The sequence below is a fragment of the Bradyrhizobium ottawaense genome, from assembly GCF_002278135.3.
GTDB classification, from domain to species: domain Bacteria; phylum Pseudomonadota; class Alphaproteobacteria; order Rhizobiales; family Xanthobacteraceae; genus Bradyrhizobium; species Bradyrhizobium ottawaense.
On sequence record NZ_CP029425.2, the window covers coordinates 5,399,268 to 5,513,136 of the forward strand.

The following is a 113,869-nucleotide window of genomic DNA, read 5'->3' on the forward strand; positions in this document are numbered from 1 at the left end:
GGACTCGAACACGCCCTCGAACTGGGCTGCCACGGCGCCCCGCATCAGCATCAGCGTGTTGACGGGAAAGAAGGGATTCTGGCGGAATTTCGTGACGTTGTGGCGGCGGATAAACCGCTGGGTCTCAAGCGCCTGATATTCCGGCTTGTTCTTGATCCCACGAAGCGAGTCGAACGGCGACATGTTGCCCGTCGCCTTGTAGATGCCGCCAAGCAAGACCGGAACATAATCGAATTTCGCACCGGTGCGCTGCTCGATGCCCGGAATTGCCACCTCGGCCAGATAAGCGTTCGGGCTGCCGAAATCGAATTGGAATTCAATCTTCAAGGTCATCTCGGCTCCTCCCGCGGAACATGTGCTTGCACTGGCGATCCGGTCGCCGGCCTGACTTTCCTCAAACATACCGTTCTAAAATAGAACTGTCAAACGCTCCCGCAATCTGCTGATTTCGTCTAGTCTGGAAGGGTATTGTTTGGAGTTTAGTACCTATCTAGAATGGCAAATCCGCGCCGACCTCTGCAACGATTCGAGACGAGGTCCGTGCCGCGGCGGCGACTGGAGTGTGTGGATGAAGTGGAAGGAACTCGAGGAAGAGCCGTGCTCGATGGCCCGAACTATCGGCGTGATCGGCGATCGCTGGACTCTTCTTATCCTGCGCGAGTGTTTTCTGCGCACGCGCCGCTTCGAGGGATTTCAGTCGGCACTCGGAATCACGCGGCATTTGCTTGCCGAACGTCTGAAGAAGTTGGTTCGGCAGGGCATCCTGCGCCGCATTCCCTACCAGGACTCCCCCAAGCGGCACGAATATATCCTGACCCAGAAGGGGCTCGATCTGTATCCGATCATGATGGCAATCGTGCATTGGGGCGATATTCACATGGTCGACGAGCGCGGCCGCCCCTTGCTGCACCAGCATCGCAAGTGCGGAAAAGATTTCGATCCGGTCATGGTGTGCTCCGAATGCGGCGAGCCGCTGTCGGCCAAGGAGGTTCATACTCATCCCGGGCCGGGTGCTCGCAGCGCGCCGGCGGCAGCGGCGCCGACGACCTCGAAAACAAAGGCACGCTCGCGGGCCGCCTGAGGCTCGCGCATCGAAGGCCTCCCGCGGCCGGAGGTGCCGCCAGATGCGATCTGGCGGCAAGGGAGTGAGTAACGACCGCACGGGACAGGCTCGCTCTCAGACCCGGATCACATCGGCGCCAGCTTCGTGGGTGTAGAGACGCTCAACCTGTTCGGATCGAACTTTCAGCACCGCGCGTTGGTTGACATAGGCCTTGTCGGTGATCTCGCCTGCCGCCATTGATGGCGGGTCTTTCAGCAGAACGAAGGAGCAGATCCGTTCGCTGCTTCCGACGGCCTCATTGTAGTCCCGAAAGCGATCCAGCAGGAACCCGACCACGGCGGGATCCGAGGTCAAATCCGCACCCGGAGTTTTCGAGATCCGTGCGGCCTCCGTGGGATTCAACCAGCAGAGCAGCGCGCACGCCTCACGATTTTCGCCCGCGACCACCATGTCGAGCAAGACACCGCGCGTTGCGGCCAGGATTGCCGCGCGCATATTGCTGATCGAGACCCAGGTCCCATTCGCAAGCTTGAAGTTCTCGGAAATTCGTCCGGTAAAGCGCAGCCCGAGCTCAGGCTTCTGCGGATCCAGAAACGAGACAGTATCGCCGATGCGATAGAAGCCTTCCTCGTCGAAGGCCATTTCCGTCAAATCCGGCCGCCCGAGATAACCCGGCGTGACGTTGGGTCCCTTGACCCTGACCTCGTAAGTATCCGAGACCGGAATGAGCTTGAGCCGCAGTCCCGGCGCGGGAAGACCGATCTCGCCGGGTCGATCTGTCGCCCAATGGGTCGTACTGATGGTCGGGGCGGTTTCGGTCGTACCGTAACCCGACATGACCGGAATTCGCCGGCCGGTCACCGAGAGTGTCAAGCGATAGAGCTTCTCCAGCGTGTCCTTTGAAATTGCAGCGCCGGCATAACTCATTCGGTCCATCCGCTTGAAGACACTGGCGCCCAGATCGAGATCCTTCTCGACCGCGTCACACAGCAGGTTATAGCCGGCAGGCACGTTGAACATGGCGGTCGGCGACACTTCCTTGAGATTGGCGACAGTCTTATGAAAGAGCTGCGGCAGCGGACGGCCGTCGTCGATATAGAGCGTCCCGCCGTTCTTGAGGATGCCGTGAAGAATGACGTTGCTCCCCATCGTGTGGTGCCAAGGCAGCCACTCCACCTGGACTGGCGCAGCCGGAGGAGACACGAGCTGGCTACCCATTTGCAGGGAGCTTGCCATCATGCGGTGGGTGTTGAGCACGCCTTTCGGAAAGCCTGTCGAACCCGACGTGAAGAGTATCTTGGCGACCGCGTCGCACGAGACCGCACGAGATGCCTCGGCAAATCCGTCGCACGCGGTTTTGGCTGTGAGGGTACGAAAGGGCACCGTGTCCGGCGCGCCATCGACACTGATCCAGGTCGCGGCCGCCAATTCCGGAATGGTACGGCCTGCGGAAAACTCACGTCCGCTTTGGACGAACACGAAGCTCGGGCGCAGCACTTCGGCGATGTCCTTGAGACGAGCAAGTCCACCGGGCATCAGCGTGTAGTTTGGCGATATCGACGCCAGGATGACGCCGATAGACATCGCCGCAAACGAAACCACGGCGTTCTCGATCGAGTTTCCGGAGAGGATGGCCAGCTTGTCCGCTGGCTTTGCGCCCAGATCAAGCAGACTCTGGCCTACCGCCTGGACCTGAGACCATGCCTCGCTGTAGGTGATCTCGTCCCACCCACCCTTCGCATTGCGCTGCGCGAGAAATATCCGGTCCGGGGTGGCGCTTGCCCAGCTCGGCAGAAAGTCCGTGATACGCCAGTCACACGGCTTCCACTCGAGGGGTGAGCTCAATATGAGCGCGCCATCTGGTCGGCGCTCGATTGAAACCTCGCGCGGCGCAAACGTCAGTGCCTTCGTCGACATCGAATTGATCTCCTGAAGTACCGGAATGGCGATCGCAGCCGTTGCGCTCGTGTCGAGCAGGACGCCGGCGCCGGCACGTCGTCAATGCCGCTCGCCTCTCGCCTGTTACGTGCTCATTCGGACCTGGCGTCCAGCACTTCTCCGAAGGCTTCCCAAGTCGAGCCGGTCCATCGCTGCAGGCGCATCTGCGTCCAGATCATGTTCTCGGTTTCGCTGGTGTTGATCTTGATGCCCGGCAGTGCGGTCGGGACGACGAAGTCCCGGAGGTTCTTGGCCTGCGCCAGGATGTTCTTGCGGGACAGGTCATCGCCGCATTGTTTCAAGATCTGTTCCAGCAGGATGCCCTGCTGATAACCGGTGAGATAGCTGCCGTTGGTGATATCGACGCCGGGCAGATATTTGTCGATAAACGCCCGATAGGCCTGCATGCCGGGATCATCTTTCCACTTCGGATCCACGACATCCTTGTTGATGGTGCCGACGATCACGCCAGTCGACTTGTCGAGGCCGGCCGGCGTGAGCGTGCCTCCAACCGAGCCGGACGGAAAGTTGATGATGACGGTCGCCTTCCAGCCGATCAAAGAGGCCTGCCGGATCGCCTGCGCAGCGAATTTCGGCGTGCCCGCGATCATCAGGGCATCCGCACCGGAGCTCTTCAGGTTGGTGATCTGCGAATCGACGGTCGGTTCAGTGACCTCATAGGACGCGGTGACGACCCTGCGATCGTAGTCCTTACCGAGAAACGCCTTGAAGGCGTTGACGTAGTCTTTTCCGAGGTCGTCATTCTGGTAGAGGATCGCATATTTGGCGTTCGGCAGAGCCTTCGTGAGGTATTTTGCGTAGATCTTTCCCTCGGTATCGTAGCTGACGAGACCTGTCGTGATCAGCGGGTAACTGGCGACGTCGGTGAACTTGGACGATCCGCTGACGATCGCGATGCTGGGCACCCCTTTCGACTTCAGGTATTTTGACGTTGCCGAAATGGCGGGAGTGCCGAGCTGGCCGAACATGAATGCAACTTCATCGCTCTCAACGAGCTTGCGAACCTGCTCCACGGCCTTGGGCGGGCTATAGGCATCGTCATAGGCGACGTAATTGATCTTGCGCCCGCTGATGCCGCCGCGATCATTCAGGGACTGAATGTAGGCGATCAGCCCCTTGCCCACGAGACCGATCGATGAAGCCGGTCCGCTGAACGGAAACACCCCGCCAATCTTGATTTCCGTCGCCGTAACCCCGGGCTCGTCGGCCGCGAATGCCGGGCTGCCCAACAGCACAAGCAGAACGGCAAGACTCTTCCATCTCGGCAACATCGGCATCCTCCCTGATGCGCACTCTTCGGGTGCGCCGTTCAATTCTTATGTGTCTCTACGGCTCGCCAGGCGTCATGCCGTGCGAGATCGAGCGCGCTCGCCAAGCGTCGATGGCCAAGCGCGTCAACCGTTGCGGCTCTTGGATCGGCCGCCTCATTCCTCGAATCTACAGTTCTTTTTTTGAACTCGTCAAGCGCTTAGATGCATCACCCCTGACAAAGGACGAAGCGCTTGCGATTTTTCGAAGAGTTGTACGCATAATTCGACACCGGCAGAGGTAGAGGCTGATACCGATTCCAGGCGCGGAGACGCCCCTTTCGGCCCCGGATATCGCGCGTCACAATACAAGACCAGTTCATTCTGTTCTTGAACTTACGAGATGATCGGAGGTGAACCGTAAAATGGCACCGAGGGCTGCGCTGCAACACGCCCGGCCAGCAGGCCAGCGATCCGCTTAGATGCGCGGCGCTCGATTGAAGGGCTCAGGCCATAGACAAAGGAACGTCAAAGCGGGAGCACGCTTCACTGAGAGGGGAGAATTCCAGGGTCTTCAAGACGTTCCGGGCGCAGGCGACGCCGCCCGTGATCTCGCGACACGGACGCTACGGGCCCAAGTTCGTGGATGGCGCCAAGACGTTCAAGGTCGGACGGCAGCGACCCTGATTCCAAGATGGGGTCGCTCGCCAATCCGCGCTGCGCGGAGCGATTGTCAGACTACAAGGTGCCGGAAACAGTCTCACTGCGCATGACACCGCCACCGCGCAATGCAAACGGCAAGGTTCTGAAAGCCGCGTTGCGCGAGAGCAAGACATGAAGGTCGCCACCTGGCACAACGGTACAATAAAACTGTACTGGCCCTTTCCGCCCTACGGCCCCGCCTTCCCCTTTCGCGCGGCGATCTGCTGTAGCGCCCAGCGCGCGTTCTTGCGCACGTCAGGATCGGGATCGTTGGCGATCACCACGAGGTATGCCTCGCCTTCGGGGGCGGCGATCTCGCCGAGCGCGGCAGCCGCCTCCTTCCGCAAATTCGCCTGCTCATGGTTGATGCAGTTACCGATCGGACGCAGGGCGCGCTCGACCTTCATCTTGCCGAGGCTGCGGATCGCCTTGAGCCGAACCTGCCAAAACCCGTCGGCAAGTGAGACGATAAGCTGATCGGCGGCGAGCGAGCCGTTGACGTTGAGCCCGAGCGTCTCGGCTGCCATCTCCCGGACCATCCAGTCCGCATCCCTGAGTGCGCGGGTGATCGTCTCGGCCGCAGGCTTCATCTGGGAGAAGGCGAGCGCGCTCACCGCGGCGCGGCGCACATGGGCGTCGGGATCATGGATCAGCGCGGTGAGCGCCGGGATCGACTCTTCGAGCTTCAGGAAACCGATGACGCCGATCGCCTGCACGCGGACGGCCGCGTCACCATCCTGGAGCGCTTCCAGCGCAGGCTTCAGCGTGTCCTTGCGGCGCAACTCCTTGAGCGCGCGCAGCGCGCCCATGCGGACGAAGGCGTGGGCATGCTTGACCAGCGGCAGGATGATTTCGGCGCAAGCGGGATCCTTGAATTCGGCCAAACTGTCGGCTGCGGCCGACGCCACGATCCGCTCGGGATCGACGAGCAGCTTGACCAGTGCATTCGCCGCTTCCCGCCCGTCGAACTCGCCGAGCGCCATCGCGACCTGCTGGCGCACGCCCGCGTCGGGATCAGACACCATGTTGGCGAGATGCGCGACCGCAACCGGATCGCCGGAATGGCCGAGCGCAATGATGGCGACGCGCCGCTCGGCCGGATCTGCGGCTTGCAACCGCTCGTCGGCGTCTTCGAGATCGTCATAGGATTCGAACGGACTCGACATGACTACCTCAAGAGATAGGGAATGTTCACGGTGACGGCGCCGGTCGGGCAATCGGCCTCGCAGGGCATGCAGTACCAGCACTCGTCATAGGCCATGTAGGCCTTGTTGGTCATGTCGCTGATGCGGAGCACGTCGAGCGGGCAGACGTCGACGCAGACGGTGCAGCCCTTGTCGGCGATGCATTTGGCGTCGTCGACGACCACCGGGACCGACGTCTGATAGGACGCGAGAGGCATCGTAGATCTCCTGTTGCTTGTCGTTCGATGGATCAGGCGGTCGCGCGGATGCGCTGCTTGTCGTAGAGGTCCTTCTCGTCGTCCGCGATCGGGACGACATAGGGTTCGACCGCGCGCTTCTCACTGGTCATCCTGCCGTTCTGTTTGCTCAGCAGGGTGTGGCAGAACCAGTTCTCGTTGTCCTTCTCCGGGAAATCCGTGCGCCAGTGATAGAGGCCCCAGCGGCTCTCCTCGCGATACAAAGAGGCATGTACCGCCATGTCGGCGCAGTCCATGATCGACTGCACTTCAAGGGCGCGGAGCAGCTCGTGTGCGTTACGTGCGATCATATGCTCCTGCATGTCTTGCCGCGCCTCGGCGAGGCGGCGCATGCCGAGCTCGTATTTGCGCGTGACCTTCGGCGGCTGGAGATAGTCGTTGACCAGGCGCCGCGTCTTGTACTCGACCTGGTTCGGCGGAATGCCGTCCTCGCGCCTGGTCGGCGCCATCACGCGGTCGCGCTCCCTGGCCACGTCGGCGGCATCGAACTCCGCGAAGTCGTGGCTGTCGGCGAACTCCATCGCGTCGATGCCGGCCACCGCGCCGTTGGTGAAGGCGCCGAGCATGTAATTGTGCGGCACGCTCGCCATGTCGCCGGCGGCGTAGAGGCCGGGCACGGTGGTGCGCGCATTGTCGTCGACGAACACGCCGGAGGCGCTATGGCCGGAGCAAAAGCCTATCTCGGAGATGTGCATCTCGATCGAATCGTTGCGGTAATCGACCCCGCGTCCCTGCTGGAACAGGCCACGCGTCGGCCGCTCCACCTTGTGCAGCGTTGATTCGATTTCCGAGATCGTATCCGGGTGGAGATGCTTGAGCTGGAGGAACACCGGGCCCTTACCCGACAGCAGCTCGTTGTAGAATTCGAGCATCATCTGTCCGGACCAGTAGTCGCATTCGATAAAGCGCGATCCCTCGTTGTTGGCGGTAAAGGCGCCGAAGGGACCGGCGACATAGGCGCATGCGGGACCGTTGTAATCCTTGATCAGCGGATTGATCTGGTAGCATTCGAGGTTCGCAAGCGCGGCGCCGGCGTGATAGGCCATCGAATAGCCATCGCCGGAATTGGCAGCATTCTCGTAGGTTCCGAACATGTAGCCGGAGGTCGGCAGACCCAGGCGGCCGGCCGCGCCCATGCACAGGATGACGGCCTTGGCCTTGATCACCAGCATCTCTGCGGTACGCGTATTGACGCTGACCGCGCCAGCGATGCGCCCATCTGCCGACTTGAGCAGTCGCGTCGCCATGTAGCGATTGGAGATCAGGATTCGGGCGCGCCGGAGCTGGCGGTAGAGCGCCTTTTTCACTGTCTCGCCGTTCGGCATCGGCAGCACGTAGGTGCCGATATGATGCACCTTCTTGACGGCGTAGTCGCCGTTCTCGTTCTTCAGGAAGCGGATGCCGAAGCTGTCGAGCTCTTCGATGATGCCGTAGCAGTTCTGCGCGTACTTATAGACCGCCTTCTGGTCGACGATGCCGTCATTGGCGATGGTGATTTCCTTGGTGTACTGCTCCGGTGTCGCATAGCCGGGGATGACGGCATTATTCAAGCCGTCCATGCCCATCGAGATCGCGCCGGAGCGCTTGACGTTGGCCTTTTCGAGCAGGACGACATTGGCCTTCGGATTCTTCAGCTTCGCCTTCAGTGCAGCCATCGGGCCGGCTGTGCCGCCGCCGATGACCAGCACATCGCAGGAAACCTCCGAAAGTCCGTCGACGATCTGATCTAGTGCCATCGCTTGCTCCTGGTTCGCCGGCATTTCCGGCGCCTTTGCATCAGATTTGTTCAGAGGGCGTCGCGGCGATAGCAATTAGTTGTCGACGGGACGCGATTTGCCCCTCAGCGCTCGACGAACGCCTTTTCGATCACGAAATGCCCGGGCTGGCTGTGGTTCCCCTCGACGAAGCCACGCGCGGAGAACATTGCGGGCAGTTCCTCCAGCATCGCCGGGCTGCCGCAGAGCATGATGCGGTCGGTCTCGATATCGAGGCTGCCCTGCCCGATATCGTCGAAGAGCTGGCCCGAGGCGATCAGATCGGTGATGCGGCCACGATTCCTGAACGGCTCTCGGGTGACCGTCGGATAGTAGACGAGGTTGTCGCGGATCAGCGGTCCGAAGAACTCGTGATTGCGGAGGCCTTCGATCACGTGCTCGCCATAGGCGAGCTCAGAGACTTGGCGGCAGCCATGGGCGAGCACGATCGTCTCATAGTTCTCGTAGACGTCGGGGTCCTTGATCAGGCTGGCGAACGGCGCGAGCCCCGTGCCGGTCGAAAGCAGCAGGAGGCGCTTTCCCGGAATGAGGTTGCCGGTGATCAACGTCCCCGTCGCCTTGCGGCCGACCAGGATGATGTCGCCTTCGCTGATCTTCTGGAGGCGCGAGGTCAGCGGACCGTCCTGCACCTTGATCGAGAAGAACTCGAGCGCTTCCTCGTGATTGGCACTCGCCATGCTGTAGGCCCGCATCAAGGGCTTGCCCTCGACCTCCAGCCCGATCATGGCGAACTGGCCGTTCTGGAAGCGAAAGCCGGGATCGCGCGTCGCGGTAAAGCTGAACAGGGACTCGGTCCAGTGCCGGACCGACAGAACCGTCTCTTTCTGAAATGCGCTCATCTCGTCTCCGTGCCTCGATCGCGCACAAGGTTTCGGAGAGACGGGCATCCGGCAACGCGGAAGTGAAACTCCCGGTCGATTAGTTTCACATTTCGCGGGCGATGATCGGAGAGCGGCCGGCGTTGGCAACTAGTTGCTATTCGCACTCGTCTGCAACGCCGTAGAAGAGGGTCGGAGATACGTCATGACCATGACCTTGGTAGTACCGACCGTGGCCGACTACGAAGCCAGCGCCGATCTGGCGATGCTCCTCGTCCGCACCACGCTGGACGACGCGCTGAGCGTCCCTGCCGAAAAACTTCGCCTCTCCTGCAAATGCGCCCACTGCATCCGTGCCCGCTTCGACGGCCGTTTCCCCGAACACTTTCCCGGCATCGCCATCACCGAGATCGGCGATCTCGGCTATGGGCTGAACATCTCGTTCTCGGACGGACATAACAGGGGGATTTATCCGAAGACGTATTTGCTGAGCCTGGCGGGGCGCTGACCCGCATCCACACTCGTCATTCCGGGGCGCCCGAAGGGCCAGCCCGGAATCCATAACCCCCGCTCGTGGCTATTGATTCCGGGCCTGCGCGCTTTGCGCGCATCCCGGAATGACGCAGGAAGTTTGCGCTTTCCCATCTGGCACGGACATTGCTCCTCTTTAGAACGATTTGAACGTTCCGGAGGCAGATGATGTTGCAGGCGGCGAATGCGGTTCGCGGGGCTGTTCCCCCGGCAGTCCGGCCAGCAGGCAGCTCCTCGCTGCTGCTCACCGAGAACCAGCAATGGATCGGCGGGCCCCCGCCGCTGATGGATAAGCTCTCCCCGCGCGAGCGGGAGCAGGTGCTGAAGCAAGGCCGCCGAAAAGTGCTCAACCGCGGCCAGACGCTGTTCAGCCAGGGGGGCAAGCATGACGGCATCTGGCTGATCGAGAGCGGCCGTATCCGGGTGTTCTACACCTCCCCACTCGGGCGCGAGATCACGCTGGCCTATTGGCATGTCGGCAATTTCGTCGGCGGGCCGGAAGTGTTCGAGGGCACGGTGCATCAATGGTCCGGTGTTGCGTCCAGCAATTGCAGCGTCGTGCACCTTCCCGGAAAGGAGCTGCGATCCCTTGCCGTCGAGATCCCGAACCTCGCGATCGGCCTGATCGAAGGCCTGACGTTCAAGGGCAAATGCTATTCGGCTCTCGCCCAGATGCTGGGAACGCGCTCGATCACGCAGCGCCTTTCGCATTTGCTGCTGCATCTCGTCGAGCTCTATGGTGTTGAGGACGCCGACGGCAGGGTGATCGCGGCCGCCTTTACCCATGCCGACATCGCGCACATGGTCGGTGCCACCAGGCAATGGGTCACGATCAGCCTGAAGCGGATGCAGGAGAAGGGAATCGTGCAAACCAGGCGGTCACAGATCGTGGTCTGCCGGACGGACGTGCTGGAGGAGATGCGCGGCCACGCATCCGATTGACCGAATTTGCGACCATCGCCCCTGCTCAGGCAAGCGGCTTTATAGTGCAGAACTGCTCAAGGAGTATGCAATCAGCCTTTCCCGGCAACTAATCGACTGCAGCGCTCATTCCGGATTTGCCCTGTCCGGGCCCTCACCCAATCATGGCAACCACAGCACATCCAACCGAATGAGGATGAGAATGGTCCGCCGTCTTTCCACGCTCTCGATCGCGACGTCGGTGACGTCGCTTGCCCTTCTGGTCGCGCAGCCGGCCTCGGCGGAAACCGTCACGCTTGGCATCGGAACGCAGGATACGACAACCAACACGGTGACCGCCGGTGTCGTCATCCGCCAATTGCACCTGCTCGAAAAATATCTGCCGAAGGACGGCAAATACAGCAACATCAAGTTCGAGCTGGAGTGGCAGAACTTCACCTCCGGCCCGCCCGTCACCAACGCGATGATGGCGAACAAGCTGCAGATCGGCATGATGGGCGACTATCCGCTGATCGTGAACGGCTTCACCTTCGAAAGTAACCCCGAAAGCAAGAGCCGGCTGATCGGTATCGCCGCCTACAGCCTGTCCGGCTCCGGCAACGGCATCGTCGTTCACAAGGACTCGCCCTATTACGATCTCGCTGATCTCAAGGGCAAGCTCGTCAGTGTACCGTTCGGCTCCGCCGCCCATGGCATGGTGCTCAAGGCGATGCAGGACCGTGGCTACACGTCCGACTTCTTCCAGCTCGTCAGCCAGAGCCCGGAGGTCGGCTCGACCAATCTCCAGGAAAAGAAGATCGACGCGCATGCCGACTTCGTTCCCTTCGCCGAGCTGCTGCCGTTCCGCGGCTTCGCGCGGAAGATCTTTGACGGCGTCGAGACCAACGTACCGACCTTCCACGGCATCGTGGTCCGCACCGATTTCGCCGATAAATACCCGGAGGTCGTCACCGCCTATCTGAAGGCGGTCATTGCCGCCAATCAGTGGCTGCGCGACGATCCCAAGCTGGCCGCGGAGAAGATCCAGGAATGGACCGGCATCAGCAAGGAAGTGGTGTACATCTTCCTGGGGCCCAGCGGCAACATGACCACCGATCCCACGGTCAAGCCGGCATTGATCGACGCTGCCACCGCCGACGTCAAGGTTCTGCAAAATCTCGGCCGGATGAAGGAATTCGATCCGAAAAAATGGGTCGACGATGGCCATATCCGCAAAGCCTATGCCGAGATGAAGCTCGATTACGACGCGCAGCTCGCGAGCACCAAGAATTACGAGATCGCCGGCGAAGACACCTTCTGCAAGAAGCCGATCACCGATCCGCGCAAGGCCGGTGAGGTCTGGGTGGATGATGCCGGCATCATGCCGTTTGCGTCCGCGGCGTGCACCCTGGGGGCCTATGCCGACTTCAAGGCCAAGGGCAAGAAGATCAACGTCGCCTACGTCTTCGACACCACGCGCGGCATCAAGCTGTTCGCCGACCAGGCCTTCTTCGCCGTCGGCGATGGCGACGTCGCGCCGTTCCTGCTGAAGAAGGACGCCGAAGCCTATGCCGCCAGGATCGGCGGCAAGGTGCTGGGCTTCGACGACGCGGTGAAGGCGGCGGTCGGCGGAGGCAAGACGTGAGTAGTCCCGCCATCCTCAGACATCCCGAGGACAGCATGCCGGCAACAGCCATTGCAGAGACGGGCGTGGAGCCCGTCGCCACCCCGCCCTCCTTCGGAACGCTCGCGCTGCGCTGGTATCGACTGAACCGCGGCGGCCTGCGCGCGATCGCGATCGGCATCACCTCGCTGCTGGCATTCCTGCTGGTCTGGCACCTGCTCACGACCTATCGCGTCGTGTTCTTCGTGCGATTCACCAATGTGCCCTCGCCGCTCGCGGTCTATGCCAGTTTCACCAAGGCGATCCACGATCCCAAATTCCTGATGCACATCGTCTTGAGCTGCCGGCGCATCCTCGTCGGCTTCTCCCTTGCAGCCATCGTCGGGGTGCCGCTCGGTCTCGTGATGGGCCGCTTCAAGCTCGTCCATGAGATCATCTTCCCGGTCGCCGAAGTGCTGCGACCGATCCCGGCAATCGCCTGGGTGCCGATGGCGATCATGCTGTGGCCGACCAACGAGCAGAGCATCGTCTACATCACCTTCCTCGGCTCGTTCTTCCCGATCCTGGTGAATACACTTCACGGCATGACGCTGGTCGATCCCGTGCTGGTGCGCGCAGCACAGTGCCTCGGCGCGCGGGAGCGCTCGATCTTCCGGGAGGTGTATTTTCCGGCATCGCTGCCGCACATCTTCACCGGCCTCACGGTCGGCATGGGCGTAGCATGGGTCTCGCTGATCGCGGCCGAGATGATCTCCGGCCAGTACGGCATCGGCTACTTCACCTGGGAGGCCTATTCGCTGGTCCAGTACGCCGACATCGCGCTCGGCATGATCGCAATCGGCGTTCTCGGCCTGGGATCGAGCCTGCTGATCCGGGGCGCCGGACAATTGGTGATGCCGTGGAGAGCAAAATGAGCGAGATCCCCGCCAAGGCACCGCAAGGCCATATCGACGTCAGGAGCTTCTCCCTCAGCTATGACGGCATCGAGGGACCGGTCCAGGCGGTCACCGATACGCAGATCCATGTGAAGCCGGGCGAGTTCGTCTCGATCGTCGGGCCCTCCGGCTGCGGAAAATCGACGCTGCTCAATGCGGTCGCGGGCTTCCTCAAGCCGACCACCGGTATTGTCACCGTCGACGGCGAGCGTGTGAGCGGACCCAGTGCCGAGCGCGGCATGGTGTTCCAGCAATATTCGCTGTTCCCCTGGAAGACGGTGCGGGAGAACGTCGAATTCGGGCTGAAGATGCGCGGCATGCCTCGCTCGCAGCGTGAGCGCGCCGCCCGGACGCTGCTCGGGCTGGCGGGCCTGGAGGCTTTCGAGAAGCACTATCCGGAAAAGCTCTCCGGCGGCATGAAGCAGCGCGTCGGCATCGTCCGCGCGCTCGCCACGGGGCCGAAAGTGCTGTTGCTGGACGAGCCCTTCGGTGCACTCGACGCCCAGACCCGCGTCATCATGCAGCAGATCCTCACCAACATGTGGCAACGGCTGAAGATCTCGGTGCTGTTCGTCACCCACGACATCGACGAGGCGATCTTCCTGTCCGACCGGGTCTACTGCATGACCGCGCGCCCCGGCTCGATCAAGGCGGAGATCCCAATTCCGCTGGAACGGCCGCGACAGCAATCCATGATGATGTCCTCGGAATTTTTGGCGCTGCGCCGCGGGCTGATGTCCCTGATCCGCGAGGAGAGCCTGAAGGCGATGGGCGGCGAGATCAACGACCTCGGCATGCGCGGATTGAACATCGAGCTGCATGGCCAATCTTTGGCCGAGGTACTTTAGGCGAAGCCCCCCGCACTGATCTAGATGCTGCGATAGCGCTCGATAGCTGAAAGATCCGGCACTGTTCCGAGCCCCGGGTCGTCACTCAGCTGAACCGTGCCTTCGCGCACGTCGACCAGGGAGCCGCAAAACAAATCGCGCAACGGATTGTCGTTGGCGTCGACCTCCAGCCAGCCATCCCCTCCGATGCCGGCAAGCAGATGAGCCGAGGCAAGCAGTCCAACGCCGCCGCCGAGATAGTGCGGGCAAAACGTCTTGCGCGCGTCGAGGATGTCGCGCGCCAGTCCGACACAGACCGTGAGCCCGCCCCACTTCGCGATGTCCGGCTGAACCACGCCGAGCACGTCCTCGGTCAACACCTGCCTGAAGCCTTCGGCGCTCGAGATGTTCTCGCCGGCCGCAATCGGCATGTCCGCGCCTGCCCGCAGTCTTAGCCATTCTTCGCGTGGCCGATCGGCGCGGATAGGCTCTTCCAGCCAACGCAGATCGAACCCGCCAAGCCGCTCCAGCATCTGAAGCGCCTGTTCGACCGACCAGCCCTGATTGGCATCCGCCGCTAGCATGCCCGCGCCGACGATCTGGCGCAGAGCCGCGAGGTTGCCGAGGTCGATGTCGGCGCCGAATCCGACCTTCAACTTCAATGCGCGATGACCTCGCTCGAGTGCGGCTTCGGCCGTCTGCGTGGCTCCGCCGGGATTGATGCCGCTGGCATAGACCTTGATCGTACTGCCGTGCCCCCCGAGCAGCCGCCAGAGCGGCAAGCGCCGACGGCGCGCCGAGAGGTCCCACAGCGCGAGATCGATGCCCGCGATCGCCTGCGCAAACGGACCGGGTTCGCCGCATTGCAGCGCCAGCACTTCGGTGCCCCTCGTCAGGCTCTCGAAGGCTTGAGCCGGACCGTCGAATTTGCGCCCGACGAGACCGGGCGCGAGCACCTCGTTCACGAGCCGCGCACGATGCTCCGCACCGGGCGCGGGAAAATTCGACCAGGCCTCGCCCCACCCCTCGACGCCATCTTCATCGACGGCGCGAATGAAGACGGCGGGGCGGTTGAGCATGCGGCCGAACGACGTCACCACCGGCGTCGCCAACGGATAGCGATAGCAGAACGCTTCGATCGAGCGGATGGTGAAGCTGTCAGACGTCATGTTGCAGATCCTGCGATCGAGATCGGACCACGCGGAACGGCCATCAGCTCAATACGCGCGCGCGAAGTCCCCTTCCCGCTTGATATCAGTGAATACGGGAAAGCGCGCCTTCCACGGCGTTCCCTTGGCCTTTGTCAACTCGTTGAGCCGTTCGAGCACACCAAGGCCATCCTTGCGCAGGCTGGCGGAAACCGCCGCGCGGTCCGGGAAATTCTTCAAGACGGCATCGAGCCAGATCGTGCGGCCCGCCAAAAACCCGCCCGCGCCCGCGGCATAGGCAAAGTCGAGTACCCGTTCGAATTTCTCCGGCGCAGCACCGCCGGAGAGCAGCACCCAGGGGATGCTGCGCGCGCGGCAGATGTCGCCGATCGCGTCGAACTCCGTCTGCGCGGCTTTCGCCTCGGCGCCGCCATCCCGGGCAGGCAGATTGTTGGCCGCCAGCGGGCTCTCCAGCTTCAGAAGGTCGACGCCATATTCCGGCTTGGCGAACTCGCGCACGCTCTCGATGACCAGACCTGGAAGTTTTTCGGGCGACTCCACGTAGTCAGCGGTGTGATTGGCGCTGCCGAGGAACGGATAGACCAACAGCTCCAGGACGTAGGGAATGTCGTGACGGGCGCAATCCTGCCCGATCTCGCGAACGAACCGCTTCTGATGCTCGTTGACCGCAGCATCGGCGTCCGGCCGGTACCACGCCAGCACCTTGACGGCGTCGCCGCCCATGGCGCGGATCTTCTCAACGCTCCAATCGGTGATCGCCCGCGACTTGCGTCCGCCCGATGTCTCATCCACCCGGTGCTCTTCAAGGGTCATGATGAGACCGCAACGCGGCGGCAGAAGATCGATGGCCGCGGGCACCGCGAAATTCGGATCGAACAGCATCGAGCTGCAATGTGGCGCGAGGTTCTCGACGAGCAGACGCTTTGCTGCCGTCACGTCGGAATACTCGACCTGGTCCCGCGTAATCCCCTTTGCTTTCGCAATAGCGTCAAACAGCGGCGGCCGCTGATCCAGCGCGACCATGCGAAAATGACCGTCCGCGTCGGCCAGACGCGCCAGGCCGCGGTTCTTTCCAATCGTTCTCATGGCTTCGTCCTCATGAATGCAAGACACTCGTTGATGGTGGGGATTCCGTTGCGTCCGCCTGCGTGGCGGCATTTCATTGCGGCCGCCGCGGCGGAAAACGCCATCGCGTCGCGCACGTCGAGGCCGGCGCCGACCGCGAGGGCATAAGCGCCATGGAAGACGTCGCCGGCGCCCGTGGTGTCGACCACATCGACCGCGAAGGCCGCCTGCCGGTGCAGGCGGCCGTTCTCGTACCAGCTCACACCCTCGCCACCGCGCGTCACGGCGATGATGCGACACCCGAAGCGGGCGAGCGCGGCGAGGGTTTCATCCTTGGCCGAGCCGCCAAAAGCCGTGAGCGCGGGCTCGGAGAAGATTGCGTGGTCAGTCAGGGGCAACAGCCGCTCGAACACCTCGGCATCGGCCATGTCGCCGTCGAGCACCGTCGGGATCCCGCGCGCGCGGGCTTCGCGGAACAACGTTGCCGCCCCCTCGACCCAGCGCGGATCTGCCAGCACCGAGGATGCGCGGGCAACCGTCTCCAACGGCAGCCAGTCGGCTGCTTCCGGATAGAGACCGCGGAAATTGACGATCTGCCGTTCGCCCGAGCTGTCGACGATGATCCCGGAGACCGACGAGCGGCCATCGGGAAACAGCCGGAAATTCTCGACATCGATGCCCTCGGCGCCGAAGGCGGACCGCATCTCCTGGCCGGCGGCATCATTGCCTGCCCGGCCCCAGAACGCGACCGCCGCGCCGAGCCTTGCAACCGTAACCGCGGCGTTGGCGGCCATGCCGCCGCCGAGGGTCCCGTAGCCGGCGGCCTTGATCTTCTCGCTTCTGCCTGCAAAGAGCCGGTCGACGCGCCAGATCTGATCGAGCGCCGACAGCCCGAGGCAAATCACCTGCACGCGATCCGCCTTGGACACGAGCTCTGCCAGCGCCGACGGATTTCCAATGTTCGCCGGCGAGCTCACCGCAAGACCCGCCCGTCTGCGGCGTCGAACAGATGCGTCCGGCCGGGTTGCGGGCGGAGGCTGAGGCGATCGCCGACCTTCGGTCGTAGCGACGGATCGACCCGCGCGATGGATGCCGCGCCGGCGAGATCGAAATGGATCAGCGTGTCCGAGCCGAGCGGCTCAACGAGCTTGACGTTCACTGCAATACCGTCGGCGGCATCGGTGGCAACGGCAAAATGTTCGGGACGAATGCCAAGCACAGCGCTGCCGGCCCGCCGCAGCCCGTTTGCCGTCTCCTCGCCCAGCGGCACCACCGTTCCGCCTTGCGAAAGGATCGCACGCTCCTGTCGCCATTCGACCGGAAAGAAATTCATGGCTGGCGAGCCGATGAAGCCGGCCACGAACTGGTTGGCCGGCCGCTCGTAGACCGCCTCAGGCGTGTCGTATTGCTGGATCGTGCCGCTCTGAAGCACCACGATGCGGTCGGCCATGGTCATGGCCTCGATCTGGTCATGCGTCACGAAGACCATGGTGGTCTTGAGCTCCTGCGACAGCGCCTTGATCTCGGCACGCACCTGCCCGCGCAGCTTGGCGTCGAGATTCGAGAGCGGCTCATCGAACAGGAAGGCTTTTGGATTGCGCACGATCGCACGCCCCATGGCGACGCGCTGGCGCTGGCCGCCGGAGAGCTCCTTCGGCTTGCGGTCGAGATACGGCTCGATGTGCAGCAGCGACGCCGCGCGCTTCACCCGCGCGTCGATCTCCGCCTTCGGCGTTCCCCGCAGCTCCAGCGCAAAGGACATGTTGTCGTAAACCCGCATGTGCGGATAGAGCGCGTAATCCTGGAACACCATCGCGATGTCGCGCTGCGCCGCCTGCACGCCGTTGACGCGCGTATCGCCGATGTAGAGGTCGCCGGAGGAAATCGGCTCGAGGCCTGCGATGATCCGGAGCAAAGTCGACTTGCCGCAACCGGACGGGCCGACGAAAACCACGAATTCGTGGTCCGCGATCTCCAGGTTGAGATCGGGGATCACAGTGAAATTGCCGTAGCGTTTGGTAAGGTTGCGGATCGAGATCGAGGCCATATCGCTTAGTCCAGCGCCAGTACAGGCTTGATCAACTCGCCTTTGGCGAAGCGGGCGAAATTCTCGGGCAAGGCGGACAGGCCGAACTCGCCGTCGACGAGAACGCGGTATTCGTCCTTGTACCTGCGCAGCAGTTCGACGTTCGGCTCGAAATCCGAAACCGGGAAGTAGAAGGTCCGGATCATGTAGAAATCCTTGCGGCGGAACACCTTGCCTTCCTCGATGGTCCAGGGCGCGGCGTTCTCGCCGACCAGCACCAGCGCCCCGCGCGGCAGGACGAGCTCGATACCGAGGTTGCGCGCCGCGTGCGCGCCGGAGCATTCCATGATGAGGGCGAACCGTTTCGACGTGTCGCCGACCGGATGCGGTTTCACGCCGAACGATCGGGCGATATTCAAGCGTGCAGCGTTCGGATCGGCCACGTGGATGTCGTCATAACCGAGACTACGGAGCGCCAGCACGACGCCGAGACCGACAGGCCCCGCTCCCATCACGAGGACCGCACCTGCCTCGTCCGGCTGCACTACGCGACTGACGAACCGCACGGCGTGGCCGGAGGTGCCGATAGTGTCGAGCAAGAGCGGCGCGAGGCTGTCCTCGATATCGTCGGGCACCGGCAGCAGGCAATTCTCCGGCACCGGCACGTATTCGGCGTAGCCGCCCGGCCTGTTCCAGCCGATCAGGCTCGAGACCTCCAGGCACATCTGGGTGTCGCCGCGCTTGCAGGCCGCACAGTGGTCACAGTGCAACGGGATATAGACGGCGCAGCGGCGGCCATGCAGGCGATGGCCGGGCTGCTCGACGACGCCAAAAATCTCGTGGCCGGCGGTGAACTCGGCGCCTTTGTGCCAGAGCTTGAAGTCCGAGCCGCACAGCGCGGTGCGCGAGACCCGCACCAGCACCTCGCCTGCCCCAACGTCGGGCATCCGTACCGGCTCGATGGTGATGCGTTCGTGACCATGGAACACCGCAGCCTGCATGATCGCGTTCGGACGTGGCGTTACGTTCATCAGATACCTAACCTTTCACCGCGCCGAGCGTCAGCCCGGACACCAGCCAACGCTGAACCAGAGCTGCCAGTACCAGCGGCGGCAATGCGATCAGCGTCGCCGCGGCCATCAGGGCGCCCCATTGCGTCGAGCCTTCGCCGATGAAATTGAATGCTGCCGCGATCAGCGTCTTGGTGTCGCCATTGGAAAGCACCAGCGCAAACAGGAAGTAGTTCCACGAGAATACGAAGGCCAGTATGGCCGAGACTGCGATGCCGGACGCCACCAGCGGCAGCGCGATGCGCCAGAGGATGCGGGTGACGCTGCATCCATCGACCTGCGCCGCCTCGAACACGCTGCGCGGGATGCCGTCAAACGACGGCAGCAAGACCCAGATCACGATCGGGAGCGTGATCACCGCGTGGCTGAGGATTAGCGCCGTGTACGACCCGATCATGCCGACCTGCCGGAACATGACATACCACGGCAGCAGGAACAGCGTTCCCGGTGCCATGCGCGCCGCGAGCGTCAGGATCGCCGGCCACGAAATACGCGTCCAGGAGACGGCGAACGCGGCCGGAATTCCGAACAGGAGCCCAAGCGCGGTCGAGCCGACGGTGACGATCAGGCTGTTGAGGGCATAGCTCAGGAACGGCGTCGTCTTGGTCAGCTCGACATAATTGTCCAGCGTCGGCGTGAAGATCAGTGTCGGCGGATAGGCCGTCACCTCGAAGGACGGCTTGAAGGAGGCCAGCACCATCCAGACCGTTGGCGTCATGATGATAACGCCGGCCAGCACGAGCTGCACCAGGTTGAGCCAGCTTATCCAGCGGTCGGTGTTGACTGCGTCGGTCATGAGATCACCACGCCACCGCGCCGCGCAGGCGGTTGAAGGCGAGCACGGCGCCGAACACGATCGCGGTCAGCGTCAGCATCAACGCGCTGGCATAGCCGATGTTGAAGAATTCGAAGCCGACCCGGAAGCCGTAGATATTGAGCGTATTCGAGGCGTTGCCGGGCCCGCCCTGGGTCGTGATGTAGATGATGTCGAAGAAGCGCAGGAGATCGACGCTGCGCAGGATGGCTGCAGTGACGATGGTCGGCAGCAGCAGCGGCAGCGTGATGCGCTGGAAGGTCTTGAACGCAGATGCGCCATCGATCTGCGCGGCCTCGTAGACGCTCGGCGGCAGAGATTGCAGGCCGCCGAGCACGATCAGGGCGACGTACGGCGTCCACTGCCAGCTATCGATCAGCGCGACCGTCGGAATGACCCATGTCGGCGAGGCCAGCCAGTCCGACGGCGGCAGGCCGAACGATTGCAGGATGTAGTTGGCCGCGCCCAGCGACGGATCGAGGATCACAAGCCACATCATGCCGGCGACCACCGGCGGCATCATGAACGGCGAGATGAACAGCGATCGCACGATCCCAGGAAGGCGCTTGGCATGAAACAGGACCAACGCAAGCCAGACGCCGAAGACGAGTTGCAGCACCAGCGAGAGCACGAACAGCGCAATGGTGATCCACAACCCATGCCAGAACTCGACGTCGGACATCAGCTTCGTGTAATTAGCAAGGCCGGCAAAGGACTGCTTGCCGGTCGAAGAGAAAGTCTGGAAGCCGAGCCAGATCGTATAGACGACCGGAAATGCGATCATCGCGACCGTGAAGATCACGGCCGGCGCCGAGAGCGCCGCCATTTCCAGCTCCTGCCGGTCCTGCGTGAGTGTCGCAGCCGTGTCAGACATGTATTCCTGTCCTCGATCGAGTTAGGTGCCGGCCGGCGCGAAACCAGCCGGCACCGGGCGGTCAGTTCAGCGCGATCAGCGCGTCCAGCGCCTTGTCGGCGTCCGCGCAAGCCTGATCGACGGTCTTTTGCTTCAGGATCAAATCCTGCACCGCCTGACCAATGAACTCGCGCGATTGGGGATTGGCGACGATGGGATAGCCGACTTCGGACGAGCCCTTGGTGGCGAGCACGTCGAGCGCGGCCTGCCATTCCTTGCGCACTGGCTCCTCGTCGATCCACTTGCGATATTCGGGGTCCTTGGCGACGGACGGACGCGGCGGGGCAATACCCTGCAGGGCCATCTTCTTCTGCACCTCGGGGCTCGTTGCCCACTGCACGAAGTACCAGGCCGCATCAGGCTGCTTGCTGTGTGAGGACACCGCCATACCCCAGCCGATCGTGGTCGGCACCTGGCCGGCCTCGCCCGCCGGGAACGGCAACAGGCCGGTATCCTTCAGGCGCGCGCCGCCTTCCATCACCGTGCGCAGTTCATTGGAGGATTCGAACGCCATCGCCGCGCGGCCGCCGCGATACAGCGCCGAAATCTGCTGGAAGCTGTAATTGACGACGCCGGGCGGTCCGAAGTCACGCAGCAGCCGGCTATAGGTGTCGAGCGCCTCCTTGCCCTTGGCCGAGCACAGGCTCGACTTGCCGCTCGCGATATACGCGCCGCCGATATTGTGCAGCATGTTGCTGAAGGTGTAGGCGATCGCAGGCTTGAGGCCACGCGAGACGAACGGCGTCACCGTGCTGTCGCAAGTCTTGATCTTCTCGGCGGCAGCCTCGACGTCCTTGATGGTCTTCGGCGCCTCGAGGCCGCACTTCTTGAAGATATCGGTGCGGTAATAGAAAATCGGGCCCTCGATGTTCATCGGCATGCTGGTCAGCTTGCCGCCGAACGTCGCGGCCTTCAGCAGGGCCTGGCTCAACCCCGCCGGATCGTAGTCCTTGGCGACCTCGTTCTTGGCCATCGCGGTGAGATCGCCGTACCAGCCGGCAGCGGCGAACTGCTCGCCTTCGCGCGAGGGCAGCGTCATGAACACATCGACCTCGTCGCTGTTCGCATTCATGACGGTGACCAGACGCTGGCGCATCTGCTGTTCCTGATAGCCGTCGACCTTCAGGGTCATGCCGGTCAGCTTCTCGAAATCGGCCTTATAGGTAAGCAGCGCCTGCGAAACCGGATTGTTGTTGGCGAGAAAGGTGACGGTCTTGCCCTTGAACTTCATCCAGTCGAATTCGGCCGCGCGCGCCTGCGCGCTCACGGCGGCAATCGCAAGAACGGGCAACGCGACGCGCGTCGCGAGCATCCTGGCCTTCATCGAACTCTCCTCCCGCTGGCCGCTTTATGCTGTCGGCGCTTTCTGAAAACGGTTACATCCTAAGCGCCATCTCACCTCTGTCAAGCGATAGACAATCTATCTTTTGTGCGGCAATATCGCAGGTACTACTCACCTTGCCGCGCTCACGATCCGAGATTGTAACGTTACATCATGAATCGACCGTCCGCCAAATTGACGAAGCAAGGCATCCGCGCCGTTGCGGCACGAGCCGGTGTGTCGACGGCATCGGTCTCGCGTGCGCTCAACAATCCCGATGCAGTGAGCCCGTCCCTGCGCGCGCGCATTGCGCAGGCAATCGAAGCCGTCGGTTACATCCCGCATGCGCCGGCCCGCATTCTGTCATCGCGGCGATCGCGTACGCTTGGCGCGATCGTGCCGACGATCGACAACACGATGTTCGCGCGCGGCATCGCCTCACTGCAAAGATACCTGTCCTCGGTGGGCTACATGCTGTTTCTCACCACGAGCGGATACGATCTCGACGTCGAGCTGCAACAGGCCCGCAACTTGATCGGTCGCGGCGTCGATGGCCTCGTGCTGCGGGGCGACTGCCATCACGAGGGGTTGCGCAAGCTACTCGCGGACAATGCGGTGCCTTTCATCAATGTCGGGATCTATCAGCCCGACCGGCCCTACCCTTGCGTCGGCACGAACAACGAGGCCGCTGCCCATCGGGCAGCCGGGCATGTCATCGAGCTCGGCCATCGCCGGATCGGAATCGTTTCCGCCCTCCAGCGCAACAACGACCGCGCCGGCGCCCGCGTCGCCGGCTTTCGCCGCGCGCTCGCGGAGAACGGCCTGGAGCTGCCTCCGGAATGGCATGTCGAGGTGCCCTATACCCTGGACGACGCGCGCGAGGCGGCCCGCCATCTCCTCAACCTCAAGAATCGCCCGACGGCAGTGGTCTGCGGCAACGACGTCATTGCCTACGGCGTCCTGTTGGAAGCGGAGCGCAGCGGCTTTTCGGTGCCGCGTGATCTGTCGGTCGTCGGCTTCGACGACCTCGACTGGAGCCGCCATTTGCGACCGAGCCTGACGACGATCCACGTCCCAACCGACGAGACCTGGCAGCGTGCCGGAGAATATCTGGTGCGCAGCCTCGCCGGTGAGCAGACCATCATGCATCGTGAGATCGACTTCTCGCTGGTGGTCCGGGAATCGACGGCTCCGCCTCCCGCAATCCTGAAGTGAGATCCTCCGATGAGTACCAGCTTTTCTCTCACCTCCGGTTTTCATGCCGTCGTGATCGGCGGCGCCGGCGACATCGGCGCCGCGATCAGCAACCAGTTCTGCGACCTCGGGGCGACGGTGACCGCCACAGGCGTCAATGACGCCGATCTCGCACGCTCCCTGCTCAAGCCGCGCGCCGGACTTGCGCTCACGACGCTCGATGTCACGAGCGATCAAGCCGTCGCGTCACTCGCCGGGCGGCACGAACGCGTCGATGCGCTGATCAATTGCGCCGGCATCCTGGCACGGGACAAGGAATACGAAATCGAGACCTTCATGAAAGTGCTCGACGTCAATCTGACGGGCACTTTCCGAACCTGCATGGCGTTCCGCCCGCAGCTGGCGAAGATGAAGGGCTCGATCGTCAACATCGCCTCGATGAATGCAACCCTGGCCCTGCCGCGGATTCCGGCCTATTGCGCCAGCAAGGGCGGCGTCGTGATGCTGACCAAGGCGCTGGCCATGGCGTGGGCCGAAGACGGCATCCGCGTCAACGCCGTCGCGCCCGGTTATGTCGAAACCGCGATCAATGCCGCCGGCCGTACCGACCGCGCCCATTATGAACGCATCGCCGACCGCACCGCGTTCAAGCGCTGGGGCCAGCCCGAGGACATCGCCGGTGCCGTCGCCTTTCTCTGCATGCCAGCCTCGCAATACGCGACCGGAACGGTGATCGCGGTGGATGGTGGTTTTCTTGCGGGCTAGCGGCAGCTGTCACACGTTCGCAAGCTGGCGCGGCTGCAGGTGCAGCCGCGCCGATCTAGCTCAGCGGAAGTTGCCCTTGGTCTCGGGGATCACGACCGCACCGATCAAATAGATCACGAACACGCCGACTGCAAAGTAAGCCAGCGACATCGGAATCTGTGCGGGGCTGCCGCTCACCAGCGAGACGAAGGTCGGCATCATTCCGCCCAGCGCAAAGCCGATATTCCAGGACAGGCCGGTGCCGCTGGCTCGAAGCGCCGTGGGGAACCGTTCGTTCAGGAAGATCAGCACCGGCGCATAACCGGCATTGCCGATGAAGGCGATGGCAAGCGCATAGAGCGTAATCTGCGTGGTGTCCTTGGTCGTGGCAAGATTCAGATAGCACAGCGGCAACAGCACCGCCGCCAGGATCCCGATCAGCAGGAACGTCTTCTTGCGGCCGATAAGATCGCTCAGCGCGCCGACCAGCACCGCGGCGAAGAACGCCGAGACGCTGGCGCCCATCAGGATCAGCGAGGAGGTCTGGTTCGGAACCGCGTTGATGACTTTCAGGAAGCTCGGCAGGTACCCCGAGGTCAGATAATAACCGGCGCCGCCGCCGAAGGTAATGAGCAGGTTGATCAGCAGGACGCCGCGATACTCGCGGGACAATACGTCCTTGACCGGCGCCTTCGAGACCTTTGCCTGCTTATTGCCCTGCTGGCGCTTGAGGTCCTTGAAGTACGGGGACTCTTCGAGGTTCCGGAAGATGAACCAGCCGAGCAGAGAGCTCAGCAGCCCTGAGAAGAACATGAAGCGCCAGCCCCACACGGCAAAGGCATCTCCGGGGAATACCGAGGACGTGATCAGGAAGATGAAGGACGCCAGCAGCGCGCCAATGCCGGCGCCGCCGCCGCCGACCAGGCCCGACATCGCCCCGCGCCAATGCGGCGGCACCGATTCCGTGCCGATCGTGTGGGTCGAGGCCACGACACCACCGACGAACACGCCCTGCACCAGGCGCAGGATCAGGAACACGATGGGAGCGATCACGCCGACCTGCGCGATGGTCGGCAGCAGGCCGAACGCGGCCGTGCTGATGCCGACGCCGATGATGGCGATCAGCATGGCCTGCTTGCGGCCGTGCACGTCGGCGTAGTGCCCGAACACCGCCGAACCGAGCGGCCGCATCAGCAGCGTAACGGCGAACGAACCGTAGACTGCGGCGAGCGACAGCGCCGCATTGCTCGACGGAAAGAACAGCGCGCCGACCACCGGCGCTACATAGAGCAGAATGAACAAGTCGAACAGGTCGAGTGCCCATCCGAGCACTGACGCGATGATCGCATTGACCATCTGCTTGTTACCCGTCGATGCCCGTGCACCGGCCACCGGCATATCCATCTCAGCCATCTTGTTTTACCCTCCCCGTTTGAATAGGGCCGCGGTCCGCGCCATTGCGAACCGCGGCAGCTTGTTGCGTCGCGTATCAACGGCCGACGAATTTCGGCGGACGCTTGGCGTTGAAGGCCTCGACGCCTTCCTTGAAGTCTTCCGACTGTCGCAGACGGCTGTAGCAATGGCCTTCGAGTTCCATGGCGATCGCGAGCGTCGAATCCTCGGTGTCGTTGAGCAGCTTCTTGGCGGTACGCTGCGCCAGCGGCGAGAAGCTGCGGAGCTCGTCGACAAGCTTGTCGGTCGCCTTCTCCAGTTCGGAATCGGGCACGCATTCGGTGGCGATGCCCCACTCCAGCGCCTGCTTCGCCGAGATGCGCTTGGAGCGCATCACGATGTCCTTGGTGCGGGTGATGCCGACCATCTTCTGCAGCCGCGCCGACCCGCCGGAACCCGGGATCTGGCCGAGCTTCTGCTCGGGCAGCGCGTACTGCGTGGTCTCCGAGGCGATACGGAAATCGCAAGCCAGCGACAGCTCGAAGCCAACGCCGAAACAATAGCCGCGATTGGCGACGATAACAGGCTTGGCGCAACGCGCCGGCGCGGCGATGTTCCAGGCGAGCTTGGAGACGTGCTCGGGGCTCGCTTCCATGAAGCCTCCGATGTTCCCGCCGCTCGAGAAATGCTCGCCCTCCCCGCGCAGCACGATGATGCGCACGCGCGGATCCTCGTCCAGAGTCTCGAAGGTCAGCCGGAGCTGGTCGCGCTGCGGCATCGCCACGACGTTGTAGGGCGGGCGTCCCAGGATGATGTCCGCGCGCTCATGCGCCTCATCGATCTCGACCTTGAACCCGTCGAGCTTGGCAAGCCGAGGATCGGCAAACGTATAGGGTGACGGCATTTTCGCTTCCTTCTGTTGATGCGTGACGATCAAGCGGCGTCCGATGGCGGCCGACGCTCGGTCTCGTATTCTCCGGCGACGAGCAGGCGCCGCAGCAGCTTGCCGACCGGCGATTTGGGAATCGCGTCGACGAAGACGTAGCGGCGCGGCCGCTTGAAGTTGGCGAGGCCCGAGGTGCGGCAGAACTGCTCCAGCTCGCTCTCGGAAACGTTGCGATTGCGCTTGACGAAGGCGGCGACGACCTTGCCCCATTTTTCGTCGGCGACACCGACCACGGCGACCTCGTCGACCCCGGGATGCAGCGACAGGCAGCTCTCGATCTCGACCGGAGAGACGTTCTCGCCGCCGGTGATGATCATGTCGTCGACGCGGCCCGTGACGAACAGGTCGCCATCGGGATCGACGAAGCCGGTATCGCCGGTGAAATACCAGCCTTCGCGCAACGATTTGGCGTCGGCCTCGGGGCGGCGCCAGTAGCCCTCAAAGGCTTCGTCGCCCGCGAGCGTGGCGATGATCTCGCCCTCCTCGCCGACCGCGGCAAGCTCCGCGACCGAACGCGCGCCGATGCGCACGACCTTGACGTGCTGGTTCAGCCCGGCCTTACCGGCGGAGCCGGGTTTTGCCGTAGCGTTCTGATCGATCGTGAAGGTGTAGATCTCGGAGCTGCCGTAATGATTGACGAACAGCTCCGGCCTGAAGGCCTCGTCCAGCTTTTTCAGCAGGCCGTCCGTCATCGAGGCGCCGGCAAAGCCGAGCTTGCGCACGCTGGAGACGTCGGTCCGGTCGAAGGCGTCGTGATGGACGAGATCGTGATAGAGCGTCGGCACCAGATAGAGGTTGGTGATCCCTTCCCGCTGGATCAGCTCCAGCGCCTGGCGGCTGTCATAGCGCGGCAGGCAGATGAAGCTGCCGCCGATCAGCGACATCGCGAGCAACGAGCGGACACCCATGGTGTGGTAGAGCGGCATCACACCGAGCGTGCGCTCGCCGCGGCCGTAGAGATTTTGCGCGACATGGGCGATGGCCGCGGCACGCTCGGCGCGATGACGCCGCGGCACGCCCTTTGGCCGCGAGGTGGTGCCCGATGTGTAGAGCATGATCGACCAGGCATCAGAGCCGACGCACGGCTCGGCATCGGGCGCGCTGCCCCTGATCAGATCGGCAAAGCCGACCGCCTCGCCTGTGCCCGGATCGACCGACACGCGTAGCAGCCGGCCGGCGAGAGCCGAACCCTGCACCGCCTCAGCGGAAACATCCTGGTAGAAAACTGCGCGGCCCTCCGCGTTCTCGATGCAGAAGTCCAGCTCGTCGGCCTTGGCGCGCCAGTTGATCGGGGTGACTACGAGGCCTGCGAACTGGCAGGCCCAATGCAGCGTCGCGGCCTCCCAGCGGTTTTGCAGCAGCGTGACGACGTGGTCGCCGGGCTTGAGGTCCAGGCGGCCGAAGGATGCGACCAAAGCAGAGATCTTGTCGTACCATTGCCGGTAGGTCAGGCGGCGATCGCCGTCGACCAGCCCGATGGCGCGCGGATCGCGCGCGGCGCTGGCCATGAAGCTGCTGGCGAGATCAAGCATCTGACGTCTCTTCTTTCGATGAAGCGAGCTGGGCGGCGGCTTCGAGGGCCGCCTGGACGATCGGCGTGTAGCCGGTGCAGCGGCACAGATGCCCGCTGAGAAGATCGCGAATCTCCGCCTCGGTCGGCGCCGGGTTCCTGGCGAGAAAATGATCGAGCGACATCAGGATGCCGGCCGTGCAGAAGCCGCACTGGAGCGCGTGGTGACGGCGGAAGGCCTGTTGCAGCACGCCGAGGCGATCGGCCGCGGGTGCAAGCCCTTCAACCGTCTTGATCTCGCAGCCGTCGACCTGCGCTGCCAGGGTGAGGCAGGAACGGGTCAGCATGCCGTCGACGACGACCGTGCAGGCGCCGCAGACGCCGTGCTCGCAGCCGACATGGGTGCCGGTGGCGCCCAGCTGGTGCCGCAGGAAGTCGCACAGCAGCGTCCGAGGCTCGGCTTCCCCCGCGAGGGGCTCGCCATTCAGCGAGACGTGGATGGGGTGGCGGGCGTCGGATTTGAGACGGGTCATCGCAGAACCTCGCCGATCAGATCGCGGCCGATCATGCGCACGAGGTCGCGGCGATAGCGCGCGGTGGCATGAACGTCGTCGCGCGCACCGAGTTCGTAGGCAAAGGCGTTGAGGGCATCGTCGAGCGCGCTGCCCTCGAGTCGCGGCCAGTCCCGCGCGGTCGGGACGTCCGCAACGCCACCGACCGCGAGGCGGACGCCGGATGGCGTCTTCATCGCGGCGCAGGCCACGATGGCAAAATCGCCGTGCCGGCGCGCGACCTCGCGGAACGCGAAGCGAGATCCATTGATGACCGGGAGCGAGATGCCCTCGATCAGCTCGTCGTCGTTGCGCGCCGTCAGCATCATGCCGGCGAAGAAATCCCTGGCCGCGACGCGGCGACGACGCCTGGCACTGCGCAAAAGCACCTCGCCGCCGAGCGCGACCAGCGCGAGCGGCATCTCGGCGCTGGGATCGGCATGCGCGAGCGAGCCGCAGATGGTGCCGCGGCTGCGGGTCTGCATGTGACCGACGCAGGGCAGCGCCAACGCCACCAGCGGCAATGCCTCGGCCAGATCCGGCCAGGCCAGCAGATCGGCCTGGCGCACACCGGCACCGATGACGACGGCATCGGCTGTCCGCTCGATCTTGCGCAGCTCTCTGATCCGCATGATGTCGATCAGAAGCTTCGGCTTGGCGAGGCGCATATTGAGCATCGCCATCAGCGACTGTCCACCGGCGAGCACACGAGCATCGCCGCCCTGCTGCGCCAGCGCACCGAGGACATCACCGACGGCTTCGGCGCGGAGATAGTCGAATGCGGGCGGCTTCATCGGCGCCCCCCAAACCGGCCGGCGAATTTCGCCAGCAGGGCGAACAGCGAAAAGCCGCCCGAGGCGCCGCCGCCGGCCTTGCGGGCCAGCGCTGCGAAGAACTGGCCGATGATCACCCGCGTCGCGCCGTCGAGCAGACGGCCGCCGATGCTTGCGATCTTGCCACCGATCGCGGCGTCATAGCTGTAGGTCAGCTTCGTCCCGCCGCTGCCGTCGGGCGCGAGCATGATGCGCCCCTCAGCGCTGCCGAAGCCGAGCGCGCCGGTGGCGCCGCCGCGCAAGGTGACCGCGCGCGGCGGATCGAGATCGAACAGCTCCACGTCGGCGCGATAGCGCCCGGTGACGGGTCCGATGCCGAGCGTGACATCCGCGCGGAAATGCGTCTCGGTGATCTTGTCGACACGCTGGCAGCCGGGAATGATCGATTGGAGCGTAGCGGGATCGAGCAGCATGGCCCAGACCTGCTCGGGCGTCGCCCTCACCGAGGCCTGCCCTTCGCCGCGAAGCCGCCGATCCGCTTCGCGCGCAGGCACCGCAGCCACGCCCCCCGCGGGAGGCGGCGGCTCGGCGCCGCGCACCAGCTCGGCAAGCCGGGCAGGCACCAGAGGCAACGTGATGTCGGCAACGCCGAGCGCATCCGCGACCGCATTGGCGAGGCACACCGGCGTCGACATGCAATTGCCTTCGCCGACGCCTTTTGCGCCGAGTGGCGTGAACGGCGATGGCGTCTCCACGTGGAAGATCTCGGGCTCCGGCACCTCGGTGGTGGTGGGCAGCAGATAGTCCGCGAGCGTTCCAGTGAGGAAACTGCCGTCCTCAGCGTAGGCATATTCCTCGTAGAGCGCGGCACCGAGCGCCTGCGCGAAGCCGCCACGGATCTGGCCATTGACCATGCCGGGATGCAGGATGGTGCCGCAATCGTGCATGGTGACGTAGCGGTCGATCCGCGTCTGCAGGGTAATGCGGTCGATCTCGACGCCGCAGAAGTCGAAGATGAAGCCATGGCACAGCGAGGAGTTGATGCGGTCGTCCTCGCCGGGCGGCGTCAGCTCCGGCGGCGTCCAGAACACGGTCTCACGGATGGTCTGGCCGACATCGTCAGGCAGTGAGCCCGGCGACCAATGGCTGAGCGCGGCGACACGCGAAAACGCGATCCGGTTCTCCGGATTGTGCCTGGAGGCAACGAAACCCTTTGCAAACACGATGTCCGCGGCTTCGACGTTCAGCTGGCTGGCGGCGATGCGGGCAAGGCGGCCGGCAACGCGCTCGGCTGCGAGCTTAGCCGTGCCGGCCACCGCGGCGGCGAAGCGGCTGGCGTAATTGCCCGACGCGATCGACCAGGCGTCCTTGGCGGTATCGATCTCGGTGTTGACGCGGATGTCCTTCGGCTCCAGGCCGAAGACGTCGGCGACCACCTGCGACAGCACGGTGCGATGGCCCTGCCCCTGCGGCACTGAAGCGACATGAACGGTGACGCTGCCGACTGGATCGAGGCCGACGGTCGCTGTCGCCTCCGCGCCGTTCTTCGGCCCGGCCTTGCGGCGCTCGGCCGCGGTCAGCACCGTTGTGATGTAGCCCATATTGGAGACGCTGGGCTCGACCACCGCCGTGAAGCCGATGCCGTAAAGCCGCCCCTCCGCCCGCGCCGCGTCGCGCCGCGCCTTCAATTCCGCCAGCCTGCCCTGCTCGACCGCGCGCGCGATCGCGTCCTGGTAATTGCCGGAATCGAGCAATGCGCCGGTCGCTGTACGATAGGGAAAAGCACCCGCCTCGATCAGATTGCGCTTGATGACATCGAGCGGATCGAGACCGAGCCCGATCGCGATCCGCTGCACCAGGCGTTCCAGCGCGAAATAGACCTGCGGCCCGCCGAAGCCGCGGTTGAGGCCGGTCGGTGTCTTGTTGGTGACGACGACGCGGTTGCGGATTCTGACGTGGTTGATGTCGTAGGCCCCCGTCATGTTGCCGTGCATGCGGTAGAGCGTGGCCGGCTCGGGTGCGCGCAGATGCGCGCCGCAATCCTCGACCTGGTCCCAGTCGAGCGCGAGAATCTTGCCGTCGGCCGCAACCGCCGCGGCCAATGTCGTCGCGCGGTTGGTCGCTGACACCGACGCGGTGAGATGCTCGAGCCGGTCCTCGATCCACTTCACCGGCCGCCCCGTGACGCGCGCCGCAGCCGCGATCAGAACGATGTACGGAAACACACCCTGCTTGACACCAAAGCTGCCGCCGGAATCCGGCGGCGTGCGCAGCCGCAGCCGATTGCCCGGCACTTTCAGTGCACGCGCAATCACGGTGTGGATGCTGAAGGGCCCCTGAAAATTCGCGAGAACCTCAAAGGCGTCCTCGCCGGCATCATGCGAGGCAACGACACCATAAGTCTCGATCGGTGTGCAGGAGTTGCGGGGATAGCGGATGTCGATGGAGAAGCGGTGCGGCGCATCCGCAAACGCCTTTTCAGGATCGCCGTAGCGAAACGCGCGGTCGCTGGCGAGATTGCCGGGAAAACCGTCGTGCAGGACCGGCGCACCCGGTGCCATCGCTCCGAGCGGATCGACTGTAGCCGCTCGAGGGCGATACTCGACATTGATGAGTTCGGCCGCATCTTCGGCGCGGGCACGATCAGTCGCCACGATCACGGCGACCGGTTCGCCGACATAGCGCACACGCTCGACTGCGATCGGCCAGCACTCGACCGGCGCCTTCACGCCGACGACGAGACTAGTGGTGACCGCCTTGATCTGCTCGCCAGTCAGGACCGCTGCAACGCCCGGCAGCCGCCTGGCCGCTTCGGCGTCGATCGAAATAATATCGGCGTGGGCGTGCGGCGAGCGCAGGATCGTCGCATGCAGCGTGCCGGGCTGGACGCCGAGGTCGTCGATGAAACGGCCGCGGCCGCTGAGCAGCGCGGCATCCTCGACGCGCTCGATTGAACGCCCGACCCACGGCTTGTCACCGCTCTGATCAACCGAATTTGCGGACTTAACCGCAGCCTGCACCATGTCCCGGCATACCTCCCGACGCGTTCTCTGACGCGACGGCGACGTTTGTCAGGACAGGAGGCGCGAGGGCCATACCGCCCGCTCTCACGACTTACCAAATCGTCTCATTCGAGAGCGTGCAGCGCAATATCAGCCCGCAAGGATCAACCCGCGAGGCGGGAGACGTTGCGAAACTCGCGCGGGCTGACGCCGGCATGATCGCGGAAGAAGCGCGTGAAATGTGCCGGCTCCGGAAAACCAAAGCGCTCGCTGAGCTCGCCGAGCGCTGTGTCCTCGCGCATCACCGCGTCGAGCGCGCGCTCCATGCGGACGACGTTGAGGTAAAGCTTCGGCGAAACGCCGAGCGAGGTCTCGAACAGGCGGAAGAACTGCGCGCGCGACAGGCCCGCGCCCTTCACGAACTGGTCGACGTTGGCATAGGAATCGTTCACGCGCATCGCGTCCATCGCGCGGCGGATCCGCCAGTCGCAGCTCACCGCGCCCATGCCGCGGATCGAGGTCGGAAAGCTGCGCCAGGGCGTGAAACGCTCGATCACCGCAATCATGAGGTCAGAAAGGGTCTGCTCGTGGGTTCGCACCGCGTCGGGATTCGCCATCATTTCGGCCGCAAGATGCAGCGTGAGCTGGCGAATGCGCGGCGAGACTTCGCCCGAGGGACGCTCGAAAAAGCCCGGCGCGCCGCTCGCGGCCCATCCGCGCCGGAACTCCTTCAGCCACTCCGGCTCGATATAGAGCGCCATGATGAGCGTGCGCGGGCGATTGACGTCATGCACATAGGCATGCGGCTTCCAGCCGTCGACCAGAACGGCGGCCGTGTCCGTGAGCGGCGTGACCTGGTCGCCGACCAGGAACTGGGTGTCGGAGCCCTCGACCTTGAGCAGGACGTGGCAGTGATGATGGGCGTGGCGGACCAGCGAACGATCCATGTCGAGCAGAGCGACCCTGCCGAAAGCGCCATGAGCGATGCGCAGGGCCGTCGACATAAGTTTCTTCCTCCCGGCGTTGCGCCGCAAAATGGTTGCCTTGCTGGTGCGGCACTATAGGCCGCCCTTGCTACATATTCCAACGGCGCAAACGGACGCAAGCCGCTTCCGGCGGTAACCCGCTCACATCCGCGCCTCCGCAAGAAGGCGCGCGACCGCAGCGCCCGGATCGGCCTGCAAGGCTGCCGTCAGGTCGACGTCCTCCTCGCCCTTGACGCGGATGCGCTTGAAGGCGAGCTCGGACGCGCTGACCGGCGCTGTCGCATCGAGGCCCATCTTGGCGCCGATACCGTCATCCGTGGTCGGATCGAGTTTCGAGCCGAGCGCGCCGGCGACGACCATGAGATCGCGGTCGGCCTGGAAGCGCGTCGCCACCGCCCATTCGATCTCCTCGGAGGAAGAGATATCGACGTCCTTGTCGACCACAACCACCTGCTTGATGTCGTAATGCGCGCCGAAAGCGCACATCATGACGTTCTTCGGCTCGCCCTCATTGGTCTTGTCCATCTTGATCGCGAGATGATAGCGGCAGGTGCCGCCGCGCGTGAGGCGAACATCCAGCACGGTCGGGAAGCTGCGGCGCAGATGCTGGAGCAGCGTCGCTTCGCGCGGCACGCCGCCGAGTATCAGGTGCTCGAAACCGCCGCCGACGATGGTGTGGAAGATCGGCTTGGCGCGATGCGTGATGGCATCGACTTCGATCACCTCGCGATTGGCGCGCGGGCCGTAATATTGCGGGAATTCACCGAACGGGCCCTCCGGCTCGCGCACGCCTTGCAGGATCCGTCCTTCAATCACGATCTCCGCATGGGCGGGAACGCGAACCGAAATGGTGCGACATTTGACGACGTCCACGGGCGAGCCGAGCAGCGCGCCCGCAATCGCCATCTCGTCCTCGTCCAGCGCGGCAATCGCCTGCGAAGCCAGCAGCAGCGCCGGATGCGCGCCGATGACGATGGCGATCTCCAGTGCCTGGCCCAGTTCTTCCGCGATGCGATAGTAAGAGAACGTGTGCCGCGGCAGCAGCAGAACGCCGATACGATTCTTGCTGCTGACCTGACAACGGTGAATCGAAACGTTCTGAACGCCGGTCTTCGGATTGCGCGCGATCAACAGGCCGGCCGTGATATAGGGACCGCTATCGCGTTCATTGTGCTTCGGCACCGGAAGTTGTCGGAGCAGGTCGACGTCGTCGTGAACGACCTCCTGCACTGGACCGTCCGGAACCTCGCGGGTCGGCAGTGGATTGCTTGCGGCGGCAAGGAATCGCGGCAGCAACTGGTCCTCGGTGACGCCGATGGAATCGGCGACCCAGTCACGACCGGCAAACAGGTTGGCGATGACGGGAATCTCGTGCCCATCGGGACGCGGGAACAGCACCGCGCTGTCGCGCTCCAGCCGCTTCGCGATGGCGGCGAGCTCATCGATCAGCGCAATACCCTCGCGGGCAATCGCGAGCTTGCCGCGCTCGGCGAGGTAAGCGAGCCAGGCACGCAGATCGGCCGGTGCGTTCGTGCTCTTCGCCGAATTTTGCCTCGCCGAATTTTGCATTCGCATATGACGTATCTCTCCTCGGGCGTTCGGGTCAGGGCGCGATCTTGCGCAGCGACGGCGAGCGGCGCTTGAGCGCTTCGTCCTCGCCCCAGCGGCGCACCACGCCGATATCGATATCGAAGAGGTCGAGCACCCGGCCGACGGTGTGCTCGACCATGTCTTCGAGATTCTCGGGTTTTGCGTAGAAGGCGGGCACAGGTGGCGCGATGATCGCGCCCATCTCTGATAGCGCCGTCATCGTCCTGAGATGCCCGGTGTGCAGCGGGGTCTCGCGCACCATCAGCACCAGGCGCCGGCGCTCCTTGAGCACAACATCGGCGGCGCGGGTCAAAAGCGTCGTGGTGACGCCCGAGGCGATCTCGGACATCGAGCGCATCGAGCACGGCGCCACAATCATGCCCGCGGTACGGAACGAGCCGCTCGAGATTGCCGAAGCCATGTCGTCGATCGCATGGCTGACATTGGCGAGCTCCCTCACCTCCGCGATCTTCAGGTCGGTCTCGTAGGCAAAGGTCTGCTCGGCCGTCTTCGACATCACCAGGTGAGTCTCGACGCCGGCATTGCGCAGGAGTTGCAGCAGGCGCACGCCATAGGTGACGCCCGAGGCGCCGGAAATGCCGATGATCATCCGCGTGGGCGCTGCGTGCTGCATATGTCTGATTTCGCTCCCGTGGCCACGTACCCTCGAGGTCTCGTAGCCGGTCGCAAAACTAGGCAATCTCGGCCATCACAACAAATAATGATTGATTATATCATTCATCATCGAAGATGATGGCCCGCGAACGAGTTGGCGAACGAAGGACTGGCCCCGTGGAACTCAGGCAGATGCAGTATTTCCTGTGCCTGGCCGATGAAAAGAACGTCACGCGGGCCGCGCGCCGGCTCAACATCGTGCAGCCGGCGCTCAGCATGCAGATCGCCAAGCTCGAGGCCGAGCTCGGCCAAAGGCTGTTCGACCGCAGCGTCCAGGGCATGACGCTGACCAGCGCCGGCGAGGCGCTGGTGCGGCTGACGGCGCCGATCGTGCGCGATGCGGAGTATGCGCGCCAGGAGATGGCCCAGATCGGCGGGCGGATTTCAGGCCGCGTCGCGGTAGGCCTCATCACCTCCGTTGCGCAGAGCACGATGGCGAGCTCGTCAGCGACTGTCGCGCGCCGCTATCCCGAGATCATCCTCTCCGCGTGCGAAGGCTACACCGAGACGCTGGTCGACTGGGTCAACAGCGGCCAACTCGATTTCGCGCTGATCAACGTGCCGCGCCGAAGGACGCCGCTCGCCGCGCATCACATCATGGACGAGGAGATGGTGTTCGCCTGCCGCAAGGACGGCCCGATCCGGCCGCCGGCCAAGCTGCGCTTCGACCACATCGCGAATTTCGATCTGGTGCTACCCTCGAAGCGCCACGGCCTGCGGCTGATCCTGGACGAGCGCGCCGCAGCCCTCGGCATCGACCTGCGGCCGCGCCTGGAGCTCGACACCCTGCCCGCCCTCTGCGACGTGATCGCGACCACCGATTTCGCGACCGTGCTGCCGACCATCGCGCTCCGGCAGTCGCTGGCAAGCGGGACCATTCGAGCCCACCGTTTCGACGCGCAACGGATCGTTCGCTCCATCGCCTGGGTGCATCACCCGCGGCGAGCGGTCTCGGTTGCGGCCAAGGCCGTGCTGGACGTCATCAGCCACGATCTGGCGCAGGCCGCGGCGGTGGCAAAGCAGTTGGCTGAACCTGGCTCCGGCGGCGCAGCCTCGTCATCCCGCAAAAAACGTCGCAAGACCGGGAAGACGATTTCCTGAATCCCGAACGCTCATTTGGACAAGATGTCGCGCCTCTTTGCAAAATGAGACGGGTTGGTAAGTTTCGAGACGAGCCGGCATGACGGTCACGTCAAGCCGCTAACTACGGTCCAGGCGCAGAAAATCGCGGCCTGGCGCTCCTCCGGACAACTCCTGTCACGGACGCTCCCAAGGCTCGCAGAACAAGACGCGGTCGGGAGATTCAGTCCGAGATGGCAAGGTTCGGTCACAGCAGGATCGCGGACGACACAGCGCCGCACGTTGAAGGATTTCACCCTGACCGCAGGTCTTTGCTCTCGCTCGGCCTGGGCGCGGCTCTCTCCGCCACCGGGCTGCGTCCCGCGCAAGCCCAAGACTACCCCGCGCGTCCGATCCAGGTGCTCGTGCCCTTCGCCGGCGGCAGCGCCAGCGACGTCATCACGCGCATCCTGCTCAACCGCATGTCGACGTCACTGGGGCAGGCCTTCGTAGTCGACAACCGCCCTGGCGCCGGCGGCAATATCGGTACCGCGGCCGCTGCACATGCCGCCCCGGACAGCTACACGTTGCTGATGAGCACCTCCGGCCCACTGGCCGCGAACCGATCATTGTACAAGGAGCTGCCCTACGATCCGCTGAAGGATTTCGCCCCGATCGGACTGTTCGCCACGTTGCCGAATGTCATCGTAATCAATTCGAGGCTGCCGCCGAAATCCCTGCACGAGCTGATCGAGTACACCAAGGCCCGCCCCCGGGAGCTGAACTACGGGACGGTCGGAGTCGGCTCGTCGCAGCACCTCGCGGCTGCCTATTTCGAGCAGCTCACGGGCACCGAGATCACCCACGTTCCTTACCGCAACATCGCTGCTTACACGCCGGACTTCATCGCGGGCCAGGTCCCGCTCGACTTCCAGCTCTTGCCGAACGTCATCGGTCTGATCAGGAGCGGCGATGCGCGCCCGCTCGCGGTTGCCAGCGACAAGCGCATGACGGCGCTGCCGGACGTGCCGACCGCGGCCGAGGCTGGCCTGAAGGACTACGAGAGCGCGGCGTGGCTTGCCCTGCTCGCGCCCGCGGGCACCGGCACCGCCGTTATCGACAAGCTCTATGCCGCCATGATCGAAGCCATGAACGATCCGAAGGTGCGCACCCTCCTGGTGGAGCAGGGCGCCGAGCCCCTGGTGATGGCCCCCCAAGGTCTGAAGGATTTCATGACCGCGGAAACCACAAAATGGGCCGGGATCATCAAGAAGATCGGCATCGAGCCGATGTGACTTCAGCTTTTGGGTAATCAGCCTCTTCCGCGTGATCCGCCACCCGCGCCCTGCTCGCCCAAAGCTCGCTCGCTGAACCGGCTCGCGCATGGCTCAACGCAGCGGCGCTGGCGGTATGAGCTCGCGTTACGGCAGATTGTCCCGCAGAAAAATGTCGATGCGGATGCGTTCTTGGTCGGGGCTGATTGGCTCGCCCGAACAGTGCGCGAGCAGAACGCGTGCCGCAGAGCGCGCCTCGTGCCCGGGATCCTGATTGATCACGGCATCGAGCGTGCCGCGAACCAGGAAACGCCGTGTATATTGGGTCAGCTCATGGGTGATCCAGACCACCTCGCGAGCGCGGCCCGAGGCCTCGAGCGCATCGGCGATGCCGCGGTTTCCGGCGCCGCAGCAGTATATGCCGCGAAGATCGGCATGGCGCGCGAGCAGCGCGGCCGTAAGCTCCCGCGTGCGATCGCTGTCGTCCCGGCCCTCGATGACCGGTAGCGCGGGCAGGTTCGGATACTCGCTGGACAGGATCTGATGGAAACCGAACTGCCGTTCAGTGTGATCGCGCAGCGACAGCGACCCCGCGATCACCGCGACCGTCCCCTCGCGCCCAGCAAGGAAGCGCCCCATCAGCGTTGCGGCGGTGCGGCCTGCGGCCGGATTGTCGATGCCGACATAATGCAGGCGGCGCGAGCTTGGCGCGTCCGACACGAGGGTCACCACGGCGACCCCGCGTCCGACGAGTTCGTCGATCGCGGCCCGAACCCTGGGATGATCGAGCGCGATGACGGCGACGCCCTGGTAGGCCGGCGACAGGGTTTCCAGCGCGCCGGCGAGCAGATCCGGATCGAACACGTCGACACGGAGAATGTCGATGAAGCCGCGCTGGCCGGCGAGCCAGTCCGCGGTGCGCTGGACCTGCTCGCTCAGATTGGTCATGAAGCTGTTGCTGCCGGTCGGCAGCACGAAGGCGAAGCGGAACGTCTGCCCGCGGGCGAGCCGCGCGGCCGCGACGTCGGCGCGATAGCCGAGTTTTGCCACCGCGGCCTCGACACGCGCGACGGTCTTGGCGCGCACGCCCTCGCGGCGGTTGACGACGCGATCGACGGTCGCAAGCGAAACGCCGGCCGCACGTGCGACGTCCTCGAGCGTGGCGCGAATCGCCGGCTGTGTCGCCCCTCCCGTCATTCGCGCGCCGCCCAAAGCATGCCGCGGGTCATCAGTGTCCGGATCTCCGGCACGTCGAGCTCGTAGGCACGGTGGCCGAGCGAGGAATAGAACACCCTGCCCGCGCCGTAGCGCTTCTTCCAGACCACGGGCATCACCACGCCCTCGATCCACGGCGCGTGCTCGCCGGTGAAGGTCGTCGTCGCCAGCACCTCGTTGGCGGGGTCGACATGCATGTAATATTGCTCGGAACGATGTTCGAAACTGTTCAGGCCCTTCATGATGGGGTCATCCGGCTTCGTCAAGTCGACCTTGTAGTCGATGATGTTGCCGGGATGGGCCACCCACTGCCCGCCGCACATGAATTGGTAGTCGACGGAATCGCGGAACGCATCGCACATGCCGCCATGATGGCCGGCGAGCCCGACGCCGCTCCGCACTGCTGCGCAGAGATTGAGCGCTTCCGCCTTCTCGATCTTCGACATCGTGTAGATCGGGATGATCAGCGACATGTCGTGGATCGCAGGATCGGCGAATGCCGCCGTCGTCGTCTCGATCCGCACCTCGAAGCCTTCTGCTCTCAGCCAGCCGCGAATCATCGAGGCGCAGAGATCCGGATCGTGTCCCGGCCAGCCGCCCCATACAATCATTGCCTTGCGCATGGTCATTCCCTCAATCGATCTGACCCGTTTCACGTCCCGCCGGCAGCATCGCCGGCCGCTCGACGCTGCTCTCGATCTTGACGCGCCGCCCTTCATCGGCGGAGGTCTGGAACGCCTCCATCACCTCCAGCACGTGAAACGCAAGCGCACCGCTGGCGCGGTGCGGACGGTTGTTCAGGATCGCGGATGCCATGTCGGCGACCCCGATGGAGCGGAACTCACCCTCGACATGGCCGTGCGTCAACGGCATCGTTTCCCATTCGCCACCGGTCCTGGCGAGGTGCACCTCGCCGCCGAAACGGTTCGGGTCCGGCACCTGCATGCTGCCCTTGTCGCCATAGATCTCGATCGGCGCATGCCGGTGCTTCGGTACATCGAAGCTCATCGCGATCGAGATGACTGCTCCGCTCTCGAATTCAAGCGTACCCGCGACATGGGTCGAAACCTCGACCGGGATCAGCGTGCCGTTCATCGGCTGGCTGGTGACCAGGCGCTCCGATTTCGGCCTCGCGGTCGAGCCCATCACGCTCGCGACCGGGCCGAGCAACTGCACGAGATCGGTGATGTAGTACGGCCCCATGTCGAGCATCGGCCCGCCGCCGCGCAAGTAATAGAAGCCCGGCGCCGGGTGCCAGCGCTCATGGCCGGGGCAGCCGAAGAAGGCGCTGCCCGCCACCGGCGTGCCGATCGCGCCGTCGTCGATCAGCTTGCGGGCGGTCTGGTGCCCGCCGCCGAGGAACGTGTCGGGCGCGCAGCCGACGCGCAGGTTCTTCTGTGCGGCGAGATCGATCACCTTGCGGGCTTCGGCGGCGTTGATGCCGAGCGGCTTCTCGGAATGGACATGCTTTCCGGCATTCAGCACCGCCAGACTGACGTCGGTGTGGGCCAGCGGCACCGTGAGATTGACGACGACCTCGACGTCATCGCGTCTGAGCAATTGATCGACCCGCATCGCCGGCAGCCCGAAAGCGGCACCCTGCCGCTCCGCGACTTCACTGCGCATATCGGCGAGCGCCCTGACCTCCATGACCGGGAAGCGTTGCGCCGCCTTGAGATAGGCGGTGCTGATGACACCGCAGCCGATGATTCCAATTCCGACTTTTCTCATTGTGGTCTCCGTAAGGTCCGTTTATCCCTTGACCGCACCTGCAGTGAGGCCGGCAACGATGTGCTTCTGCGCCAGAAGGAAGAGAATGATCGTCGGCAGGATGGTCAACGTGATGAAGGCCAGGATCAGGTGCCATTCGGACGAATACTCGCCCTGATAGACCATGATGCCGAGCGGCCAGGGATAGAGCGCATCCGTGTTGAGCATCACCAGCGGCAACAGATAGGCGTTCCAGCTGTTGACGAAGGTGATGGTCCCGACGGTCGCCAGGATCGGCCGCGACAGCGGCAACGTCACATAGCGGAAGAACTTGATGTAGCTGCAGCCGTCGACCAGCGCAGCCTCGAGCAGTTCATAGGGAATGTCCTTGAAGAAACGCCGGAGCAGCAGCACGCTCATCGCGAGGCTGAAGGCCACCTGCGGCAACGCAACGCCGAAATAGGTATCGAGCAGCCCGAGATCGCGCACCTTGATGAACAACGGAAGCACCGCAGTCGCCGCCGGAAACAGCAGGCCGAGCGTGAGATAGCTCAGCAGCATCGAGCTGCCGTAGAACCTGACATGGGCAAAGGTGAACGCCGCCATCGAGGCCGTGATCAGGGTCAACACCACCGCGAGCGACGATATGATCAGCGAATTGCGCAGGAGCTGCCAGTAGCGCGCGGAGAACAGGATGTCGGAATAATTCTGCCACTCCCAGTGACGCGGCAAACCGAACGGGTTGACACGCAATTCGCCGAGCGATTTGAAGCCGCCGAGCAACGTCGCGAGCAGCGGCACCAGCACGAAGATGGCCACGATGGCGAGGAACACCGCCTTGAACAGCACGGCGGGATCGACCGGCGTACGAGAGATCTTCGCACTACTCATCGCGCATGAACCAACGCTTGTAGGTAAAAGCAAAGGTCACGCAGATCGCGAACAAGATGACGCCGATGGCGCTGCCATAGCCGACCCGCATGCGAGAGATGCCGTTGTTGTAGAGGAAGCTCACCATCGTGTTCGAGGAGTCCGCAGGCCCCCCGCGTGTCAGCGGCATGACGAGGTCGAACAGCTGCAGCGAGCCGACAATGGCGAAAAACACCGAGAGGCGAATCGTCGGATAGAGCAAGGGAATGACGACATGGCGCAGGGCTTGCAGCCGCGTCGCACCGTCGATGCGCGCCGCCTCGATCAGGCTCTTGTCGAGGCTCTGGAGCGCCGCGATGAACAGCATCATGTGGAAGCCAAAATACTTCCACACGATCACGATCAGCACGGCCAGCATCGACGTGTCGGTCGAGGCCAGCAGGTGCGGCGGCTCGGCGCCGAAACTGCGCCAGATCGAGGCGACGAGGCCGTAGTCACCGTCATAGACGAAGCTGAAGATCAGCCCGGTCGCGATCTCGGCCAGGATATAGGGCATGAAGAACAGCATGCGCAGCGCCACCGACCCGCGAAAGCGTTCGGCGAGCATCAAGGCCAGCGTCAGAGCGAGCGGCAGCTGGACCGCGAGCGAGACCGCAATAATCAGCCCATTGTTGCGCAGCGCGAGCCAGAAGGCGCGCGTCTCCAGCACGAAGCGGTAATTGTCGAAGCCGATCCAGTTGGTCGGCCTGCCGAACCCGTTCCAGTTGAAGGCCGAATACCAGGCGGCCTCGCCGATCGGCAGCACCACGAACAGCGTGAACAATAGCAGCGCCGGCGGCAGGAACAGGATCAGGACCGTGAAGCGGCCGTCCCAAGCCGGGCCGCGGACCGCGAGCGAAGAGAACGGTGTCTCCGCAACGCCAATCGCGGGGGAATTCGCGATACGCCGGGCCACCGTCAGTTGCCCTGCTTCCACGCCGCCTCGATCGCCTTCGCCGCATTCTGCGGGCTCATGCTGCCACCGGCGATCTCCGCGGTGACGTCGTTGACGACGCGGCCGACCGACGGACCAAGGCTCTGATCATAGAAGTTCTGGTGGTAGTTCGACTTCGCCAGATTGGCCGCGATCAGCTTCATGAAGGCATTGTTGAGACCAGCGTCCGCGCCCTGCACCACCGGGATGATGAAGTTACCCGCCGCAAGTCGCGTCTGCACGTCCTTCGAGACGAAGTACTTCAGGAAATCGACCGCCTCCTTCGGCGAGCCTTTCGTGACCAGCCAGCCGGTGATGCCGCCGAGCGTGTCGGTGGGCGCGCCCTTGCCGCCTGATACCACCGGGAAGTCGAACCAGCAGATCTTGTCTTCGCTCAATCCGACCTTGTCGGCGGCGAGAGCGCGCTGCAAATGATAGACCGTGCTGATCGCGAGCGTCATCGCCGCCTTGCCGTCGCCGAAATAGCCGACGGCCTGCGGATTCTTGAAACCAAGGAAGCCATTCTGGAACGGCTGGAGATCGACGAGTTGCTTGAACAGCTCGCCGGACTTCTGGAAGGTCTCGCCGGCGAAGCCGCTGTCCTCGCCGCGCAATGCAGCGTCGAATGCCGGCTTGCCGCCGATGCGCACCGCAAGATGGGTCCAGTAGAAGTGCAACGGCCATTTGTCGGCGCCGCCGACCACGATCGGGGTCACGCCGGCGGCCTTCAGCGTCTTCACCGCCGCAAGCAGATCGTCCCAGCTCTTGATCCCGGCAGGATCGACTTTCGCCTTGGCCATCAGTTCCTTGTTGCAGAGGAAGCCGACCTGCGACAGCGCGGTCGGCAGACCATAAACGCGGCCGTTAGCGGTGAACGCGGCGAGCGCGGCCGGGGTGAGACTGTCGCTGTATCCCTTCACCTGTTCGGTGATGTCGTCGAGAACGCCTGCCTCGATCTGGGTCTTCAGGACGCCGCCGGCCCAGCTGTAGATGATGTTCGGCCGGTCCTTGGATTGCAGGATGGTCGGCAGCTTGGCCTTGTAGGCTTCGTTCTCGAGAAACTGCATCTCGACCTTGACGCCAGGATGGGAGGCCTCATAGGCGCGCGCGACCTCCTCCCAGATTTTCACCTGGGCCGGATTTGCCTCGATGTGCAGCCACTTTACGATCGTGTCGGCTGCGGCGACGTCGGCCAAAAGCAGGCATGCGGCAGCGGCGAGTCCCAGCTTCCCGAGCAGTCTCATCACATCTCCTCCCGACCGGATCTTATTCTTTGCCGCGATCCTGCTCCCGATTTTTGAGGTGCGCAACTAAAATTCTGATCTACGCACCTCAGCCAGACGAGGTGGAGGCCTGCGGCGCGCAGTCGCGAATGTGTTCTGACGCTGAGTTGATTTCAGCCGCTCGCTGCCGGCAAGCTCGTCGTCTGCTGCGGCATGCCAGCGCGGTCGACAAGCAGATCCGTGAGCCCCGCTCCAAACCACATGCCGCCAAGCACGAGCCAGGCGGTGAGTGCGAAGACCGAGGCACCGGTCACGCCGGCGCCGACCGCGCAGCCGCCGGCCAGCATCGCACCAAACCCCATCAGCACCGCGCCAAGCAGATAGCGTCGCATGCCGAGCCCGTCGGAGAATCCCTCGAGCCTCAGTTCGTGCGCACGCGCCGCGGCCAGAAACGAGCCGAGGAATACGCCGGGGACGATGCCGAGGTCGAAGCCGAGCCGGAGCTGCGCGCTGTTGAGCACCAGCATCAGCAACTCGGCCGAAGGCCCGCTGAATGTGAGGCTCTTCAGCGTCACCGGCGCGAAGGAAGCCTGCGACAGCAGGTAGGTGAAGAGCCAGCCGGCGACGACGGCCGTTCCGGTTGCGAGCGCGGCGAGGATCAGCCGGCGCGGCAACCGGCTGCGAAAGGCGAAGGCCAGCCCGGCAATCAGCCACAAACCTCCGAATGCTAGCTTCTCGGGCGTGCCGGCACCGAACATGGCCATGATGTCGCGCGACGGACCGCCATCGACCAGCCACAGGTTGGTCACCCATTCACGGGCGGGCGACAGCAGGCCGCGATAGGAGGCTTGCGCGGTCACGGCAAACACCAGCCCCGACAACAACGCCCGGAGGTTTCCGTTCGCCGAGAGCACCAGCAGCCGGCTGGCGCAACCCCGCGCCAGGATCATCCCGCAACCGAACATCACGCCGCCGAGGAGAGCGCCGGAGATACTGCCCTGCTGCGCGAGCTGGCGCGCCTCGGATATTTCGAGCCAGCCGAGCGCGACAAAACCTTGCGTGCCGACCAGCGCCGCGGCAAAGGTCAGCAGCCAGACTGCAAGGCGCCGGCCGCCCTCGCCGCGGGAGAATTCGACCGCCGCGGCACGCAGGCAGAAGCGGCTGCGCTGCGCGAAGAACCCGAACAGACCTCCGACCACGAGGCCGCCGAACCATGACAGCGAATCTTCACCCAAGAGATCGATGATCGGCGTCAGCACGTCCGCCTCGGTTGTTCCTGCGAGCATGCAATTCTAGCGATCGCGTCGTCGCGTCCCATGAGCCAGATCAAGGCTCGACGTCTCAGGATGCCGGAGCGGAGCGGCCTCATGGCCGTAGATAAGCATATCCCTGCTGTTGCAGCTCGACGAGCCGCACCACGCCGCCCTTCTCGGCCACCACGAAGCCGGGCGTGAGATCGTCCAGCTTGACGCCCTGCGCCTTCATCGTATTGGCGCAGGCATCGAAGCCGACGCCGGCATCGACGAGCTTCGTCATCATCGTAACGGTGTGGTCCTGTGCCGCGAGTGCGTGGAAGGCACGCAGCGCCGGCCCGTGCACGACCAGCCTGATGTCGGCCTTGCCAGGCCCGCCGACGCCGTCGACATGGTTCTGCAGATTGCCCAGAACGAAGACGACGCGATCGGCATCGGCGAGATGATAGACGACGCGCTGCCGCGCGGGCGTTTCCGTCGCCGCGGACGCCTCGCGCACCGCGAACGCACCAAATAGCCCGGCAAGGCTCGCGCGAAGCATGGATCGACGCTGCATGGTCCCCCTCCTATCGTGCCTGCTTGATGAACTCGGCGATTCGATCGGCGACGTCTTCCGCGAACAGGTCGCGGAAGAAATGATCGGCATCCTCGATCTTGTCGAGCTGCACTCTGCCCCCGCTCGAACCAGCAAGCGAATCGAAGGCCTGTGCTACATCGGGCACAACGCTATCCTTGGTGGCGGCGAGCACCAGCACCGGCAGCTTCACGCGCGCTACGAGCGCGGCCGTGTCCTGGCCGGCATCGGGACCGTAGAATGACGCAAAGGTCCGCGCGGTAACCACGGCATTGCGGCAATAGACGAAGCCCGGCACGTCCATCCACTCCCCGCCGCGGCCGGCCGCAACCGCCTTGGTTGCCAGCTCCAGAAACGGTTCGAGCGGCTTGCCATAGGTCTTGGCGTAGGAGGCGCGCAGATCAGCCTCGGCCTTCGCGGTCACCGGCGCCAGCAACACCCCACCCGCCACCGGCGTGGCTTCGCTTGCAACGAGATACCGTGCGACCTGGTTGCCGCCGCGCGAATGGCCGAACGCGAAGACGAGCCGGGACATGCCCCTCGCCCGCGTGACCCAGGCGCTGATCTCCGCAACTGCATCCTCAACGACATAGTCATGCCGCGCGGTACAGTCGTACATGCCCTTGCGGCGATCGAGCCCCAGCGACAGCGTATGGGCGAGCGAAGCGATGCCGCGCTGCTCAAGCGCCTTGGCAACGCCCTGAATGACCTCCATGTCCTTGTGCGCGAGCGTGCCGTGGGTCATTACGACAAGCGGCGTATCGGGTTTCGTCGAGGCTGGCGTGCGCAGTGTTGCGAGCGTGGTGCGGCCGTCGACCGACAACTCGAGCTCCTGCTCGGCCGCATATGCGGACCCTGCGAACGCGAGCAAGACTGTCAGTGCTATCAACCATCGCATCAGCAGCTTTCTCCTCAGGGCCGGACAATTGTCCAGTTTTTCTCCGCCAAATCCATCAGCGCGGCAACCCCAACCTGCGTGACGCTGACGCCATCGATCAGCGGCGGCCGCTTGTCCTCCTTCGCCGCCAGCGTCTCCAGCGTGTTGCCGCAGGCGATGAAGCTCACATTCGGCATCGATTTCAGGAAATTCCCCAGGCGCTCCTTCACCGGCGAGCGGTCCGCGAGCAGCATGTCGAGGCCGCCGTTGAAAGCGACCACAGCGATTTCGACGTCCTCGCCCTGTCCGGAATAGTGCCGCGAGACGTTGGCCGCGACATCGAGCACGGCACGCATCTTGACCGGGTCGTCGTCGCTGATCTGCAGCGCGAGCCTGTGAAATTCGGCCGCCTGGGCCGCGGCGGGACGGATTGCGATGAGCGAGCCAACAGCGAGAGCCGCATGCAGCAGCGCGCGGCGGTTCGCCCGGCCGTGTATCACTCCACGCCCCGCGACTTCTTCTCCTTGCCGTCCTCGGGCGTCACGTCGATGGCGGCAGCGCGCCCGATAATCTTCACCGGGGCGACGCAGTTATTCATGCAGGGGTCTTTCTGCCAGAACGACTTCTCGGTGGTGGCGCGGTCGTCCATCACGAACCCCTGCTCGTTCGGCATCTTGATCGTCGCAAGGGTCTTCTTGTTCAGCTCGAAGTTTTGATCGGTGACGACGTCGTTCAGATAGAGGACGTACGCGACCAGCGCATAATATTCATCGACGGACAGGGATCCCGTATTGCCGTAAGGCATGGCGTGACGGACGTAGTCGAACACGGTGGACGCGTAGGGCCAGTACGAGCCCACGGTCTTGACCGGATTGTCCGACGTCAGTGAGCCCTTGCCGCCGGCCAGCACCGGCCAGCGGCCGTTCCCCTCGCCGAACTCCCCGTGGCAGCTCGAGCAATTGTCCATGAACAGCTTTTCGCCCTGCATGGCCGTGCCCTTGCCTTCCGGCAGGCCCTGGCCGTCCGGGCGCACGTCGATATCCCAGCCGCGGATCTCGTCCGCGGTCGGCGCGCGGCCGATGTGATAGCGGGGACCGCTCTTGGCGTCCGCCTTCTGCTGTGCAAGCGCCGGCGCGCTCAGCGCACAGGCGAGCAGCGCGGCTGCAACGAACTTAAGCGACTTCGACATTCTCGACCTCACCATTGGCCTGCACATGCCAGGTCTGGATGCCATTGTTGTGATAGATGGAGTTGACGCCGCGGATCTTGCGCAGCTCCGCCTTGCTCGGCTGCACGTAACCCGTCTCGTCCTGCACGCGCGATTGCAGCAGCAGCGGCTCGCCGTTCCAGTCGAATTCGTAGTAAAAACGCGTCAGCGCCTTGTCGAGAACGGGCCCGTCGAGCCGCGCCGGCCACCAATTTCGGCCGCCGTCGAGCGACACGTCCACGCGCTTGACCTTGCCGTTGCCGCTCCAGGCCAGACCCGAGACGATGGTAAAGCCTTTGCCGTGCTTGATCGGCGCTTGCGGGCTCGGGCTGGTGATCACGGACTTGGCGTCCATCGACCAGGTGAAGCGGCGCGCCTTGCCGCTCGGCATGAGGTCCGTGTATTTCGACGTCTCCTCGCGAGTGTGCCAGGGCTGGTCGCCGACCTTGATGCGGCGCAGCCACTTGACCCAGAGATTGCCCTGCCAGCCCGGCACCACAAGCCGCATCGGATAGCCCTGCTCGGGATAGAGCGCCTCGCCGTTCATCTTGTAGGCGATGATGCAGTCGTCGAGCGCCTTCTCGATCGGCAGGCTGCGGTCCATCGCAGCCGCGTCGGCGCCTTCGACCAGCAGCCACTTGCCGCTCGTCTTGACGCCGGCTTCCTCCAGCAGAGTGCGCAGCGAGACGCCGGTGTACTGCACGCAGTGGATCATGCCGTGGGTGAACTGGCAGCCATTGAGCTGGGCGCCGCGCCACTCCATGCCCGAATTCGCCGCGCACTCCATGAAGTGGATGCGGTTGACGCGCGGATAGCGCTTCAGCTCCTCCAGCGTGAGGATGAGCGGACGCTCGACGAGGCCATGGATCATCAGGCGATGATCGGCCGGATCGACCTCGGCGATGCCGCCGTGATGGCGTTCGAAGCAGAGGCCGTTCGGGGTAATGATGCCTTCGAGTTCGTGCAGCGGCGTGAAGCTCACCGAGGATTCTCGCGAGGCAGTCAGCCATTCGACGTCGCGCCGGACAACGTCCTTCTCGAAGTTCGACGGCTTGCCATACGGGCGCACCGCGACGCCCTCGCCGAGCGACTTGGTCCATTCCGGCACATTGGGCGGCTGGTTAGCGGGATTTCCGCCTGCGGCCGCCGGCCTTGCCAGCATCGTGGCCGCGACGCCGGCCCCGGCGGCCAGGAAGCTGCGACGGGATTGACTGTCCATCTTCGACATCGCTTCTTACGCTCCGGTAACTTTGACGGCCCGGTTGGGCTCGAGCCGAACGGTTTTCTGTTGCGTCAGGTAGTTCGCGACGACGTCCCAGATCGGCGGCCCTTCGGTTCCTTCGTTGACGCTGGCCCAGCCGGCGACCTGATATTCCCTGGCGGGCTCGATCGGCGTGCCGGTCTTGAGGACCTGCATGCCGGAGATGCGCTGCCCCTGCGGCTTGGCGACGTCGATCGCGTAGGAGAGCCCGCCGATCCGCACCATATCGCCGCCCTGTTGATAATAGGGATCGACGTTGAAGAGATTGTCGGCAACGTCCTCGATGATCTCCTTCAACCGCGAACCGGTCATGCCCATGCGGTAGACCGCGGGATAGGTGATCGCGGTGGCGTTGGTGACATCCTCGAAGGTGACGTCCTGCCCCGGCAGCACGCTGGTGCCCCAACGGAAGCCGGGTGAGAGCGCGATCTCGGCGTCGCGTTCCTGCAGCAGCGCCTGGCAGATCAGATCGTCGAACGTACCGTTGAAATTGCCGCGCCGGTAGAGCAGCGAGTCGGTCTTGCCGAGCACCTTGGCCAGATCGGAGGCGAAGGGTTTGCGGACCTCGGCGATCTTCGCGGCCATCTCGGCGTCCGCCGTGATCACATCGGAGAACAGCGGAATGAGCTTGTACCTGAAAGCCTTGACCTCACCGTCGCGAACATCGAGATCGAGCCGCGAGACGAACTTGCCGGACGAGCCCGAGGCGATCAGCAGAGTCTTGCCGACTTTGACAGCCTCGGGCAGCGCGTCATGGGTATGCCCGGTCAGGATGACGTCGATGCCCTTGACGCGGCTCGCGAGCTTGCGGTCGACATCGAAACCGTTATGCGACAGCAGCACGACCAGTTGCGCGCCGCCCTTGCGCGCCTTGTCGACCTGCGCCTGAACGTCCTCCTCGCGCACGCCGAACGACCAGTTCGGAATCATCCAGCGCGGATTGGCGACCGGCGTATAGGGGAACGCCTGGCCGAGCACCGCGATCTTGACCCCGCCGCGCTCGATCATGGTCGAGGCGTCGAACGCCGCCTCGTTCCACTCGGTGTCGCGGATGTTGAGGCCGAGGAACGGGAAGCCGAGGCCTTCGATGGCCTGCTTGACCCGATCGGCGCCGTAGGTGAACTCCCAATGGCCGGTCATGGCGTCGGGCTTGAGCAGCGCCATGCAGTCGATCATGTCCTGACCGCGCGTCTTCAGCGAAGACCACGAGCCCTGCCAGGTGTCCCCGCCGTCGAGCAGCGCGACCTTGTCGCCGCGCTCGGCCCGGATCGCCTTGATCACGGTCGCGGCACGATCGAGGCCGCCGATCCGGCCGTAGCTCTTCGCAAGGGCCTCGAAATCCTCCGAGGTCAGGGCATAAGCCGCCGACGAGCCGGGCGCGATGCCGAACCGGGCGAGAAACTCCTTGCCGGTGACGTGCGGCGGAAGGCCCTTGGCCTCGCCCACGCCGAGATTGGTCGAGGGCTCGCGGAAATAGAGCGGCATCAGCTGACCGTGGATATCGGTCACGTGCACGAGCGTGACGTTGCCGAGCGGCTCGAAGGCCAACAATTCCTTTTCAGTCAAGCGCTGCTGGGCGAACGCGCGGGTCAGGCCGGAGCCCGCACCGGTCGAGAGCCCCGCCGTTGCCGCGGCAACCTGAATGAACTCGCGGCGAGAGATCATGCGCAATACTCCTGCAAGCTCAACGTTTCAGTTGCGCACCGACGGCGTCTCGACCGGCAACCCGATGCCGCGCCAGGCCACATAGAGCTCGAGCGCGAGGAACTCGTCCGAGAGCGGCTTGAACGGCTCGGCGCGTACGTCGAACATGCAGCCTTCGAACCGCTCATGCAGCGGCACCAGGCGCTGGTCGCGCAACCGATAGGTCGGAAAGCCGTTGGTCTGGCCCTGGCTCAGGAAGTCCGCGCGCATGAACTTGCCGTTGTTGCGCTCGTGGCAGGACTCGCAAGCGAGATCGAGCTGGCCGTAGCGCGTGTAATAGATCTGCTTGCCGCGATCGAACCAGGGCGACATCGGGCCGTCGGTCTTCACCGCGACCTTCATGCCGTGCGACTGGTAGCGCACGAACGCTGTCATGTCGGTCAGCTCACGGGATTTGAACTTCCAGGGCTCCGCCTTCATGTGCTCGCTGCGGCAGATGTTGATGCGCTGCTCGAGGTTGACCGGCTTCTTCAGCTTGTCGTCCCATTTCGGCATGGCGGCGCCGACGCCCTTCATGCTGGTCTCGGCTTCGCCGTGGCAGCTCATGCAGGACTTGCCCTCACCGCCCTCGACCTTCTTCCAGACATCCGCCGCGCGCTCCACGGCGAGGAAGCCCGGATTTTCGAGATCATCGTCCTGCAGCGCGCGGGTCTCCTTGCTGCGAAACTCGTAGCCGGAGATGATGGTCTTGAAGACGTGGCCGGGCGGCGCCGCGATGCCTTTGCGCTCGGCGTCCTCTGCGACAGCGAGCGTCGCAACCGACGCGGCGGCCACGACCAGAGCGGCCAACCCAACAAATCGTCGCGCCATTGCGTGCCTCCCTCAATGCGCGATGCGCATCATGCCTTGAGCGCAATCTTCTCTTCGGCCGTGATCACCGTGCCGTCGTCATCCGTCCAGGAGAACTTGAACGTGCCGGCTTCGTCGACCCGCGCGTCGAACTGGACGTAGGGATTGGCCGAGATCGCCGGTTCGAGCGCGCAGGAGAACACCGGCTTGCCGTTGAACTCGCAGGCGAACTTGTTGATGATCTTGCGCGGAATGGCCTTGCCCTGTGCGTCCTTGCGCTGGCCGGATTCCATGACATGCGAGACCAGGGTCTTGATCTGGATGACCTCGCCCTTGGCCGCTTCCTTGGGAAGCTTGATGCGCGGTTTGTCTGCCATTGTTCCTCTCCTGACGCCCTTAGCCGCCGCAGCCGCCGATAGTGACCTTGACGGTCTTCTGCTCCATGAACAGCGAACCGTCACTCATCTTCGCGACCGCAATCACGTTCTGCGTGGTCGCGAGCCGGATCCGGATCGAGGCTTCCGCCTTGCCCGACAGCGCTGTGAACGACAACGTCGCCACGCCCGCATTGGGGTTGCCGTCCGCGATGATCAGAACGTCTTTCACATAGGCGTCCGCCGTCATCGGGCTCTCGATGTTGATCGACAGCGGCACGGTGTTGCCGTTCTCCGCGATCTCCGGCAGGTCGAGCGCGATCTTTCCCTTGGCAGGCTGCTTGCCGCCGGTGAACGTCTCGATCCATTTCGCCGCATCGCCCGTCACTTCGGCATCGGCTGCCATGGGCATCAGCGTCAGCATGACGAAGCCGCCCCCGAGCGCAAATGCCTGCCGTCGATTGATGGCTTTCATTCCTGATCCTCCTCGCTGTCAGTTCAGCGTCTTGAGAAAAGCGATGACGTCCTCGACCTGCGCGGCCGTCAAAATGGATTTGCCTACGAATTCCGGGCGCACCCGGCTGAGGCCGTCGTTCCTGAAGAACGCCGGCATGACGGTGTTGGTGAAGATGCGCTTGGGGTCGGCGACAATGAGGCGCAATTGCGCCTCGGTGTAGCGGCCGGCGACATCGTCCAGCGACGGACCGAACTCGCCGTGGAATTCCTCGGACTTCAGGCTGGTGACCTGATGGCAGGCCAGGCAATTGCCGAGCGTGCGGGTCAGAAACACCTTCTTGCCGGCGGCGGCATTTCCTGGCGCGCCGGTCAGGGATTTCGGCACGGAGTCGTTGACGATTTCGAGCCTGATCGGCTCCTTGTTCGGCTCTTGCGCCAAAGCGCTTCCGGCCGACAGACAAAGTGCAAACGCAGCAGCAAGCGAGCGCCGCATGTTCCCTACCCTCGGATCGCGGGGTGACCCCCGCTCTTGGTTACGACGGACTCACAATCCATCAAATTCATTTATTATGATATGTTCATATAAACGCTGACGTCAAGCGGAATTCGAAAGGCGCTCATGGTCAGCCGTTCGCGGCCAGAAACTCCCGGAACGAGCCGCGCTCGTAAGCGCGCTCCCGCACGAAACGAAACATCGCCAGGAAGTGCGGCGGCTTGAGATAGCCGGGTGCCCGCGCCACCTCGCGCGCCATCGCGTCCTTTGCTTCGAGGCCATCGGCGGATGGCGGAAAAAACTGAAAGGTCGGCGTGAACCGGATCCCGTATTTCTGGGCGAGCTCTTTCTCTGTCAATTCCTGGCGATCGAAGTCCGTCACCTTGCGCGAGCCGATCAGGTTGAGCTGCAACACCTCGAAATTGTCGCGGATGTAGCTCGCGATGCCGGCATCGGCGAAGTTCACCAGGTGCGTCTCGCGGCAATAGGGGCAGCCGCGCAGCTCCCACATGATGGCAAGGCGCTTGCCGCCGGCCGCAGCGCTATCCAGGTCCTCGCGCAGATCGAGGAAGCTCTGCAGGAACCAGGGCTCGTGATAGAGCCCGTCTTCTCCGACGGCGGGCTCGGCCGCCGCCGCGCCGCGGCCGGCCAAGGCCACGCCTGCTGCGAATGCGAGGACGCCGCGTCGCGTCGGCGTGCGAAGCGACGTCGGGGTTTCGTGTATCGGAAGATCTTGCGCGCTGCTCATTTTCATTATGATATTCGAATACACGAATGTGACAAGGAGATCCGATCTTGCGCTGCACCATCGTGCTGCTGGCATGGCTGGCCTCGAGCGCGCTCGCGCTCGGTGCGGAAGCCGATAGACTTGCGGATGTCGCATCGGCGATGGCGCCGATCATGGCCAATCTGCGCACCGCTGCGAGCTATGCGCGCACCGGAAATATCGCGCTGGCACAGATCGAGACCGACGAGGCGGTCGCCGGGTGGAAGCGGCTCGCTTCCCTGCCCGCTGACGGACCGTCCGAGTTGTCGAGATTTTTCGACGGAGGTCGCGAACGGCTGGCGACGGCGACGGCTGCACTGGACCGCGGAGACGATGTCGCCGCCGGCCGCGAGCTGCTTGCGCTCCGGCAGGCTTCTCACGCGCTCAGGCGTCGCGCAGGCCTCTACGATCTCGGCGATTGCATCTTCGAGATCGCGCCCGCCATGGAAACGCTGCGTGTCGCAGCCATCGGGTATGGCGAACGGCCGGCACCCGCAAACGCCGAGGAGACCGTTGCCACTGCAGGCGCGTTCCGCGATCGGCTTCAACGCTGTAACGAATGGGCAAACAGCGAGATCGCGGCCCAAGGTGAATTCCGCCGCCTGATCGACGGCGCAATCGCCAGCAGCGGCGAGATCGCTCATGCCGCGATGGCGGGCGACGGCCCCCTCGTGCATCGTTACCTCATCGAGTTGCAGTCCTTTGCCCAGTTGCTCGACTTCCGTTACGGCTAGCCTCAGCCGATGCTGGTCAATGCAGGGAAATACTCGAGCAGCCATTGCGAGACCGCGGGCATCAAGCCGGTCAGGAACATCAGACCCGTCGCCACCAGGAATACGCCCATCGTCTTCTCGATCAGGCCGAGATGCCGGCGCACACGACCGAGCGCGGCAATGAAGCGGCCGGTGAAGGCCGCCGCGATCAGGAAGGGAATGCCGGTCCCGACCGAATAGGCGAGCAGCAGCAGTGCGCCCCGCCCAGTCGTGTCCTCGGATCCCGCCATCAGCAGCACGGCGGCGAGGATGGGGCCGGCACAGGGCGTCCAGCCAAACGCAAAGGCCAGGCCCATGACGAAGGCCCCCGCCACGCCGGCCGGGCGGTTGTCGACCTGCACGGTCGCGCTGCGATAGAGCAGCGGAATCCTGAGCAGCCCCAGAAAATGCAAGCCCATGACGATGATCAGCCCGCCGGCGACGATGCCGAGCGTCGACAGATGCACGGAAATGAAGCGTCCCGCGATCGAGGCGGTCGAGCCGAGCGCGACGAACACCAGCGAAAAGCCCGCCACGAAGGCCAGCGCGGAGAGCAGGATCCGTGGCCGCAGATCCGGCCTGTCGCCGGATAGATCCGTGACCGAGACGCCGGCCATGTAGCACAGGAAAGGCGGCACCAGGGGCAGGATGCAGGGCGACAGGAACGACAACAGGCCCGCGACGAAGGCCGCACCAAGCGTGACGTCCAAGGTCATTTCCGCCCCATCCCTAGCACATATACGAATTTAATGATATAAGCCCCAGGGACGTTTGCAAGCAAGTCCGCAAAGGGCCGGTTACGCAGCATGAACAGAATCGTCGTTTTGCTCGCCCTGGCCGTCGGGCTCGCGCTGCCCGCGATGGCCTCGCGCGCCGCCGAGCTCGTCATGCTCGAGCGCGCTGGCTGCGTCTGGTGCGCGCGCTTCAACGCCGAGATCGCCCCGATCTACGGCAAGACCGACGAAGGCCGGGCCGCACCGCTGCGACGGGTCGACCTGAACAGGCCCCTTCCCGCCGATCTCGCCGGAATCGATCCGGGTCCCTTCACGCCGACCTTCGTCGTGGTACAAGAGGGCCGTGAGATCGGGCGCATTCGCGGCTATCCCGGCGATGCCTTCTTCTTCGGCCTGTTGGACCGAATCCTGTCAAACACGGGATCGGAACCCGGGGGGTCGTGACCACCTTGCGGATTTTCTGAGAGGAACTTGACGCGATGCCGTTGCCAAAGCTGAAGGATATCGAGGGCTCCGCCGAACTCGAGCAGATGATCGAGAAGGCGCGCGAGGCCAGCGACATGCTCAAGGCGCTGTCGCACGAGTCCCGATTGCTGCTGCTCTGCATCCTCGCCGAGGGCGAGAAGTCCGTGACCGAGCTCGAGCAGTTCCTGGGCGAACGCCAATCGACCGTCTCCCAGCAGCTCGCGCGGTTGCGGCTCGATCGGCTGGTGACGACCCGCCGCGACGGCAAGACGATCTACTACAGTCTCGCCAGCGAGGACGTTCGCAAGATTCTCACCGCCGTCTACGACGTGTTCTGCGAGCCGGTACGCCGGCGCCGCCGGTAGTTCTCCGCGCTGGATTTTCGCGCCCCACCGGCGCAGACTACCCGCAAGGCAGAACCAAAAACGAAGCGGGAGGAATGCTGAGCCCTTCGACCATAGCGTTTGCATGCGGGCTTGCCGCCGGCGCCGTGCTCGGCGTTGCCGGCCGAGCGGGTCGTTTCTGTACGCTGGCGATGCTCGAGGACGCATTCTTCGGATCGGATTTTCGTCGGCTGAAATCCTTCGCGCTGGCCGCGGCAGTCGCCCTGCTCGCGACCCAGGCGCTCGCCGCGTTCGGCATTGTCGATCTGTCGCGGTCAATCTACCTCACGGCGTCGATCGGTCTTGGCGGTGCGATCATCGGCGGTCTGATGTTCGGCGTCGGCATGGCGCTGGTCGGCACCTGTGGCTTCGGCACGCTGGTGCGCGTCGGTGGCGGCGATCTAAGGGCCATCGTGGTCTTTCTCGTGCTCGGCCTGTCGGCGCTCGCGACCATGCGTGGCATCACCGGCATGCTGCGGCTGATGCTGATCGAGCCGTTGTCGGTGAGGCTGCCCGAGGGAAGCACCCAGACCTTGACGTCGCTGCTCGGCGCAGGCAGCGCGATGCGCGCGATCCTCGTCGTGGCGATTTCCGCCGCGCTGGCCTTCTGGGCCCTTGCGGATGGCAGGCTGATCCGGTCGCCGCGGCTGCTCGCCTCCGGTCTTGCCGTCGGCGCAGCAATCGCGTTCGGCTGGTTTGCCACCGGATGGCTTGCCGACGACGAGTTCGATCCCGCGCGGGTCTCCTCGCTCAGCTTCGTGGCGCCGCTTGGTGATGCCATCCTTTACGTCGCCACCTTCTCCGGCGCGCGGCTCAATTTCGGCATCGGCTCGGTTGCCGGCGTCGTCGCAGGCTCGTTTGCCGCCGCGATGCTCGCGCGCGGCTTCCGCTGGGAAGCGTGCGACGACGCTCGCGAGTTGAAGCGTCACATGATCGGCGCGCTGCTGATGGGCATCGGCGGCATCATGTCGATGGGCTGCACCATCGGTCAGGGCCTGAGCGCGCTGTCGACGCTCGCGGTTTCGGCCCCCGTCACGATGTTGGCCATCGCCTGCGGCGCGCGCCTTGGGCTCGAGTTCACGATGACCGGCGAGTGGCTGCCGGCGGTGCGCAGACTGTTCGGGGTCTCGACCTAAATCGAAAAACGCGGATCGGCGTCAAATCGCCGTCGAACTGCCGGCCTCGTATCCTCCTGCAACCCGGTTGCCCCTTCAAGCATGACGGCAGACACACCTTCGCATTCTCGCGGCGCAATTCGCCCGAGCTTTGCTTCGTCTCGCGACCCTCATAGCCAAGAGGGCGCAGGGAAGGCCGGGTGCTGGCTCGCACCCGCGGTCCGCTGCGCGAAAAGCGCACGCAGAAAGAACCGCACAGCAGCATACAGGTGGTGCCGATCACTCGGCCTTCCCTGCGCGATGGTCGGACGGCTTATGCCGTGATCTCCCGGGAGCCGACCATTCCTTCTGGCCTCCCTCACCCCACGAATTGGATGATGCAGTCTGCCCGGTTGGGCTCGCTCGCACCTTCGCAGGACTTGACCGTAGCAACGACGGCCAGGACCACACGGTTTTGCCGTACGCACGGCCCGCCATTTCGCCGCAGTTTTTCCAGCCCTGTCGACGAAGCCGGAAACTTACAGACGAGACGAAGCCTAGCAGCGCCGCTCGTCGCACGAAGCCTCGGGCTCACAGGGACTACCCGCCCTGCCCGCGCCTCTCGTGCCGGCGCTGCCGCGTCCACCGCAAGCCCGGCTCGCGATGCGTGACGACACATGATCGCCCCTCTTGGGTGAGCCGGGATGGGCAACACATACGCCGAAACCGAATTTCGGTAAAGTGGAATATTTCTGCGCGCGGGGATTGACAGAGGGCGACACAGGCACGGTTCCGTCGGATCGGCTCATCCACGTCTCCCAGTCGACCTCGCTTCAACCCGCTTATCGACGAAGCGCAAGAGCCTCGTTTGCGCCCTCAGTCGTGAGCGCCCGACATTTCGTCGTGCTTCAAGTGCCGCCTGCGGATATTGCGGGTGACGATCCAGACCACGGCCACGGCAACCGGCACGAAGATCGCGGTTGCCAGCGAAGGCTCGACATGCAGGCCACCGTCGTGGGCCCCCTTGGCGAGGTAGCCGAACAGGCTGACGACGTAATAGCCAATGGCCGCCACCGACAAGCCTTCGACCGTGCTCTGCAGCCTCAATTGCAACCGGGTGCGCTCATCCATCGAGCGCAGCAGATCGCGATTCTGCTCCTCGAGCTCGACATCGACGCGTGTGCGCAACAGATCAGCCGCGCGCGCGAGCTTGATCGACAGATCCGCCTGCCGGTCCTCCATCGTCGCGCAGGTGCGCATCGCAGGTGCCATGCGGCGGGCGAGGAAGGAGGACCAGGTCGGATAGCCCGCGATCTCGCCGCCTTCGATCACGGCGAGGCGGGCCTGCACGATGTCGTTGTAGGCGCGGCTGGCGCCGAACCGGAACGAGCTGCCGGCAGCTCCCCTTTCGAGCGAAGCCGCCAATGCCGTCAGTTCCGTCAGGAGATGATTGTTGAGCTTGAGATCCTCGGCACCCTGCATCTCCTCGAGCACTTCGACGAGCCGTCGGCCGATATGGTCGACAGAGGGCGCAAGCTCGAGCGCGGCGGGCAGACCGAGCAGCGCCAGCGTGCGATAGGTCTCGATCTCCAGCACACGCTGCACGAGGGCGCCGAGCCGGCCGGGCGAGAGGCCGTCGTTGCAAACGAGGATGCGGACGAAGCCCTGATCATCGGTGCGAAAGTCGGATGCAACGACGGCGGGACCGCTGCGGACCGCGGCGATGGCGAGACTGCCTCTCTCGAACAGCTGCTGCGCACGCTCCAGCGCCGCCGAAATCTGCTCGACCTCGAGCTTGACGGTGACCAGCAATTGGCCCGATTGCCGCAGAGACCGGATCAACGCGGCCGGCTCTTCACCGATCTCGCCGAACCGGCGCGCGGGCGTCTGCGGGCTGCTCAGGATCCAGGTGAAGGTGCTGAACTCCGAGTGTTGCTCCCAGCGCAGCTGGGTGTCACCGATCGTCACCTGGTGATGCTTTGTTCCGGCGTCCGGCGGCGCCTGCCCGTGCGACATACAAAATGCCACGAAGCTCTGCCGGTCCGCCGCAGCGACCTCGCCTTGGCCGAGAAAGGCAAAGCGCAGCACCGTGACCGGCGCCGTCAACCGGGTGAATGGGCGTGCATGCACCTCGGCCAGCACCGCACCGCGCTGCGGATGCAGTTCGAAGTCGGCGAGATCGAGGTCACGGTTCATCGACGGTCCCCTGGTGCGCTGTCAGGCCGCGATGTGCCGCCAACCTGGCCGTTCACTACCACAACACACCTCGCCTGCAACGCATCGCGCGTTGCGAGGCCATTTTTTCGTCGCGGAGACTTTCGCCGCCCACGACCTGACCAGACCTAGAACGTCCCGGCGATGGTAAGACGGAACGTCAACGGCTCCACGGGGTGCAGCACGTAGTCCATCACGCCGTTCTGACAGACTGAAGTTGGCGCAGTGCCCGATGCGCAGAGGTTGTAGAGCGTATCGGTCTTGAGCAGCGAGCCATAGGCATAACTGATCTGGTTCGCCCTCGTGTTGAGGAGGTTCAACACGTCGAGCTGAAGGCGCCAGCCATTGTCGATACGATAGCCGAGGCGGCCGTTGAAAATGCTGGTCGCAGAGGAACGGAACGCGTTGTCCTCCGTCAGTGGGCTCGACGCCAGATACCGCCAGCGCAAGGTCCCGAACCAGCCGGTCCTCTCGCCCAGCGTGACGCCGGCTGAAGCCACCATCGCGGGCGAGTTCGGAATGTAGTTGCCGGGCGCATTGCCGATCTGCGCCTCGGGATAGCCGGCGAGCGAGGCATAGACGTCCGCCTGCTCGCTGTCATAACCGCGGAAGCGTGCATGGGTCATTGCGAGATCGGCGTCGATGTCGATCCAGGATCTGGGCCGGTAGTGGTTGGTCCATTCAAAGCCGTAGCGGCGGCTGGCGCGGGTCGCCGACGTATCCCCGGCATCGCCGGAGAACAGGATCTCGGAATCCTGATCCAGGATGAAGAGGCTGAGCGAGGTGTCGAGGCCGGGAACGATCCTGCTGCGCACGCCGACCTCTGCACCCCTGGTGCGCACCAGGAGCGACGATGGCGTCAGCCTCGTCGCGGGGTCGCTAGGATCCTCCGTCGTGGTCGCGCCGCGGGCGTCGTTGGAGTGCATGCCGTAGCCGGCGCCGAAGAAGAATTCGGTCTGGTTGAACGGACCGAGCACCATCCTGAATTTCGGGCTTCCGAGCGCGGCGTCGGTACGGCCGGAATTGTTGGCATTGAACCGCGACGTGACGTCGGCGGCATAATAGTCGCCGCGCCAGCCCACCGTCGTCCTGAGCCAGTCAGTCCAGCGCACCGTGTTTTCGGCATAGACGCCGACGCTGCCCTCGCCGACCTTGTCGCTGCGAACGCTGGCAAGGAAGCCTCGCTGGAAGGTGTTGGTGAGCGCGAGATCAATCGCATCATAGCGCGACTGCAGGCCAAAGGTGGTCTGCATCGGCAAGCCCGCCAACGCGCCGTTCAGCGTGCGCGAGATGTTGGTGCCCGCCATCAGGCGATCGTCGTGCTGGTGGAACTGGTCGCCGAGCACGGGATCGCTGAGGTAGTAGGTGAAATTGTTGAAGAGGTCGAGCTGGCTCTTCACGACGTAAGCGTTGGCTTTCCAGGAGCCGAGATCGTCGCTCTGCGCGATGCGGCTCGAGAGCGCGAAGCGGTTGGTGTTGCCGCCGTCGCTTGGATCTTCCGCGCCGAAGCGATCGAGAAAGCCGGATGCGATCGCGCGCTGCGGGACCTGGTCCGTCGAATTCCATTTGTTGGCGTAAGCCATGCCGGTGACGGAGACGCCGTCGGTCGCGGTGCCCTGACTGTAGCGCACGAGACCGTTGAGCTTTCGCACATTGTCCGGGTTGTCCCACGGGCCGTTGTAGGTCCCGATCTCCCCGGCCACGAGCAAGGAGCCGTCACCGACCTTCGCGGAGTCCATGCCGAGCAGACGGCGATAGCCGAAGCTGCCGGCGGTCACCTGCGCTATCCCCCTGGTGCGGTCGATCAGATCGATATGGACGCTGCCGACTGATGCGAAATCGCCCTCGTCGGCGAAGTACGGACCCTTGCGCACGTCCACTGCTGCGATAGCCTCCGGAATCAGCCAGTTGAGATCGGCATAGCCCTGGCCGTGCGCGTGGGTGCGCATGTTTACGGGGACGCCGTCAACGGTGATGGCAAGGTCGGTACCGTGGTCGAGATTATAGCCGCGCAGGAAATACTGGTTGGCTTTGCCCTCGCCGGAATGCTGCGTCACGATGAGACCCGGCACGGCTTCGAGCGCTTCGCCCGGCCGCGCGAAAGGGCGTGCATTGATCTCCTCGCCCGAGACGGAGATCTCGCTGGCCATGCCAAGCTGACCCTTTGCACCCGAGGCGACGCTGCGCATATCCGACGCTTGCGCCGCTGCCGGATACACGGGGATGCGGTGATCCGCTGGGGACGGCTTGCCGGCCCGGCGCGATGCGACCGGCTTCTTGCGCTCCGCCGCCTCGCCGCCGCCGATTTGGATTGGCGGCAGCTCGCGTGAGGTGCTCTCGCTCTGCGCGAAAGCGCGGCCGTCATCCGCGAGCAGAACCAGGGCCGAGAGTGCCGTCAGCGCGCCGCCGCCACGACAGGGCTCACGCCACTTCGGTCGCATCGGCGCATGCCAGAGCTTTCGTCGCGGCCCGGTTCCGGCCGTCCGCAAAGACGCGGCGATAGAGCACGACCGAGACGAGCCAGGCGACCGCGAACAGCGCGATCACGGCAAAGCCGACATTGGCGAGCGACTCGTTGAGGCCGTCGACCAGCGTCCACATCCCTCCGGACAGATCGAGCCGGTCGGCGATCAGCCCGAGCGCCTCGATACCGCCGATGAACAGCGCGACCGCCACCGAGGCACCGGTGATCGTGAGGTTGTACCAGAGCTTTCGCAAGGGATCGACGAAGGCCCATCGATAGGCGCTCACCATCAGAGCGGAATCGGCGGTGTCGACCAGCGCCATGCCCGACGCGAACAGTGCAGGGAAAACTAGCACGTCGGCAACCGACGCGCCGCGCGCGGCTTCGGTTGCGGAGATGCTGAGCAGGCCGATCTCGGTCGCCGTGTCGAAGCCGAGCCCGAACAGGAAGCCGAGTGGATACATGTGCCAGGGTTTTGTGACCAGGCGGAACAGCGGTTCGAGCAGTCGCGCGAGGAAGCCGCGATTGGCGAGCAGCCTCTCGAGCCCTTCGGCGTCGCGGACGCCCTGCTCCCGGGCAGCGCGAAACGTCCGCCACAGGCCGACGAAGATGACGAGATTGATGGCCGCGATCACCAGCAGGAACAGGGCCGACACCGACGTGCCGATGAGGCCGCCGATCTCCTTGAGCAGGCTGTCGCCGCCCAGGCTCACCACGCCGAGCGCAAGCAATATGGTAGCCACCACGACGACGGTGGAATGGCCGAGCGCAAAATAGAGGCCGACGCTGCGTGGCGCACCACCCGTCTGCATCAGCTTGCGCACGACGTTGTCGATGGCGGCGATGTGGTCGGCATCGACAGCGTGGCGCAGGCCGAACACCCAGGCCAGCAGCGCGGTCGCCAGCACCGTCGGCCGGTCGCCGAACAGCGCGAAGGCCCAGGCCCATGCGGCGATGTTGGCGGCGATCAGCCCTCCGAACAGCACCACCGTTCCGGGCTCGACCGCCCGCAAAGTCCGCCTCACCGCTCGCTCCATCCACCTGATCCCGCAGTATGACGTTTATCAAGAACCCTCATACTGGCAAGAGCAAGAGCCGCGCCACTTTTCGGCCCGGCGGCCGAAAGGGCCCTCGAGATGGAAGTCACCTCGTTGATTCCATGGAGACTTTTTTAGTCCGGCGCATCACAGCGCCGGAGCGGAATGCTGGGCTGCGTTTCACGCAAGCGCGTGCGCGGTCACATATCCACGGTCATCGACAGGAGATATGTGCGTGGTGCTCCCAGGAAGAATGTTCCGAACGAAGCCACGCTGGACCAGTAACTCTCACCGGTCACGTTCTGGATGTTTGCGCGGAAAACCGTCTTCTTGCCGTTGATCGCGGTGGTGTAGCGAGCGCCGAGGTCGAGCCGCGTCCACTCGGGAATCGGCTGCTTGTTCGCGGCGTCGACGAACTGCCTGCCCGTGTAGATCACTGCTCCATTCACGGTAAGCCCCCTCATCCACGGGAGGTCCCACTCCGCGCCGATATTGGCCTGTATGTTCGGAACGCCGATCGGCGTGTTGCCCACATTGGCCGCGACGGCGGTCTTCGTCAGGGTGCCGTCCAGCAGCGAGACACCTCCGAGGACACGAACATCCGGCAAGAGTTCGCCGTAGACGTTGAATTCGAGCCCGCGGACACGTTGCTCGCCTGTCGCCGCGAAGCGCCCAGCAGACGACTCGCCGCTCGCCTTCGATATCTCGAACGCGCTGAAGGTGGTCGCGATCCGGCCAAACTCCACCTTGATACCGGCCTCGTACTGCTTGGCGATGTAGGGCTGCAGCACTTCACCGAAATTGGACGTCCCCTGAGGGGCAATGTCGCCCCGCGCGAGACCTTCGACATAGTTCGCGTAGAGGGAGACGTTGTCCTGGGGACGGACGACCAGGCCGACCACCGGGGTGACCGCGCTCCTGTCATAGGACGACGTCGGTGTCCCGACATTGGAGGAATAGTTGTTCGCCTCGATGCCCTGGCGGCGGACGCCCAAAGTCAACAGGACGCGCTCATCGAGCACGGACAAGGTGTCGGCAATCGAAAGCCCGGTAAGCTCGCTGTCCGAGAGCCGAGGGCGGTCGCTGATCTCGTTCGCGAACTGCGTCGGCGCGACGGTCGGGCTGTAGATGTTCGAGGTGACCAGACTGCCATTGGTGAGCCGCCGGTGCAGCGCGTCGTGATAGACCGAGGCCTGGAAGGCGACGGCATGGTGGACGAAGCCGGTATCGAAGCGGGCGCGAACACCGCCATCATATGTAGTTCGATCGATGCTGAGGCCGAAGTACTGGGGCGTCGAGGTCGTATTGCCGCTCGTGTTGACAATGGTCGGAAGACCGAAGAACCGCTCGACGTTGGTCTTGGAGCCGCCGACATCCGCGAACAGCGTGACCTGCTCGGTGAGATCGTACTCCGTCCGCAGCAAGGCAGACTGGTCGTTGATGCGCGACCATTCCCAGGGCTGGGTCACGTTCAGCTTGCCGTCCGGCGCCTTCGGCACCTGCAGGCCGGGAGCCATCAGAAAGGGACGTGACGGCGCGTCGAACCGATCGGTCTGGGCGATGAGATAGAGCCAGGACCTGAACCGTTCGCCTTGATAGTCGAGCGCCAGCGATCCGACACCTGTCGTCTCGGACTGGCGGTCGATGGGCGTGTCGCCGCCGCGGACGCTTCCGCTGGCGCGTACGCCCCATTCCTTGCCATCGCCGTAGCGCCTCGCAACATCCCAGTGACCGCCGAAACGTGCGGTCGAGCCGTAGCTCGCGGTCAAGCGGGTCAAATCCTCTTCCGCGCGCTTGGGCACGACATTGATGACGCCGCCAACACCGCCATTGGGCGCCATGCCCGAGAGCGCGGCCGAGGGACCCCTGAGCACTTCGATGCGCTCGACGTAGTCCGTGAAGATCCGATATGTCGGCGCGATTCCGTAAAGGCCCTCGAAGGCGAACTCACCGTTATTGCCTTCGTTGATCGGGAAGCCGCGTATGTTGAAGGAGTCGACGATACCGCCCGTCGGGTGGGAACTTCGCACGGAGGGATCGAGGATCAGGGCATCCGCACCCGTTGCCGCCTGTTGATCCCGAATGAACTTGTCCGTGTAGCTCGTCACGCTGAAGGGTGACTTCATGGTGTTGGTATTTCCGAGCATCCCCAGTCGCGCGCCTTGAGCGACCTGCCCGCCGGCAAATGGCGGGACGACAGCCGGTTGCGATTGCACTGCGACCGTCGGGGCTTGCGGGGCGCGCCGTGAGGTCGATCGGACCCGCGCGTCGTTTCGCCTGGTTGGCGCACGGCGAACCGACTGTTGCGTCGGAGCTTCGACGGTCACGGGCGGAAGGGAGCTGCCGCCCTGAGGCGTTTGGGATTGAGCAGGCGATTCGAACCACGTCAGCCACGCCACACCACCCAGCAGCGCCGCACCAAAGCGAGCTACCGTCTTATCCCCACCCGCACGTCGCATTCCAGAAAGTCCTTCATCAATAGCGCGCAGCCCGCCGTGAAGCGGCTTCCGCGTTTGGCCAGCAACGACCATGGATCGAAGAGCAGCTCTTCGTATCCGAGCTCGGCCGGCAAGCATGGCCCGTCAATCAGTTGCTCTGCAGACGCGCACGCGCGTTTGCTGCCTTCGTCTTGGCGGCAACATCCGAATGTCAGCATCTGCATCGCTTCTTTAAGAAGACGCCATCGTGACGGCAACGCAAATGCGTGCGCTGCGGCTTAGAATGCCTCGATCATCGCCAACTGGGAGGAGAATGTCTGGAACGATTCAAATACGCTTTGGATGATTCCAGATCGGTGCGGTCAAGATGCCGCGGGAAGGCTTGCTCGGAGTGCGCTCGTCAGGAACGCCTCGGCATCATCACTTCGTTGCCGTGGCCTTTATCGCGACGACATCTGCCGCTGACACGCTCTATCTCAGCGAAATCATGATCTGGCTGATGTTGGCCGCAAGCTCCAGGCCCGCTTTCGGCCCCTGCATCACGATCGTCACCCCCTTCTCGTTGCGCAGGTGGACGCCGCTGACGCCCCCGACCAAAGCGAAGCCGCCGCCGACGGAGCTGTAGGTGCCGGCGAAGTCGCCGACCTCGCGGATACCCGAGGCCCAGCCGTCGAGCCGGCCGATCGTCGCGCCGGCGGTGATGCCGAAACTCATGCCCGTAATTTTGAAGGGATACTTATTGCCCCGATAGGTCAGCACACCGCTTCCAGCGCCACCGCCGACAAGGAGACCCGCCTTGACGATCTTGGCACGCACGTGACCGGCGGCTTGCGCGAATGACGGCGTAGCCGGCACTGCGAAGCTGATCACCAGCACCAGCATCGCAATCAGGCGACATAGGCGCAGCGGCGATGCCATGATCCGTTCAAGGCTTTGCGGCATCGACTTTCTTCCAAGTCTGGTCGGGATCGAACAAGGTCGTGCGCGGCGCGATGAATTCGGTTCTCGCCCCCAAATCCTTCTCGTAAACGGTGCCGGCATGGTTCACCACGAACGTCATCACACCGGAATTGCCGTACTCGGCGGGCCAGGCGATCAGCCCGAAGCCGCCGATCATCTTGCCCTTGACGACATAATTGAGCGCGCCGCCGGGTGCGTCAGAACCCTGCCCCTTCAGGATGCGGAAGTAATAGCCGTGATAGGGCGCGAGCCTTTCGCCCGGCTTGTAGCCCTCGGCTGAAGCCTCCGCGACGAGGGGACCGAGCGGACTCGGGTCACTGTCGTCGCGCCAGAACAGACCGTCCTTCTTGCCTGACGTCGAGAGGAAGCGCTGTGCGTAGATGCCGGCGCCCTCGCCGCGATCCTTGTCGGCATATTCATTCTGCGCGTCGACATAGGCGAGCGCGGTCTGGATCGCGTCGAGCTCGTTACGGCCGATGCGGCGGCGCAGCACTTCGATCCGTCCCTCGTCAGTGTCGAACTCCCAGCCTGCCTTGGTGTTGACGAGGGGAATCGGGAACGGGAAATCGTCAGGCCCGAGCACCAGCGTCGCCCTCTTGTTGCCCTCCGCCCTGACCGAGTGCTTGGCGTCGTACATCGAAACAAAGCGGGCGCGGATATCGGCGTCGGCGACGTCGTCGCCCGACGAGACGATGTCATCACCCGCCCTTCCGAGCACTTTCAGAACGTCACGTGGACCGCTCCTGGCCGCCGCCGCGAGTGCCGAGGCGGCATCCTCCGGCGTCGGATAAGATTGCTGGGCTCGGGCCGTGGTGACGAGAGCCAGTGCCACGATGCCCGGCAGAGCGGCGCGACGAAGCAACTTCAAGCCGGTCATGGCAAGTCCTCCGCAGGGATCTTTGCGCCATTGGCGAGCCAGTCACCGTAGGATCGGAATCTCAATCCGAGCTTGTCGTAGTAGACCCGCAGATAGCCATCGCTGCCGCGCGTGACAGCATCGGGCGCCACCCGCTCGACCTCCTGCGCCATCACGCCGACATAGCTCTTGTCGCTGCCGATATAGCTGAAGCGGTAGTAGCCGAGGCCGCTTGCGAGATAGCCGAGCAGGACGACATCGTGCTTCAGTGCGATGTCGGAACGCCGGCCACCACCGCCCCCTCCGCGGCCGCCACCACCAAAGCCACCTCCGCCGCCGCGCATCGCCATTCCGCCACCTCCGCCGCGGCCAGCCATGCTTGGTCCGCCGCCACCACCGCGCGGCATGCTCGCCATGCTGGATCTTCCGCGCGCAGATGCTGCGGCTGCCGACCGGCCGGAGGAGACGTTCATCGCGCCGCCGCGATTGCCGCCACCGCCGCGGTTGGCCGCACCGCCGCTGGGGCGGCTGGCGGCCTTCGCACGATCGCCGCCACCCTTGGCCCGGTCGCCTCCGCCCTTGGCACGATCCCCGGCACCAGCGCGATCACCACCGCCCGGCCGATCGCCGCGATTGCCGGCACGGTCACCCGCTCGATCGCCGGCTCGATCACCAGCACGATCGCCCGCACGATCACCCGCGCGATCACCCGCGCGATCTCCTGCACGATCGCCTGTCCGATCTCCTGCGCCCTGATTGGGTCGCAGCACCTGATTGCCGTCACGACCTCGGAAATCCATCCGATCCGACACGCCCGCCTTCAGGTTGTTGTTGCCAAAGCGCTGCTGAACATTGCTGTTGTTGTAGCGCACGCCCTGGCGATGCGCCGGATTGTGCTGCCAGCCGTTACCGATGTTGGTGGTGCGATGATTGACGTAGACGTTGCGGTTGCCCCAATTGCAGCCGCCGCCCCAGTAATTGCCCCAGCGCCCGATCGCCCAGGCGGTGCCGAAGGCGAGGCCGGCCGCGACCACGCCGGCACCGATATAGGACGGGTAGCCCCAATAATACGGCGGATACTCCGCATAGGGCCAGCTGCCATAGACCGTCGCCGGATCGTAATATGGCACGTACATCGCCGAGGGGTCGGCCTGCTGGATCACGACGACCTGCTTGCCTTCCTGCGACTGGACACTGACCTTCTGCTGCTTGGTCGTGACCAGCTTCTTGTTGTCATAGGCCTTGTTGCGCAGGCGCTGGATCGCATCCATCACGTCGGGCTGCTGGGCGAGAAAGGCATCCCCGAGCTTCTTGGTCCATTCGAGCTGGTCGCTCATCATGGTCAACACATCGGCGGTGCTGGCCAGCGCCTTGACGCTGTCGTCCCAGGCCTGCTTCTCGACCTCCGTCTTCAGCGCATCGCCCTTCAGGGTCTTGCGCTCCTTCAGCCAGCGGTCGGCCTGCACCACCTCCAACGGATAGGTTGAGGCGGCGAGCACATTGGCAAGGAGCTCGTCCGGATAGAGCGCGATCGGCGCTACCAAGGCCTCGAGCTGCTCCGGCTTCAGAAGCTCGGCGGTCGGCGCAGGCGGAGGAGCCGGCTGCGCTTGCGGAGACGGGGCCGCAGGCGTCGTGTTGGTTTGCGCCGTTGCGGCGAACGATGTCGCCATGACGAGCGCAAGCGCCATCAGGGTCTTGCCGCAGCGAAACATTGCACCCTCCCTTGCACTTCCAGGGTGGGACGATCGGGCCGGGGCGCAGACGTTTGTTGATCGAGATCAACGAAACGAAGCCCTCGTGGCTGCTGCAGCGCGAGAGCAAACTGTCATTCAACCAGCCCGGCATCCATCCGGAGCCGGCGCGGCGCCCTCAGTCCAGGGGCATTGGCGGCTCGCCACATCGTCTGTCAGCGGATGATCGGAAGCTGGATCGTGAACAGCGCCCCGCCCGCAGGCTGGTTCGCCGCGGCGATCGTGCCGTGATGGGCCTCGATGATGGTTTTGGCGATCGCGAGCCCCATGCCCATGCCCTGAGGCTTGGTCGTGAAGAACGGATCGAACACGTCGGCGAGGTCGGAGGCGGCAATCCCGGGACCAGTATCGGAGACCCGGATCTCCGCTGCATTGCCGACGCGCTGGGTCGAGACGTTGACCTGGCGCTTTCCGGGATCGGCGTCGAAGATCGCATCCATCGCGTTGATGACGAGGTTGAGAACGACCTGCTGAAGCTGGATCGGATCACCTCTGACATGCAGGTCAGCCAAAGCGGGCGTGTAGATCAATGTGATCCGGCGTCCGCCGGCGACAGCCCGCACAAGGCCGATCGCTTCGCGGACCATATCGTTGAGCTCGATGTCCTTGACCTCGAACGGTGTCTTTTTCAGAATACTGCGTAGCCTGCGGATGACTTCGCTCGCCCGCTGATCATCACGCCTGATGTCCGCGAGGATCTGCCGGATCTCGTCGATGTCGGGCGAAGCGGCCTTGAGCATGAGCTCCGCGGTCTCGGCGTTGGTCAGGATGGAGCCGAGCGGCTGGTTCAGCTCATGGGCGATCGACGTGGTCAACTCGCCAACGGCCGAATAGCGGTTGGCGTGAGCGAGCTCGGCCAGACGCTGGCGTGACTCGACTTCGGCGACCTGGCGCCGACGCCGCTCATGCAGCATCCCGCTGATCAGGCCGGCCTGCACCAGAATCACGGACGCGATCAGCAGCATCTGCCAGCGATAGCGCTCCCAGATGCTCTGTTCGCGAAACACGATTTCGCTGCCGGGAGGCAAACGGCTCTCGCTGATGCCCCAGTGCTGCAATTGGCGCCAATCATATCTCGGCGCGGCGAATCCGATCGGCTCGTAACTGATGCTCGCTGGTTTCGCGCCGCCGAGAATGCCAATCGCGGCACTGACGGTCCGGGAGCTCGTTTCCGCGATCATATGCATCGGTCCCCCGACGGTGCCGTCACCGAAGAACGGCTCCTGGTAGGAGAAGATCGGGGCATTCGCGGCCGCGTACAGGCTGCGCAAGGCGATGTCGCTCTCGTGGACGACCCCGGCCGCATCGACCGACATCAACCCCCAGAACAGCGCGGTGTGCGGCGGCAGCCTTGATGCGCGTTTCAGGATTTCCTCGAATGACAAGTCCGAGTACCAGACCAGCTCAATCCCTTCTCCCAAAGGTTGCAGTTCCCGCTTCACCTCCTCTACCCAGAACTTCTCGAGCGGCGATGCGCCGATCACGACCGCAATCGACTTTGTGTCCGGCAGAACCTGAAGGATGTTGCCGAACGCGGCCATGAAATCGTTGCGGATCGCCACGACGACGTCGTTGTCGCTGAGATCGGCGCGATTGATCAGCCGATGCTCGACCGCGGAGAAAATCAATGGCACATCAGGGAACAGTCTTCCGCGGTATTTCTGCGCAAACCGGGCCGCCGGCGCGCCGATGCTCAATACGATGTCGGGCATCGCTCCGTGGTACAGCGACTGCAGATAGTCGACGAAAGGCGCCTCGGGACCAGGATTATTGAAGCGCGCGGTGAGCAGCGCGTGCTCCTGGATGTCGAGGGGCCAGGGCGATTGCCGTTCGAGCTTGGCCTTGATATCGCGCGCATACTCGCTCCACGGCCGAAAATCACGGCCGAAAGAATGCAATATCAGGACGCGCTTCAGCTCGCCGCGGAGGCTCCGCTCGACTGCACCAACTCGCCCGGCTGACAGGCACACGGTGAAAAGCAGCGCGAGACAGAGTAGCGCCGCCACGGCCCTCGGCCTGACCTTGGAGATGGACGTGGGCCCGCTCATGCTCCATCCTTGCAGCTCCAGCAACTGCTGTCGCGGCAATTCTAGCGGGAATTGCACCGCTGCGACAGGCCCGGGGCGGCTTCAAAGCTCAATGCCCGCTCAGCACCAGCGTCTGGATCGGCAGCAGCAGCGCCTGGATGCGCAGGAGCAGGGCATGCACCAGGCCGACGCCGTCGACGACATGCAGCGCGATCTTCCGGCTGGTCGAAGTCCCCTTGGCCGAGATTTCCTCGTGGTTGCTGGTGTAGGCATTGACGACGCAGCTACTGCCCGGCGTCACGCCATCGATGCCACCCTTGTAAAGCGGCTCCAGGAACACCAGGATGGTGCCGGGGCGGACGGCGTTCTGCGGATCGACCAATTGCTCCCCGGATCGGAATTGTCCGGCAGCGATGTAGTCCTGGACTGACGTGATCACCATGGGGATGATCACCCATGGCCTGGAGATGCAGGTCGCTTCCGCCACCATGCCCTCTTTCATCACCTGTGCCTCGATCTGGCCGAACCCGGCCTGGAGCACCTTGCGGCCGGCCCCCTCCGGGATGAGAACGCCTGCGGGCCGCATGAGTTGATTGACGACGTCGCCGGGACGGATCAGGAATTGCTCGACCCGCCCATCGACACCGGCGCGGACGAAGGTCTTGTCGATATCGACCTGGGCCTGGTCGAGCGCGGCCTCCGCGCTGGCCTTCTGCGCCGGCAGCAGGATGGAGATCTGCATCGATACGGATTGCTTCGCGGCAGTCGCGGCATCGATCCCGGACTGACGTTGATCGACCAAAACCTGGAGCTTGTCGATATCACGCTGCGGAACGATGCCCGGATTGCGGCGCTGCAGCTCGGTCTTGACCTCGAGCTCGTCCTTGGCCTGCTGGTAGTTCGCCTTCGCTTCCCCGATCTGTGCCTCGGCCTTGACCACGTCGGCCTGCGCCGTCTGCATGGCGGCATCGACCTCCGCGACCTTCCGCTTGGCGGTTTCGAACGCGGCCTGCTGTTTCGATGCGTCGAGCGTGAACAGCACGTCGCCCTTCTTCACCGGCGCGCTGAAGCCGACCTTGACCTCGGCAACGCGGCCGGAGCCTTCCGGCAGGATCGGCACGGTGCGGAAATAGAGCGTCGCCGATGACGTCGTCGGATGGAAATAGAAGATCATGGTGATCAGCGACACCGTCAGCATCAGGCAGCCGGTGATGCCCCAGCGCAGCTCGTACCAGATCGAGAAGAAGGTGATCTCCTTGCCGAAACGCTTGCCCTGGGCGTAGCGGCGGTAGAGATAGTCCGGCAGGATCGTCAGCAGCGAGCAGAACATCAGCTCAAACATGGCTGTGCTCCTTCTTTGCGGCTTCCGGCTTCTGTTCGGGAGGCGTCGCGGCCTCTGTCCGAATCTCTTCGCCACCGGCGGCAGGCGCTGCCTCTGCAATCTTCTCGACCGACCCGGCGATGCTGCGCAGCGGCGTGCCGAAATCGGGAAGATCGATCAACGCGAGCAGGAGGCCCGCGATCCAGAAGATGTGCATATGCGTGAACAACGAGATCAGGCCGAGCACCGCGACGAACTCGAACTGCAGTTTTTGCGATTTGTGCGCCATCCGCTCGGGCAGGCTGTGCAGCTTCCAATAGAGCGTACCGACCCAGAGCACGGTGCCGATCAGGAACAGCCCCATCACGACCATCAGCGTATCAGTCCCGCTCCCCGGCGCCAGATAAAACGGCAGATGGTGCGGAGCCATCGGATGAAGCTGGTCGCTCAAGGCGTCTCTCCCGATCAAATGCGCATGTGCGATATTGTGTTCGGGCTGGCCGCGGTTTGCTTGATTTGAATCAAGGGAACATCCTCCGCCGGACCTAGCGTTTCCCGGATGCTGATTGGATAACCACCAGGAGCCGCCAGCCATGCCCGGCCTCGACGATCTCATCCCCAACGCCGCTCAGATTCGGAAGGAAGCCGCTCTCAAGGAGGCCGAGAAGGCCGAGGAGTATGTCCGCCTCGCCGCCGCGGTCGAAGCCGAGAAGCGCGCGCTGATCGAGCGGCTCAGCAAACCCTCCGGCAAGAGCGAGGAGGAGAAGATCAAACTCGCCTCGACCATCATCCAGCGTGCGGTGCGAAACGGCCTGACGGAGGTGCTGGTCTATCGCTTCCCCAACTCGCTTTGCACCGACAAGGGGCGCGCCATCAACCAGATGGAAAAGGGCTGGGAGACCACGCTGACCGGCATCCCCAAGGAGATCTTCCAGCTCTGGACCGATTATCTGAAGCCGCGCGGCTATCGCATCGCCTACCAGATCATCGATTTCCCCGGCGGTGTGCCGGGCGATATCGGCGTGACCATTTCCTGGGACGATTGATCCTCCGGACGACGACGAGCGCAGCAGCGAGGGGACCGGCATGGCCAAGGACGGGACCGCGGAGAAGATGAAGCGGAAGGACTATGAGAAGGAGCTGGGGAAGCTCCAGGTCGAGCTGTGTCACCTCCAGGACTACGTGCGGGAGAATAAGCTCCGGGTCATCGTGCTGTTCGAAGGCCGGGACGCAGCCGGCAAGGGCGGCACGATCAAGGCGATTACCGAGAAGGTCAGCCCGCGCGTGTTTCGTGTGGTCGCCCTGCCCGCGCCGTCAGATCGCGAGAAGACGCAAATGTTCTTCCAGCGCTACATGGAGAAATTTCCGGCCGGCGGCGAGATCGTGATCTTCGACCGGAGCTGGTACAACCGCGCGGGCGTCGAATATGTCATGGGCTTCTGCACTCCCGCCGAGCACGAGCGCTTCCTCTCGCTGTGTCCGCAGATGGAGAAATACGTCATCGACGGCGGCATCATCCTGATCAAGATCTGGCTCGAGGTCGGCATGGACGAGCAGGAGCGCCGCTTCAATGCCCGCATTGACGATCCCGTCCGGCAATGGAAGCTCAGCCCGATGGATCTGGAATCCTATCGGCGGTGGTACGACTATTCGCGGGCGCGCGACCTGATGCTGAAGAAGACGAGCACGAAGGACGCACCTTGGTATATCATCCGCTCCGACGACAAGCGGAAGGCGCGGCTGAACTGCATCGCCCACCTTCTGGGCGGCATCCCCTACAAGCGCATCAAGAAGGACAAGATCAAGCTGCCGAAGCGTTCCGACAAGGGACGCTACAATGACCAGACCAGCCTGAAGGGGATGAACTTCGTCGCCGAGCGATATTGAGACGCGAGCGGGCTGCGCTGCCGCAGCCCGCCGTCTCGTCTGGATCACTTGAGGCGGATCGTGACGCCGCCGACCGCCGCCGATACTTCCGCGCCGACCCTCGGACCGCTGAGCTGGAGGATCACGCCGTTGGCGTTCTGCAGCTGAACGGCACCGGCGCCCGCGGCCACGGCTCCGCCCGCTCCGCCCACGGCGTAAGAGCCTTCGATGGATGCTGGTCCCTTCAGATTGAGCGCCCGGCCGACGAACTTGGTCGTCGATGCCCCGACCGTGAGGCCAACGCTCATGCCGGAGACGGTGAAGGGATATTTCTTGCCCCGGAGGAGCAGAACGCCCTCGCCGCCCCCGACGCCGACGATGAAGCCGCCCTTGGTGAAGACGACGGCGACCTCGCCGGTCTCGGCACGCGACGGCGTGCTGAGACCGGTCAGGGCCGCAATCGAGGCAACCAGGGCGACGCCAACGGCAAGTGTCTTCATGACTTTCTTCCCCCTTTTGATCATTGCGCAAGGATCATTGCGAAGTAGCCGAACACGGTGAGCAAGATGCCCGAGACGGCATAGCCGACCGGGAATCCGATCCACGGCACGGAACTCTGGATCTCGACCGCGGCCTCACGGCACGGACCGGAGTGCGACCGCGCGCCGGCAACGCCGCCCATCAGCACGGCCGGGTTGATCTTGAAGACGTGGAAGCCGATCGCCCAGACGATGAACGGCGGGATCGTGCAGGCAATGAAGCCGACGAGGAATATCTTCAAGGCGACTGCACCCGTGAGCTGCGACAGCAGCCCCGCGCCGGCATTGACGCCAACGATGGCGACGAAGACCACGAGGCCGAGATCCTCCAGCACGTTGCGCGCCGCGTTCGGCGTGTTGCCGAAGAAGCGCAGACGCGACACGACCGACGACACGATCACACCCGACAGCAACAGACCGCCCGCGTTGCCGAGGCCGATCTTGGCACCGAACGCCGGGAATTCGATCTTGCCGATCAGGAAGCCGATGATCATCCCGACCGCCAACGTCAGCAGATCGGTCGAGGTGTTGGACCGGGCGATCCGGCCCCACATCTCGCCGAGCTCGTTGACGGCAGACTTCAAGCCGACCACGGAGACGATGTCCATCCGCTCCAGCTTGGTCTTGAGACCGGCCGGAATCTGCACACCGCCGCGCTCGACCTTGGTGACCTGCAGCTGGCCGGCGATCGCGGTGTCACGGAAGGACTCGAAGGTGCGCCCCACCATCTCCTTGTTGGTGATGAGGATGTCCGCCTGGTCCATGGGAATGCCGAGCGTCTTGGCATCCGAGACCTCCGGACCGATCAGGCCCATCTTCTCGGTGAGGTGCTCGGTCGAGCCGCCGAGGGCGACGATGTCGCCCTTCTGCAGCACGAGGTCGGCATCCGCGCCTTGCGGCTCGCCGTTCCGCCCGACATTGACGATCCGGTATTCCGGATTTATCGAGCGGAATTTCGCGATGCTCATACCGACCGTCGCCGGGTTTTCCAGCCGGTAGGCCCGCAAACCGAACTGGCGATAGCCGGTCAGGCCGCCGCCTTCCAGATCCTTGACGCCGAATTCACGCTCGTACTGCTTCGCGGCGGCCTTGGCATCGACGCCCCACCAGCGCGGCAGGTATTTGCAGATCAGGATGATGCCGACGGTGCCCCAGATGTAGGTGATGCCGTAGGACAGCGCGATCATGCCTGAGGCATCCTCAGGCTTCATTCCCTCGGGCAGCTTAACGACGCCCGACGTGATGGCCTGCTCGGCCGAGCCGATCGCCGCCGACATGGTCTGCGATCCCGCCAACATGCCGCCGGCTGCGCCTGGCGGGAGAGAGAACATCTTGGCGCCGATCACCACTAGCGCGAGCCCGATAACGCTCGATACCACCGCGAGGATGCAGAACTTCAGGCCGTCGCCCTTCAGGCTGTTGATGAAGGACGGCCCGACACGCAACCCGACGCCATACATGAAGAGATAGTAGAACAGACTCTTGGCGAAATTGTTCAGCTCGAGCTTCACGCCGTAGGTCGACGCCCACACCGAGACGCCGGCGCCGACCACGATGGCGCCGGCAACCATGCCGAGGCCATACCCCTTGATGCTGGCCCGACCGATATAGACGGCGAGGCCGACGACAAAGAACAGCAGCAGGTACGGATTCTGCTGCAGGAAGGTGAAAAACGCCTGCATGTTGGTCCCCTCCAAGACTTATGACGCAGCCTTGAGCTTGGGCTGTGCACTGGGCTTTGGACGTCCGATCTTCGCCAGGGCTTCGGACCGCACGAGCTTCAGCCCTTCCTTGGCGTCGTAGCCGTGGATCTCCTTCACATCGAGCTTGCGCATGAAGTCGATGGTCTCCTGCGTGATGACCTGACCGGGCACCATGATCGGGAAGCCCGGCGGATACGGGATCACGAAATTGGCCGAGACGAGCTCTGGTCCCGACTTGAGCCGGCGATCGATCTCGGGATCATTGAGGCGGATGTGCTCGCAACCCGCCACGTCGTAGGCCGCGTAAAAGCCGCTGCGAATGTCGCCTTCATTGGTCTTGCTGCCGGCATCGCCGCGGAAGCTCGGGTGGAAATGCGAGAAGTTGGGCAGATCAGGCACGTCGGTCATCAGGCTCTTGACCCGTGCTTCGAAGGTCTTCCTCGCATTGGCACCGCCCTGCGCCAACCCGCGATCGACCTCGCCCGCGATGTCGGCGAGGACGCGGATGAGATGCGCGACGTCGCTGCGGGTGTTGTTGATGTTGGACTGGACCAGGACCGAGTTGCGCGAGGTCTTGTTGACCTGGATGTTGTACTCATTGGCGAGGATACCCTTGAACTGGGTGCCGTCATAACCGGCCATGCCGCACACCAACGTCATGCGGGTCGGATCGAGGCAGAACTCGTCCTCGTCCAGGCTCTTGAGGGTGTTGACCCAATTCACGCCCGCGGCGAGATAATCGGTAAAGCCGCTCTGGCGATACTGGGCAGGCACCATGGCGTCGGCGCCGAGGATGCGGAAATATTTCGAGATCAGCGGGTTGTTGTTGACCGCCTGGCGAATGGCAAGCGCGATCTCCATCGCATTGGCCACGAGGCCGTAACCTTCCAGTTCCATCTGCCGCCGCGATATATCGAGGCTGGCGATGAGTTGCTGGTTCGGGCTGGTGGAAGCGTGGGTGAACACGGCCTCCTTGAACTGCTGTTCGACCGTGTGGAATTCGACGTCCTTGACCGAGAGCATGGAGCCCTGGCGGATCGCCGACATCGACTTGTGGGTCGAGTTGGTCTGGTAGACCCGCAGCCGGATCTGCCTGGGATCGGGAATCAGCCGGGTCTTGAGCAGCATCTCGTCCGACGGGCTCTTGCCGAGTTCGGCCTGCTGCTTCTCATAGGTCGCGACCGACTTCGGGTCGTGCATCCACGCCTCGATCTCGTTCGCCGCCCCCATGGCGGTGCGGCGGCGCAGGAACGGCGAGAAGCGCGCGAAGCCGAACCAGGCCTCGTCCCAGAGGAAGATCAGGTCCGGCTTGATAGCGAGACATTCCTCCATCACCCGGCGGGTGTTGTAGATGTGGCCGTCGAAGGTGCAGTTGGTGAGGTCGATCATCTTGACGCGGTCGAGCCGGCCGTCGGCCCTGGCGCCGAGCAGCGCCTGCTTGATCGTCTTCAGCGGCACCGCGCCGTACATCGAGTATTCCGTCATCGGGAAGGCTTCGACGTAAAGCGGCTGCGCACCGGCCAGAACCATTCCATAGTGGTGCGACTTGTGGCAGTTGCGATCGACGATCGCGATGTCGCCCGGCGCGAGCAGCGCCTGCACCGCCATCTTGTTCGATGTCGAGGTGCCGTTGGTGACGAAGAAGACGCGGTCAGCGCCGAGCGCCCTCGCCGCTTTCTCCTGCGCCTTCTTGATGTTGCCGGTCGGCTCCAGCATGCTGTCGAGGCCGCCCGTGGTGGCGCTGCTCTCGGCCAGGAACAGGTTCGGCCCGTAGAATTCGCCCATGTCGCGGATCCAGTCGGACTTGAAGATCGACTTTCCGCGGGCGATCGGCAACGCATGGAACGTGCCGATCGGACGCTGCGCATATTTCTTCAGATTGTCGAAGAACGGGGTGTCGTAGCGATCCTGAATGCCTTCGAGGATGGACAGATGCAGCTCGAGGAGCTCCTCGACGGAGTAGAAGATGCGGCGAACGACGTTGGCTTCAGGGTTTCCAGCCAACTCCTCGACGTCGCGGTTCGAGATCATGTAGAGGTCGAGCTCGGGTCGGACGCGCTTGATGATTTGGGCGAGCCGGAGCGCGGAGGCGTCGGACTCGTCGTTGAGGCCGGCCGAAGCCGTGATCGAGCGCAGCACGGGTGCATTGTGGCGCGAGCGCAGCCCGAAGCCTTCGTTGATGATGACGGCCGCGATATTGGGATTGAGCATGGTCGCGCAGAATGCGTCTTCCAGGCTGCCGACGACGACGGGCTCATAGATGAAGCCATCGATTGGACGCCGCAACTTGCGCCATTCGGCGGCGAGCGCCGGCCACTGACTTGACGACACGCCGGTCACGATCAGGGTTTCGAAATAGGGCCGGCGTGCCGTATGCGCACCGAACGTCGGTGGCACCAGCTCGGGCGCGTCGCCATTACCATCATCCTTCGCGCTCCAGTCGCCGGCATGCTGCCGGAAAGACCGCGTCGCAAGTGCCTGGGTAATCCGCGTCGCAAGGGCCAGCGACGTTGCCCCATCGCCTGCTGAGGCCGCTTCCCGCAGTGCCGCCATCAGGTGCAGGCCAGGATAGCCGTAAAACTCCTCCGTCACCGCAAGATCGGCCAGTGCCGTATCGTAGACCGCGCGATTGCCGACCCGAGCCCACGCCTTCGCGGCCTCCACGAGGTCGCGCCAGTCATCCGCCCGCGCGCCGGGCCCGGAGAAGAACTGATCGATGCGCTTTTGCGCCGGCTTGGTGTCCTTGGACATGTGTCTCTCCCGATCCTCGGCGGTGCCTTGATGGTCACTCGATGGTCATTTGATGCCAATTGGGCGAAGATGAGCGTGATCGTGAGTTCGGCGCCGGTGGCTCCATTGATCCAAGTCAACGGTCGGGCGCATTCTGGCGAGACCGTCGGCCGCAGCGGTCATTCGCATTGCAACACGCCCGCTCAGGCCGTCCGCTGCGCCGTCACGGCCTGCTCGTCGCCGAGGACGCTGTCGAGCGATCGCAGCCACTGGCTGCTATCCGTCCTCTCCGCCAGCCCTTCCGCCCGCAAGAGGTCGCGGAGCTGCGCGTGTGCGCCGACGATGGAGAAAATGACCTTTCGCGCGGCGAGCTCGTCGTAGAGGTCGTGCAGCATGCCCGCGCCGGCGAGATCGATATAGGGCGAAGCCGAGAGGTCGCAGACCACCAGCCGGATCCCGGGCGCGCGCCGAAGCGCGATCAGGACGGTATCGAGGATCGTCTCGGCGTTGATGTAGAGCAGCGAGGCTTCGGGCCGGAACGCGATGACGCCGATCAGCGGCTCGACGTCTGCGTGCCTTGAACTGTCCGAATAACGGCCGCTGCCGGGCAAGCGGCCGAGGAACGCGACGTTTGGCCGCGAGGCCCGGGCCAGCAGCAAAAAGATCGAAGCGATCGACGCCAGCAGCACGCCTTGCAGGATTCCGAGCAATAGCACGGAGACCAGCGCAATCGTTGCGGCGTAGAAATCGATCCGGCTGACCTGCCACATCCGCACCAGCGCGCGGACGTCGACGAGCTTGTAGACGGCGGCAAAGACGATGGCTGCAAGCACGGCCTTGGGCAGGTTGGTCAAGAGTCCCGTGAAGAACAGAAGGCACAGCCCGAGCGTCACCGAGCAGATCACCAAAGCGAGCGGCGTCCGTGCGCCGGCGCTGTCATTGACGGCCGATTGCGACAGCCCGCCGGCAACCGGATAGCCATGGCCGAAGGCAACGACGAGGTTCGCTGCCCCCAGCCCCAGGAACTCCTGCCGGACATCGAGGGGATAGCCGTGCTTGGCGGCGAAGCTGCGGGCGGCCGAAACGCCCTCGATATAGGCCAGCAGGATACACCCTGCGGCGAGCGGGAAGAGGTCGTCGAAGTCCAGCAGGCCGATCGTCGGAATGCCGAGGGCCGGCAGACCTTCCGGTATCTTCCCGGTGACGGGCACGCCGTACGCCGGCAGGCCGAGCAGCGTCGCCGTCCCGATCGCGAGCGCGACGATGGTGATGCCGACCGGTTTGCCCGGCAGCAGCCGTTCGCCGAACAGGAGGAGCAGCAGCGCGACCGCGCCGACGGCGAGCACGAGCAGGTTGACGGCTCCGAGCTGGCCGGCGAGCTTGATGGCGCGGTCGAAGAAATTGTGGCCGCCGCCGGCAACGCCGAGCAGGCTCGGCAGCTGGCTCATGATGATGGTGAGCCCGGCGCCGGCCTTGAAGCCGACCAGGATGCTGTCGCTGACGAGGCGGACCAGCACGCTCAGCTTGAACAACCACGCGATGAAGCACAGCACCGCCACTGCAAAGGCCGCAAGGCTTGCGATCTGCGCATAGCGGATCGCATCGCCTCCGGCCAGCGCGCCGACGGTGCCCGCGATCATCAGGGAGATCGCCGAGGTCGGCCCGATCGCAAGCTGCCGGGACGAGCCGAGCAACGCATAGCCGATGCCGCCGAGCATATAGCCGTAAACGCCGATCTGAGGCGGCAGGCCGGCCAGCGCGGCATAGGCGAGCGAAACCGGGATGGCGTAAGCAGCCAGCGTGACGCCGGCGACGGCGTCGGAGGAAAACCACTCTCGCCGGTAGGCGCCAAGCCAGCCGGCCGGCGGGAACGACCGTATCCATCCAGGTTCGGACGGCGCGCTCATTGGACGGCCCTCTGATGCGAGGCTTCGCAGCGCAGCAAGACGACCAACAGCGCGACCACGGGAATGCCGAGCGCGAGATCCGGAATAGCCTTGGTGGCGAAGGCGCCCACCGCGGCGCCCAAGCCGAACACCGCACACAAGGCGAAGAAGATGCCCGAGCGGCGCAGCGTGCCGAGCGGCGCGCCTCCGGCGGCGGCCTCGAAGACCGTCTCGATCGCCTGGCGCATGTTGCCCGTGACCATCACCGTGCTGCAAACAACGCCTTCGACCCTGGTGAAGATCGCGGTCTGCATCGCGGCGACGAACGAGATGCCGAGCGTTCCAGCCAGATCCGGCAGCCTGTTGTGCAGGATGCTGATCGCGATCAGCAGCAATATCTCGAGCAGGGTGCTGATTGCGCTGGCCCGCCCGCCCGCTACGCGGCGCAGCCATGCGGCAATCACGATACCGGCCGCAAAGGCGAGAAGCGGCGGCACGAAGTGAAGCGCCTTCGTCCAGTCGCCGGCCGTCGCATAAACCCAGAGGAAGATCAGGTTGGCCGTCTGGGCATTCGCCATCACGCCGTGGATGATCCAGGTATAGGCGTCGATATAGCCGCCCGCGAACGCGAGCAGCAGAACGATCTCCACCGTTTCGTCGCGGCGGATCGCGCCGGCTGCGAGGTCGAGAGCGCTCATGTTGACGATGCCGACTGTCGCGAATTCCGCATCGTCCGATAGGCGGGGCCTTGCCGCTCGCAGGGCTTGATCTGGATCAAGCAATGCCCGCGATTTCCCGACTGAGATCACGGCAAAGCGCATGGGGAGATGCGACATGGATACCGTCAGGTGGATCATCTCCACCGCTCCCGAAATCTTTCTGCTGCTGGCCGTCGCCATCGGCACGATCCTGGGCCGAGTCCGGATCCGCGGCTTCGCCGTCGGGACCACGGCCTGCATCCTGATCGTTTCCGTGCTGCTCGGACAGCTCGGCAGTTTTGCGTTTCCGCCGCTGCTCCGCGTGATCCTGTTCAGCCTGTTCGTGTTCACGATCGGCTACCGGTCCGGGCCCGAGTTCTTCGCCTCCTTGAGCGTCCGCACGCTCGCGCAGGTCGCCATGGCGCTGGTGCTGGGCGGCACCGGTCTGGTCGTCGTCCTGTTGTTTGCCCACGGCTTCCGGCTCGATCCCGGCACCGCTTCGGGGATTGCGGCCGGAGCCTTGACGCAATCGTCGGTCATCGGCACCGCCTCGGGCGCACTGGCCCAGCTCGGCCTGTCCAGGGATGTGCTGAGCCAGCAGGAGGCGAACATCGCAGCGGGCTACGCCGTGACCTATGTGCTCGGCTATATCCTGACGCTGCTGTTCGTCCCCTTCGTCGCGCCGAAATTGATGCGGATCGACCTGAAGGCCGAGGCAAAGAAGCTCGAGGCGGAGCTTGCCGGCGGCGAACCGCCCAAAACCGAAAACCTCTCTTATCGCAAGTTCCAGGCCCGCGCCTATCGCGTGACCGCGGGCGCCGGGCGCACGGTCAAGTCGATCGAGGAGGAAATCGGAAGCCGCACGGTGGTCGAGCGCATCGTCCGCCAAGGCTCGGACATCGAGCCACATTTGGAGACCGAGCTCGAGGCCGGCGACGACATCGTCATCGCCGGCCGCACTGCGGTCATCGTCGCCGCCAAGCCGATCATCGGCACCGAGATCGACGCCGACGAAATCTTGAAGGCCGTCCCGGGCAACGTGCTGGAGGTGCTCGTGGACAATCGCCATCTCCACGGCCGCTCGATCCAGGAGATCGCAACGCGTGTCGGCACCGACGCCCGGGGCGTCTTTCTACGCGCACTCACCCGCATGGGCCGCGAGGTTCCCTTGAGCGCGGACACACGGATCTATGTCGGCGATGTCATGACGCTGGTCGGCAGCACGCGCAATATCGAACGTGCGGCAAAGGCCATCGGCCAGATCCTGCGGTCGGGTGATCGCGCCGACATCGCCTTTCTTGCCGCCGGCATTGCGGCCGGCCTGCTCGCGGGGCTCGTCAGCTTCAGGATCGGCGGCGTCGCGCTCACGCTCGGCGGTGGCGGCGGCGCGCTGATCGCGGGCCTCGTCTGCGGCTGGCTACGGTCGCGCAAGCCGACCATGGGCGCATTGCCGCCGGCGGCGCAACAGACCCTGAGCGATCTCGGACTCGGCGGCTTCATCGCGGCGATCGGGCTCGGCAACGGCGCCGCGGCCTGGGCCGCGATCCAGGCCCACGGGCTGTTTCTGGTCGGCATGGGTCTCGTCATCACGCTCGTGCCGCTGATCGTCGCGACGCTGTTTGCCTTCTATGTGCTGCGCATGAACCCGGTCGTGACCTGCGGCGCACTGGCCGGCGCCATGACCGTGGATGCCGCGGTGACCGGCGCGTGCGAGGTGGCCGAGAGCCAGACGCCGGTCCTTGGCGTCGCCGTGCCATATGCGGTCGGAAACGTGGTGCTCACGGTGCTCGGGCCGATCATCGTCGCGGCAACCTACAGCGGATGACGGAGACCCATGATGCGGCGACCGGCCAGATCGGTGCTGGGATGCTTCGCGGCCATCTTGTTCGCGTGGGCCGCCTTCGCCGCGGCCGCGCGCGCGGAGGATGACCTCCGCATCCAGGAAGAGATCTGGGCGCTGCCACTAGCGCTTCCGATGTTCGCCTATCTGGTGCGTCCCGTCGGCGACGGCCCCTTCCCGCTCGTGATCATGAACCACGGCGTCTCGCTCAACCCGACCGACCGCAGCTTCTTTCCGCTGGTCGAATTCCGCGACGCCGCCCAATGGTTCGCAAGGCGCGGCTACCTCGTGGTGGCGCCGGTCGGCTCCGGCTATGGCGCAGCCGCCATCGACATTCCCGAGCGCGCGGTCTACGGACCGTTCTTCTCCAAGATCGGCAAGTGCAGCAATCCCAATTTCCACGACGCCGGGCTCGCGGTCGCCAAGGTCGACCTCGATATCATCGACTATCTGGCCGCCGAGAAGCGCATCATCCCCAAGGACGTGATCGTGATCGGGCAGTCCGCCGGTGGCTGGGCCTCGATCGCCTTGTCGAGCATGAACCCGCCGCAGGTGAAGGCCATCATCACCTTCGCTGCGGGCCGTGGTGGACGCGTCGGCGGCAAGCCGAACAACAACTGCGCCCCCGACAGACTGGTTGAGGCCACCGCGGATTTCGGCCGCACATCGCGTGTGCCGATGCTGTGGATCTATATCGAGAACGACACCTTCTTCGGGCCGGACCTGTCGAAGCGCATGCATACGGCCTTCACCGTCGCCGGCGGCCGGGCCGAGTATCACCTGATGCCGCCGTTCGGCAATGAGGGCCATTTCTTCATCGGCTCGAGGGATGCCATCCCGCTCTGGTCGCCACTGGTAACGACGTTCCTCGACGCGCTGAAATAGATGCCCAGATCCGGAGGCCCAATCATGACCAATGCCCGTAACGGCCTTGCCAGTCTCCTGCTTATCGCCATCGCCGCCGCCACGGCGGCGCCCGGCCATGCCGCACCGAAGGGTGCCCAGGCCGAGAGGCCGGCCGAAGTCGCCACACGTGGTCAGCGTGAAGCAAAGGACATCAGCTACGGCGGTTGGCAGAAGCTCTGCTTCAAGGCAGGCGGCGCGCCCACACTGTGCCGGACCTCGATCACCGGCCAGTTCGCGACCGGACAGACGGCGGTGCGCGTCGATCTGATCGAACGCGAAGACGCCGCCGCGGCCCGGCTGCAACTGTTCGTGCCTGTCGGCATGTACCTGCAACAGTCGCCCAGGTTGAGCGTCGACCAGGGCGCGCCCTTCCGCCTGCCCTATACCTGGTGTCTCACCAATCTGTGCATCGCTGCCGATGTGGCGGCGCCGAAGATCATCAGGGAGATGGAGTCCGGCAAGACCCTGACGCTTGAACTGGTCGATTCGAACCTTCTCGCCATGACGACTTCAATTCCCCTGGCGCAGTTCGCCACCGTCCGCAAAGGGACGCCAGCCAGGACGCTGGAGCAGGATATCGACGAATGACGGGGCGAGTTGATCTCAGGAGATGCCAACGCGTTCAATGGATCCGATCAGCGACTCCGCCGTGAAGGGCTTGGTCAGATAGGCGAGGCAGCCGGACCCAAGCGCCGCAGCGCGGTTCGCCGGGCTGTCGTTGCCGGTGATGTAGATCACCGGCGCGGTGACGCCCTGCTCGGTCAAGCTTCGCCGCACGTCGATGCCGGATTTTCCACCAAGATCGATGTCGAGGACGATGCAGATCGCGGTGTGGAATTTGTCGTGTTGGAGCAAGGCCCCCGCGGACTCGAATAGCGCGGCGTCGAAACCGTGGCCGCGCAGCAACCTGTTCAGGCTGGCCCGCATGGACGGATCGTCATCGACGACAAAAACGGACCGGCATAGCGGCAAGGCGATCTGCCTTTCCAGGAGATGAACGAACTGAGAGCGCTGTAACGGCGGTGGGATACTGCATCCGCCTGCACTGCGTTGCCGACCCGGCGCCCGTGCATCATTGCGCACGCCTCGCCGTGCACTGTCAACACGCCTTGATACTGTCCTTTGGGGCAATCACACCGTGGGAACCGGGCTTGCGGTGAAGAAGCAGCTAATCCTCGTTCGTACCGAGCATTCCGAGCCGTTCCGCGATCGAAACGAGTTCCGCAAGCGAATGTACCTGCATCTTCTCCATGACCTGATGGCGGTGTGCTTTCACGGTGCGTTCGGTCGTCCCGAGTTCATGCGCAATCTGCTTGTTGATCCGGCCGCGCACGATGAGATTGAACACCTGTCGCTCGCGATGCGTCAGCGTGGCCAGATGGGTACGAAACGTCTCCAGCTTGCTGCGCTGGACGCGCGCCGTCCGCTGACCTGCCAGAGCGCGCTCGATCGCATCGATCAACTGCTCGGAGGATATCGGCTTGGTCAGGAAGTCTTCCGCACCCGCCTTGATCGCCCGCACGGTGGTCGGCGTGTCTGCATGCCCGGTCAGGAAGATGATCGGCAGCGTCGAGCCGGACGCGATCAATCGCGCCTGCAAATCGGGGCCGCTCAATCCAGGTATGCGCACGTCGAGCAGAATGCATCCGGCCTGCTCGGGATCCAGCGCAGACTCCTCCAACTCCAGTGCCGACGCATAGGTCGCGACCTCATAGCCGGCGAGCTTCAGACGCCGTGCGATCGCGGTCCGAAAGGACTCGTCGTCATCAACCACGTGAACGAGACCCGACACCTTCAACCTCTCGGCCAGTTCCAGCGAGGACCATTGACGTCCTCTCGCTCGACAAAGTCGTCTTCAACAGCTTCAGAACCGAAATATCTGCTCCAATGAACCAAATCCTCGCAGCAACAGCGCTTTCTCATTCCGCGCACCAAGCGCCAGAGCTGTCCCTTGGTACAATGAACCTAGGGACAATGGATTGGAATACCGCCTTGGGCGTAAATCAACCCGGCGGGAGCGGAACAGCGCGGCGCATTCCCAGTAGCGAAAATACTTCGTCGGACGGACCAAATTCGGCGATGAGCTGAGGACCTGGCCCATGTTTGTTCGCATCACAACCGATTCCGCACTGCGTCCCAATTCCCTCCGTGACCTCGGCATGACCAGCGATTCAAATGCGCTCGTCAGTTTAAGCGAATTTTCGTACAGAAAAGGCACCGAGATTTACGGCGAGAAAGAGCCCGCCAAATATGTCTATCAGGTCAAGGCGGGCGCGGTGCGAAGCTACAAGCTGTTGTCGGATGGTCGCCGGCAGATCGGCGCATTCCACCTCATCGGCGACATCTTTGGGCTCGAGAACGGTGGGGAGCATCGATTCACGACGGAAGCGGTCGTCGACACCACGGTGCGCCTGATCAAGCGACAAAGTCTTGAATCAGTGGCCGAGAGCGATGCCATGGTGGCCAGAAACCTGCTCAGCATGACCACGAACAATCTCCAGCACGCGGAAGACCACATGCTGTTGCTCGGCCGCAAGACCTCGCTGGAGCGGGTCGCGGCGTTCCTGCTCGAGATGGACAAGCGGCTGACGGCGGCAGGCGTCATCGCGCTCCCGATGTCGCGACGCGATATTGCCGACTATCTCGGCCTGACGCTGGAGACCGTCTCGCGCGCTCTGTCGCGCCTGCACGAGCTCGGCATCCTCGGGTTCATCGGCAACACCCAACGGCAGATCGTGTTGCTCGACCGGAATCAGCTCGCCAGCCTCGATCTGCATCCTTGAACTGGCGAAACGTCGGTCGCGGTTGCCGGACGATCCGGGGCGCCGCTCGCCGCGCCCTTCATGGCCGGCGTGAAACTGGGCCAGGCGCTTCAGTCAGTCCAAGATGCTCGAGCGTCTTGCGCAATACCTCGAAAAGAATGGCGGCGGACCAGCCGAACAACAGTACGCCATTCATGGCGGTGAACGGGCCGATCAGCCGCCATTCGCGCACCGGCGTGATGTCGCCATAACCGAGCGTGGTGTAGTTGACGAAAGCAAAGTAGAGCAGGTCAGTGTCGGCGGCGGCAGCCTGGACGATGCCGTAGGTCGCGGCCCACATCAGGATTTCCAGCATGTGCGCGACCTTCAGCACCACGGCGGTCGCGATCATGACGCCCATCAGGTGCAATTTCGGTCGCTCGGAGTGACGCAAACCCGCGCTGCGCGCGATCCCGACGGCCACGACCGTTACGAGCGCGTGGAGTCCGATATTGATCATGCTGACCAGCGTGCCGGCGAGGAACTGTAGCATCATGGCAACCCACCCGCCCTCAATTTGCCCCGGGACGTCTTACGTCCCCGCCAAACGATGCCAAAGGTCCGCCCGTCGACGCGCCGTCGCGTTTTCCCCTCGTCGGCCACGGCGAAGGCCTGGAAATTGACGTTAGCGAGCATGCCACACTCGCGCCAATCGGCCATGGCAGCGGTTGACTTAAGTCAATGCTGCTCCTACGGCCGGGAGATCGCCAGTGCCGATCCGGCCGGCGAGAGTTGCGACAGGACGGACGCGTTGCTTAAATCGGCGAAATTCCCGGAGGCCGAGCGCTACGACCCTTTGGCTGCGAGGCGCCCCGGCGTGATCTCAGTCGCGCTTGAGCCCGATCAACTTAATGATGGGAGCCAGTCGGGCCAGCTCGTCCGCGACCAGGTGCTGAAACTGGTCGGGACCTGAATCGACGTCCGGCTCCAGACCTTGCGAACGATAGTTTTCCTGCAACCGTGGATCTGCCATCGCAGTATGGGTCGCAGCAGCGATCCGCTCCACGATCACATCCGGGGTCGCTCTTGGAGCGAACAAGCCGAACCAGCCGGCATATCTGAGGCCCGGCATGCCGGATTCGATCACCGTCGGAATGTCCGGCGCGCCGCTCAGCCGCCGATCGCTCGTCACGGCGATCAGCCGCAGCTTGCCCGCATGGTGCAATTGCAGGATCTGGCTCGAGACCACGGCAATGACCGACGAGATCTGGCCACTGACGAGGTCGTTGGTGGCGGGGCCCATGCCTCGATAAGGAACGTGGACAAGGTCCGCTGCAACACCGGATTGCTGCCTGAACATCTCTCCGATGAGATGATTGCCGGTGCCCACCCCCGGAGTGCCATAGGACAGCCTGCCCGGATTGGCTTTCGCAAAAGCTGCCAGCTCTCGCAGGTCCTTCACAGGCAAGGAAGGATGAACCGCGAATGCCAGCGTGCTGGTGATCAGGCGATAGACGGCGCGGAAATCGCGAACCGTGTCGTAGGCAGGCTGCGTGGAGGACAACGGAATCATCACATGGGTGCTGCCATTGCCGAGCAGAAGCGAATAGCCGTCGGGTGCGCTCTGCGCCACCGCGGCCGAGCCGATCGCACCGCCGGCGCCGCCGATATTCTCGACATAGATCGGCCCCAGCAGCGAGGTAATCCTGTCGGCCCAGGGACGGCCGATCTGATCACCAGCGGCGCCAGCCGTATAGGGAATGACCAGCCGGATGGGACGGGAGGGATAGTCGTCGGCTGCAGCACAGCCGGGCCATGCGGCGAGCGCCGTGATACGCGCCGCCCTATCGAGCAGTTCTCGGCGTGAAAGGAGAGACATCTTCTGCGTATTCAGGACCGTCGCGGTCATCTTACACGAATGAAGGTCCTTGAAAATCCGCTCGGGGAGATCGCTGCCCTGCACTGTGCTGGCGACAAAGCGCCGCACCGTCACTATTCGCGTCCTCAGCAGCCGCGGCAGATCGATCCTTCGAGCATCTTCTCGAGTTGGGCGTCGTCCTTGTCGATTGTCGGGTCCGTGCCGAGCAACGGCCCCTTCGTCGCGCGATGACCGCTCTCGGACGATGGCAGCGCCGTGCCGAGCGAGTTCGTCCCCGGCACGGCGGCACTCGAGCCGAGCGCCCCGCCGCTCGTCATGGACATGTGTGAACCAATGCCGCCACGCGCGGACGCCGCGCCTGAGAGAGCAAGGCAGGCGACGATGCAGAGAAACGAAAGCTGTCTCATGGTCCACACTCCACATGTTGCATGACTTGTCATCTAGAACTGGACGCCGCGCGCAAACTGACCATGCACGATCGCGCGATCAATTATGACATCGGTGACAGAACTCCGTTTCGACGGCGCACTAGCAATCATCGACGGCGCGGCCATCGCTGACATTCGATCATCGTCTCGCAAGAGTGATGCATGTCCAGCGAGCTTTGCTGACCGCGCTGCCTATATAGCTTGGTATAGAAGACACTTCCGGAAACGCCACCAGCCGAGCAGCGATCATCGCCAAGCGACTCTCCGCGCACACCAAGAAACGGAGAAGCGCTATGAGTGCATTCAAGATCCTGATTGCCGCGACACTGATTTCAACAGCGACGGCATCGTCAGCGTCCGCGGCCTGGTCCTTCGCCGACCAGGAGCCCGCTGCCTTTGCCTCGATGTTTCCCGATCGCGACGTGCTGAATGGCGGCGCGTTGACTCCGGCGGGACGCATGGGGCTCGAACGTCCCGGCGGCGCGGCCCCCGTGTTCGGCGCGGTTCACGTTCACGACCACCACTGGCGCCAATGAGACAAGAACGATGTCTCGGGCGCGACCGATCGGAAGCGACAGTCCTTTGCTGAAATCCCCGGAATCCATGCGTGACCATGACTTCATGCAAAGACGAAAATGATCGTCGTTCGCATCCACATGTCTGGCCGGCGAGCCGAGGCGTTCCCGGCGTCGCTTGGTCAAGGAGACCTGCAATGACTACACTGAAACTCTTTTCCGCCGGCTTGATCGCCGCAGCCATGGTTGCCTCCCCCGCGATGGCTCGCGAAGGCAATACGAACGCGCGGCGGACGAATGTCGACGCCTACGCCTCGACGCAACGTATTCCGGTCACTGCCAAGCGCGGCTGCGTGAGGGCTCCGGACGTCGGCGCCTACGCATCCGCGCCATGGCGCCGTCCGCCCTGCGAGCCGACATCCGGCTACTGATTGCGCGCGCTGGACGACGCCCCCTCGGCACAAGGCAACTGCCGGCGCTGAGCTGAAGGGATCGTCACGCGGTCAGGAGGCTTGTCTGCCTCACGGATGGAAGGAAGAATGGCAACTTTCCCTGATGCTGCCATTCTTCCTTCCGGGATCGACACATATTGAATCGTTCGCCACGTCGCTGCCGCCGCCCAGCGAAGTGCCGGCCTCAAGGAAGAAGACTGCCGCGACCCAGCAGTTCGACGCGGCACGGCTTTCGTCAGCATCCCGGCGGCGGGATCGGCGACACTCCCGGCGTTGGCGCGGCACCCGACGCATTGGCCGGTAACATTGTCGCAGGCGACGCCAGGTTCATCGAAACCCCTTCCATGCAGGCGGAGCTGTTCGGACTAGGCACGACGGCATTTGGATCAATGCCAGTGCCGCCGGCCCCGCTGGTGTCCTCCAGGATCGTCCCAGGCACCGGATTGGCCGGCACTTGCGGGATCAAGAGCGGCAGAGACGCAGCACTCGTCGTCTGCCCTCCAGGCGTTGAACTGCAGGTGACTGTCGTTCCCGCTCCCGCGGGCGCAGCCGCAGGAATTGTCCCCGTGGAGCTGCTGATCTGCCCCATGACCGGAAGTACTGGAGCCACACTGCCCGGCATCGGCAGGCCCGTGCTCGACACGACCGGTATCGCCGGCGCCAATGCCGGAGAATTCGACGGCGGCGCGCAGACAACAACCGTACCCGGCGTCGTCGGATTAGAGGCGAGCGGAACCGGCGCCAGCGTCGTATCGGGTGCGCCGGGCTCGGTCGTTGCGGAAAACGGGCCAGGGCTGTTGAGCGGCGAGATGACGACAGCCCCCGGCACGGTTGGAAGACTCATTGCCGTGCTCCCGGTCGTTGCCACCTGGGCGTCGCTGGGACAACAGCCCAGCTGCAGGACAATCAGCGCGGCGGGTACGATCCGGATCATGCCCGTGCCCTAGCTTGCGTCCTGCTTGCGAATGGCGACCTTGCTGCCCTCCGCCAGATTGATCGCCGGATTGAGCACGACCTGCTCGCCAGGCTGCACGCCGTCGCGGACTTCGACCGACGTACCGAAATCCCGCGCGATCGACACCTTCTGCAGATGAACGGTGCCATTCCGCACCACCACGACGTGAAGTCCGTTTTGATCGAAGACCAGCGCATCGGACGAAACCGTCATCGATGGGGTCTTGCGCGGGATCGACAGCTCGACCGTGCAATAGATGCCGGGACTTAAGGCTCCATCCGGATTCGGGACGTCGATCTCGGTCAGCAGCGTTCGGCTTCCCGGCTGCAACGCGGTTGCGATGCGCGTAACTTTGCCCGGAAACGTCCGGTCCGGAATCTCGGGGACGCGGATCTCGGCATCAACGCCCGGCGCGACTCCGAAGGCCTCGTCCTGTGGAACGAACACCTGCGTTCGGATCACGTTGGCATGCATCAGCGTGAACATGAAGGTCGATCCGGCCTGTACCAGGCTGCCATTGTCCACATTACGCTGCGTGATCACGCCGTCGAACGGCGCCACCACGCGCTGGTACGCCTTCTCCTGCTGAAGAACGCGAATCTGCGCTTCCTGCGCCGTGATATTCGATTGGGCCACATTCACGGCCGCCTGCTGGGCACGCAGTGTGAGACGGTCGTTGTCACCCTGCTGTGCCGTCAGCCAGCCCTGCTTGACCAGATTGCCATCCCGCGCATTGGTGACGTCGGCAAGCTCCCGGCTCGCCTGCGCCTGCTGCAGCGAGGCCTGGTTCTGCGCCAGCGTCGCCTGGGCCTGCGCGATCTGCTGGTCGAGCTCCGGCGCGGTGATCTCCACCAGAAGGTCGCCCTTCTTCACCCGATCACCGATATCCACGTAACGCTTCTCGATATAGCCGCTGGCCCGCGCGAAAATATTTGCCGCCTCGAATGCCGTCGTCGTCGCAGGCAAGGTGACCTTCATGATGTCGCTGCTGGGTCGAACCGTGGCCACCCGAACCTCCGGAACGGCGGTCCTGCTCTTCTCTGTCACTGCAGCGACGTCGCGCGCGGCCTGATAGTGCCGCCAGCCGCCGATACCAAGACCGCCTGCGAGCAGCAGGAGCACACCACCTCCGAGCAACACGCCGCCGTAGCGGCGCTGCGGCCGCCCGCCCCTTCCGGGCAATTCCACGATCCGGCAGCTCTCCGCATCAGATCGGTCCCTTGCGTCGTCATCATTGGTCCGCGCGCCAACATCGCTCATTTCGGTATCTCCTCGAATACGCCGTGATGAGGCCTGCCATCGTTGCGCTTGCGCAGCATGGCGAAGAGATAGGGCACGATCAGCAATGTCGTCGGCGTTGCAAACAGCAGCCCACCAATAACGGCACGCGCGAGCGCCGCGTTTTGCTCCTCGCCCGGGCCTCCGATCGCCATCGGGATCATGCCCACGATCATCGCGGCGGCCGTCATCAGGACCGGACGGATTCGCGTGCGACCCGCGCTCAACGCAGCCTGGAGGGCCGACTGCCCCTTCAGCTGCTCGTCACGCGCGAAGGTCACGAGCAGGATCGAATTGGCGGACGCGACGCCGATCGCCATGATCGCGCCCATCAGCGAAGGCACGTTCAACGTCGTTCCCGTGATGAACAGCATCGTCACGATACCGCAGAAGGTTGCCGGCAGCGCCAGGATGACGACGAAGGGATCGCCGAAGTTCTGGTAGTTCACAACCATCAGCAGATAGACCAGGATGGCTGCAAACAGCAGCCCGATCCCGAGATCGCGAAACGACTGATGCATGCTTTGGATCTGGCCCAGGACCTGGATCGAATTGCCGGGCTGGAGCTGCTTCTGCAGCGTCGCGGTCACCCTGTCGATATCGGCTGCGACGCTGCCGAGATCGCGGCCCTGGACGCTCGCATAGACGTCGAACACCGGCTGGACATTGGCCTGGTTCAAATTGGTGGGCACGGTGCCCCGCTTGAACGTTGCGACGTTGCTGAGCAGGCCCGGGACTGTCTGCCCGCTTGCAGCAAGCGAGGCCGAAACCGGTGTGTTACCCAAAGCGTTGAGCGTATTGGCCTTGTATTCGGGGGTCTGCACAGCCAGATAGTACGGGATGCCTGACGTCGGATCGGTCCAGAAATTGGGCGAGACCTGGGCGGACGAGCTGAGGCTGACATTGATGTTTGTCGCAACCGTGCTGGCATTGAGCCCGAGCTGCGCAGCGCGGGTGCGGTCTATGTCAGCGTAGAATGCGGGAGCGTCGACCTCCTGCTGAAGATGCGCATCGACGATCCCGGGAACTGCCGCCAGGCTCTTCTGCACCTGCTCTGCGACCGCCAGATTGTTGGCGCCGTAGCCGGCCGTCCGGACGTCGATCTGCGCCGGCAGGCCGAAGTTCAGGATCTGCGTGACGATATCCGCCGCCTGAAAATAGAACAGATCCTCGGGAAATGCGGATGGCAGCACCTGGCGCAGCTTCTTGACATAATCCGCGGTCGGCCTGTGTCCGTCCTTGAGCGACACGAGGATGGTGCCGTCGTTCACCCCTATCGTCGAACCGTCGGTGAATGCCAGATTATAGGAGCGCGCCGGCAGTCCGATATTGTCGACGATCAGTGCCCGGTCCTTGTCCGGAATGACTTCGCGGATCTTGTCCTCGACCGCCTGGAAGATCGCCTCCGTGTGCTCGATGCGGGTGCCGGCGGGTGCGCGAACATGGAGCTGGATCTGACCACCGTCGATCAAGGGGTAGAAGTCCCTGCCGACGTAGATGAACATGACGCCCCCGAGGGCCAGCATCAGCGCGGCCACCACCGGGACGATGCTCCGGCGCCGAAGTAAAACCATCAGGAGATCGGAATAGCCGTCGCGCAGCCGCTCGAATCCACGCTCGAACATGGCGGAGGCCCTCGCGAAAACCCCGGACGGACTCTCGTCCTTGGAATGGCGCCGCTCGCCCTTCAGCAGCAGACCGATCGTGATTGGTGTCAGCGTCCGCGACAGCCCGTATGACGCCAGCATCGCGAACACCACCGCCAGACCGAGCGGAGTGAAGAGGTACTTGGCCGGTCCCTGCAGGAACACCACCGAAGTGAACACGCAACTGATCGCGAGCGTAGAGACGAGCGTCGGCACCGCGATTTCGGCTGCGCCATGCAGCGTTGCGTCCGACAGCGGCATCCCCTCCTCCGTCCAGAGCCGATGCGTGTTCTCGATCGTCACCGTCGAATCGTCGACCAGTATGCCGACCGCAAGCGCGAGTCCCCCCAGCGTCATCGTGTTGAGGGTCTCTCCCAGAAAATGCAGAACGACGAGCGAGGACAGCATCGCGAGCGGGATCGAGATCAGGACGACGAGCGTCGACCGCCACGATCCGAGAAACACCAGGATCATCAGCGCCGTGAGGCCCGCCGCGATCGCGCCTTCCCGCAGCACGCCGTCGACCGAATGGGTGACGAAGACAGATTGATCGAACAGCTCGTTGATCTTCAGCCCGGCAGGTGCCGAGGCCCGAATCGACTTCAAGGCGTGCTTGACACCGTTGACGACCGCAAGTGTCGAAGCGTTGCCGTTCTTGATCACGCTGAGCAGGACCGAACGATGGCCGTCCTCGCGCACGATGTTCTGCTGCACCTGTGATCCATCGCGGACCTGGGCAACATCTTGCAGCAGGATCGTGGCGCCATTCGCGAACTTGACCGGGATCATATTGAGATCCTTGATCGAGGCCGGTGTCGCATTGGTCCGGACGGTGTACTGGGTGTCGCCGATCTTCGCCGTGCCTGTCGGCAGCGTCAGCTTCTGGGTATTCACTGCATTGACGATGTCGAGCGGCGTCAGTCCGCGCGACAGCAGCTTGCTCGGATCGATGTCGACCATGATCTGACGATACTTGCCGCCCGCAGGCGTTGGCAGCGTCACCCCGGGGACAGGAGCCATCTGCTGCCGGATCCGGTAGATGCCGAAATCGTATAATTGCTGTTCGTTCAGCTTGTCGGACTCGAGGCTGAGCTGCAGCACCGGCACGCTCGAGGCATTGAACTGCACGATGACCGGCGGCTGAATACCCGGCGGCATCAAGGCGCGGATGGCGTTCGTCGCCGAGACGATCTGCGAGATCGCGAGATCGAGATTGACGTCCGGCTGGAAGTAGATCTTCTGAACCGACAAGCCGTTGAGCGTCTGCGCCTCGATGTTCTTGATGCCGCTGACATTGGCGCTGATCGAATACTGGCTGTACGTGCTGACACGCTGCTCCATCTCCGGAGTGGAGAGGCCGGTGTAACTCCAGATGACGGTGACGACGGGAATGCGGATCTCGGGAAAGACGTCCGTCGGCATCGACCAAATCGCGATGCCGCCGAGAAACAGGATCAGCGCCGCAAGCACGTAGAACGTATGCGGAAACCTCAGCGCGAATCGAACAATTCCCATGATGACTTCCGCCTGAAGACAATTGCGCCTAACTTCGAACAGATGATGACGAGCCGGCATCCGTTCAAATGAAAACCAATTCAGGACGTCTTGCCGGAACGACTGCGCTCGGCCGCGTCCATCACCGGTTCTCGATCGCTCAGAGAGACGTGAGTTCTTCCGGAGTGGATTCCGTAACGCCACGAGAATAATCACGCGGCGCGGGAGATACGCGTCCACGCGATTCGAAAGCGCACGCCGCATTCTGCGCCGCCAGTACCACGGCCCGTCTGACCCTTGCGAATGCGCAGATCTCGATCTGCCGGACCCGCTCGCTCGAGATGGAGAGTTCACGACCAAGCTGTTCGAGCGTGCGGGGGTGCTCAGCCAGCCGCCTCGCCTCCAACACGCGCCGCTCGCGCTCCGTAAGGACATCGAGTGCCAGGCGCAACGCGTTGGTGCGACGCTCTGTCTGTTCCTGCTCGGCGATGACCGTCTCGGCGTCGATTGCATCGTCAACCAGCAAGCTCTGCCACTCGGCTCCCTCCTCGTCGCATCCAACGCGCGCATTCAGCGAGAGGTCGCCGTTCAAGCGGGAGTCCATCTCGATCACGTCGCGCGTCGCAACGTCGAGCCTCCCGGCAATCATCCTGGCAGCCTCCAGCGTGAGGCCCGCCATCTCACCGCCTGTCGCTCTCCTCATCTCGCTGCGGAGCCTGAAGAACAGCTTCCTCTGGGCCGTCGTCGTACCGATGCGGACCAGCGACCAGGACCGCAGGATGTACTCGTGAATGGTTGCTTTGACCCACCACACTGCATAGCTGGAAAACCGCGCGCCGCGACCGGCCTCGAAACGGGAGGCCGCGATCACGAGCCCGAGATTTGCTTCAGCAATGAGATCAGCCAGCGGAAGGCCATATCCCCTGTAACCTCGCGCCAACCTTGCTGCGAGGCGGAGGTGACTGGTGACGAGCACGTTGGCGGCGTCAGGATCCCGCGTTTCCTGCCAACGACGTGCCAGCCGCTGCTCCTGATCAGGCTGCAGCAGATCATACCGCCTGATGGCTGCTGCGTAGGCATTGACCGCGCTCGCCGACGGAGTTCGGCCGAACGTCGAGGTCTTGGTTCTCACAATCACGTGACGAGTTTGCATCCACTGCTCCCGCGCTCGAACTTGGCGAGTCAGCGTAGGAGGCCTTCGCGCGGAGCTGCCACTAAATTGGACTTGAGAATCCTGAATTCGTTTTCAGGCATCTCGACTTTCCCCGTTCGCGAGCCACGCATCACCGCCGACGTTACGTCCGGTCAAGCCTCGCGTGACGCGCGATCTCGAGGTGCTGGGGCGCGGTCCCTTTGCTCCTGTCGAGACAAGGATCTCGACCCTCCCTCCGGGGGGCGGGTAAATGATCAGCCTGAAACCGTGAAGCTTGACGATGGCAGCCACCAGGCTCAGTCCCAGTCCTACCCCGGGCGTGTGGCGCATCTTGTCGGAACGATAGAAGCGCCGCAGCACGGCCTCACGTTCCTGCTCGTTGATGCCAAGCCCGGTATCGCTCACGCGCACGAACGCGGTCTTGTCGGTCGACACCAGCTCGAGCCTGACCATTCCGCCCGCGGGCGTGAACTTGACGGCATTGTCCACGAGATTGGCGACCGTCTCGAATAGCAGGTCGCGATCGCCCCATACCTGCACCTTGCGATCGATGGCGACGCCAAGCGCGACGTTCTTGTCTTCGGCAATGGGCTCGTAGACGTCGCAGACCTCGCGCAGGATCTCGTCGAGCGCGACATCGCCGAAACCGGCCATCCGGCGGTTGTTCTCGATCTCAGCCAAACGCAGCAACGCGGTGACGATTGCGAGCGACTGATCGATCCCGGCGACCGCCTTGTCGACGACCTCATGGAGTTGCTCCAGCGTGGCCGCGTGCGTGCGGCCTCTCTCCAGCGCCAGCCGGGCACGGGTGAGCGGTGTCCTGAGATCATGAGCAATGTCGTTACCGACGCCAGTCAGGGCGTTGATCATCGTCTCCATTTCGTCGAGCATCCCATTGACGATGCCGGCCAGCCGCGCGAACGGATCATCCACATTGTCCTGTGGTAAACGCTCGCGCAGATCACCGGCCACGATCCGCCGGACCCGCTGGTTCACTTCCTCCACGCGCCTCTGGGCACGGATGCTCAAGCACGCTCCGGCCAGCAGGCAGAGGCAAAATGCCGGCAGCAGGCCGAGCGCGAGAGCCTGCCCCACGACACTCGATATCTCGCGCGTCTCATCGACATTTCTCCCCATGACCAGGATGGCTCCGCCCTCCAGGCGCCTGGCCGCCGCCCTGACAACCGGATCGTGGTCAGTCGATTGGGTGATGCGATCGAGCCGCACCCCCTGCACCACCCCGTCGAGCTCGAGCTCCTGCGGCACGCGCTGGATGTTGCCGGCGAGCCGGGCTCCGGCGGCGTCGAACAGTCCCGCGTACTGCACGCCCCTGGAGTCCTGTTCGAGGTGATCGGTGATCGCGTTGACACGGCGGGCCGAAGGCAGCCTGGCCAGGAAGTCGATCTGCGTCGTGATCATCCGATCCGACCGGACGATCAGATAGTCATCGATCTTCCAATAGATGAACGCGAACAGCCCGACCACGAACAGCGCAAAGGCCGCCGCCACCGCCAAGGCCCAGAGAAACGTGTTCGAACGAATAAAGTGGAACTGGCGCATCGGTTCGACGCTCGATAGTCGTGCATGCTGCGCGATTTCGGAAGTGACCGCCGCAGCTATTGGCGCACGCGCAGCAGGAATCCCGATCCTCGAACGTTATGGATGAGTTGCATCTCCCCGGGGCCGTCGACCTTGTGACGGAGCCGGCCCATATGCACGTCGATCAGGTTCGTGGTTGCAGGAACGAATTTATAGTTCCAAACCTCCTCGAGCAGCATCGCACGCGTCAACAGCTGGTCGCTGCGACGCATCATGTATTCGAGCAGGCGGAACTCGCGCGGCAGCAGATCGATCTCACGCTCGCCGCGCCGCGCGGTCCGGTCGATCAGGTCGAGCTCCAGCGGCCCGGCGCGCAGTGTGGTTTCTCGACTGTCGGTCGGACGGCGCAGCAATGCCTCTACGCGAGCGACGAGCTCGATGAGCGCGAACGGCTTGGTGAGATAGTCGTCTCCTCCCATGCGCAAGCCGCGCACCCGGTCATCGACCGCGCCGAGAGCGCTCAGCACCAGGACGGGCGTTCCGACCTCGTCCTTGCGCAACGCCTCGATGACGGTCAGCCCATCCATTCCGGGCAGCATGCGATCGACGATCAAGGCATCTGGACATGACGAGCGCGCCCGATCGAGACCATCGATGCCATCGGGCGACCACTGAACCTCAAAGCCACGATCCGCAAGCTCGGCGATGACCGACTCGGCGGTCTCGGCGTCGTCCTCGATCAGAAGAATCCGCGTCATTGTCCCGGTCCCACCTCCTGGGAGGCGCTTCGGCCTGCGGCGACGAAGCATGGGTTCGGCGGCTCTTGTCGTCATATTCCACGCCCATTGCGCCCGAAGGCGCCGTGCTGAGCCTGCATGCGATGAACCGCTCGCCCTGCGGGGACATAGTCCGGCTCAGGATGGAACACCACTAAATTGCAATTCAGGAAGCCTGGGAGGCCGGCCAGCGACGATGCGCGAGCAGAAAGGTGTGCTGTGGTCGTGGTCATCTCCCATCTCCGTCCGGGACTCGCGATGCACCATAGATATGTTCTCGATGGGTCCGTCGTTACGCGCAAGGATGGGATTCTGCGGCGAACATTGCGGATTCGCACGATCGTCGCCGCCATGCGAATAGCGATCACGGGCCGTTGAACTCCGGTGAGCAATTCGTGCATTTTGTTGGGTCGCGATCGTCCGCACCTCCTTGGGGAGCCGGCTTGGTCTGCCTGCTGTCATCAAAGGAGAAGCCACAATGTCTACCCTCAAGCTCTTGTCGACCGGATTGATCGCAGTCGCCATGCTGGGAGGACCTGTCATGGCACGCGAACGGCATGCCGTCGTGCGGCCGTCCTCCATGGAAGCCAATCCGGCCGCATCGAACGCATCCCTCTATCGGGATGGTCGCGCCTGCGTTCCGGCGCCGCGTGTTGGCGCATTTGCGACGGCGCCGTGGACCGGCGACAACGTCCCGTGTGAGCCGGGCACCGGAAGCTTCTGATCGCTACGGCTTTTGCGGCCGACCGGGCACCTCGGTCGGCCGACCGCATCACCTTGCCGATCGGCCCTCGCCTTCCTGAAACCGAATTTAGTGGGATTGACGAGCGCGGTTCCTATCTTCCTTTCATCACGAAGCTTGGCGACACCACGACGCTGAAGCGAACTGCAGGGATCGCCGGGCACCTTGATAGAAAAGGAGTGCTCCCATGAAACGAGTATTGATGATTTTGGCCGCAGCGGCACTTGCCTCGACGTTGACCGTCGGGGCGGCCGAGGCACGCGGCGGCGGTGGTGGAGGCGGCCACGGTGGTTTTGGCGGCGGCGGCTTTGGCGGCGGACATATGGGCTTTGGCGGGGGAGCGCATTTCGGCGGCATGGCCCATGCCGGCGGGTTCGGCGGAGGATTCCACCCCGGCGGGACCGCGGCATTCGGTGGCGGACAGCGCTTTGACGGAGGCCATCTCGGTCTCGGCGATCACATCGCCTCCCGCGGCACAGGCCTCAGTCACCAAGCACTGCATCAGTATGGTCGCTATCGGTCCGCGTATGGATTCTACGGCGCCTATCCCGACTGCTACGACTGGTACGACCTGCATCCCAACGCGCCGTTGCCGCTGAGCTGCGGCTGATTTGCGAGCGCAGGCCCCTGCCTTCGGCCCGGATCTGGCCTGAGCCGATCCGGGCCGAGGGCCTCCTGACATTCCTTGCGACGACCGCCGCGATCAACGCGGCGGAGACACCTCAGAACTGCACACCGCGCGTCAGGGCACCGTCGACGACGAGGTTCGTTCCCGTGATGAAGCTCGCGGCACGACTTGCGAGGAATACGACCGCGTTGGCCATCTCCTGCGGGGTCCCCATCCGGCCCGTGGGATTGAGCGCAAGCGCCGTCTTGTAGAGCTCGGGATTGTTGTCCTTGATCGTGTTCCAGACCCCGCCTTCGAAATAGGTGTTGCCCGGCGAGACCGTGTTGGCGCGAATGCCCTTGTGTGCAAGCTGATTGGCGAGACCTTGCGTGTAGTGGATGATGGCGGCCTTGAAGGTGCCGTAGGGGCCGGCCGCGAAATCGACCTCGCGCCCGGAAACGCTCGATATGGCGACGATCGCACCGGCGTCGCTCTTCTCGAGATAGGGCATGGCCGCATTCACCAGCCGGACCGTGCCCATCATGTCGGTCGAAAATTCCCTCGCCCAGCTTTCATCGTCCTGCCCGATAGCCAGCGCACTCACATTCGCCACGACGACGTCGATCCCGTCCAGTTTGGTCGCCATGTCGACCACCCAGGCCCTGAGCGCCGCACCATCGGCAACGTCGACCGAGGCACCAAAGGCGGCCACGCCTTTGCTCTTGAGCGCTGCAACAGTGCTGTCGACATCCGCCTGATTGCGCGCACAAATGCCGACATTCGCGCCCTCCGCCGCAAAGGTCTCGGCGATCGCGCGACCGATCCCCTTGGTGCTGCCGGTGACGAGAACCTTGGCGCCCGAAAGTCCTAGATCCATGATCGGTTCCTTTTCTTTTCCTGCAGTCTCGCACGTTCAATGGTTATTCGCCACCGTCCTGACCAATCCCCGATAGCTGTGCGGCATCCGCATCGAAACGAGATCCTTTCGGCGCACGACGTTGGTCGGATAAACGCTGTCGAGATTGGTGGTGTCGACCAGAGCCGTGGCAAGGCCCGTGTCGTCAGCTGCAATCGCCTCGCGGCGCGGAAACTCGAAGGTATCGGGGCCGAAGACGCCGCTGAGGCCGGGATAGCCGTGTTCGGGATCGAACACATTGGCAAACGCCAGAAACACATTGTTCTCGCCGGCGCGGACGCGGAAGTGATGCCAATGATGCGGATCGGCGCCGGTCGGAATCGGCGCCGACTGCTGGACCGCCGTCCCCGCATGTGGCGATCCAAAGGGGCCCTTGACTGCTGCGCAGCACGCGATGACGTCGCAACCGCGAAGCGCGAGCACCCTCCCCGCTTCCGGAAATGCCGCATCGTGGCCGATCAGCAGGCCGATGCGCCCGACAGGCGTGTCGACGACAGCCCAGTCATCGCCAGCCGTGGCCCAGCTCCGCTCCTCTTCCGTCAAATGCGTCTTGCGATAACGCGTGATCCTTCCATCCGGCGTGAACAGGCAGGCGCTGTTGTAAACGGCATCGCCCGCGCGTTCGGCCATTCCACAAACGATGTAGATTTCGAGCTGCGCAGCGAGCGCGTGCAGACTGTCCGTGGCAGGTCCCGGTATCGGCTGGGCCGATTTCGCCGAACCTGCCAGGCCGGTGACCGCGAGTTCCGGGAATACCACGAGATTGGCACCGTCGGCCTTGGCCCGGCGGGCAAGATTCGCGATCGCCTCGAGATTTCCTGAAACGCTGTCACCAGGTGCGAATTGGGCCACGCTGACGCGCGAGCGCATTCCTTCAGGCCAGGGCTCGTGACCATAGAGACCGAAGAATTCGCGCGAATTCCAGCTGAAGGTATCGGTCAGCAACTCCGGATACAGCTCGGGCCGGCGCTGAACGAACACCGGCTCACCGAGCACGCGGCGCGCACGAGCCATGTCGAGATCGATCTCGGCCAGAGCGAACCCGTCGCCCTTGTCAAGGACCGTGACCACTTCGCCATCCGGCGCGATCACACAGCTCCCGCCGCTGAACTGGACGGTGCGCTCACGCCCCCAGCGATTACTCTCGATCACGTAACAACCGTTCTCGAAGGCTCGGCTGATCCAGTAAGGCGCCGGCGTTCGCTCCGCGAGCCAGTTGGAGATATGGCAGATGACATCCGCGCCCCCCAGCGCCATCAGCCGTGCGGTTTCCACAAAATGGATGTCCATGCAAATGAGGAGTGCAATCCGTCCGATCGGCGTATCGAAGACCTGGTTGTGCAGGTCGCCCGCCGCCGCCCATTTCGGCTCCGAGATATAGGGATGGGTCTTGCGATGGCGGCCGACGATGCCATCAGGCCCGATCAAGACGGCCGAGTTGAAGTAGATGTAGTCCTCGTCGACTTCGGGCATGCCGACCACGAGGTAGCAGTCGTACTTGCGTGCCAGCGCCGCGAAGCGGTCGGTGGTCGGCCCCGGAACCTTCTCGACAAAGGGCCGAACCTCGGCCCGGTTGAACCAGCAATAGCCCGTGGTTCCCATTTCCGGCGTGACGATGAGCTTCGCGCCGGCCGCCGCTGCCTGTTCGCAGAGTTCGAGCAGGCGCGCGATGTTGCGCTCCTTCTCGAACATTGTCGGCTCGAACTGGACAGTGGCGACCTTGTGCACGGACGGCATGATCGACATCCCCCCGTTAGCGCAAATAGGATTTCTTGATGGAGGCGCCGAGCGTGTATTTCGGATCGACCATGTTGCCGAGACGCACCCGGCCGGCCTGGGTCAACAGCATGTAGGCGTCGATCTCCTCGAAACCGTAGTCCGCCGCCATCCAGCGGCACAGCTCGCGATAGGCAATGCGCGCGGCATCCTCCATCGGCCGGGCCGAGCCGATGGTCATGATGAAATCCTTGGTCTCGAGCCGTGGCCAGGCGATCGTCCAGCCTTTGATGAGATCGACCTGGACCGTGGTCACGGTCGGATGCTCGATCGCGACGCCGCAGAGTTCGCCGTCCCCCTGCGCGGCGTGGCAGTCTCCGAGATAGAGCAGCGCGCCCTTGGTGTTGACCGGCAGATAGACGATGGCGCCGACGCCGACGTCCGGCAGGTCCATGTTGCCTCCGTAATAATCGGGGACGAGCGAGGAGATCGCCTCGATCTCCGGCGACGTTCCGATCGTGCCGATGAAAGGCTCGTAGGGCAACGTGATCTTGTCGTTCCATTTGGTGCCGGTCTTGGCGTCGATCTCCAGCTTCTTGACCCGCTCTGGCAGCGCCGGGTTGAGCAGCGCGGTCTGCCCCGTGCTGACGAGGCCGCCGAAGTCCGGCATGACCACGGTGGTGCCGCACGGCTGCGGCCCGCGCGGCACGATGCTCTCGATATAGACCGCGAGCGTGTCGCCCTTCTCGGCGCCGTTGACGTGGATCGGTCCATTCTGCGGATTGAGGAACGGAAAATTGAGAATCTTCGACGGGCTGTCGGTTTCGTGCTTGATGGCGCCCTCGAAGGCGTCGTGGGTCTCGGCGGAGACGACCGCTCCAGGATCCACGGTCAGCACCGGATTCACGTAGGGGCCGTAGACATAGTGATACTTGCCCTGCTCGCTTTCGGTGATCGTATACGAGGTGCCGCGCTCTCCCTTGGCCACGCCCTTGCGAGCCATGATCGAATCTTTGTGCCAGGACATTTTCTTTTCTCCTTCTGTCGTAGGGCAGCGTTCAAACGGCGAGATGGCGCCGCATCTCCGCTTCGTCGTCGAGCGCTGCGCGATCGAGATTTGCGACGATGCGGCCCTTGTCCATGACGTAGCAGCGCTGCGCCATGGCGCGGATCATGTCGAGGTTCTGCTCGACCAGAATGATGGTCACGCCCGTGCTGCGGTTGAGCTCGACCATGTTGCGCGCGATATCCTGGACGATGTTGGGCTGGATACCTTCCGACGGTTCATCGAGCAGGATGAGATTGGGGTTCGCGATCAAGACTCGTCCTATCGCGAGTTGCTGCTGCTGGCCGCCGGACATGGTGCCGGCGCGCTGGTGCCAGCGTTCGGCGAGGATCGGAAACGCCGCGACGATCCTGCGTCGGCCCGCTTCGGGAATGCCGCCGCCCTTGATCGCGGCGCCGACCGCGACGTTCTCGCCGACGGTCAGTCGTGGAAATACGTCGCGTCCCTGCGGCACATAGCCCATGCCGAGGCGCGCCCGCTTGTGCGCCGGCAGCGATTCCACCGCTTCGCCGCGATAGACGACCGAGCCGCTCATCGCCGGCACGAGGCCGATCAGGCTCTTCATCAGCGTGGATTTGCCGACGCCATTGCGCCCGATGACGGCGACGATCTCGCCTTCGCGTACCTCGATCTCGAGGCCCTGGAGCACGGGCTTGCCGCCATAGCCGGCGCGCAAGGCCAGCGTCGAGAGGATGACCTCCTTGCGCGGCACATCAAGCATGGGCCTGCCCCAGATAAATCGCCGCCACGCGCTCATCCGCCACGATCTCGTCGATCGAGCCCTGCGCGAAGACCTGGCCGAGATGCAGCACCGTGACACGCTGGGCGACCTGGCGGACAAAGGCCATGTCGTGCTCGATCGCGAGCACCGTCATGCCGTCCGCATTGAGCCGCTGCACCATCTCTCCGGTCAGATGGGTTTCCTCCGGCGACATGCCGGCCGTCGGCTCGTCCAGCAGCAACAGGCGCGGCTTCAGGCTGATCGCCATGCCGATCTCGAGCCATTGCTTCTGGCCATGGCTGAGATTGCCGGCCGTCTGGGCCTGCTCGGACCCGAGCCCGAGGAAGGCGAGCAGCCGGTCGATCTCGGCTTCGAGCTCGGCGCCGCGATGACGGATCTGAAGTGCGATCTCCAGGTTCTGGCGGACCGACAGACCCTTGAACACGCCGGGCACCTGGAATTTGACCGAGAGGCCGCGATGGATTCGCGCAAAGGATTTCAGAGAGGTGATGTTCTCCCCGGCGAAGACAATTTCGCCGCTGCCGGGATGATGCTCACCCAGAATCAGGCGGAACAGCGTGCTCTTGCCGGCGCCGTTCGGGCCGATCAGGCAATGGATTTCGCCGGTCTGAAGCGTGAGGTCGACGGCGTTGGTGACGTGCAACCCGCCGAAATGCTTGTTCAGCTTGCGCAGTTCGAGCAGCGACATCAGCCGGCCCTCTGCGTCAGGCGGGCGACGAGCCTGCCGAGCCAGTTCATCGCCCCGAGCACGAGGCCGTTCGGGGCGATCAGCACCGTGAGCACCAGCAGCACGCCCATGAACACCAGCGCATACTGGCTGCCATAGATCGTGAGCGCCTGGAACGCGGCCAGCACCATCAGCGTGCCGATCACGGTCGACGTCAGGTCGCTGCGGCCCCCGACAGCGACCCAGATCAGCGGCAGCGCCGCCGCCGTCATGCCCATGCTCGAGGGCGTGATGTACTGTCCCCACACCGTGTAGAGCACGCCGGAGAGCCCTGCGAGCGCCGCGCCGATGACGAAGGTGATGAGCTGGTATTTGCGCACGTCGTAGCCGAGCATCTCGGCCCGTTCCGGATTCTCCCGGATCGCGACAATGACGTTGCCGAACGACGAGTTCATCAGAATGCGCAGGCCCAGATAGACGAAGATGAGAAGTCCGAGCACGAAGTAATAGAGGCCGACATCCGCGAACAGCACGATCGGCTCGCCCGGCCAGGGGATGGTCAGCGGCGGCATCGCGCTCATGCCGTTGAAGCCGTTCAGTCGCGCACTGCCGATACGCCACTCCGGCCCTGCGGTCTGGGCCATGAATCGCTCCAGCATCAACGTCACGGCGAGCGTAACGATGCCGAGGAAGACACCGGCGATGCGGCCGAAGAACATGAAATAGCCGAGCAGGATCGCGAACAGCGCAGCGATCGCGACGGCTACCACCAGCGCCACCAGCGTGAAGCCGTAGGCCGAGCCGAAATTGATGGTGAGGATGCCATAGCCGTAGCCCGCAATCCCGAAAAAGGCGGTCTGGCCGAAGGACAGCGAGCCGCCATACCCCCAGATCAGGCAGAGGCTGAGAGCGATGAAGACCCAGACGAAGAAGTAGACCGTGTTGCCGACGGTGTAGCCGTCGCTCACCAGCGGATACGCCAGTGCGGCAGCGAGCACGACGGCGAACAGGCCCCAGAAAGCCGGACCGCGACCGACGGTCTGCGGTCCTTCGAGACGGCGAAACAACGAGAGAAAACCGGTCACGACGCCATCCCCCGTCAGGTGCGCTCGCGCAGCACGAAGCCGGAAATGCCCTTCGGCAGCACCCGGACGACGATGATCACCGCGACCAGGAGGCCGATCTGGCCGAACAGCTGCCCCTGCCAGGACGTCATCCCCGACTTAACGATCGCAAGCAGGCCGCCGGCAGGCGCCGTGCCGAGGAACACGTCGGCGCCGCCGATCACCACGGTGACGAACGCTTCCATGATGAAGGTTGCTCCCATGGTCGGCACCAGCGTCATGGTCGGCGCGTAAAGGCCGCCGGCAAGTCCGGCGAGCCCCGCGCCGCAGGCGAAGGTGAGGCTATAGATCAAACGCGTATCGACACCGAGCGCCGCGGCCATGTGCGGCACCTGGATCGTGGCACGCGCCAGCACGCCGAAGCGCGTCCAGTTGAACAGGGCATAAAGCCCCGCCAGCACACCGAGCGCAGCGCAGAACAGCACGATGCGATAGATCGAATAGGAGTAGTCGCCGACCTGAAAGCTGCCGAACGGCGTGCCGACGCCCGCCATGGTCGAACCGACCATGATCAGCGTGCCTTGCGTCGCGATCAGGCTGAGGCCCCAGGTGGCGACGATGGTGTCGAGCGGCCGGTCGTAGAGATGGCGGATGACCACCAGCTCCACCACGACGCCGACCAACGCCGACACGATGGTGCCGGCGAGGATTCCGAGCGGCAACGGCAGGCCGGCATGCACGGTGGCGGCCGTCACATAAGCGCCGCACATGATGAACTCACCATGGGCGAGATTGATCACGCCCATCATGCCGAAGATCACCGCGAGCCCACAGGCCGAGAGCACCAGGAACGCGAAAGCGTCGCCGAATTGATAAAGCGCAGAGAAGACGAGGGTCGCAAGGTCCATGAAACAACCAGAATGTGGGAAGGCGCGAGACTGTCGTCGCAGATATTCGAGGGTCGCCCCGGCGTGCCGGGAACGCCGGGGCAACCAGCCGCCGTCACGGTTTCGGCGGGGGATTCGACGGCGTGTACTGGGCCATCGGATCCTTCTTGGTCAGATCGCAGCCGGCCTCACCCAGCCAGTACGGCTTGATGTCTTCCCAGACTTTCGGGAAAGAGATCGCGTGATCCGCACCGACCTTGGCGAGATAGATCGTGTGCGACATGTGCTGGCTCTTCGGGTCGATGCAGACCTTGCCCTCCGGCGCGTCCATGCAGACGTCGCCGAGCGCGATCACCTTGCGGATGTCCTCGCGCTTGGTCGACTTCGCGCGCTCCACCATCTGCTTGTATAGATAGACGGCGAGATAGGAGTTCTCCGCCTCCTGGTTGACATAGGGCTCGCTCGGGAACTTCGCCTTGAACTTGGCGTAGAACTCCTTGCTCTTCGGCGAAGAGATCTCCTCGATGTAGTTGGTGGTGACGTACATGTCCTTCAGGCTCGGCGGCTTGAAGCGCTTGTGCTCGTAGCCCTGGCCGACGTTGACCGAGGAGGCCATCGGCAGGTTGACGTTGGCGGAGGCCGCCTGCTCGTAATAGGAGGCCTGCGCGGTGCCGACCAGCAGGGTGACCACGAAGTCGGGCTTGGCCTTCTGGATGTTCTGGATGCTCTGGGAGAACTGCGACACGCCGAGCGGGATGAACTCCTCGCCGGCCATCTTGCCCCCGTTCTCCTTGACGATCTTGCGCACCCATTCCGCCGAGATCTGGCCGAAATTGTAGTCGGCCGCGAGCGTGTAGACGTTCTTGCCGTACTTCTCCATCATGTAGGGGATGAGCGTGGAGAACTGCTGCTCGGGCACCGCGCCTGTCACGATCATGTGGCCGTCACAGACACCGCCTTCGTACTGGTTGTTGTAGAATGCGAAGCCATTGAACTGGTCGACGATCGGACGGTACGCCTCTCGCGAGGCCGACGAAAAGCCCGCGAACACGACGTCGACCTTGTCGCGCTGGAGGACGCGCCGCATGAACTCCTGGTAGCGGGTGTTGTCGGATTGCGTGTCGTAAGCGACGAGCTCGAGCGGCCGGCCCATGATGCCGCCGGCCTTGTTGATTTCGTCGGCGGCGAGCTGGATGGCGTGGACCTTGCCGATCGTCGCTGCGGCAAAATCGCCGGACTGATCTTCAAGCACGCCGAGCTTGATCGGATTTTCCGCCGCGAGTGCCATTTGTGGTCCAAGGGGTGATCCGAGGACAAGCGTCCCCGTGAGGGCTGCGGCACGCAGCCCCCGCAATACAGACTTGCTCATTTTTGCTTCTCCTAGATGGCCTGCTTATTGCCGCCTTGCAGCGTGATGCCGGTTGTGCGGCCGGACGTATCGGGCGGCTTCGCCCGCTTGCTCATAAACTCCTCGCAATAGAGTTCCATGTTCTGCCGCGCGCGCATGCTGTCGCGGCGGAGCTGGGAATAGGCTCCCTCCTCGTCGAGGCCGTCTTGCTGCATCAGCAGGACGACCGCCCGGATCACCGCGCGCCGGCCGCGGCGGCGCTCCTCGAGGCCTTGAAGGCGCTCATACATCTCGGCGCGCAGCAGGAACTGGTTGATGCCCATGAACAGGGACGTGTAGACCGCGCCGCCATGCACGGGCTTACGCAGGAACGAGGTTGCACCGAGATTGACGAGCGCCTTGAGCCGGCTCGGCGCTTCGACGCCGACGAGGCCGATCACCGGCACCGGCGGCAAACGCGAGCCGGGATTGACCTCGATCGCTACCGCGCCTTCGAGATCGCCGTCGATGAACAGGATGTCCCGCTCGGCCTGAAGGCTTGCGACGTCAATCTGCGCACGACCGTCGATGATCTCCGGATATTCGGTGGAGACGCCAAGCTTGGCCAGCGTCGTTTCGAGCGCGCTCTCCCATCCGCCTCGCCGGGTGACGACGATGGCACGGCCGCCCTTGAAGTTCTGTAGCAGTCGGGAGCTCATGATTGCACCACCTTCAAAAGCGGAGAGCGCATTGCGCTGGCAAAGCGCGGCGACGACTGAACGAGATAGGGATCCGGTGCGATTGGCTCGCGCGATTCCAGCAGCACTTCGAACTGCCCGCTGACGGTCGACCGGCCGATCCGGGGCGTCAGCCAGGCGTGGAAGGTCTGGCGGTCGATGCGGACCTCGCCTTGCGGAGCGTGCAGCCGCTGGTCTGCGACGGCGGCGCGTACCGTGCGAGCGTCGTCGGTGCCGGCCTGTGACAGGGCCGCTCCGAGCAGTTTGACGGCGATGTAGGAAGCTTCGGCATCAGCCGACGAGACCGGTCCATCCGGAAAGGACGTGGTGTAGGCACGAATGAAGGCGCCGTTTTCGGCCGAGTTCAGCGAGGAGAAATAGACACTCGAGGACAGATGTCCATCGACGGCGTCCGGGCCGATCTCAGGCAACTCTGGCTCCGACAGGGTGCAGCTCGCGACCGGGAGTTCAGCCGCCTGGTCGATGCCACGCGCACGGCAGGCGGTCCGGAACGCCCGGAAGAAGGCGTAAGCGCTGGTGCCGATCAAATTGTTGAAGACGAAGTCCGGACGCTGATCGATGATCGCTGCGATCACCTGGTCGACCTCGGTGTCGCCAACCGAGAGATACCGCTCGGCAAGCACGGTGCCACCGCGCGCGGCGAGTGCCTCCCGGAAGATGCGATTGTTTTCCCAGGCCCAGATGTAATTGGAGCCGACGCAGAAGGCGCGCGAGCCGACCCGGGATGCCAAATAATCGACGAGCGGCAGCACGTGCTGGTTCGGCGCGGCGCCGGTATAGATGACGTTGTCGGAGCTCTCGAAGCCCTCGTAGTGAGACGGATACCACAGCAGTCCGTCGAACTTTTCGAAGCAGGGGATCACTTCCTTGCGGCTCGACGAGGTGTAGCAGCCGACCACATGCCGGACGCCGGAACCGAGCAGCTCGAGGCTGAGCGAACGATAGCTCGCAAGGTCGCCGGCCGGGTTGACCACGACCGGCTCCAGCGCAATGTCGTCACGGCCCGCATTGATTTCGCGAAACGCGAGCAGCGCCCCGTTCAGCATCGAGCGCGCAACGACGCTGTAGGATCCCGTCGTCGACAGCATCACGCCGATCCGATAGTTCGTCCGCGCCATCACTCGTTCCAAAACAAAAAAGCGCCCACCGGCTGTTAAGCCGAGGGCGCCCTCGCCGCCAACTGAGCACGCCAAATCAGCGTGATGTTGGAAATGGTTGAAGCTCGTTGCGTTGACGGGCTGAACTGCCCAACGCTTGCATGATACGGTCGTTGAGATCAGTTACGAAGTCAAGCGCGTTATTGCAGCGAAAGCTGCCGCGATTCATATCGTGGTGCAGCAAAACTATGCAGCCGAGCCAAGGGCGCCGCTTCGATGCGGCGGAGACACCAGGGCACGCCTGACGTCCGGTTTCCGGCGGGCTATTGAAAGCTGCGTGCCGAGCTGCCAGGAGGCCCACGCCCAGCCGAGAGCATCGTCGCTTGCCGCACGAACGACGGATGTCTCTGCCAGCTGTCGGTTTCGTTGGGGCGAGTGAACTTCAGCTGGCCTTGGGGGCCCCGTCTGGTATCGAGCCGCCTCTGCACGATCTCATCCCGAGACCAAGCCCAAACGGCTCTGGGATTTAAGAATTTGGTAACGATACGAACGTGGTTGAGCGCGTTAATGCAAATCGCACACCGCCGGTGTCTCGCCCGTAACGACCCTGCTATAAAGCGTAGCCACGGCTCGATCGACTTCGCGAATTATCCGGTTTCCCTGATTGCGCATGAACAAACTTAGCAACACGTTCGACATCGTCATCGAGCAGGCGTTCGACTTTCTGTCTCCGGAATATGCCGAGCTGTTTGATCGCTCGGCCGCCACTGCGTTCCAGCATCCAATCTGGCTGCACAGCCTCTACACCAGGCTCGCTTCGGATGCGGGTGCGACACCTCTGGTCGTCGTGGTCCGCCACCGCGCGACAGGCGCCCTTGCGATGGTGCTGCCCTTGCTCCGGATCCGGCGCGGCCCGATCCGAACCGTCGAGTTCGCCGACCTCCGCGTCTCCGACTATCTGGCGCCGGTTTGCAGCCCGAAAGTGTTCTCGCAACTGCTCGATGACGCGGACGCATGCGCGGAGATTCGGCGCCTCGTTCGCCCTTTCGATCTGCTCCGGATCACCAAACTGCCCGACGGGCGGCTTCCGATCGAGAACCTCCTGGCCGCATCGCGCCGCGTATCGATGGACACCAACGCCTACGCGACGGTCCTGGTCGCGCCGTTCGAGCAATGGCGGGCCGGTGCGATCGATCGCTCCTATCAGAAGGAGCTCGCAAAGAAATATCGTCAGCTCCAGAAGAAGGGCGCGCTGAGCTTCTCATGCTGCAACGACAGCGCCTCCGTGCTCGAGGCGATGGACGTGATGAGGAAGTTTCGCGGTCCGCGCTTTCAGGCGCAAGGCGACGGAGATCTGCTCCAGCGTCCCGAATATTTCGGCTTCTATTCCGACGTGGCCCTTCGTGGGCTCGGCTCCTTTGTGCGTCTCTATGCCATGAAGATGGACGGCGAAGTGATCGCCGCCGTGCTCGGCCTCTGCCATCACGGCAGCTTCCTCATCATCATGAGCGCCTTCGACATTGCCGGGTACAAGAGCCAGTCCCTGGGCGCGCTGATGTTCGAGCAGGTAGCGCGGGATTGCATCGAGCGCGGCGATCAGATGCTCGATTTCACCATCGGTGACGAGCCATACAAGAAACTGTTCGGCGGACAGCCCTCGCCGATGTGGGCGATCACGAAAGCCGGCAGCACCGCAGGTGCCATCGCCCTGTTCGCGCTAAAGCAGGCTCCCTGGCTCAAACTGGCGGCCAAGCGGCTCTCGGATTTGCGGCTCCTGCCCGCCCGCACCTCGACGCCCACGCGCTGAAGAACGGCAGGCGAAGGGCCGCGGAACTCAGGCGCGCAACGCCCCGCGAACACGCCCGAGCCAGCCGGGATGCATTTGATCGACGCGGTGTGTCAGGCTGCGCCGCAGGAAGTGCAGCCGGCGCCGGACATCCCAGCCGATATCGTTGCGGGATGTCAGGGCCTGGCGGAAGCGCGCCATTTTGAGGGACTGCTGATCCGCCGCGATCTTGTCGCGATCGGAATAGAACTGCGTAATCTTCTCCTGGTCCATGCCTGGGGTCGCGAGCCACTTCGGCGCATATTCGGTGCACAGACGATCGACGTCCACCAGCAGGCGCGCGACGCCCGTGCCGGCGGCGGGACAATTGGTCTGGAACGCATCGCCGATGAGCACGATGCCGGGCTGGAGATGTCCCTCGACGACGGTCAGATCCATGACCCAGTTCTGGACACGGTCGGTGACGCGGAAATCGCCGAGATAGGGCCGCAATCCCGGCAGCAGACGCAGAACGGTCGCTTCCGGTTCACGACGCAGCTCGCGCATGATCGGATCGGTCGGGTCGCGGAACATGAAGAGATTGGCCCGCATGCCGGCGCGCACGGGAAACAGGCTGAGATAGTCGATGCCGTCGGCCGTGCGCTCGCCATAGCAGGTCAGTGCCTCGAAATCGAACGGCGCGCCATCGCGGCGGGCGATCGTGAAACCGAACGACACCGAATGGCGCTCGGCCAGAATCTGCCGCTTGATACCGAGTTTATAACCGAGAGCCGCCGCCATGCCCGTGGCGAGAACGACGAGACGCGCAGTCACGCGCCGTCCGGACGCCAGCTCGAGGTGCTGGACGTCGTCGCTGCAGCTGATCGCGGTGACCTCGTCGACAATCAGATCGGATGGCTCGGGGATCCGGCCGCGCGCCATGGCAACGAGATCAGCATAGGGAAATCCGTAGGCCTGGCCGACGCTGACATCGACCACCTTGCCTTCCCGGATATTGAGCACCTGATCATATCGACAAGCGACATTTTCGAGCGCGTCGAGGAAGCCCAGCTTGCGGAGCATCGCCAACTGATGGCCGCCGATCTTTTCGACCCGGAACTCGTCCGGATAGACCGCCCGCTTGTCGATCAGGACGATGCGATGCCCTGCCCGCGCCAGCACGGCCGCCGCAAGCGATCCTGCAAGGCCACCACCGACGATCGCGATGTCCGCAACGATCGTCGAAGTGCCAGCTGCGCCGATCGGCTCGGTCACAGTTCTATCCGCCGTCATGATCCAGGCTCCCACGGTCAACCAAAGCCGTACGTGCAATTCTCCGGCCTGATGTCGCATC

107 protein-coding genes (1 of these 107 running past the window's edge) are annotated in these 113,869 nt (G+C 63.9%); 27 read left to right on the plus strand and 80 right to left on the minus strand.

Annotation, left to right across the window (positions count from 1 at the left end):
• Positions 1-333, minus strand: partial view of a 2-hydroxychromene-2-carboxylate isomerase gene (locus tag CIT37_RS25860; protein ID WP_095426567.1) — the 5' portion only. The gene continues 297 nt to the left of window position 1, outside the view; 333 of the gene's 630 nt are visible here — the first part of the coding sequence; it begins with the start codon at positions 331-333; its stop codon lies beyond the left edge, outside the window.
• A 235-nt stretch (positions 334-568) separates the two neighbouring features.
• On the opposite strand from CIT37_RS25860, the gene CIT37_RS25865 reads away from it, so the two are divergent.
• A complete protein-coding gene (locus tag CIT37_RS25865) occupies positions 569-1,081 on the plus strand; it encodes a winged helix-turn-helix transcriptional regulator (RefSeq protein WP_095426606.1) in 513 nt (170 codons plus the stop codon).
• A 96-nt stretch (positions 1,082-1,177) separates the two neighbouring features.
• Here the strand turns inward: CIT37_RS25865 and CIT37_RS25870 are convergent, their stop codons facing one another.
• Both CIT37_RS25870 and CIT37_RS25875 read right to left on the minus strand, forming a co-directional pair.
• A complete protein-coding gene (locus tag CIT37_RS25870; RefSeq protein ID WP_095426566.1) occupies positions 1,178-2,980 on the minus strand; it encodes an AMP-binding protein in 1,803 nt (600 codons plus the stop codon).
• Between the two features lie 113 nt (positions 2,981-3,093).
• On the minus strand, positions 3,094-4,293 hold the full coding sequence (locus tag CIT37_RS25875) for an ABC transporter substrate-binding protein (protein WP_038948946.1): 1,200 nt from the start codon (positions 4,291-4,293) through the stop codon (positions 3,094-3,096).
• Positions 4,294-4,963: 670 nt separating this feature from the next.
• Here CIT37_RS25875 and CIT37_RS25880 point away from each other — a divergent pair.
• On the plus strand, positions 4,964-5,107 hold the full coding sequence (locus CIT37_RS25880; protein ID WP_154694137.1) for a hypothetical protein: 144 nt from the start codon (positions 4,964-4,966) through the stop codon (positions 5,105-5,107).
• A 52-nt stretch (positions 5,108-5,159) separates the two neighbouring features.
• Here the strand turns inward: CIT37_RS25880 and CIT37_RS25885 are convergent, their stop codons facing one another.
• The 4 genes from CIT37_RS25885 to CIT37_RS25900 all read right to left on the minus strand — a co-directional run bounded on the left by CIT37_RS25885 (position 5,160) and on the right by CIT37_RS25900 (position 9,026).
• Positions 5,160-6,137, minus strand: a complete 978-nt coding sequence (locus CIT37_RS25885; RefSeq protein WP_028143604.1) for a HEAT repeat domain-containing protein — start codon at positions 6,135-6,137, stop codon at positions 5,160-5,162.
• A gap of 2 nt (positions 6,138-6,139) precedes the next feature.
• Positions 6,140-6,373 carry a 4Fe-4S dicluster domain-containing protein gene (locus CIT37_RS25890; RefSeq protein WP_007593252.1) on the minus strand — a complete coding sequence of 78 codons (234 nt, stop codon included), beginning with the start codon at positions 6,371-6,373 and terminating at the stop codon, positions 6,140-6,142.
• A gap of 32 nt (positions 6,374-6,405) precedes the next feature.
• The gene (locus CIT37_RS25895; protein WP_028143603.1) at positions 6,406-8,148 is read right to left on the minus strand and encodes a fumarate reductase/succinate dehydrogenase flavoprotein subunit; all 1,743 of its coding nucleotides are present in this window, start codon (positions 8,146-8,148) and stop codon (positions 6,406-6,408) included.
• Between the two features lie 104 nt (positions 8,149-8,252).
• The gene (locus CIT37_RS25900) at positions 8,253-9,026 is read right to left on the minus strand and encodes a ferredoxin--NADP reductase (RefSeq protein WP_095426565.1); all 774 of its coding nucleotides are present in this window, start codon (positions 9,024-9,026) and stop codon (positions 8,253-8,255) included.
• Positions 9,027-9,216: 190 nt separating this feature from the next.
• Between CIT37_RS25900 and CIT37_RS25905 the strand changes: the two genes are divergently transcribed.
• The 5 genes from CIT37_RS25905 to CIT37_RS25925 all read left to right on the plus strand — a co-directional run bounded on the left by CIT37_RS25905 (position 9,217) and on the right by CIT37_RS25925 (position 13,843).
• Positions 9,217-9,513 carry a gamma-butyrobetaine hydroxylase-like domain-containing protein gene (locus tag CIT37_RS25905; protein ID WP_028143601.1) on the plus strand — a complete coding sequence of 99 codons (297 nt, stop codon included), beginning with the start codon at positions 9,217-9,219 and terminating at the stop codon, positions 9,511-9,513.
• Between the two features lie 188 nt (positions 9,514-9,701).
• Complete coding sequence (locus CIT37_RS25910) at positions 9,702-10,478, plus strand: Crp/Fnr family transcriptional regulator (protein WP_095426564.1); 777 nt, start codon at positions 9,702-9,704, stop codon at positions 10,476-10,478.
• A gap of 181 nt (positions 10,479-10,659) precedes the next feature.
• Positions 10,660-12,081: an ABC transporter substrate-binding protein gene (locus CIT37_RS25915; RefSeq protein ID WP_028143599.1), complete on the plus strand. Its 1,422-nt coding sequence runs from the start codon at positions 10,660-10,662 to the stop codon at positions 12,079-12,081.
• Positions 12,078-12,974: an ABC transporter permease gene (locus CIT37_RS25920; RefSeq protein WP_028143598.1), complete on the plus strand. Its 897-nt coding sequence runs from the start codon at positions 12,078-12,080 to the stop codon at positions 12,972-12,974. Before CIT37_RS25915 ends, CIT37_RS25920 begins: the two co-directional genes overlap by 4 nt.
• Entirely contained in the window at positions 12,971-13,843 is an 873-nt protein-coding gene (locus CIT37_RS25925; RefSeq protein ID WP_028143597.1) for an ABC transporter ATP-binding protein, read from the plus strand. The genes CIT37_RS25920 and CIT37_RS25925 overlap by 4 nt, the downstream gene beginning before the upstream one ends.
• Before the next feature lie 20 nt (positions 13,844-13,863).
• Here CIT37_RS25925 and CIT37_RS25930 read toward each other — a convergent pair whose 3' ends face one another.
• The 8 genes from CIT37_RS25930 to CIT37_RS25965 form a co-directional block, all read right to left on the minus strand.
• A complete protein-coding gene (locus CIT37_RS25930; protein WP_028143596.1) occupies positions 13,864-14,991 on the minus strand; it encodes a mandelate racemase/muconate lactonizing enzyme family protein in 1,128 nt (375 codons plus the stop codon).
• 48 nt (positions 14,992-15,039) lie between these two features.
• Positions 15,040-16,077, minus strand: coding sequence for a tagatose 1,6-diphosphate aldolase (locus CIT37_RS25935; RefSeq protein WP_028143595.1), 1,038 nt, complete (start codon positions 16,075-16,077; stop codon positions 15,040-15,042).
• A complete protein-coding gene (locus tag CIT37_RS25940) occupies positions 16,074-16,985 on the minus strand; it encodes a sugar kinase (protein WP_244611280.1) in 912 nt (303 codons plus the stop codon). The genes CIT37_RS25935 and CIT37_RS25940 overlap by 4 nt, the downstream gene beginning before the upstream one ends.
• Before the next feature lie 44 nt (positions 16,986-17,029).
• On the minus strand, positions 17,030-18,103 hold the full coding sequence (locus CIT37_RS25945) for an ABC transporter ATP-binding protein (RefSeq protein ID WP_028143593.1): 1,074 nt from the start codon (positions 18,101-18,103) through the stop codon (positions 17,030-17,032).
• A 5-nt stretch (positions 18,104-18,108) separates the two neighbouring features.
• Positions 18,109-19,113 (minus strand): zinc-dependent alcohol dehydrogenase family protein, encoded by a 1,005-nt coding sequence (locus tag CIT37_RS25950; RefSeq protein WP_028143592.1) that lies wholly within the window; start codon positions 19,111-19,113, stop codon positions 18,109-18,111.
• 7 nt (positions 19,114-19,120) lie between these two features.
• Complete coding sequence (locus CIT37_RS25955) at positions 19,121-19,948, minus strand: carbohydrate ABC transporter permease (RefSeq protein WP_095426563.1); 828 nt, start codon at positions 19,946-19,948, stop codon at positions 19,121-19,123.
• 4 nt (positions 19,949-19,952) lie between these two features.
• Entirely contained in the window at positions 19,953-20,840 is an 888-nt protein-coding gene (locus tag CIT37_RS25960) for a carbohydrate ABC transporter permease (protein WP_095426562.1), read from the minus strand.
• Between the two features lie 61 nt (positions 20,841-20,901).
• On the minus strand, positions 20,902-22,203 hold the full coding sequence (locus CIT37_RS25965) for an ABC transporter substrate-binding protein (protein ID WP_038948959.1): 1,302 nt from the start codon (positions 22,201-22,203) through the stop codon (positions 20,902-20,904).
• Between the two features lie 171 nt (positions 22,204-22,374).
• Between CIT37_RS25965 and CIT37_RS25970 the strand changes: the two genes are divergently transcribed.
• Entirely contained in the window at positions 22,375-23,415 is a 1,041-nt protein-coding gene (locus CIT37_RS25970) for a LacI family DNA-binding transcriptional regulator (RefSeq protein ID WP_095426561.1), read from the plus strand.
• 9 nt (positions 23,416-23,424) lie between these two features.
• On the plus strand, positions 23,425-24,159 hold the full coding sequence (locus tag CIT37_RS25975; protein ID WP_095426560.1) for an SDR family NAD(P)-dependent oxidoreductase: 735 nt from the start codon (positions 23,425-23,427) through the stop codon (positions 24,157-24,159).
• 60 nt (positions 24,160-24,219) lie between these two features.
• Here the strand turns inward: CIT37_RS25975 and CIT37_RS25980 are convergent, their stop codons facing one another.
• The 9 genes from CIT37_RS25980 to CIT37_RS26020 all read right to left on the minus strand — a co-directional run bounded on the left by CIT37_RS25980 (position 24,220) and on the right by CIT37_RS26020 (position 35,522).
• Positions 24,220-25,551: an MFS transporter gene (locus CIT37_RS25980; RefSeq protein ID WP_095426559.1), complete on the minus strand. Its 1,332-nt coding sequence runs from the start codon at positions 25,549-25,551 to the stop codon at positions 24,220-24,222.
• Between the two features lie 76 nt (positions 25,552-25,627).
• The gene (locus CIT37_RS25985) at positions 25,628-26,434 is read right to left on the minus strand and encodes an enoyl-CoA hydratase/isomerase family protein (protein ID WP_028143586.1); all 807 of its coding nucleotides are present in this window, start codon (positions 26,432-26,434) and stop codon (positions 25,628-25,630) included.
• A 29-nt stretch (positions 26,435-26,463) separates the two neighbouring features.
• Entirely contained in the window at positions 26,464-28,008 is a 1,545-nt protein-coding gene (locus CIT37_RS25990; protein ID WP_028143585.1) for an AMP-binding protein, read from the minus strand.
• Complete coding sequence (locus tag CIT37_RS25995; RefSeq protein WP_028143584.1) at positions 28,001-28,519, minus strand: (2Fe-2S)-binding protein; 519 nt, start codon at positions 28,517-28,519, stop codon at positions 28,001-28,003. The genes CIT37_RS25990 and CIT37_RS25995 overlap by 8 nt, the downstream gene beginning before the upstream one ends.
• Complete coding sequence (locus tag CIT37_RS26000) at positions 28,516-29,331, minus strand: FAD binding domain-containing protein (protein WP_028143583.1); 816 nt, start codon at positions 29,329-29,331, stop codon at positions 28,516-28,518. The genes CIT37_RS25995 and CIT37_RS26000 overlap by 4 nt, the downstream gene beginning before the upstream one ends.
• Complete coding sequence (locus CIT37_RS26005) at positions 29,328-32,333, minus strand: xanthine dehydrogenase family protein molybdopterin-binding subunit (RefSeq protein ID WP_095426558.1); 3,006 nt, start codon at positions 32,331-32,333, stop codon at positions 29,328-29,330. The genes CIT37_RS26000 and CIT37_RS26005 overlap by 4 nt, the downstream gene beginning before the upstream one ends.
• A 143-nt stretch (positions 32,334-32,476) precedes the next feature.
• Positions 32,477-33,316 (minus strand): helix-turn-helix transcriptional regulator, encoded by an 840-nt coding sequence (locus CIT37_RS26010; protein WP_028143581.1) that lies wholly within the window; start codon positions 33,314-33,316, stop codon positions 32,477-32,479.
• A 123-nt stretch (positions 33,317-33,439) separates the two neighbouring features.
• Complete coding sequence (locus CIT37_RS26015) at positions 33,440-34,873, minus strand: UbiD family decarboxylase (protein WP_095426557.1); 1,434 nt, start codon at positions 34,871-34,873, stop codon at positions 33,440-33,442.
• A 28-nt stretch (positions 34,874-34,901) separates the two neighbouring features.
• Positions 34,902-35,522, minus strand: a complete 621-nt coding sequence (locus CIT37_RS26020) for a UbiX family flavin prenyltransferase (RefSeq protein WP_038970453.1) — start codon at positions 35,520-35,522, stop codon at positions 34,902-34,904.
• Positions 35,523-35,695: 173 nt separating this feature from the next.
• Here CIT37_RS26020 and CIT37_RS26025 point away from each other — a divergent pair, with 173 nt between their 5' ends.
• Both CIT37_RS26025 and CIT37_RS26030 read left to right on the plus strand, forming a co-directional pair.
• Complete coding sequence (locus CIT37_RS26025) at positions 35,696-36,664, plus strand: LysR family transcriptional regulator (protein WP_161966552.1); 969 nt, start codon at positions 35,696-35,698, stop codon at positions 36,662-36,664.
• Between the two features lie 212 nt (positions 36,665-36,876).
• Positions 36,877-37,917, plus strand: coding sequence for a Bug family tripartite tricarboxylate transporter substrate binding protein (locus CIT37_RS26030; RefSeq protein WP_095426555.1), 1,041 nt, complete (start codon positions 36,877-36,879; stop codon positions 37,915-37,917).
• A gap of 126 nt (positions 37,918-38,043) precedes the next feature.
• Here CIT37_RS26030 and CIT37_RS26035 read toward each other — a convergent pair whose 3' ends face one another.
• The 18 genes from CIT37_RS26035 to CIT37_RS26120 all read right to left on the minus strand — a co-directional run bounded on the left by CIT37_RS26035 (position 38,044) and on the right by CIT37_RS26120 (position 53,623).
• The gene (locus tag CIT37_RS26035) at positions 38,044-39,093 is read right to left on the minus strand and encodes a LacI family DNA-binding transcriptional regulator (protein WP_095426554.1); all 1,050 of its coding nucleotides are present in this window, start codon (positions 39,091-39,093) and stop codon (positions 38,044-38,046) included.
• Positions 39,090-39,734 (minus strand): ThuA domain-containing protein, encoded by a 645-nt coding sequence (locus CIT37_RS26040; RefSeq protein ID WP_028143575.1) that lies wholly within the window; start codon positions 39,732-39,734, stop codon positions 39,090-39,092. Before CIT37_RS26040 ends, CIT37_RS26035 begins: the two co-directional genes overlap by 4 nt.
• Positions 39,735-39,744: 10 nt before the next feature.
• Positions 39,745-40,842, minus strand: a complete 1,098-nt coding sequence (locus tag CIT37_RS26045) for a Gfo/Idh/MocA family protein (protein WP_038970456.1) — start codon at positions 40,840-40,842, stop codon at positions 39,745-39,747.
• Between the two features lie 21 nt (positions 40,843-40,863).
• The gene (locus CIT37_RS26050) at positions 40,864-41,712 is read right to left on the minus strand and encodes a carbohydrate ABC transporter permease (protein WP_038970457.1); all 849 of its coding nucleotides are present in this window, start codon (positions 41,710-41,712) and stop codon (positions 40,864-40,866) included.
• A complete protein-coding gene (locus CIT37_RS26055) occupies positions 41,705-42,646 on the minus strand; it encodes a carbohydrate ABC transporter permease (RefSeq protein WP_028143572.1) in 942 nt (313 codons plus the stop codon). Before CIT37_RS26055 ends, CIT37_RS26050 begins: the two co-directional genes overlap by 8 nt.
• A 2-nt stretch (positions 42,647-42,648) precedes the next feature.
• Entirely contained in the window at positions 42,649-43,908 is a 1,260-nt protein-coding gene (locus CIT37_RS26060; RefSeq protein ID WP_095426553.1) for an extracellular solute-binding protein, read from the minus strand.
• A 152-nt stretch (positions 43,909-44,060) separates the two neighbouring features.
• Entirely contained in the window at positions 44,061-45,146 is a 1,086-nt protein-coding gene (locus tag CIT37_RS26065) for a YeeE/YedE family protein (RefSeq protein WP_095426605.1), read from the minus strand.
• Positions 45,147-45,252: 106 nt separating this feature from the next.
• Entirely contained in the window at positions 45,253-45,696 is a 444-nt protein-coding gene (locus tag CIT37_RS26070) for a DsrE family protein (RefSeq protein WP_095426552.1), read from the minus strand.
• A gap of 10 nt (positions 45,697-45,706) precedes the next feature.
• A complete protein-coding gene (locus tag CIT37_RS26075) occupies positions 45,707-46,612 on the minus strand; it encodes an alpha/beta hydrolase (RefSeq protein WP_095426551.1) in 906 nt (301 codons plus the stop codon).
• A gap of 14 nt (positions 46,613-46,626) precedes the next feature.
• Positions 46,627-47,061: a DsrE family protein gene (locus CIT37_RS26080; RefSeq protein ID WP_246554407.1), complete on the minus strand. Its 435-nt coding sequence runs from the start codon at positions 47,059-47,061 to the stop codon at positions 46,627-46,629.
• A 26-nt stretch (positions 47,062-47,087) separates the two neighbouring features.
• Positions 47,088-47,780, minus strand: coding sequence for a c-type cytochrome (locus CIT37_RS26085; RefSeq protein ID WP_038948986.1), 693 nt, complete (start codon positions 47,778-47,780; stop codon positions 47,088-47,090).
• Positions 47,764-49,026, minus strand: coding sequence for a sulfite dehydrogenase (gene soxC / locus CIT37_RS26090; protein ID WP_095426549.1), 1,263 nt, complete (start codon positions 49,024-49,026; stop codon positions 47,764-47,766). The genes CIT37_RS26085 and soxC overlap by 17 nt, the downstream gene beginning before the upstream one ends.
• 6 nt (positions 49,027-49,032) lie before the next feature.
• Positions 49,033-50,724, minus strand: coding sequence for a thiosulfohydrolase SoxB (gene soxB, locus CIT37_RS26095; protein WP_095426548.1), 1,692 nt, complete (start codon positions 50,722-50,724; stop codon positions 49,033-49,035).
• A 27-nt stretch (positions 50,725-50,751) separates the two neighbouring features.
• Positions 50,752-51,573 (minus strand): sulfur oxidation c-type cytochrome SoxA, encoded by an 822-nt coding sequence (gene soxA / locus CIT37_RS26100; RefSeq protein ID WP_028143564.1) that lies wholly within the window; start codon positions 51,571-51,573, stop codon positions 50,752-50,754.
• 29 nt (positions 51,574-51,602) lie between these two features.
• The gene (gene soxZ, locus CIT37_RS26105; protein WP_018316049.1) at positions 51,603-51,929 is read right to left on the minus strand and encodes a thiosulfate oxidation carrier complex protein SoxZ; all 327 of its coding nucleotides are present in this window, start codon (positions 51,927-51,929) and stop codon (positions 51,603-51,605) included.
• Positions 51,930-51,948: 19 nt separating this feature from the next.
• Positions 51,949-52,401: a thiosulfate oxidation carrier protein SoxY gene (gene soxY / locus CIT37_RS26110; RefSeq protein WP_028143563.1), complete on the minus strand. Its 453-nt coding sequence runs from the start codon at positions 52,399-52,401 to the stop codon at positions 51,949-51,951.
• 18 nt (positions 52,402-52,419) lie between these two features.
• On the minus strand, positions 52,420-52,875 hold the full coding sequence (soxX, locus tag CIT37_RS26115; RefSeq protein WP_038948994.1) for a sulfur oxidation c-type cytochrome SoxX: 456 nt from the start codon (positions 52,873-52,875) through the stop codon (positions 52,420-52,422).
• A gap of 130 nt (positions 52,876-53,005) precedes the next feature.
• The gene (locus CIT37_RS26120; RefSeq protein WP_095426604.1) at positions 53,006-53,623 is read right to left on the minus strand and encodes a SoxW family protein; all 618 of its coding nucleotides are present in this window, start codon (positions 53,621-53,623) and stop codon (positions 53,006-53,008) included.
• Positions 53,624-53,670: 47 nt separating this feature from the next.
• Here CIT37_RS26120 and CIT37_RS26125 point away from each other — a divergent pair, with 47 nt between their 5' ends.
• Positions 53,671-54,375 carry a hypothetical protein gene (locus CIT37_RS26125; protein WP_049806594.1) on the plus strand — a complete coding sequence of 235 codons (705 nt, stop codon included), beginning with the start codon at positions 53,671-53,673 and terminating at the stop codon, positions 54,373-54,375.
• Between the two features lie 2 nt (positions 54,376-54,377).
• Here the strand turns inward: CIT37_RS26125 and CIT37_RS26130 are convergent, their stop codons facing one another.
• Positions 54,378-55,109: a cytochrome c biogenesis CcdA family protein gene (locus tag CIT37_RS26130; protein WP_038948997.1), complete on the minus strand. Its 732-nt coding sequence runs from the start codon at positions 55,107-55,109 to the stop codon at positions 54,378-54,380.
• Positions 55,110-55,199: 90 nt separating this feature from the next.
• Here CIT37_RS26130 and CIT37_RS26135 point away from each other — a divergent pair, with 90 nt between their 5' ends.
• The 3 genes from CIT37_RS26135 to CIT37_RS26145 all read left to right on the plus strand — a co-directional run bounded on the left by CIT37_RS26135 (position 55,200) and on the right by CIT37_RS26145 (position 57,111).
• Complete coding sequence (locus CIT37_RS26135) at positions 55,200-55,571, plus strand: thioredoxin domain-containing protein (protein WP_095426546.1); 372 nt, start codon at positions 55,200-55,202, stop codon at positions 55,569-55,571.
• A gap of 35 nt (positions 55,572-55,606) precedes the next feature.
• The gene (locus CIT37_RS26140; RefSeq protein ID WP_018316042.1) at positions 55,607-55,957 is read left to right on the plus strand and encodes an ArsR/SmtB family transcription factor; all 351 of its coding nucleotides are present in this window, start codon (positions 55,607-55,609) and stop codon (positions 55,955-55,957) included.
• 74 nt (positions 55,958-56,031) lie between these two features.
• Entirely contained in the window at positions 56,032-57,111 is a 1,080-nt protein-coding gene (locus tag CIT37_RS26145; protein ID WP_038948999.1) for a YeeE/YedE family protein, read from the plus strand.
• Positions 57,112-57,945: 834 nt separating this feature from the next.
• Here the strand turns inward: CIT37_RS26145 and CIT37_RS26150 are convergent.
• The 11 genes from CIT37_RS26150 to CIT37_RS26200 form a co-directional block, all read right to left on the minus strand.
• Positions 57,946-59,265 carry a DUF3422 domain-containing protein gene (locus CIT37_RS26150; RefSeq protein ID WP_095426545.1) on the minus strand — a complete coding sequence of 440 codons (1,320 nt, stop codon included), beginning with the start codon at positions 59,263-59,265 and terminating at the stop codon, positions 57,946-57,948.
• 146 nt (positions 59,266-59,411) lie between these two features.
• Positions 59,412-61,724, minus strand: coding sequence for a TonB-dependent receptor (locus tag CIT37_RS26155; RefSeq protein WP_095426603.1), 2,313 nt, complete (start codon positions 61,722-61,724; stop codon positions 59,412-59,414).
• Positions 61,705-62,784 carry a HoxN/HupN/NixA family nickel/cobalt transporter gene (locus CIT37_RS26160; protein WP_095426544.1) on the minus strand — a complete coding sequence of 360 codons (1,080 nt, stop codon included), beginning with the start codon at positions 62,782-62,784 and terminating at the stop codon, positions 61,705-61,707. Before CIT37_RS26160 ends, CIT37_RS26155 begins: the two co-directional genes overlap by 20 nt.
• Before the next feature lie 200 nt (positions 62,785-62,984).
• Positions 62,985-64,910 carry a TonB-dependent receptor gene (locus CIT37_RS26165; protein ID WP_109866627.1) on the minus strand — a complete coding sequence of 642 codons (1,926 nt, stop codon included), beginning with the start codon at positions 64,908-64,910 and terminating at the stop codon, positions 62,985-62,987.
• Positions 64,911-65,212: 302 nt separating this feature from the next.
• Entirely contained in the window at positions 65,213-65,440 is a 228-nt protein-coding gene (locus CIT37_RS26170; RefSeq protein ID WP_152036357.1) for a hypothetical protein, read from the minus strand.
• 253 nt (positions 65,441-65,693) lie between these two features.
• Positions 65,694-66,164 carry a hypothetical protein gene (locus CIT37_RS26175; protein WP_038970468.1) on the minus strand — a complete coding sequence of 157 codons (471 nt, stop codon included), beginning with the start codon at positions 66,162-66,164 and terminating at the stop codon, positions 65,694-65,696.
• Positions 66,148-67,059: a DUF2950 domain-containing protein gene (locus tag CIT37_RS26180; protein ID WP_038970469.1), complete on the minus strand. Its 912-nt coding sequence runs from the start codon at positions 67,057-67,059 to the stop codon at positions 66,148-66,150. The genes CIT37_RS26175 and CIT37_RS26180 overlap by 17 nt, the downstream gene beginning before the upstream one ends.
• Positions 67,056-68,750: a DUF3300 domain-containing protein gene (locus tag CIT37_RS26185; RefSeq protein WP_095426543.1), complete on the minus strand. Its 1,695-nt coding sequence runs from the start codon at positions 68,748-68,750 to the stop codon at positions 67,056-67,058. Before CIT37_RS26185 ends, CIT37_RS26180 begins: the two co-directional genes overlap by 4 nt.
• A gap of 194 nt (positions 68,751-68,944) precedes the next feature.
• Positions 68,945-70,837, minus strand: a complete 1,893-nt coding sequence (locus CIT37_RS26190) for a sensor histidine kinase (RefSeq protein WP_095426542.1) — start codon at positions 70,835-70,837, stop codon at positions 68,945-68,947.
• A gap of 88 nt (positions 70,838-70,925) precedes the next feature.
• Entirely contained in the window at positions 70,926-72,158 is a 1,233-nt protein-coding gene (locus CIT37_RS26195) for an HlyD family secretion protein (RefSeq protein ID WP_028142535.1), read from the minus strand.
• On the minus strand, positions 72,151-72,567 hold the full coding sequence (locus CIT37_RS26200) for a hypothetical protein (protein ID WP_049801703.1): 417 nt from the start codon (positions 72,565-72,567) through the stop codon (positions 72,151-72,153). The genes CIT37_RS26195 and CIT37_RS26200 overlap by 8 nt, the downstream gene beginning before the upstream one ends.
• 163 nt (positions 72,568-72,730) lie before the next feature.
• Here CIT37_RS26200 and CIT37_RS26205 point away from each other — a divergent pair, with 163 nt between their 5' ends.
• Positions 72,731-73,183 (plus strand): hypothetical protein, encoded by a 453-nt coding sequence (locus tag CIT37_RS26205; protein WP_028142533.1) that lies wholly within the window; start codon positions 72,731-72,733, stop codon positions 73,181-73,183.
• A 40-nt stretch (positions 73,184-73,223) separates the two neighbouring features.
• Positions 73,224-74,024, plus strand: a complete 801-nt coding sequence (gene ppk2, locus CIT37_RS26210; protein WP_095426541.1) for a polyphosphate kinase 2 — start codon at positions 73,224-73,226, stop codon at positions 74,022-74,024.
• Positions 74,025-74,068: 44 nt separating this feature from the next.
• Here the strand turns inward: ppk2 and CIT37_RS26215 are convergent, their stop codons facing one another.
• The 5 genes from CIT37_RS26215 to CIT37_RS26235 all read right to left on the minus strand — a co-directional run bounded on the left by CIT37_RS26215 (position 74,069) and on the right by CIT37_RS26235 (position 81,559).
• On the minus strand, positions 74,069-74,503 hold the full coding sequence (locus CIT37_RS26215) for a hypothetical protein (protein WP_028142531.1): 435 nt from the start codon (positions 74,501-74,503) through the stop codon (positions 74,069-74,071).
• 20 nt (positions 74,504-74,523) lie between these two features.
• Positions 74,524-76,224: an aspartate:alanine exchanger family transporter gene (locus CIT37_RS26220; RefSeq protein ID WP_028142530.1), complete on the minus strand. Its 1,701-nt coding sequence runs from the start codon at positions 76,222-76,224 to the stop codon at positions 74,524-74,526.
• 18 nt (positions 76,225-76,242) lie between these two features.
• Positions 76,243-78,996: a decarboxylase gene (locus CIT37_RS26225; protein WP_038947992.1), complete on the minus strand. Its 2,754-nt coding sequence runs from the start codon at positions 78,994-78,996 to the stop codon at positions 76,243-76,245.
• Positions 78,997-79,178: 182 nt separating this feature from the next.
• The gene (locus CIT37_RS26230; RefSeq protein WP_038970473.1) at positions 79,179-80,882 is read right to left on the minus strand and encodes a SulP family inorganic anion transporter; all 1,704 of its coding nucleotides are present in this window, start codon (positions 80,880-80,882) and stop codon (positions 79,179-79,181) included.
• Complete coding sequence (locus CIT37_RS26235; protein WP_028142527.1) at positions 80,879-81,559, minus strand: YoaK family protein; 681 nt, start codon at positions 81,557-81,559, stop codon at positions 80,879-80,881. Before CIT37_RS26235 ends, CIT37_RS26230 begins: the two co-directional genes overlap by 4 nt.
• Positions 81,560-81,695: 136 nt before the next feature.
• Here CIT37_RS26235 and CIT37_RS26240 point away from each other — a divergent pair, with 136 nt between their 5' ends.
• From CIT37_RS26240 to CIT37_RS26250, 3 genes are read left to right on the plus strand one after another with little or no spacing between them, the layout of a single operon-like run.
• A complete protein-coding gene (locus tag CIT37_RS26240) occupies positions 81,696-83,384 on the plus strand; it encodes an aspartate:alanine exchanger family transporter (protein ID WP_095426540.1) in 1,689 nt (562 codons plus the stop codon).
• Between the two features lie 9 nt (positions 83,385-83,393).
• Entirely contained in the window at positions 83,394-84,284 is an 891-nt protein-coding gene (locus CIT37_RS26245; protein WP_414645239.1) for an alpha/beta hydrolase family protein, read from the plus strand.
• A 24-nt stretch (positions 84,285-84,308) separates the two neighbouring features.
• The gene (locus tag CIT37_RS26250; RefSeq protein WP_095426539.1) at positions 84,309-84,893 is read left to right on the plus strand and encodes an invasion associated locus B family protein; all 585 of its coding nucleotides are present in this window, start codon (positions 84,309-84,311) and stop codon (positions 84,891-84,893) included.
• Positions 84,894-84,908: 15 nt separating this feature from the next.
• On the opposite strand, the gene CIT37_RS26255 is transcribed toward CIT37_RS26250, so the two are convergent.
• Together CIT37_RS26255 and CIT37_RS26260 are read right to left on the minus strand one after the other, a co-directional pair.
• The gene (locus tag CIT37_RS26255; RefSeq protein WP_244611407.1) at positions 84,909-85,232 is read right to left on the minus strand and encodes a response regulator; all 324 of its coding nucleotides are present in this window, start codon (positions 85,230-85,232) and stop codon (positions 84,909-84,911) included.
• Positions 85,233-85,473: 241 nt separating this feature from the next.
• On the minus strand, positions 85,474-86,097 hold the full coding sequence (locus tag CIT37_RS26260; protein ID WP_028142522.1) for a response regulator transcription factor: 624 nt from the start codon (positions 86,095-86,097) through the stop codon (positions 85,474-85,476).
• A gap of 307 nt (positions 86,098-86,404) precedes the next feature.
• Between CIT37_RS26260 and CIT37_RS26265 the strand changes: the two genes are divergently transcribed.
• Positions 86,405-87,088: a helix-turn-helix domain-containing protein gene (locus CIT37_RS26265; protein ID WP_028142521.1), complete on the plus strand. Its 684-nt coding sequence runs from the start codon at positions 86,405-86,407 to the stop codon at positions 87,086-87,088.
• A 58-nt stretch (positions 87,089-87,146) separates the two neighbouring features.
• On the opposite strand, the gene CIT37_RS26270 is transcribed toward CIT37_RS26265, so the two are convergent.
• The 3 genes from CIT37_RS26270 to CIT37_RS26280 form a co-directional block, all read right to left on the minus strand.
• On the minus strand, positions 87,147-87,602 hold the full coding sequence (locus CIT37_RS26270) for a potassium channel family protein (RefSeq protein ID WP_038970476.1): 456 nt from the start codon (positions 87,600-87,602) through the stop codon (positions 87,147-87,149).
• Between the two features lie 327 nt (positions 87,603-87,929).
• Complete coding sequence (locus tag CIT37_RS26275; protein WP_095426602.1) at positions 87,930-88,925, minus strand: Bug family tripartite tricarboxylate transporter substrate binding protein; 996 nt, start codon at positions 88,923-88,925, stop codon at positions 87,930-87,932.
• A 125-nt stretch (positions 88,926-89,050) separates the two neighbouring features.
• Positions 89,051-89,332, minus strand: coding sequence for a hypothetical protein (locus tag CIT37_RS26280; protein WP_038947983.1), 282 nt, complete (start codon positions 89,330-89,332; stop codon positions 89,051-89,053).
• A gap of 314 nt (positions 89,333-89,646) precedes the next feature.
• On the opposite strand from CIT37_RS26280, the gene CIT37_RS26285 reads away from it, so the two are divergent.
• From CIT37_RS26285 to CIT37_RS26295, 3 genes are all read left to right on the plus strand, one after another.
• Positions 89,647-89,889: a hypothetical protein gene (locus CIT37_RS26285; protein WP_038947982.1), complete on the plus strand. Its 243-nt coding sequence runs from the start codon at positions 89,647-89,649 to the stop codon at positions 89,887-89,889.
• 176 nt (positions 89,890-90,065) lie between these two features.
• Positions 90,066-90,299, plus strand: coding sequence for a hypothetical protein (locus CIT37_RS26290; RefSeq protein ID WP_038947981.1), 234 nt, complete (start codon positions 90,066-90,068; stop codon positions 90,297-90,299).
• A 587-nt stretch (positions 90,300-90,886) separates the two neighbouring features.
• Positions 90,887-91,267, plus strand: a complete 381-nt coding sequence (locus CIT37_RS26295) for a hypothetical protein (RefSeq protein WP_244611282.1) — start codon at positions 90,887-90,889, stop codon at positions 91,265-91,267.
• Here CIT37_RS26295 and CIT37_RS26300 read toward each other — a convergent pair.
• The 5 genes from CIT37_RS26300 to CIT37_RS26320 all read right to left on the minus strand — a co-directional run bounded on the left by CIT37_RS26300 (position 91,264) and on the right by CIT37_RS26320 (position 99,143).
• Positions 91,264-92,535 (minus strand): efflux RND transporter periplasmic adaptor subunit, encoded by a 1,272-nt coding sequence (locus CIT37_RS26300; RefSeq protein WP_038970478.1) that lies wholly within the window; start codon positions 92,533-92,535, stop codon positions 91,264-91,266. The two genes, CIT37_RS26295 and CIT37_RS26300, sit on opposite strands and share 4 nt — an antisense overlap.
• Positions 92,532-95,714: an efflux RND transporter permease subunit gene (locus tag CIT37_RS26305; RefSeq protein ID WP_095426537.1), complete on the minus strand. Its 3,183-nt coding sequence runs from the start codon at positions 95,712-95,714 to the stop codon at positions 92,532-92,534. The genes CIT37_RS26300 and CIT37_RS26305 overlap by 4 nt, the downstream gene beginning before the upstream one ends.
• A 139-nt stretch (positions 95,715-95,853) precedes the next feature.
• Positions 95,854-96,846: an RNA polymerase sigma factor RpoH gene (gene rpoH, locus CIT37_RS26310; RefSeq protein ID WP_095426536.1), complete on the minus strand. Its 993-nt coding sequence runs from the start codon at positions 96,844-96,846 to the stop codon at positions 95,854-95,856.
• Positions 96,847-96,939: 93 nt separating this feature from the next.
• Positions 96,940-98,406, minus strand: coding sequence for a sensor histidine kinase (locus CIT37_RS26315; protein WP_095426535.1), 1,467 nt, complete (start codon positions 98,404-98,406; stop codon positions 96,940-96,942).
• A gap of 56 nt (positions 98,407-98,462) precedes the next feature.
• Positions 98,463-99,143 (minus strand): response regulator transcription factor, encoded by a 681-nt coding sequence (locus tag CIT37_RS26320; RefSeq protein WP_028142513.1) that lies wholly within the window; start codon positions 99,141-99,143, stop codon positions 98,463-98,465.
• Between the two features lie 496 nt (positions 99,144-99,639).
• Here CIT37_RS26320 and CIT37_RS26325 point away from each other — a divergent pair, with 496 nt between their 5' ends.
• Positions 99,640-99,885 carry a hypothetical protein gene (locus tag CIT37_RS26325; RefSeq protein WP_028142512.1) on the plus strand — a complete coding sequence of 82 codons (246 nt, stop codon included), beginning with the start codon at positions 99,640-99,642 and terminating at the stop codon, positions 99,883-99,885.
• Positions 99,886-100,090: 205 nt separating this feature from the next.
• Positions 100,091-100,513, plus strand: a complete 423-nt coding sequence (locus CIT37_RS26330; RefSeq protein WP_152036358.1) for a hypothetical protein — start codon at positions 100,091-100,093, stop codon at positions 100,511-100,513.
• 112 nt (positions 100,514-100,625) lie between these two features.
• Here the strand turns inward: CIT37_RS26330 and CIT37_RS26335 are convergent, their stop codons facing one another.
• The 10 genes from CIT37_RS26335 to CIT37_RS26380 form a co-directional block, all read right to left on the minus strand.
• The gene (locus CIT37_RS26335) at positions 100,626-101,387 is read right to left on the minus strand and encodes an SDR family NAD(P)-dependent oxidoreductase (protein ID WP_028142510.1); all 762 of its coding nucleotides are present in this window, start codon (positions 101,385-101,387) and stop codon (positions 100,626-100,628) included.
• Between the two features lie 36 nt (positions 101,388-101,423).
• Complete coding sequence (locus tag CIT37_RS26340) at positions 101,424-103,163, minus strand: nitrilase-related carbon-nitrogen hydrolase (RefSeq protein ID WP_095426601.1); 1,740 nt, start codon at positions 103,161-103,163, stop codon at positions 101,424-101,426.
• Positions 103,164-103,179: 16 nt separating this feature from the next.
• Complete coding sequence (locus tag CIT37_RS26345; RefSeq protein ID WP_028142508.1) at positions 103,180-104,169, minus strand: acetamidase/formamidase family protein; 990 nt, start codon at positions 104,167-104,169, stop codon at positions 103,180-103,182.
• Positions 104,170-104,200: 31 nt separating this feature from the next.
• Positions 104,201-104,929 carry an ABC transporter ATP-binding protein gene (locus CIT37_RS26350; protein WP_038947972.1) on the minus strand — a complete coding sequence of 243 codons (729 nt, stop codon included), beginning with the start codon at positions 104,927-104,929 and terminating at the stop codon, positions 104,201-104,203.
• Positions 104,922-105,638: an ABC transporter ATP-binding protein gene (locus tag CIT37_RS26355; RefSeq protein ID WP_038947971.1), complete on the minus strand. Its 717-nt coding sequence runs from the start codon at positions 105,636-105,638 to the stop codon at positions 104,922-104,924. Before CIT37_RS26355 ends, CIT37_RS26350 begins: the two co-directional genes overlap by 8 nt.
• Complete coding sequence (locus tag CIT37_RS26360; protein ID WP_038947970.1) at positions 105,638-106,702, minus strand: branched-chain amino acid ABC transporter permease; 1,065 nt, start codon at positions 106,700-106,702, stop codon at positions 105,638-105,640. The genes CIT37_RS26355 and CIT37_RS26360 overlap by 1 nt, the downstream gene beginning before the upstream one ends.
• Before the next feature lie 14 nt (positions 106,703-106,716).
• A complete protein-coding gene (locus CIT37_RS26365) occupies positions 106,717-107,589 on the minus strand; it encodes an ABC transporter permease subunit (RefSeq protein WP_028142504.1) in 873 nt (290 codons plus the stop codon).
• Between the two features lie 94 nt (positions 107,590-107,683).
• The gene (locus CIT37_RS26370; RefSeq protein WP_028142503.1) at positions 107,684-108,937 is read right to left on the minus strand and encodes an urea ABC transporter substrate-binding protein; all 1,254 of its coding nucleotides are present in this window, start codon (positions 108,935-108,937) and stop codon (positions 107,684-107,686) included.
• Between the two features lie 11 nt (positions 108,938-108,948).
• Entirely contained in the window at positions 108,949-109,614 is a 666-nt protein-coding gene (locus CIT37_RS26375) for an ANTAR domain-containing response regulator (RefSeq protein ID WP_028142502.1), read from the minus strand.
• Positions 109,611-110,771, minus strand: a complete 1,161-nt coding sequence (locus CIT37_RS26380; protein ID WP_095426534.1) for a transporter substrate-binding domain-containing protein — start codon at positions 110,769-110,771, stop codon at positions 109,611-109,613. Before CIT37_RS26380 ends, CIT37_RS26375 begins: the two co-directional genes overlap by 4 nt.
• A 649-nt stretch (positions 110,772-111,420) precedes the next feature.
• Between CIT37_RS26380 and CIT37_RS26385 the strand changes: the two genes are divergently transcribed.
• Positions 111,421-112,557, plus strand: coding sequence for a GNAT family N-acetyltransferase (locus CIT37_RS26385; protein ID WP_095426533.1), 1,137 nt, complete (start codon positions 111,421-111,423; stop codon positions 112,555-112,557).
• A gap of 27 nt (positions 112,558-112,584) precedes the next feature.
• Here the strand turns inward: CIT37_RS26385 and CIT37_RS26390 are convergent, their stop codons facing one another.
• Positions 112,585-113,808, minus strand: coding sequence for an FAD-dependent oxidoreductase (locus CIT37_RS26390; protein WP_095426532.1), 1,224 nt, complete (start codon positions 113,806-113,808; stop codon positions 112,585-112,587).
• Between the last annotated feature and the right edge of the window lie 61 nt (positions 113,809-113,869).

Bases quoted from the DNA above. Each gene is read 5' to 3' on its own strand.
- CIT37_RS25865 (WP_095426606.1), top strand. From the start codon at position 569: ATGAAGTGGAAGGAACTCGAGGAAGAGCCGTGCTCGATGGCCCGAACT.
- CIT37_RS26205 (WP_028142533.1), top strand. From the start codon at position 72,731: ATGCCCGGCCTCGACGATCTCATCCCCAACGCCGCTCAGATTCGGAAG.
- CIT37_RS26170 (WP_152036357.1), bottom strand. From the start codon at position 65,440: ATGCTGACATTCGGATGTTGCCGCCAAGACGAAGGCAGCAAACGCGCG.
- CIT37_RS26075 (WP_095426551.1), bottom strand. From the start codon at position 46,612: ATGCGATGGTTGATAGCACTGACAGTCTTGCTCGCGTTCGCAGGGTCC.
- CIT37_RS26365 (WP_028142504.1), bottom strand. From the start codon at position 107,589: ATGGACCTTGCGACCCTCGTCTTCTCTGCGCTTTATCAATTCGGCGAC.
- ppk2 (WP_095426541.1), top strand. From the start codon at position 73,224: ATGGCCAAGGACGGGACCGCGGAGAAGATGAAGCGGAAGGACTATGAG.
- CIT37_RS26330 (WP_152036358.1), top strand. From the start codon at position 100,091: ATGAAACGAGTATTGATGATTTTGGCCGCAGCGGCACTTGCCTCGACG.
- CIT37_RS26275 (WP_095426602.1), bottom strand. From the start codon at position 88,925: ATGTCTCTCCTTTCACGCCGAGAACTGCTCGATAGGGCGGCGCGTATC.
- CIT37_RS26140 (WP_018316042.1), top strand. From the start codon at position 55,607: ATGCCGTTGCCAAAGCTGAAGGATATCGAGGGCTCCGCCGAACTCGAG.
- CIT37_RS26130 (WP_038948997.1), bottom strand. From the start codon at position 55,109: ATGACCTTGGACGTCACGCTTGGTGCGGCCTTCGTCGCGGGCCTGTTG.
- soxY (WP_028143563.1), bottom strand. From the start codon at position 52,401: ATGAAAGCCATCAATCGACGGCAGGCATTTGCGCTCGGGGGCGGCTTC.
- CIT37_RS25895 (WP_028143603.1), bottom strand. From the start codon at position 8,148: ATGGCACTAGATCAGATCGTCGACGGACTTTCGGAGGTTTCCTGCGAT.
- CIT37_RS25875 (WP_038948946.1), bottom strand. From the start codon at position 4,293: ATGTTGCCGAGATGGAAGAGTCTTGCCGTTCTGCTTGTGCTGTTGGGC.
- CIT37_RS25990 (WP_028143585.1), bottom strand. From the start codon at position 28,008: ATGCTTGATCTCGCCAGCAGCTTCATGGCCAGCGCCGCGCGCGATCCG.
- CIT37_RS25915 (WP_028143599.1), top strand. From the start codon at position 10,660: ATGGTCCGCCGTCTTTCCACGCTCTCGATCGCGACGTCGGTGACGTCG.
- CIT37_RS26335 (WP_028142510.1), bottom strand. From the start codon at position 101,387: ATGGATCTAGGACTTTCGGGCGCCAAGGTTCTCGTCACCGGCAGCACC.
- soxB (WP_095426548.1), bottom strand. From the start codon at position 50,724: ATGATCTCTCGCCGCGAGTTCATTCAGGTTGCCGCGGCAACGGCGGGG.
- soxZ (WP_018316049.1), bottom strand. From the start codon at position 51,929: ATGGCAGACAAACCGCGCATCAAGCTTCCCAAGGAAGCGGCCAAGGGC.
- CIT37_RS25900 (WP_095426565.1), bottom strand. From the start codon at position 9,026: ATGAGCGCATTTCAGAAAGAGACGGTTCTGTCGGTCCGGCACTGGACC.
- CIT37_RS26285 (WP_038947982.1), top strand. From the start codon at position 89,647: ATGAGTGCATTCAAGATCCTGATTGCCGCGACACTGATTTCAACAGCG.
- CIT37_RS26350 (WP_038947972.1), bottom strand. From the start codon at position 104,929: ATGCTTGATGTGCCGCGCAAGGAGGTCATCCTCTCGACGCTGGCCTTG.
- CIT37_RS26225 (WP_038947992.1), bottom strand. From the start codon at position 78,996: ATGTCCAAGGACACCAAGCCGGCGCAAAAGCGCATCGATCAGTTCTTC.
- CIT37_RS26270 (WP_038970476.1), bottom strand. From the start codon at position 87,602: ATGATGCTACAGTTCCTCGCCGGCACGCTGGTCAGCATGATCAATATC.
- rpoH (WP_095426536.1), bottom strand. From the start codon at position 96,846: ATGCAAACTCGTCACGTGATTGTGAGAACCAAGACCTCGACGTTCGGC.
- CIT37_RS25975 (WP_095426560.1), top strand. From the start codon at position 23,425: ATGAGTACCAGCTTTTCTCTCACCTCCGGTTTTCATGCCGTCGTGATC.
- CIT37_RS26195 (WP_028142535.1), bottom strand. From the start codon at position 72,158: ATGTTTGAGCTGATGTTCTGCTCGCTGCTGACGATCCTGCCGGACTAT.
- CIT37_RS25910 (WP_095426564.1), top strand. From the start codon at position 9,702: ATGATGTTGCAGGCGGCGAATGCGGTTCGCGGGGCTGTTCCCCCGGCA.
- CIT37_RS25955 (WP_095426563.1), bottom strand. From the start codon at position 19,948: ATGACCGACGCAGTCAACACCGACCGCTGGATAAGCTGGCTCAACCTG.
- CIT37_RS26215 (WP_028142531.1), bottom strand. From the start codon at position 74,503: ATGAAGACACTTGCCGTTGGCGTCGCCCTGGTTGCCTCGATTGCGGCC.
- CIT37_RS26020 (WP_038970453.1), bottom strand. From the start codon at position 35,522: ATGCAGCACGCAGCGCCCACGCGGATGATCATCGGCATTTCCGGCGCC.
- CIT37_RS26180 (WP_038970469.1), bottom strand. From the start codon at position 67,059: ATGACCGGCTTGAAGTTGCTTCGTCGCGCCGCTCTGCCGGGCATCGTG.
- CIT37_RS25965 (WP_038948959.1), bottom strand. From the start codon at position 22,203: ATGAAGGCCAGGATGCTCGCGACGCGCGTCGCGTTGCCCGTTCTTGCG.
- CIT37_RS26380 (WP_095426534.1), bottom strand. From the start codon at position 110,771: ATGGCGCGGACGAACTATCGGATCGGCGTGATGCTGTCGACGACGGGA.
- CIT37_RS26390 (WP_095426532.1), bottom strand. From the start codon at position 113,808: ATGACGGCGGATAGAACTGTGACCGAGCCGATCGGCGCAGCTGGCACT.
- soxC (WP_095426549.1), bottom strand. From the start codon at position 49,026: ATGTCGAAGATGGACAGTCAATCCCGTCGCAGCTTCCTGGCCGCCGGG.
- CIT37_RS26345 (WP_028142508.1), bottom strand. From the start codon at position 104,169: ATGTCCTGGCACAAAGATTCGATCATGGCTCGCAAGGGCGTGGCCAAG.
- CIT37_RS26375 (WP_028142502.1), bottom strand. From the start codon at position 109,614: ATGAGCTCCCGACTGCTACAGAACTTCAAGGGCGGCCGTGCCATCGTC.
- CIT37_RS26385 (WP_095426533.1), top strand. From the start codon at position 111,421: ATGAACAAACTTAGCAACACGTTCGACATCGTCATCGAGCAGGCGTTC.
- CIT37_RS26040 (WP_028143575.1), bottom strand. From the start codon at position 39,734: ATGCGCAAGGCAATGATTGTATGGGGCGGCTGGCCGGGACACGATCCG.
- CIT37_RS26235 (WP_028142527.1), bottom strand. From the start codon at position 81,559: ATGAGCGCTCTCGACCTCGCAGCCGGCGCGATCCGCCGCGACGAAACG.
- CIT37_RS26265 (WP_028142521.1), top strand. From the start codon at position 86,405: ATGTTTGTTCGCATCACAACCGATTCCGCACTGCGTCCCAATTCCCTC.
- CIT37_RS26255 (WP_244611407.1), bottom strand. From the start codon at position 85,232: ATGCGGGCCAGCCTGAACAGGTTGCTGCGCGGCCACGGTTTCGACGCC.
- CIT37_RS26340 (WP_095426601.1), bottom strand. From the start codon at position 103,163: ATGCCGTCCGTGCACAAGGTCGCCACTGTCCAGTTCGAGCCGACAATG.
- CIT37_RS26035 (WP_095426554.1), bottom strand. From the start codon at position 39,093: ATGACGGGAGGGGCGACACAGCCGGCGATTCGCGCCACGCTCGAGGAC.
- CIT37_RS26305 (WP_095426537.1), bottom strand. From the start codon at position 95,714: ATGGGAATTGTTCGATTCGCGCTGAGGTTTCCGCATACGTTCTACGTG.
- CIT37_RS26025 (WP_161966552.1), top strand. From the start codon at position 35,696: ATGCAGTATTTCCTGTGCCTGGCCGATGAAAAGAACGTCACGCGGGCC.
- CIT37_RS26280 (WP_038947983.1), bottom strand. From the start codon at position 89,332: ATGAGACAGCTTTCGTTTCTCTGCATCGTCGCCTGCCTTGCTCTCTCA.
- soxX (WP_038948994.1), bottom strand. From the start codon at position 52,875: ATGCGGCGCTCGCTTGCTGCTGCGTTTGCACTTTGTCTGTCGGCCGGA.
- CIT37_RS25890 (WP_007593252.1), bottom strand. From the start codon at position 6,373: ATGCCTCTCGCGTCCTATCAGACGTCGGTCCCGGTGGTCGTCGACGAC.
- CIT37_RS26185 (WP_095426543.1), bottom strand. From the start codon at position 68,750: ATGTTTCGCTGCGGCAAGACCCTGATGGCGCTTGCGCTCGTCATGGCG.
- CIT37_RS26145 (WP_038948999.1), top strand. From the start codon at position 56,032: ATGCTGAGCCCTTCGACCATAGCGTTTGCATGCGGGCTTGCCGCCGGC.
- CIT37_RS25905 (WP_028143601.1), top strand. From the start codon at position 9,217: ATGACCTTGGTAGTACCGACCGTGGCCGACTACGAAGCCAGCGCCGAT.
- CIT37_RS25885 (WP_028143604.1), bottom strand. From the start codon at position 6,137: ATGTCGAGTCCGTTCGAATCCTATGACGATCTCGAAGACGCCGACGAG.
- CIT37_RS26045 (WP_038970456.1), bottom strand. From the start codon at position 40,842: ATGAGAAAAGTCGGAATTGGAATCATCGGCTGCGGTGTCATCAGCACC.
- CIT37_RS25980 (WP_095426559.1), bottom strand. From the start codon at position 25,551: ATGGCTGAGATGGATATGCCGGTGGCCGGTGCACGGGCATCGACGGGT.
- CIT37_RS26010 (WP_028143581.1), bottom strand. From the start codon at position 33,316: ATGTCGACGGCCCTGCGCATCGCTCATGGCGCTTTCGGCAGGGTCGCT.
- CIT37_RS26240 (WP_095426540.1), top strand. From the start codon at position 81,696: ATGGATACCGTCAGGTGGATCATCTCCACCGCTCCCGAAATCTTTCTG.
- CIT37_RS25880 (WP_154694137.1), top strand. From the start codon at position 4,964: ATGGGGTCGCTCGCCAATCCGCGCTGCGCGGAGCGATTGTCAGACTAC.
- CIT37_RS26060 (WP_095426553.1), bottom strand. From the start codon at position 43,908: ATGAGACTGCTCGGGAAGCTGGGACTCGCCGCTGCCGCATGCCTGCTT.
- CIT37_RS26120 (WP_095426604.1), bottom strand. From the start codon at position 53,623: ATGAGCAGCGCGCAAGATCTTCCGATACACGAAACCCCGACGTCGCTT.
- CIT37_RS25995 (WP_028143584.1), bottom strand. From the start codon at position 28,519: ATGACCCGTCTCAAATCCGACGCCCGCCACCCCATCCACGTCTCGCTG.
- CIT37_RS26290 (WP_038947981.1), top strand. From the start codon at position 90,066: ATGACTACACTGAAACTCTTTTCCGCCGGCTTGATCGCCGCAGCCATG.
- CIT37_RS26355 (WP_038947971.1), bottom strand. From the start codon at position 105,638: ATGTCGCTGCTCGAACTGCGCAAGCTGAACAAGCATTTCGGCGGGTTG.
- CIT37_RS26135 (WP_095426546.1), top strand. From the start codon at position 55,200: ATGAACAGAATCGTCGTTTTGCTCGCCCTGGCCGTCGGGCTCGCGCTG.
- CIT37_RS25930 (WP_028143596.1), bottom strand. From the start codon at position 14,991: ATGACGTCTGACAGCTTCACCATCCGCTCGATCGAAGCGTTCTGCTAT.
- CIT37_RS26300 (WP_038970478.1), bottom strand. From the start codon at position 92,535: ATGAGCGATGTTGGCGCGCGGACCAATGATGACGACGCAAGGGACCGA.
- CIT37_RS26190 (WP_095426542.1), bottom strand. From the start codon at position 70,837: ATGAGCGGGCCCACGTCCATCTCCAAGGTCAGGCCGAGGGCCGTGGCG.
- CIT37_RS25945 (WP_028143593.1), bottom strand. From the start codon at position 18,103: ATGGCCTCGATCTCGATCCGCAACCTTACCAAACGCTACGGCAATTTC.
- CIT37_RS25935 (WP_028143595.1), bottom strand. From the start codon at position 16,077: ATGAGAACGATTGGAAAGAACCGCGGCCTGGCGCGTCTGGCCGACGCG.
- CIT37_RS26370 (WP_028142503.1), bottom strand. From the start codon at position 108,937: ATGAGCAAGTCTGTATTGCGGGGGCTGCGTGCCGCAGCCCTCACGGGG.
- CIT37_RS26050 (WP_038970457.1), bottom strand. From the start codon at position 41,712: ATGAGTAGTGCGAAGATCTCTCGTACGCCGGTCGATCCCGCCGTGCTG.
- CIT37_RS26200 (WP_049801703.1), bottom strand. From the start codon at position 72,567: ATGGCTCCGCACCATCTGCCGTTTTATCTGGCGCCGGGGAGCGGGACT.
- CIT37_RS26005 (WP_095426558.1), bottom strand. From the start codon at position 32,333: ATGGTGCAGGCTGCGGTTAAGTCCGCAAATTCGGTTGATCAGAGCGGT.
- CIT37_RS26160 (WP_095426544.1), bottom strand. From the start codon at position 62,784: ATGGAGCGAGCGGTGAGGCGGACTTTGCGGGCGGTCGAGCCCGGAACG.
- CIT37_RS26150 (WP_095426545.1), bottom strand. From the start codon at position 59,265: ATGAACCGTGACCTCGATCTCGCCGACTTCGAACTGCATCCGCAGCGC.
- CIT37_RS26030 (WP_095426555.1), top strand. From the start codon at position 36,877: ATGGCAAGGTTCGGTCACAGCAGGATCGCGGACGACACAGCGCCGCAC.
- CIT37_RS25970 (WP_095426561.1), top strand. From the start codon at position 22,375: ATGAATCGACCGTCCGCCAAATTGACGAAGCAAGGCATCCGCGCCGTT.
- CIT37_RS26015 (WP_095426557.1), bottom strand. From the start codon at position 34,873: ATGCGAATGCAAAATTCGGCGAGGCAAAATTCGGCGAAGAGCACGAAC.
- CIT37_RS26175 (WP_038970468.1), bottom strand. From the start codon at position 66,164: ATGCCGCAAAGCCTTGAACGGATCATGGCATCGCCGCTGCGCCTATGT.
- CIT37_RS26070 (WP_095426552.1), bottom strand. From the start codon at position 45,696: ATGCAGCGTCGATCCATGCTTCGCGCGAGCCTTGCCGGGCTATTTGGT.
- CIT37_RS26000 (WP_028143583.1), bottom strand. From the start codon at position 29,331: ATGAAGCCGCCCGCATTCGACTATCTCCGCGCCGAAGCCGTCGGTGAT.
- CIT37_RS25925 (WP_028143597.1), top strand. From the start codon at position 12,971: ATGAGCGAGATCCCCGCCAAGGCACCGCAAGGCCATATCGACGTCAGG.
- CIT37_RS26315 (WP_095426535.1), bottom strand. From the start codon at position 98,406: ATGCGCCAGTTCCACTTTATTCGTTCGAACACGTTTCTCTGGGCCTTG.
- CIT37_RS26250 (WP_095426539.1), top strand. From the start codon at position 84,309: ATGACCAATGCCCGTAACGGCCTTGCCAGTCTCCTGCTTATCGCCATC.
- CIT37_RS26220 (WP_028142530.1), bottom strand. From the start codon at position 76,224: ATGCAGGCGTTTTTCACCTTCCTGCAGCAGAATCCGTACCTGCTGCTG.
- CIT37_RS26230 (WP_038970473.1), bottom strand. From the start codon at position 80,882: ATGAGCGCGCCGTCCGAACCTGGATGGATACGGTCGTTCCCGCCGGCC.
- CIT37_RS26155 (WP_095426603.1), bottom strand. From the start codon at position 61,724: ATGCGACCGAAGTGGCGTGAGCCCTGTCGTGGCGGCGGCGCGCTGACG.
- CIT37_RS26320 (WP_028142513.1), bottom strand. From the start codon at position 99,143: ATGACGCGGATTCTTCTGATCGAGGACGACGCCGAGACCGCCGAGTCG.
- CIT37_RS26325 (WP_028142512.1), top strand. From the start codon at position 99,640: ATGTCTACCCTCAAGCTCTTGTCGACCGGATTGATCGCAGTCGCCATG.
- CIT37_RS26245 (WP_414645239.1), top strand. From the start codon at position 83,394: ATGATGCGGCGACCGGCCAGATCGGTGCTGGGATGCTTCGCGGCCATC.
- CIT37_RS25950 (WP_028143592.1), bottom strand. From the start codon at position 19,113: ATGAACGTAACGCCACGTCCGAACGCGATCATGCAGGCTGCGGTGTTC.
- CIT37_RS26165 (WP_109866627.1), bottom strand. From the start codon at position 64,910: ATGAAGTCACCCTTCAGCGTGACGAGCTACACGGACAAGTTCATTCGG.
- CIT37_RS25870 (WP_095426566.1), bottom strand. From the start codon at position 2,980: ATGTCGACGAAGGCACTGACGTTTGCGCCGCGCGAGGTTTCAATCGAG.
- CIT37_RS26085 (WP_038948986.1), bottom strand. From the start codon at position 47,780: ATGTCGAAGTCGCTTAAGTTCGTTGCAGCCGCGCTGCTCGCCTGTGCG.
- CIT37_RS25960 (WP_095426562.1), bottom strand. From the start codon at position 20,840: ATGTCTGACACGGCTGCGACACTCACGCAGGACCGGCAGGAGCTGGAA.
- soxA (WP_028143564.1), bottom strand. From the start codon at position 51,573: ATGGCGCGACGATTTGTTGGGTTGGCCGCTCTGGTCGTGGCCGCCGCG.
- CIT37_RS25985 (WP_028143586.1), bottom strand. From the start codon at position 26,434: ATGCCGTCACCCTATACGTTTGCCGATCCTCGGCTTGCCAAGCTCGAC.